We start from the raw sequence: 111631 nt of genomic DNA, 5'->3' as shown, positions 1-111631 counted from the left end.
GGTACGAGCAATCCGGTATTCACAGGGACAATAACTGGCGGTTTGTCATCAGATGGACTTATAGCAACGTATGCTACGAGTGCCGATCAAGCAAGTAATGTAGGGAACTATGCGATTGAAGCAACACTGAATGACCCGAATAATAAGCTAGGAAATTACGAAGTAACCAAAACCTCGGGTAGTCTGAGTGTTACGAAAGCGTCAATATCGGTAACCACAGACGATGCGACGCGTGAATATGGTACGAGCAATCCGGTATTCACAGGGACAATAACTGGCGGTTTGTCATCAGATGGACTTATAGCAACGTATGCTACGAGTGCCGATCAAGCAAGTAATGTAGGGAACTATGCGATTGAAGCAACACTAGTTGACCCGAATAACAAGCTAGGAAATTACGAAGTAACGAAAACCGCAGGCAGTCTATCTGTTACAAAAGCGTCACTTACAGTAAACGCAGACGATGCGACGCGTGAATACGGAATGAGCAATCCGGTATTCACAGGGACGGTAGCTGGAGGTTTGACGTCAGATGGAATTACAGCTACGTACGCAACGAGTGCCGATCAGGCCAGTCATGTAGGGAACTATGCAATTGAAGCAACACTGGTTGACCCGAATAACAAGCTAGGAAATTACGAAGTGACGAAAACCGCAGGTAGTTTATCTGTTACAAAAGCGCCACTTGCAGTAACCGCAGACGATGCGACGCGTGAATATGGTACGAGCAATCCGGTATTCACAGGAACGATAGTGGGCGGTTTATCGTCAGATGGGATTACAGCAACGTACGCAACGAGTGCCAATCAAACAAGTAATATAGGGAACTATGCGATCGAAGCAACACTAGTTGACCCGAATAACAAGCTAGGAAATTACGAAGTAACGAAAACCGCAGGCAGTCTATCTGTTACAAAAGCGTCACTTACAGTAAACGCAGACGATGCGACGCGTGAATACGGAATGAGCAATCCGGTATTCACAGGGACGGTAGCTGGAGGTTTGACGTCAGATGGAATTACAGCTACGTACGCAACGAGTGCCGATCAGGCCAGTCATGTAGGGAACTATGCAATTGAAGCAACACTGGTTGACCCGAATAACAAGCTAGGAAATTACGAAGTGACGAAAACCGCAGGTAGTTTATCTGTTACAAAAGCGTCACTTGCAGTAACCGCAGACGATGCGACTCGTGAATATGGTACGAGTAATCCGGTTTTCACAGGAACGTTAGTGGGCGGTTTATCGTCAGATGGAATTACGGCAACTTATGCTACGAGTGCCGATCAGGCCAGTGATGTAGGGAGCTATGCAATTGAAGCAACACTGAATGACCCGAATAACAAGTTGGGGAATTATGAGGTAACGAAAACCGCAGGCAGTCTATCGATTACGAAAGCGCCGATTACAGTAACGCCTCACTCCATATCTCGTTGGGTAAACAATGCGAATCCCTTCCTGGGCGGTGTTGTAACAGGTGTGCTGAACAACGACGATATATCCGTAAAGTATGTGACGCTTGCAGAGCAAAGCAGCCCAATTGGCAATTATACGATAGAGACTGAAATCATTGATCCTAATCAACGTTTAGGTAACTATGAAGTTACGAGCAATACTGCGAAGCTCAACGTGTATGATGTTCCGAAATTAACTTATGCTACTAATGATACCGCTTCATCAGTTATTGGACCTCTCGGTCTTCCAGCAACCGATGATGAAGGCAGAAGCATTCAATGGGTTTCTTCGAATAATCAATTTGTAGATGTTACGACAGGTTATGTACAACGCCCGTCCTATAGAGAGGGGAATAAGAGCGTAACGCTTAAAGCGACGATAACAGCTGATGGTGCCATTTATGAAGCCATTTATCCGCTAATCATTATTGCAAACAGTAACACTAGTTCTGGAACTGGAGCATCCTATTACATTGAGGCTGTGACAGCTAATGGAAAACAACGAGTTGAACTAAAACTTGATGATTTGAAAAAAGGATTTGTGACAATCCAATCAGATACTGAAGTCGCAGAGTTTGTTATAAGTCAAGCGACATTAACGCAGTTAATGGCCATTTCACCATCCATGAAACTGCAATTCATCACAGCAAAAGATGAAATGACCATACCCATTCAAGAGATGGCGGTTGCAGGGAATAATCATGATCTAACCATTAAAATAGGCAGAGCAGATAAGGCAACAGAATTTGTTGAAGTTAAGAAGAGTCTTGGCGCAAATGTTTGGGCAGGTCCAGTTGAGTTCAACGTTACTGGATTAGATGATCAAGGCAGAAGCTCTGAAATATCAGCTTTCTCAGCCTATGTTAATAGAAAGATTGAGCTGGATGCCCAAGATTCCGATTTTGCTACAGTCGTACTTTGGGATGAAGAGAAGCAAGCATTCACCTTTGTTCCCGCACAATTTATAAAAGAGAATGGTAAAGTCACAGCAATTGTAAAGAGTAAGCGAAACGGCTACTTTTTCGTAATTGATCGTCGAGTTAGCTTTATAGATTTGCAGAATCATTGGGCAAAGTCGGATATAGAGTTACTTGCAGCTAAGTTCATCGTTCAGGGGCGTAGCGAAATGAATTTTGATCCGAATGGTATGCTTACCCGAGCAGAAACGGCGGCATTACTTGTACGTGCAATAGGGATTCCGTTGAATAACACTGAATTTAGCTTTTCTGATGTGGATGGGAAATGGTATGAAGCAGATGTTATCGCAGCTGAGCAGGCGGGATTAATCAAGGGATATAGTGACGGGACTTTCCGTCCGAACAACCGTGTGACACGTGAGGAGTTGGCGGTTATGCTTACCCGAGCTATTGCTTATGCTAATCCTTCTTTGCAGACAGAAAATAGCGTGTTAGCTTTAGCAGATGTGGAATCCATTTCATCTTGGGCGGAGGATTCTATTTATCAAGCGCTTAGTTTAGGTATCATTAAAGGCGATCAGCAAGGTAATTTCAAGCCGCAAGCAGAAGCAACTCGGGCAGAAATGGTTACACTTCTCTCGCGTATGCTGAAACTATTAAATTTTATATAGGATTGGATTTTGGTTCGAACTGAATAATAGCTGAAATTTGTTCTAAAAGCCACGTTCCACCATACGAATCCACAACCGAAATAATCTGCATCCCACTTGTTAGCTGGTGTCTAGTAAAGGGAGGTGTTGATTAAAAAAGGTTGTGGATTTTTTGTTTTTTGGCTCCATGTTATGATCAACCAGATTATGTAAGGCGACCAGTTCTTCGCCGCTTGCACGAAAAGCCTGAATACGTGCTTCCCTACTCGAATTTCTTCTCTGCTCAGAGAGGGTTACTCTGTTAGTTTCCACGATTTCATCGCAATCAGCTCCTGCAATTCTCCCGTTATTCCATAGCTCTAGTTGTCCAAACAAGGACATGAAGTAACTCTATTTATTCAGGATTAATTATGCTAAAATGGTAATGGTTTTCAATATATTTTTTGCTTAAAATATCATTTTCTAGTTTAATTGTTCACGACTCCATTCATTGACTCCTTTGTTTTTACCTCTCGCAGTTCAAATTACAATCCATCATTGCCTAAACAAACGGTTCTAAATCTATGATAACCAAGCATCATTTCCCGTTTTATGAATATCCTTATGAATGGTGCAGCAGTCCGTATTCTTCTTTTGCGCTTCAGCCTCTGTATGCCATGCCAGTTGAAGCGACTACGCTGTTGAACAAATGGAACTTTAAGGGCTGTGTATGAGGGATGCTCGAAGTATTGCAAGTATTCATGTTTAGTCCAGGAGAGTGGGGCACGAATGATGGGAAGATCAAGACTTAGTCAGGGAAAGAAAAGGATTACAGGGAAGATAAGAGGTTATTTGATGGTGGTAGCTATTATGCTATCGTTAATGGCAGCTGGGGTTCCTGCATATGCCGGAGGAGATGATGGTAACATATCCGCCCAACTGGTCGTGACTTATAACTCGAACGGCGGATCAGTAATCCCCCCTCAATTTGTGAGTTCTGGAGGTAAAGTGGTGTTTCAGAGTATGCCTACAAAGGAGTGCTTCAACTTTGAAGGCTGGTATTACGACAGTGCGCTAACGCAACGATACAATGCATCAGATTCAATCACTAAAAGCCTAACGTTGTATGCGAAATGGGTGGCCTCGAGCACAAATGCACAATGCGTAAATGCTACATTGACCTCTACGATCGGTACGGTAAGTACTGGCGGGACGGTGAATGAGACAATCACTGTCGGGAGTGGCATCAAGTTAGCTGCGCTAAAGGCAGCGATTACGCCGTCAGCGAATGCAACGTTCGAAATCTACAATGCAGACGGGATAACGAAAGCGACGACGCTAGAGACGGGGATGAAGATCATCGTCAGTCCGCAAACAGGAACGAGCAAGGTGACGTATACGATAACGGTGAGTTCACCGAATTTAGCATTAAATAGACCCGCGTCGGCTGACAGTGCGTGCATCGCCTCACAGAATGCGGCCAAAGCGGTAGACGGCAGCGTGATTAATGACAGCAAATGGTGCTCCATGTCTAGCAATCGTTGGCTGCAGATTGACCTCGGTTCCGTGAAGCAAGTGAGCCAATTTGTCATCAAGCACGCATCGGAAGGCGGACAGTCTGCTTCTTATAACACGAAGGCTTACAACATCCAATTTAGTAGCAATGGTACTACTTGGAATACAGCAGTTACTGTAAATAATAATACGAGTGGCGTAACGGTAGATAATATACCGGATACTCAGGCCCGATATATCAGGTTGAATGTCACGACCCCTACGCAAACTTCGGATTCTACGGCAAGAATATATGATTTCGCGGTATTCGAGCAGCAAAATTTGGCATTGAATAAACCCGCAACAGTTGATAGTGTGTGCAACGCCTCGCAGACCGCGGCCAAAGCGGTGGACGGCAGCGAAATCAATGATAGCAAATGGTGCTCCCTATCCAGCAACCGTTGGCTGCAGATCGATCTTGGCTCCGTGAAGCAAGTGAACCAATTTATAATCAAGCATGCAGCAGAAGGCGGAGAGACGACCGCATATAACACGAAGGCTTATCATATCCAAGTCAGTAATAATGGCAAGGATTGGAGCACAGTCGTCAAAGTAACCAATAATACCAAAAGCCTGACAACAGACAATATTGCTACAGTATCAGCAAGATATATTAAGCTGAACGTTACGACGCCTACGCAAACGACAAATCTTGCTGCAAGAATCTTCGAGTTTCAAGTGTTTGGCCCCTCCAATTTGGCATTAAGTAAATCTGCGACGGCTGACAGTACGTGCACCGCCTCGCAAACTGCGGTTAAAGCCGTGGACGGCAACGTCATCAATGATAGCAAATGGTGCTCTAAGTCCAGTAACCGTTGGCTACAGATCGATCTCGGCTCCGTGAAGCAAGTGAACCAATTTGTCATCAAACACGCATCGGAAGGCGGAGAGACTGACTCTTACAACACGAAGGCTTATCATATTCTGGTCAGCGTTGATGGCATCAATTGGAGTAAGGTAGTGAACGTAACCAATAATACGAGCAGCATTACAGTAGATAAAATTACTGATGTGCCGGCCCGATATATCAAGTTGAACGTTACGACACCAACACAAACCCAAAACGCTGCGGCAAGAATTTATGATTTTGAGGTATATGGCCCTCCTCAATGAAACGTGAAGATGTGTAGATTAATGGAACAGTGGTTGGAGTAAGTATGACGAGATTCAAGTAGTGACTAGTAATGAAGAGTAGCTTCAAGAGTCATAGAACAAGTGATCCGGAGTACATCGTTCATGTGGCGATGTACTTCTTTGCGTTGTGCTTGGAATATTGAAGCCAACGCCGAATTAGCGATTGATATAAGAACGAGCTTTCATCCAATCTTCACTAGACTTGAATACCGATTTTTTAGATAGTCCGCCTGTATTCCTAAATAGTCTCGTTCTGATTCGATGGAGGCAAAGGCTATACGTTGTTATCCGTTTAGAGGGCTTGAGACATCTTTGCGAACATCGAAGGCCTCGTCATTTCGTCATTTCCGCCCCCATATCTTTTCCCGTTGCCCCTTCATTCGGGGAATGTGACGGCTTATTTTATCCACTTTGGATTGAATAGCAAATATCGCCTCCATAACTGGATGAGATGAGATGACCGAACTAATTTTTCTCGAGCGACTGATTCTATAGGCTTTCGTAATGCATGTTAGGTGGTTTACAAACAACGTATATTCATTTTTTGCGTCCCGCATGCGCTCTTTCGGAAAATACCAATTGGTTTTTCGTTTTAAAATTTTGTGATTTATGAGAAGATTTGTTTGGTTATTATTACCTTTAAAGATAATTATAAGTATAATATTGAAAAGTATGAGAGACGAAATGCTTTGTGCGTTATATATCTCCACCTGTAGCTATTGGAAAATAAAATGATAGAAAGAAGCAGAAGATTTAAAAATATGAAATAAATCTTGAGGTGGTTATTTTGAATATTAATCGAATCAACTTATATTTTCTATTAATAATTATTGTAGTCATGCTAAATGCATGCACATCGAATAATTCGAAAGATTTACCGATCCTGCACGATAATATACGAATTGGTTATTTCTCAGAAGAAAACTTCAAATCCCGATATTCAAGTTTGATTAATAATGATATAGACATGATGAACGAAAGATATACGATTGTTCCAACCTCCGAACTTATAAAAGGGAGAATAGATGTAAAGACCTGGAGCAAGGAAAATGAATTCGATATTATTTATATTCCAGGCCCACTATTGGAGCAATTTGTTGAGCAGGATGTCCTGAAAAATTTGGATAATTTAATAATTACCGACGAACTTGCGTCAGACAATTTTAATACGGCTTTCTTAGAACTTTCGAAGCTGTATGGGCAAGGTGCAGTATATGGGCTGCCACCAGGAATCGACGGGAAAGCAGTGGTTTATAATAAAAACTTGTTTGCGAAATATAAAGTTGATTTTCCTGTTGATCGTATGCAATGGTTTGATTTAATTCATTTGGCATCGCGTTTTCCAAGCGAGGGTTTGACAATAACATCAGATAGTGGATTTGAACTAATATGGGATGTAGGTCATACGAATGATTACAAAGTTTATCGAAAAAGCCCGCCAATGGTTAACTTTAATAGTGATCCTTGGCGTGAAATATGGGAAAAGGTGACGGAGCCTTTGGCGAAACGAGCAATTTTAACAAATGAATATTTGTTGGACTCCTTTTTGGAGGGGGAGGCAGCAATGGCTATCATATCAAATAGACAGTACGTTGAGCTTCAGAAGAAGAGACCAGATTTCGAGTGGGGAATTGTTACGATGCCCGTTAATTCTAATCAATCGGATGTCACTAAGTATATGCATGCAGATGGTTTTTATGGCATTTCTTCGTCCTCACCAAATCAAGAAGCTGCTGTTGAATGGCTAAAGTTTTTTTTATCTGAAAAAACGTTGGCATCTGATGGAATGCTTGGAAATTTTGGTTTAAATACGAGAAAGAGTACTATATCTGATCCATTTGCAGAGGCTGTATTCAAGCTGCACCCAGTAAAGAGGGACGTGCTGCCTTTTGAATATTTGGAATTGGGTGAAAATAGCCTTCAGAAATTATTATCAAACAATTCAACTGTCATTGAAACTCTGAATGAACTTCAAGATAAAGCAGAAGAGATTTTACGTAATACCAAGTAATTATAAATCTGTTGTAAACGGAGCGCGCCCGTTATACATATAAATCTTACAGTTAAGGGAGATCAAACAATTGAAAAAGAAAATCATGCAAGCTTCTGTAACAGTAGCATTAATTAGTAGTCTTTCTGCTATGCCAGCTTTTGCAGCTATCGATTATAACGCATCGCTGAATACCCTCCTTTCATCCCTAGGAGGGAGTACAGTAACTGCTGAAGCAAGTGCAACGAGTGTTCATGGAGATCTTAAAAAGATAAATTTAAATGTTGTACTAAAAACAGGAACTAAAACAATTACCGATGATGTGAAATCAGGAAATCCTACTGCGGATTGGATAAGACAGGGGTTGGATTCTTCCAAAAGTCATACTTTAAATGCTGCGGCAAGGTCTTATTATACGGATGGAACGTCTAGCGACCAAATATATTCTAGTTCATCTTGGTAAAATTCAGGGCGGGTGTACCCCGCCCTTTTTCTCATTAGTATACGGTTTTAAAGTCATTGTGTAAGGTGTGAAATTTGGCTTGTATTTTGATAATGAGATGTAGTAATATCTGTTCTGTCATTTAGGAGGAGACAATGGTCAGGGGATTCATAGTAATTTTAATTGTCATAATTACAGTTGTTACTTCAGGGTGTCAGAGTGTCGATGAGCAGAAAATAATTACGCTGACAGTAAATTACCCATCAGAACGTATATTTTTCGAAAGAGTAGGCTATGCCTTTGAATCAAAATACCCAAACATCAGAATTAAAGTAACGGAGAATGTTTCTGAAAATCAAGTTTCGGACATTGTATTTATGAGGAACAATCGTGAATATCAAGAGGCTATAAGTAAAGGGATTCTGCTGAATCTCAATCAATATTTTACAAAATCAAAAAGAGAACAGATGCAGCTAAGCGATATATCTACTTCCATGCTTCGTTGGGAAGAGGATAGCGGATTGTATGGATTGTCACCTGCATTTAGTAATTATGTGATCTATTATAACAAGAAAATGTTTAATCATTATTCTCTTCCTTATCCGTCTAATCAAATGAAATGGGAAGAAATATTAAATCTGGCTCAGTTATTTCCGAATAGTAATGAAAGTGGTGATAAATTATACGGATTTAAATCGAATTATTATGAGTTTATTTCATTTGCAACTTTCCTTAGAGTTGGCCAAACTGAGGGGTTATCATTCATTGATCCAACCACACTAAAGATAAATATAAATACAGCTAAATGGAAAGAGATTGGGGAATATATTATTAATGCCTTCAGAGGTGGTAATATATATTCGGATATAGATGAAAACTCAGAGAAATTCGTTCATTCACCAATTTTTACTGGACAGGCAGCGATGGAACTCTCTAGTCAGACTACCGCCTATAATTTCGAAAAGGTCCATAAACAATACCAACTGGAAGAAATTGATTGGGGAATGGTAACAGTTCCAGTCGATCCCTTAAATCCAGAGTATTCGGATTATTATCAGTTGAATGAAATATATGGGATTTCAAATTCTTCCGTAAATCAAGAGGAAGCATGGTCCTTTATTGAATTTATAACAAGTGATGTGGGGTATTACAAAAAGAATAAGAGCCAGATTATGAATTATGGAGTACCTAGTAAGTTAGACTTGTTGGAGCCTATTGGAGATCACGATCTTTCTCCATTATATTTATTAAAACCTGCCATTTCATCCAATAACCCATATGAAAAAGTTCATTTCGAAATAATTAATAATTTTAAAGAAATAGGGCAATCGTTGTTTGATCAAGTGCTATCAGGAAGTCTGTCGTTGGATGAGGCATTTGAACGTTTGGAGCAGCTTGGCCAAATAACGGTTGATGAAACTAAAAAGCGATTAGAAGATGAAGGGGAAGTTGTGTTTCTTGAAATAAATTAATGTCGAGATGTATCTATATGAAAAGGCCGGAAGCCCTCCTCTCACGAGCGGTATTCGGTCTTATTTTAATTGTATTTAAAGTTACAAAAGGAAGTTGGTATATAGGATATTTAGAACGTATGGTTTCGCTGAGAGCGGACATAGGAACTCTACCTCTGACTTGTTCTAGCAGCAGAAGTCTAACGGTTGGATTTATTAAAAATTGTATAAAAATGTCGATTATTGTGATAAGGTGTAACAAGTCATAATTTGCAATACTAATAGGAGGAATACGATCAATGAGCAATGCTAAAAAGCTTGTAACCACTTTATTGATTACAGTTTTACTGTTTTCAACGTTTAATGTAGCTTTTGGTGCTGCAGAATCTTTTAAATCTGATATCGAGGGAACATGGGCAGAAAGCCAGGTATCTGATTGGATAGACAAAGGTTATGTTACAGGTTATGAGGACGGCAGCTTTAAGCCGAACAACACGATTACAAGAGCAGAATTCATTGCATTGATTAACCGCTCCTACGGTTTTACTGAAACAGCAGACGTTTCCTTCAGCGATGTTGAATCATCAAGTTGGATATATACCGAGGTTTCCAAAGCTATAAAAGCTGGCTACATTAAGGGCTACGCGAACGGAACCTTCGGCGCAAATAAACCAATCAGCAGACAGGAAGCTGCAGTTATCGTAGATCGTCTTCTAAGTCTGACAAAAACAGATAACGCGGCAGCTAGCTTTACAGACTCAAGCTCCATTGCATCTTGGGCTAAGGCAGCGGTGGATGCTGCAGTAGCAAACGGTATTTTACAAGGCTATGCTAGTGGTGCTAACTTCAAGCCTAATCAACCTCTTACACGTGCTGAAGCCGTAGTCGTATTATACCGCTCAGTTACAGTCAAAGAAGCCTTGGAAGAAGGTTCACCTACGCCTACTCCAACAACAGCCCCAACTAAGGCGCCAACAACGGTACCAACAACGGTACCAACAACGGCACCAACAACAGCACCAACACCAACAAATACACCGACAAGTACGCCAACAACGGAGCCGACAGTTGAACCAACAGCGACTCCAACGACAGAACCAACAACGGAGCCAACAGCAACTCCTACTCCAACAGCACCTAGCGATACAACCGCTCCGGTTCTATCAAGTGTAACGACTGGGCAAATCACTATTGGAGATGACGTATTTGCTACAAGTAATGAGGGTGGATACTTATATCTTGTTCCAGCAACAACTGCAGCAACTCTCGCAGACTTAAACCAAGCCATTGATTCATTGGTAGGAATAAGAGTATCCGTTGAAGCAGCCGCAAGTTCAACAATCACGACAGCAGGCTTATCTGTAGGCAACTATGTTGTGTATGCTGTGGATTCTTCTACTAATGTCTCTTTAGCTTCAAATGAGATCGTAATTAATAAGAAGCAACTGACGATTGCGAATCCAGCATCGCTGCAGATGAATAAAACGTACGATGGAACGATATCAGCGTCAGTTACAGCGAGCTCATTGAGCGGTGTTCTTGGTGATGATGTAGTAACCGTAACTGCGGTAGCCACTTACGATGACGCAGCAATAGGGACAGACAAAACCATCACGGTGGTTTATACATTGGGTGGAGCAAATGCAGGCAACTATATTGCACCAGTAAACTACACGATAACTACTGGAGTCATTACACCCATGCAGTTAACAATTGGTAATTCACAATCACTGGTAGTAGAAAAAATATATGATGGAACGAATTCTGCAGTTGTGATAGGAAGTTCATTAGTTGGGGTTGTTACTGGTGAAGCCGTAACCGTATCTGCAGTAGCCACTTACAATGACGCATCTGTAGGAACAGACAAAGCGATAACAGTAGTTCATACAATAAGTGGAGCAAATGCAGGCAATTATATTGCACCAGTAAACTATATGATGCCTATAGGAGTCATTACAGCTGCGCAATTAACGATTGAAGAGCCGGAATTGTCAGTTGTAGAGTCTCCAGAGAATGATTCGGTAGTAGCAGTAACAGCAGGTGCATTAGTTGGAGCAGTTGCCGGCGAAGACGTGACCGTGTCTGCAAAGGCGGTTTACGATACGGAAGTCACTGATCATGTCAGATCATTAACTGTTATTTACACACTATCGGGAGATGATCTTGGCAATTATATTAAGCCTGCAAACAATACTAACTACATGTTATATGTTCAATATCACGTAGATTTGGGTACTGTAATAGACCTAATAACCAATTACAAAGTGTACGATGGAACTACAACTGCAGCTGTAGTTGCAGGTTCTAGAGCTGGGGCTTGCCCAGGAGATGGGATTTGTCCTGGGGATGATGCAACAGTATTTGCATCGGGTGCTTATGGTGATAAAAATGTAGGAACTAATAAGGAAATAACAGTGTCATACACCATATTAGGTGAAGATTCTAATAATTATACACGCCCAGACCCTATTACAATAAATACAGGTATAATCACAGCAAGACAATTATCAATTTTACCGCCTGTACTCCCGCTCAAGGTTTACGATGGAAATACAACAGCAAACTTAGTGCCGGGCGAAATAACTGGCCTTATTAGTGGCGACGAAGTCTTTGTACACGCGCTAGGTACGTACGAGAACGCAGAAGTAGGTACCAATAAACGAGTAACTATTGTTTACACCCTTACAGGCAAAGATGCAGGGAATTATATTGCACCAGCAAGCCAAACCATAAGCTCGGGTGTAATCATAAATATTCCTTAATAGCTTAACCAATTAGCCAAACACAAAAAGAGACTGTTCGAAGGTGAATTACTTTTGAGCAGTCTCTTTTGCATGTAGCTGTATATTTGATTAAGTCGTATCTTATTTATGCAAAATTCCATTCCTGCTTAAGCCCCATAGGTTCCGCTTGAAACAGTCTTGCATCCATTAGCTTAAGCTCTGGAGAGATCATCGGCTCAAAGGCTAGCAAATCCAGAATATCATGCTGCAGATCGATGCCCGGCGCAATCTCGACAAGCATCAGGCCTTGGGCTGTAAGCTGGAATACAGCTCGCTCGGTAATGAAAATCACTTCTTTGCCGCTCAGTGCTGCCTCAACACCGTTGAAAGAGATATCCGCTAGTGCGGGGACGATTTTGCGGAAGCGGCCTTCTTTAGCAATGTGTACCTTGCCGTCGTTAATTTCAATGCCCAGGCCTCCAGCAGTAAAGGTTCCGCTGAACACGACCTTTTTGGAATTTTGAGCAATGTCGATAAAGCCGCCAACGCCCATGATTTTTCCATTGAATTTGTGGACGTTTACGTTTCCTGCCTGATCCATCTCGGCAAAGCTGAGGAAGCTGACATCAAGTCCGCCACCATCGTAGAAATCGAACTGGTACGGCTGATCGAGTACCGCTCTTGGACTAATCGTCGCTCCGAAAATAATGCCTTTGGCCGGCGTTCCGCCAATAGGCCCGAGCTCAACCGTAAACGTCAGCGCTTCGCCGACCCCTTCTTCAGCTGCTACATAACCAACGCCATCGGAAATGCCAACGCCGAGGTTCGCTACCGCGCCAGGGAATGCCTCCATCAGTGCGCGCCTCGCTATAATCTTGCGCTCGGTCAACTGCAAGGGTTCGATGCCATCTTGAACAGCAAGCAAATCCCCGCTCATATAACGGTTACTTTGAGTCTGGTAAGTCTGCATCTGCTCAGGAACGACAACGACAGCATCAACGAGGAAGCCTGGAATTTTAATCGTCTTCGGATGCTGGGAGCGGGCCTGAACCATGCGCTGCACCTGAACGATGACGATGCCGCCGCTGTTTTTTGTAGCTTGGGCAATGCTAAGCACATCTAGGAAGGTTGGTTCATCCTCCATCGTAATATAGCCGTCCGTATCTGCGGTTGTTCCTCTAATAATCGCAACATCCGGTTTAATGGATGGGTAGAACAGCCAGTCCTTTCCATCGATCTCCATCAGACGCACAAGATCTTTTGTCGTGCGCTTATTTAACTTGCCGCCTTGCTGGCGCGGGTCGATGAACGAGCCTAATCCCACATGGCTCAAAATACCGGGATGTCCGGCCGCAGTCGAACGAAAAAGCTGCGTAATGACTCCTTGCGGGAAGCAATAAGCTTCAATCTGTTCTGTCTCGGCAAGCTCGGACATACGCGGCGATTGCCCCCAATGTCCGCCTATGGCTTTGACGCATAGGCCAGGAATAGCAATCGGACTCATGCCCCGATCAGCACGGTCTCCGAGGCCTGTGGTATGGAGATAAGTAAGGCCGCTCGGCTGCTGCTCCTTGTGGTAACGCGTAGCCAGTGCTTCGATAACGGCTGTCGCCTCAACAATACCGCCTCCGGCACCGCTAAATGCGACGGTGGCTCCGTTTGGTATGAGGCGAACAGCGTCCTCCGCGGACAAAACGGGAACGGGGCCCGTTCTTTTTTTCAATGATGTATGCACGATGAACGATTCTCCTTCTTCAATTGCTTTCGTCTGTGCTGTCTTTTTCCATGGCTATATCGCGCTTATTTCGAATCAGGGGCGGTATCGCCTTCAAAAATAGGCGGGCGTTTCTCGAAGAAGGCCTGCATGCCTTCACGGAAATCAGCGCTATCCGCAACCTTTTGTGAAATTTCGAGCTGCGTTAGATCAAGCCATCTTTGCTCCGTCATAAAAATGCGGCTGAGCGCTTCCTTCACAGCTCGTACGGCTGAACCGGATTTGGCAGCAATCTCCTCTGCCCATCGATAGGCGAGCTCATAAGCTGTCCCCTCATTGGCGATTTCGTTCACCACGCCCAAGCTCAGCGCCTCTTGCACACTCATCGGCTTGGCAAACAGCATAAATTGCATCGCTCTTCCCGATCCGATTAGACGGGTCATTCGGTAAGCACTGCCGCTTCCCGGGAAGGAGCCGATGTTTACCTCCGGCAAGGAAAGCACAACATGAGGAGCTGCAACCCGCATGTCACAGCTGAGCGCCCAGTCAAAGCCGCCGCCGTATGCAGAGCCGTCTAGCGCGGCAATTGTCGGAATGGGAAGGAGGGACAAGCGGGTACGCAGCCGAACCTCGCTCTCCATTTTTTCGCTGACATACGTGTTCTTCTCCAGATGCTTCTGAATTTCATTCATGTCAGAGCCCGCTGAAAAAACTTTGCCATTATGGGTCAGCACTACGGCACGAAGCTCGCTATCCGACTCGATATCGGCTAAAATCTGTTCAAGCAGCGCAAGCCCGTTATTTGTTCCCAGATTCAGCGGAGGATTGTTGAAACGGATAATCCCGATGCGGCCTTCCTTGCGAAATTCAATTCCCGGATTGATTGACACGAATATTACCACCTTTTATACGAATAGAAATGGATGTCCACTAACATAGAAGTTGCCTTATTAGATCGATCTAATCTTTCCATTGATTATAGAAAACGGTATTCCGCCTGTCAACAGCAGGAAGCGGAATTTCAGCTCTTTCCATAAGCTGCTGTTATGTACTATAATTTTTTTTAACGAAAGAGGTGTGACTGATTGTGAGCGACAAAAAAGAAAAACGCGTAACGCTTCAGGATGTCGCGAAGGATGCAGGTGTATCCCGGGCTACGGCATCGCTTGTTGTCAGGGGCAGCTCATCGATTACGGAGCAAACCAAACAGAAGGTCCATGCGTCGATGAATAAGCTAGGTTATGTCTATGACCGCGTGGCTGCCAGCTTTCGCTCCAGACGTTCTTCTACCGTGGGCATTATTATTACGGATATCGGAAATCCCTTCTTCTCCGAGCTGCTTGCCAATTTGCAGGATCGGCTGGACGAGCTGGGTTACACCACGCTGCTTGGGATGACCTTTGAATCGGAAGCCAAGCAGGAACGCGTACTGGAGACGATGCTGGAGCATCATGTTTGCGGCATTATAATGGCTCCGGTGGCAGCCACTAATCCTGCTGTGTTTGCGCGGCTCAAGCATTTGAACGTTCCTTGCGTTCTTATTGGACGTGAAATTTCTGGCGTACAAGTTGATTATATTGGCACTGATTTTAAATGGGGCACGCAGATGGCCGTAAGGCATTTGGCCGACCAAGGGCATAAGCGCATCGCTTTGCTTGGCGGCACGCCGCATACCTCCGCGTATAATGAGCGTCTTGCGGGTTACCTCGAAGGGCTGGAAATATCCCGTATTCCTGCTGATTACCAGCAAGTGATGCCCGGGCCGCCTACTCGTGAAAGCGGAAGTATCATTATTAGCGAGCTGGTTCAGCAGGGCAAGCTGCCTACGGCGGCGATTTGTCATAATGATATTGTCGCGCTTGGCGTTATTGTCGGCCTGAGGGAAAATCGCCTTGTCGCCGGCAAGGATCTGGCTCTCGTTGGCTTCGATGATATTAAAGAAGCAGCCACTGCGAATCCTGGCCTGACAACTATCGCTGTTGGCTCCGGACAGTGGGGAATTGAAGCTGCGAACCTGCTGCATGAGCGCATTAGTCCTGAAGCTTCTGAGCGGGCTCCGCTGGAGGCTGCAAGAATCATTTTACCGCCAAAGCTTGTTATCCGTGAATCTTCGACTCATTTTATGGGCGTGCATTAATCGATGCACCCCTTCCTTATTCCTAAAAACGGTCATTGACATTCAAATTTCAACTTGCTATAATTCCAACTAAACTAATGGGAAATGAACAATGCTTATTTTCCGATAGAAACAAGCGTGTACGGACTGCTGGCTCTTAAGGCAAACCGCCTACGTTTAGCGAAAAATTAGATCGATCTACTAAAAGGAGGCTGTTCAACATGTTTGGCAAAAAAAGTGTGGTCTTGTTAATGCTTGCAATGACGTTGGTGCTAGGAGCATGCGGTACAAAAGCAAATGATTCTGAAGGTACTGGCACGGGTAGCGCTACAGAGAGTAAAGAGCTCAACCTAGCTACCTACGGCGTGAGCATCGGTTTCTCCAAGAAAGATGGAGACAAGCTGGAAGGCTATGATATTGCCGTAGCGGAAGCTGTAGCTAAGCATTTGGGTTACACGAAAGTAAACTGGACGACCGCTGATATGGCTGGCATGTTCGGAATGCTGGATGCGGGCAAAATCGACACGATTGCCAATCAGGTTGAAGCGAATGAAAAGCGTAAAGAGAAATATATTTTCTCCCAAACCTATATTTACTCAGGGGCACAGCTTATTGTTCGAGCTGACGATGATTCCATCCAATCGCTGGCGGATTTGAAAGGCAAAAAAATCGGCGTTGACGTAGGGACAAGCAAAGAAGCTTATTTGCGGGCAAACGATCCGAACAACGAGCTGAACATTACGACTTACGAAGACCCAAGCGTTATTTTAAACGATGTAGCTCTGAAACGGCTCGACGCTTATATTATGGACCGTGCGGGCGCACAACTGCTTATCGATAACTCAGGTCTTGCTTTGAAGAAAGCAGGGGACCCTGTGTATACTTATGAAGAAGCCTTCCCATTCCCGAATACGGAAGATGGCCAAAAGCTGCGTGATTCCTTCAACGAAGCGTTGCAAGCCCTTGCAGAGGACGGCACGCTGACTAAGCTGTCTAATGAGCATTTGAAACAAGATATTAGCAAGGCTGACTAATCCGATGAATTTCGATACCGCGTTCATATTCGAAGCGATACCGCGGCTGCTGAAGTATTTGCCGATGACACTCATGCTCGCAGTAGGCTCCATGCTGCTGGCTTGCCTCATGGGTATTGTGCTGGCACTTATTATTAATAATAAAATTTTTATTTTGTCGCCGCTGGCAAAGGTGTACATTTCCTTCTTCCGCTCGGTGCCGACACTGGTTACGCTGTTTATCTTTTACGTAGGGATACCGCAGGTTTTCCCTGAATTCACGTTCATTGATGCAATTACGGCGACGATCGTAGCCCTTAGCTTCAAGAATGCCGCTTATTTGGCGGAAGAATTCCGTGGCGCGCTTAATGCGGTGGATAGCGGACAAATGGAGGCTTGCTTGTCAGTCGGCATGACCAAATGGCAAGGCTTCCGCCGGGTTGTGCTGCCGCAGGCATTGCGGATCGCCGTTCCGAGTCTTGGGAATTATTTAATTATGCTGGTCAAGGAGTCCTCGCTGGCCTTTACGGTTGGCGTCACCGATATTTTCGCGCAAACGAAAATTTTGGCTAGCAACTCCTTTCGCTTTTTGGAGAGCTATATCGCCGTTGCGCTGATTTATTGGGCAGTAACAATTGTGCTGAGCATGCTGCAGGGAAAATTGGAAAAGGTGATGAGCAAGCCTTATCGATAGGAGTTCTGTTATGCTAAAGGTGAGCGGGTTAAAGAAGCATTTCGGGGATAACGAGGTGCTTAAACAAATTAACTTAGAAGTGAAGCGCCGTGAGGTTGTTGCGATTATCGGCCCTTCCGGTTCAGGCAAGTCAACGCTGCTGCGCTGTCTCAACCTGCTGGAGGTGCCGGACGCCGGGCAGATTGAAATCGACGGCCTAGAGGTGGATACAAGTAAGCTGAAAAAATCCGATGCTTACGCGTTAAGGCAAAAATCGGCGATGGTGTTCCAGCATTACAATTTATTCAAAAATAAAACAGCGCTGCAAAACGTCATTGAATCGCTCGTTGTCACGAAGAAGATGACTAAGCCCGATGCCGAGAAGCTCGGCCTTCGGCTGCTGGAGCAGGTGGGGCTGGCGAGCAAAGCAGACAGCTATCCGGCTATGCTCTCCGGCGGGCAGCAGCAGCGCGTAGCGATTGCACGTGCTCTTGCAGTCAATCCCTCGGTGATCCTCCTTGATGAGCCAACCTCGGCGCTTGATCCCGAGCTTGTAGGCGAAGTGCTGCAGGTCATCCGCTCTATCGTCAATACCGATACAACGATGCTGATCGTCACCCATGAAATGTCCTTCGCCAGAGAAATCGCGGACCGAATCATCTTTATGGCGGAAGGCTCGATTATTGAAGAAGGCGATCCGCAAAGCTTTTTTGAACATCCACAGCAGGAGCGGACGAAGAAATTTCTGGGCATGGTATTTTCCGAAAACTGACAGCAGAGAAAGAGGCAAATGATGGCTCTCACCCATAACTTTAGCGTACAGTACGATCGGCGTCATACCGATTCGCAAATGTACAGCCTATATCCGGAAGATGTATTGCCAATGCATTTGGCAGAGACAAATTTTCAAACCGCACAGCCGATTATGGATGCGCTCGCAAGTCGGGTAAATCAAGGGATGTTTGGGTATGTCGCAGAGAGCGCTGAATTGGGGCTTGCTGTCCAGCACTGGATGGCTAGCCGCTTCGAGTTACCCATTGAGCCGGAGTGGGCCCAATATTCACCTTCAGTTGGTTCTTCGCTTGTATTTGCGGTTCAGGCCTTTACTCAGCCAGGCGACCGAGTGTTAATTCAAACGCCGGTTTATCATGCTTTTCACAGCTTAATTGACAATAGCGGACGTATGAAAGCGGAAAATAAGCTTATCCTGCGCAATGGCCGCTATGAGATAGATTTTGAGGATTTGGAGCGACAGCTCAGCAACCCGCGCACCAAGCTGATGCTGCTGTGCAATCCGCATAATCCTGTTGGGCGCTGCTGGACGAAGGAAGAGCTGACGCGGATGGCCGAGCTATGCTTGCGTCATCATGTGTTTGTCGTCTCCGATGAGGTACATGCCGATCTTGTCTACGAGGCGTTCACTCACATTCCTTTGCCTGCCATTTCGGAAGAAATCGCCCAGCATTGCATGGTAACGGTCAATCCGAGCAAAACCTTCAACCTAGCGGGCATGCGTTCGTCCGCAGCGATTATTCCGAATGAGCGCCGGCGCGAAGCATTCCGCGTTGCCTTAATCAACAACAAAGCCATCGACCGGCCAGTATTCGGCATGGTAGCCTTGGAGGCTGCCTATCGGCATGGGGGGTATTACGTCGATCAGCTTGTCCCGTACATTGAAGAAAATGCGAAGCTGGTTGGGGAATTCTTGCGGGAACATATTCCTCAGCTGGAGCTCATTCAGCCGGAAGCGACCTATTTATTATGGCTGGATGCCCGCAAGCTTGGGCTTCCGCCAGATCAGCTTGCCCCGTATTTCTTACGCGAAGCGAAAGTCGCGTTTAGAGACGGAGCTTCCTGTGGCAACGGCGAAGGTTTTCTTCGTATGAGCATTGGCTTTCCGCGAGCTGTGCTTGAGCAAGCTCTGCATCAGATGAAGCAAGCCGTGTCTAAGCTTGATTTGAATTAATGCCGTGTGCCAAATGAATATGCCAAGCCGCGGCTTGCAATTAACGCCTGATCATTCTTCACGGGATGATTGAGGCGTTTTTTATTTTTGCTGGTATCAACCAAGTATATGATGGTGATTGACAACATTTCAGGATAGAAATTACAATGAAAGCGAAATCATATTTATTTTTATCCAATAGTTCTTAATTGAGGATGAGGTGTCGTTGTGGCCAACGAAGAGAGCGCCAGAGTTGAGGCTGAGAGCATGAGGCTCGTGCATCAACTGATTAAGAAGGAGTTAGGATGGCATTCTGAAGAGGTAACGATCGAATTCCAAGATAGCGGGCTGACCAATCGGAATTTTATCGTATCCAATGGCGGGGAAAAGGTAGCGGTACGGATTGGCGGTGCCAAATCACATGAGCTAGGTATCAATCGACATGCCGAAGCAGCAGCTTTGCAAGTGCTGGATGGCCACTCGATAGCACCCGAGCTAGTGTTTCTTGACCCTGAGAATGGGCATATGATTACCCGCTTTGTTCAAGGAAGGGTATTTCGAGACGAAGATATAATGGACCATATAGACGGAATCGTGGACTTGTTCAAAAGAATTCATCAGATGCCATCCATTGCCTATGAATTTTCTCCGTACCGAGACATTGAGGATCGCATTAAATTGGCGAGAGAAAGACACCTTTCATTGCCTTCAACATTGGATAGCCTCTTGAATAAGCTGCTGAACATCCAGCACAGCCGGGCGCTGGAGGCGTCCCGTTTTCGAGGGTTTTGCCATAACGATCCTTTCGCCAATAACTTCCTATATGACGGTACCATTAAGCTGCTGGACTGGGAGTACGCGGGTATGGGCGATATTCTGTTTGATCTTGCGTGCATGGGGTGCTCGTTTACACCAAACGAGAAAGAACGGCTGCTTTCCTGTTATTTTGGTGCGGCAGAAGGGGAAACCCTGCTCTCCGCGCTGGATAATATGATCTTCGTCGTTCAATTCTGGAATGCCATGTGGGCAACGTTACAGATCGGTCAGCCACACCCTACCCACGACTACGCAAAAATAGCGGATTATATGTTTAAAAGCCTCGAATCTCAGCTGTAATCTATATATACACACCAAAATCTATTAATCTCCATATGATAGCAGTGATTCTATTAATATGAAGGAGATGATAGGAATGTCGGGAAAAGGGGGAAGTAAATGCGGAGGAGACCGAAGCTCAGGCAGTAAAGGCTCAAAGAACCATAGCCATGGCAGCAAGTGTGGAGGAGACCGAAGTTCAGGCAATAAAAGCTCAAACAACCGAAGCCAAGGCGATAAAAATGATGGCCATCAGAGTGGTGGAAATAAAAGTTGCAGCCACAAAAGTAGTGGGAAAAGCAGCGGCATTTTAACTATTCTTCTACGAATTGGCGTAGGAACGCCCAATATTCGGATTCATTTTGATGGAACATCGCATGTAGGCATTTATTTGGGCATTTCAGAGGGCAGCGTCATTCTTAATGTAAGAGGTGTCATCACGTATATTAAACTCTCTTCGATAACGGCTGTGGAGGTTGGCGTCAAAGAGAACAGAAAGCGGTGCGGAAAACAGTCTTGGAGATGTAAAAAAGGATAAGGCTGCTATTGAGGGCATCTCTCTTCTGATGGTCTAAGGGAAGATAATGGTTCAGAGGCTGATTCGATATCTAACATGATTAGAGTTCTAATGAGCAGGACCTAATAGCAATAGATATGAAGTAGAAGCAGACGGATATATAGCAGTATGTAAAATTTAAATACATCGCCAAGAGGGCTACGTGCCTTGGGCGATGTATTTTTGTGCTTGGAGCATACGGCTATAGATTGACTTAAACGTGTAAAAGCAACCTCGGATAGTATTGTTGGAGAGCAAAAAATATAAAAGTAACCTTTTTAGTAATAAATTAGGTAAAATTAATATGCAGATAGAATCACTATGACGTGCATTTGATTTGATAACAAGGATAAGGAGAGAGAGATGGTGAAGCTAAAGGTTTTTTTGTCTATTGTTGCACTAGCTTTTGGTCTAGCGGTGCCCCACTTGCAAATTTTATACAGAGTTATTATCATACTTAGTTTCTTCGTCATCGATGCGATTGTAAAAAATCAGACGCAAAAGCGTGAGTTTAGCGTGAGCCTATTTTTTGTGACGGGGCTCATATTGAGTTATTTGTATAAACTAATCTTTTTATAAGTGCTCATACCTCTGCGCCAGATTTGGGAGATGAATAAGAGTTCGGTCGCTTATTAAAGGGCTGCAACAGGTTGCAAGCGAGAGACCTGTCGCAGCCCTTCTCGTTTTTTCTGCTGAGCAGCGGAGCTTCACATGTCAAAGCAGTCAGTTAGCCAAAGGAACACTGCAAAAGACTAGATCGCCATATATCTGTAACTTTTTCCATCTTTTATAATAATGAAATTCGGTAGAAGGGAGGGGCATCGATGCCGCTGATTCATGTGGAAAATCTGCGTAAGGAATTCAAAAGGCAAAAGCGAAAGGACGGGTTCTGGCCGTTGATGAAAAGTCTCGTGTACCGGGAATACGAGCAGAAGGTGGCGGTTGAGGATATTTCGTTTACGATTGATCAAGGCGAGATTGTTGGCTATATCGGGCCCAATGGTGCGGGGAAATCGACAACGATCAAAATGATGGTAGGCATCCTCGTGCCAACCAGTGGCGACGTGCGCGTGAATGGACTCGTTCCTTTCGAGAACCGCATCGAGAATGCGCGGAGGATCGGCGCCGTGTTCGGCCAGAAAAGCCAGCTTTGGTGGGATACGCCAGTGATTGAATCGCTTCGGCTAACGAAATATATGTACGAAATACCGGAGGATCGTTATCAACAAAATATGGCGCTGTTTGGCGATATTCTTGGACTAGACGAATTTAAACATGTTGCCGTACGTTCGCTTAGCCTCGGCCAGCGGATGCGTGCGGACCTGTGCGCGGCGCTGCTGCATGACCCGGAGATTGTATATCTCGATGAACCGACGATAGGGCTCGATGTTGTCGTGAAAGAGAGAATCCGTGAATTCATTCGCGAGATCAATCGGGAAAGAGGAACGACGGTCATATTGACTACGCATGACATGTCCGATATCGAGAAGCTATGCAGCCGCGTGATGGTTGTCGACCATGGCCGGCTTATGTATGACGGCAATCTGAATACGCTGAAGAACGATTACGGGAACATGGAGACGATGGAGCTGGATACGGAGGAGGTCTTTATGATGGACGATGCGCTTCTCCGTATGGGAATTTCGTTCAGCCGAACGGATGACGCCCGAAGCCAGCTCGTCTACGATAAGAAAAATATTAACTCCTCCGCGGTGATCAAGTGGATTATGGATCGTTATTCCGTTCGGGATTTTAAGGTCAAGGAAACCGAGATCGAAGAGATTATTCGCAATCTGTATGCCGGCTTTAGTCAGGATGAGCGCCAGCGGCAGGAAGTGATCGTATGAGAGTCGCGCTTTATCGGGAAATGACGTTGAACGCTTTCCGATCGCTGCTTGCTTTTCGGGCCGAGGTGCTGCTTTTCCTGTTCGGACAACTGTTTAGAATATTCGTGCAAGTCTACATCTGGTACGCTTTGTTTGGCGATTCGGGCCAATTAGCCTCGAAGGCGGGCTCGGTTACCATTCAGGAAATGATTACGTATGTCGTGATCAGCTCGGTTATCTCGGTTTTCGCTACAAATGACGTTATCTTCAGAGTGAGCTCAAAGGTGTCCTCGGGTGAGATTGCAATGGATCTCATTAAGCCTATGAGCTTCCGATCCGTCATTTTCTGTCAGGCTTTCGGCACGAATTTGTACCGAATGCTATTTGAATTAATTCCGTTAATCATCGTCAGCCTATTATTCTTCCACGTACAGCTGCCCTCGCCGGCAAACGGCTTAGCCTTTCTTGTTCTCGTCATCAATGGTTTGATCCTTAATTTTCTAATTACGTATACGATTGGGCTAATCGCCTTCTGGTACATTCTCGTCTGGCAGGTCAATACGGTTCTGAACGGGCTAATTCGGCTATTTTCCGGAGCTTTTATTCCGATTTGGTTTTTCTCTGATTCGCTTGTAAAGTTCTCGTACTTTCTGCCCTTTCGCCTCATTTATTATGAGCCGATCTCCGTCTACTTGGGGAAGGTGACAGGTTGGCAGGAGCTGCTTGCGATCTTCATTCAGCAGTTAGCCTGGATGGCCGGTTTTCTGCTATTACAAAAATGGATGTGGTCGAGAGCCGTTACCCGGCTTGTCGTTCAGGGAGGCTAAGATGAGATACTTAAAGCTTTACGCGCGTTTTATTCCGATTTATTTCAAGAGCAAAACCGAGCACGGCTTTGGCTTTTATATGGATTTTGTTGGTTTTGCGCTCACTCATATCGTCAGCTATACAGTCATTTGGGCGTTAATGAGCCGGTTTCAGACGATTAATGGCTGGAATATGTATGAGGTCATGCTTCTTTATACGCTTAATATGTTAACTTATGCGGTGGCGGCAGTCTTCTTCTTTTTTCAAATGGATGCTGTCGAAGAAGATGTCCATAAAGGCTCCTTCGACAGCCTGCTCGTCAAGCCAATTAACCCTTTCATCCACATGATTATTCGCAGCTTCGGGCATTTCTTTCTGGGTGATATCGTGATCGCAGTCATTATGCTGACATTCTGTTTTAACCGTCTGGATATTCATCCGGGCTTCGGCTCTCTAGTGAGCTTTGTGTTTATGCTGCTAGGGGCGGTGCTTGTTCAAGCCTCATTCATCGTCATCACTGGTTCCATGTGCTTTTGGATTGTTCGTGCGCGATCCGTGATGAACATCGTTATTTTCGGCATTCGAGGCTTTGCGGATTACCCCATTTCTATTTATAGCAAGTTTTTGCGCGTCATATTGACCTTTATCATTCCTTACGGTTTCGTCAATTTCTATCCGTCCCATCTGATTCTCAATAAAGAAGGAGGAGCGCTGTTCGCATCGTGGCTGCCTTACGCCACTCCAATCATCGGCCTGCTCCTGTTCTTCATCGCTTATCGGGTTTGGAGCGCGGGACTGAATCGATATCAGGGCACGGGGAGCTAAGCTGAGCAGCCATTGCGGCTGCTTTTTTTATAGGATATCGCATGTCATTAGGCTAAGAATGGCAGGGAAAGTTTAAAAATGACTCACTATATAAGCGGTTACATTTACTGTAAGCTATTACTGAATCATGAATTTTATAGTTTTTTCCATTTTGAATGCAGAGGGGTGATCATTAAATCATCTTAGCTGTCTGGTTGCTGCGCACGTTAAGGGTATAAATGCGTAATGGTATGCCGGGATGCAACCCGAATTCATGTAATGGGAGGTAACACTTATGAGAAAAAAACTATTAAGTTTGTTCCTGTCAGGGACCATGCTGCTGTCCGTCTTCTTTTTCACTTCCTCTTCTTCCGCTGCAGATACACCCGCCATGTCTGGCAATCCTATTTTCACTAGCATTTTCACTGCCGATCCTTCTGCGCATGTTTGGAACGACGGACGAATCTATGTTTACGCATCACACGATATTTTTCCTTCCAGAGGCAGCGATTTAATGGATAAATACCATGTTTTCTCGTCGGATAATATGGTGGACTGGGTGGATGAAGGCGAAATTCTAAGCTCGGATGATGTGCCGTGGGGTCGGCCGGAGGGCGGTTTTATGTGGGCTCCAGACGCCGCATACAAGGATGGAACTTATTATTTCTATTTTCCTCATCCTAGCGATACGAACTGGAACAATTCATGGAAAATCGGTGTTGCAACCAGCGATAAGCCTGCTGCGGATTTTACCGTCCAAGGTTATATTGAGGGGCTTCCTGGCAGCAATTTAATAGATCCTAGCGTATTTCGCGATGACGATGGCACCTATTACCTTTATGCGGGTGGCGGGGGTACAAGCTACGGTGTCAAGCTGGGTAGCGACATGATGTCATTAGATGGCCCGATTAAGCAGTTCACCGAGCTGCAGGATTTCCATGAGGCCACTTGGGTCTTTAAGCGGGGAAGCCTGTATTACTTAATGTATTCGGACAATAACCCAGGAGCGAACCGGATGCGTTACGCAACCAGCAGCAGCCCGCTTGGACCTTGGGTAAATCGCGGCGTCATTTTGGATCCAGTCAAAAATAGCGAAACGTCGCATGGGTCTATCGTGGAATACAAGGGCAACTGGTATATGTTTTACCATAATGGAGAAATATCCTCCAACGGTACGCTGCGTTCCGTCTGCGTGGATAAGCTAAACTTCAATTCGGATGGTACGATTCAAAAGGTCGTACAAACGACTGGAGGTGTCCCAGCTGTCGGACCGCCTTCCCATGCGACAGAGATCAAATATTATGATTTGATTAATGAGAGCTTTGATCAATATACCCAGAAAACAGAATATGCGATGAATGCCAGCAACGTATCTATTGGTGGAGGGGCAACCCGTTCAGGAGGTACGGTTGAAAATATGCATACCCAAGGCTCCTTTATTCAGTTGAATGGCATCAATGGAGGCACAGGCGGCAAGGCACTTCTTACCGTGCTTTATGCTTCTGGCGACAGCGGTACGGCCTTTAAGGTCGACTCTAGCGGGGATACGGCTGGAGACGGTTATTTTCTTTCCTTGCCTGGCACCGGAGGTTGGGGCAACAACACGGGCCGAAGCAATCGTCTCATTGATTTGAATGCAGGCACGAATAACGTGATCAAGCTCGGCGGCGGAATGGGCGGAGCCAATATCACTGGCGTCAGCGTATCGTTGGTCCCAACAACGAGTATAGTGACGGAATATGCGCTGAACGGAAGCAATGTGTCGGTTGGCGGCGGCGCGACGAGATCAGGCGGAACGGTTGAAAATCTGCATATCCCTGGCTCCTATTTCGAGTTGTCTGGCGTCAACGGCGGCGCTGGCGGCCAAGTGACGATTACCGTGCTGTACGCTTCCGCGGACACCGCAGCAACCTTTAGAGTGAACAGCAGCGGCGATCAGTCGGGGAACGGCTATTCTCTTACCTTACCGGGTACAGGCGGCTGGAGCACGTTTACTGGCCAGGTTAGCCGGCAAATTGCTTTGAACCCCGGCGCTAATAACGTGATACGATTAAACGGCGGTTTGGGAGGAGCCAACATCAATCGCATTATCATTTCGTCAACTCCGTAAAGCTGAACAATAGAAGAAGGCCGGCCCCGAATGAATGGGAGCCGGCCTTTGCTGTTGCAGGATTAAGCAAGAAAGCTATGGCGGCTGGGATACACATGAGATATACTTGTTGTAAAATTTAGTAAATTAAAAAAACAATTTAAAGTGCTGGTGATGATGTCATGAAGTGCATTTTATGCAAATCTATTCTTATTTTAATTACGTTTATATCTATCGTTGGGTGTTCCAGTATGAAGAGGGATAACTCTGTGCGCGGAGTGGAGATTCCTTACAACATTGATGATTTGAAAATGTATGATCAAAGCAATGGTTGGGCAACGGTCACTGTTCCAGAGTTTGCGGTTCTAAATACGGAAGGTGGAGCGGAAGGTTGGAAGGACGTCACTCCTGAAACGACAAACGGTCTATTCATATCGGTAAATAAGGATACAGCATTTATTGTTAGCACCACCGGGGAAGTGAAGCAAATTTATCGTACAACAAACCGAGGTGTTACTTGGGAAACGACAACTATTCATTCCGAAAGCGACGGGATGTATTATGTTCATTTTATAAATGAAAATACAGGTTGGATAACAGGCCAAGTGCGAAGTGAAGGCTACAATAACAGGATTGAAATATTAACTACAGAGGATGGAGGTAAGGGGTGGAGTAAAGTGAAGGTGGATGACCAAATGGAGGAAGGCTATAAAAATGGAGCTGTCTTTACCTCTCCAAGCCATGGTTTGATCACTGCAACCTTACCTGGCGAGCCACTCCTATACACGACTTCAAATGGCGGGGAGATGTGGACTAAGAAAAAACTCGTTGTAACTGACAAACTGCTGCCGGATTTGTTCTCTGAACCACAAAACCCAACCTTTTATAATGAAAACGAAGGTATTCTCCCGATCGTCTTTCATAGTGGAGAAGAAATTTTTATTGAATACATGTTAACTACAGACAGTGGAAGTAATTGGAGTGTTCTATCTAACAATCAGAAAATTGATGTTCCAAAAGAAGACCAAAATTTACACTTCGATAGTGTTGATGCAAATCATATTTGGCAAACGACGGATGGAGTAAACTTATATATTGTATCAGCTGCACCTGAAAATAATGAGATTATAAGTGTCCCAGAAGCACTAAATTTAGAAAACGCTCATATTTTGGATTTTAGTTTCGTTTCGAAAAAAGAAGGTTTTATGGTTGTGAAATCGAATGAGAAAGTTTACTGGTATGTAACCCATGATGGAGGTAAAGTTTGGCAGTGATATTCAGAAAAGCTGAAGCCTCATTTCTATGCCGAAATATAGTAGTCCAATTACAGAATGAAGAATAAGAGCTGAGAAGCTCCATACGTCAGACATCAAAAAATACAGAGCTATGTGAGTCTTAGACCCACATGCTCTGTATTTTTTATGAAGATAGGGATAACGCAGCATGATTTGTTTTAAAGCCGATATCTTGCCATACTTCCGCCATGTTCAGGAGCGTTCAGCTCACACATAATACAGTTAACCAGTATAGAAGGTCATTTTATAACTGTCATGAAGGAGGAGTTGGCATGTTTAATCAAACGGTGACTCTACAGCCTTTGGCCGATATTTCTGCGTATACGGAGGGCTTTGAAATCGTCTCGGCACAAATAGGCTCGGATGGCTGCATGTATGTGTTACTAATTAACCAGATCCCTGTCCAGAAACGTGGGAGGTCGGAGTCAAAGGATCTAAAGAAAACATTTACCTATAAGGTTTTATACTTTGATGATCAGGATATCGAGGAAGTGGTAATCGCGGACCAGCATTTTAAATATCACTATGTCCAGCCGCTTCATCGGCATCTGCTGTTAGTGGGAGCGCGCTGCGCTTATTATGGTGATGGAAAGTATGAGATGAACGTTAAAGTATGCGATTATGAAGGAAATACCATTCGAGAATTTTTGCTTGGGGATGGGATTCAAAGTGTACAGGTAACTGAACAAGGCACCATCTGGACCAGCTATTTCGACGAAGGCGTATTCGGAAATAACGGCTGGGGCGAACCTATCGGCGCGCCAGGACTTGTGGCTTGGGATGAGAATGGCAACAAACGATATGAAGATCAAGTGTCGAATATTGCCGATTGTTATGCGTTAAATGTGGTAAAGGAAGAGGAGGTCTGGTTTTATTATTATACGGACTTTTTGCTAGGCTGCGTTTCGGGCGGACTCGAACAGCCCAAGGTTACCTTTATGAATCCGGAGATTTCAGGCTCCTCTGGGTTTTGTACGGATGGTTATCACTTTTTGTTTGACGGCGGTTACGGAAAAAGCGGAGACTTTATTCTCAAGAAAAATGAAAAACCAGAAAGATTGTCGACAGGGCATAAGGTCCATTTTCTGAATGAAAAAGGAGAACCGCTTGCCCCGTTAACGCAAGACTTTCGAGAGAATCGCGTGTTGTTTAGTGAAGGCCATTTCTTGTATCTGGTGGCGATTGAAGACTTGCTTTAAAGCTGCATTCCTTTATGTATTTTTTGCTCCGAATGACTGTGATTTAGCTAATAATGCTATGGCGGCATTGAAACGCTTAGTGTATACTTGTTGTAAAAATTGGTAACTGAGCGAATAAGTTACAGAATGAGGAGGGGTTCTACATGAATGCAATGATCGGTGAAAAAATTGGTGAGGGTGGCTGCTCCGAAGTTTTTGAGTGGGAAAATGCTAGCAAAATCATCAAATTAGCAAGAGCGAATACAGATATAGACGCGATGAAAAGAGAGTATGATCACAATCGTATGGCCTGGGAGCAAGGATTGCCTGTGCCGCAACCATTTGAATTTGTAGAAATCGATGGCCGCCCAGGCATTGTTTTTGAACGGATTTATGGGGAGACGTTGATGAAGCGTTTTGTGCAGCATGCCTTGCACAGGACGTCTTCCGAAGAAGGCGTTACTGAACAGGGGCATATTGAAGATAAACATGATGATGTCCGGATCACCGCTCAAATGTTAAGTGAAATCCATTCTAAATCCAATCTAAATGTTCCGTCGCAAAGAGAAACGATCAAAAACTCGATTGGCTGGGTCAATTATTTAACTTCCAAGGAGAAGGAAGAAGTCATTACTCTGTTGGAAAGCCTGCCTAGCAAGCAACAATTATGTCATGGCGATCCGAATCTAGGCAATATCATGATTAGAGAAGGCAATGCTCTCATGATTGATTGGATGAATGCGACCATAGGCAATCCAGAAGCAGATTTGGCGGAATATATCATTATGATTAGATATGCTGTCCTGCCCGCTTATCTGCCAGACGAAGCAGTGGACTATATTAATACGATTCGAGAGTCTATCATCGACGTGTTTATGGATGAATATACTAAACTAGCGGGTATTACTTATGAGGAAGTGGATGCCTGGATTGCTCCTATTGCTGCACGCAAGCTATCCGCGGATGGGATAGGCGAAGAGGAGAAAAATGTGCTTGTTAACGAAATTAGAAAACGACTCGCGGACCTTCAACGGTAAATCCTAAGGTAGAGGGAAGAAGGATCAGAAGCCGTCAGCTTTGAAAAGCATAGAAAATCAAACATCGCCCAAGGTCCTCGGACCTTGGGCGATGTTTGTTTAGTTAAGCCCTGATTGAGCCTTATTCATTAGCTTGCCTTTATGGAAAGACAATATGGCATTGGCGCCTGTGTCTCCCGAGCCAAAGTAGGAGTAGACGACCATATCGTCAGCTTCGCTGATCGCTTTGCCGTCACCGCCAATAATCTCGGTTACTTCTTTATAGGTCATGCCAATTTCAATTTCTTTATACTGTTCAAAGGTGATTAGCACGCTATCGCCTTTGCCAGCGGGACCATTGTCGTCTGGCACTGTAGTGTTGATATTGCCGCCTGATTGATTAGTAGCTGTAAGAGTAGTCTTTAGCTCATCCAGTTCTTGCTCCTTATCGGTGAGTCGCTTCTCCAATCCGGCAACACGTTCCTGTAAGCTGTCATAATCAGCTTGTGAGGGTCCCGACGAGCCGCATGCTGCAAGTGCGAGAAGCGTGACTGCAAGAGCCACAACACCCAAGCCTCGTATCATCCGTTTTTTCATGTACATACTACCTCCTTACCAGCAAAACCAAATATTCCATGTGGGTTGGATTGCTTATTTTGGAAAAATAATATCGACAACCAGTTTATCACAATAGATATATGCTGTAACTGAGGCGTTGGGCTCTGGTCCTAATTTCTCAGGATGGGATACAGAGGATGAATTATACCGTTGGTGGTGTTGGTTTATTCGCCTATTTTAAGAGCCTTGGTTCTATACTGCAGAGGGGTACAGCCGGTCAGCTTACGGAACAGGGCATGGAAAAATTTCAGATCGGTGTAGCCGATACGTCCAACGATTTCGTTGACGGGCAGGTCCGTCGTCTCCAGCATGACGCAGCTTCTCTGAATGCGGACATGCTGCACATAACGGTTAAAGGTTTGTCCGGTGGCTTGCTTGAACAGCTGCTGCAAATGATTGACACTGATGGAACTGGAGCTCGCCATGTCCTTTAGGGTGAGCTGCTCATGCGCATGATGATGGATGAATTGGATCATATCCTCCACCTTCTCGCGGTAGCGGTTCGTACTTTGAAGCTTGCCCGCATTGGTTACCTCGGATTGCATGCGGTGCATCAAAATCAAAATTTGCAGCAGAATCGTTTTGAGCATCGTACGGTGCTCGGAGAATTGCTGGTGAAACTCCAGATACGCCATCTGAAACATCTGGGAAAGACGGTTATGCTTGTCCTGATAATAGTACCAGCCCTGCTTCAGTTCCTGCGGTGAGTAGAGAACCCGGTAAAGCTCAGATTGTGATGGAATCCAGTCCTTCACATCCCGAATCGCTTCGAGCTGAAAAATACAATTGCAAATAACCAGAGGTTCGGTCGATTGGGGGGACGAAGGCCGGAAGACGTGAGAGGTCCCGATCGGCAGCAAAAATATATCCCCTTTTTGAACAGGAATAGTCTGATCCCCAATAAATTGAAAGCCCCGCCCTTCCTCTACCAGACAGATTTCAATAAAATCATGCGTATGATATTTGACCTTGAACGACTCGGTCTCCCGATTGAGGAAAATGGGAAAATCAGGTTTGAAAAAACGATCTCCAGTCAGCACCTGAACCATTTCGCAGCTCCCTTTCTTGCTTTGTCTCACTTATTATAAGCGCTTTATAGATAAAATATCAAGAAGAAAAAATGATAATGCCCTATATCTATTGTGATATCAACCTATAAATGTCGATTCATGATCTTTTATACTGTAATCAACGAAGCAGGATGCAGAGAGGAGCGCGAATGTGGGAATTACCGCAAGTCGTTTAAAAATGGTTCATAAGCACGAGCCGCAGCAGAAAGCGACAGGCGCTGCCGCCAGCATGAGCTGGATGCTGCAATCCGCCGAGTCGGATCAGCTTCAAAGTGCTTACCATATTCAGGCTGCATCTGCACAAGAGCAGCTGCTTCTGGGTAAGCCGGACCTGTGGGACAGTGGCGTTGTTGCATCGGGACAATCGCTGCATGTAGAATATGAGGGCCTACTGCCCAAAGCAGGCAAACGATGCTGGTGGAGAGTCAGAGTGTGGGATGAGTCTGGATCGCCATCGGAATGGAGTGAAGCAGCCGTCTGGACGCAAGCGCGCCTTGAGCCATCGGAGTGGATTGCGCAATGGATTGGAAGCGTTATCCCGAAGGAGCTGGAGCTGCCTCCGGCAAGCTATCTGCGCAAAGCCTTTCAAACGGAAAGGCATGTAAAAAATGCAACCGCTTACGCAAGTGCATTAGGGCTCTATGAGCTATCCATTAATGGCAAGCGTGCAACCGACGAGCGGTTCGCCCCCGGATGGACGGATTATCATACCAGGGCACAATATCAGGTCTGCGATGTCACACACCTGCTGCGCCAGGGGAGCAATGCCATCGGCATTATTTTAGGCACAGGCTGGTACGCGGGTTATCTGGGGATGATGGGACGCCAGGTATATGGGGAGTCTCCGAGGCTGCTGTTTCAGCTTCATCTGGCGTATGAGGATGGCAGTGAAGAATGGCTGATCTCGGACGACTCTTGGAGAATAAGCAAGGGGCCGATCCTTTACTCGGACATTATTAAAGGGGAAAAGTACGATGCCCGCCTGGAGCAGTCCGGTTGGAATGAGCCCGGCTTTCAGGATGTAGATTGGGAGCAGCCGCACTGCTTTGAGCCTTACGCAGGGGAATTGACACTGCAGCATGATCCGCCAATCCAGGTGATGGAGCAGATCCGTCCGTTATCTGTCAGGAAGACAGAGCGGGGCAGCTATATATACGACCTAGGGCAAAATATTGCCGGCTGGACACGACTACAAATCAGTGGACGCTCCGGACAGGAAATTACGGTTCGGCATGCGGAGATGTTGGATGCTGACGGGTCGTTGTACTTCGCCAATCTCCGCAAGGCGGTTCAAACATGCATTTATATTTTGCGGGGGAATGGAACAGAGGAGCTGGAACCGCATTTTACCTATCATGGTTTCCGCTATGTGGAAGTTGAAGGAGCGGAGGATGAGCTAACCCTTGACCAACTGCTTGGACTCGCCGCCTACTCGGCCGCTGAAACGTCCGGCTGGGTAGAAACTTCGGATGAGATGATTAATCGGCTGTACAGCAATATTGTCTGGGGACAAAAGGGGAATTTCTTTAGTGTTCCGACAGATTGTCCGCAGCGGGATGAACGACTCGGCTGGACGGGAGACGCGCAAATCTTTGCACGTACAGCCTGCTATAACATGAATGTCGAAGCCTTTTTCAAAAAGTATATGGTGGATGTAGCTGATGCACAGCGGGAGGACGGCGCGTTTCCGGATACGGCACCGGATGCAAACTGGTCATACTTCAAGCAGGTATCAAGCGCCAAGTGGTTTGCACCGGATAATGCGGGCTGGGGAGATGCGGGTGTTATTATCCCGTGGACGTTGTATCTGATGTACGGTGATGCTGCCATTTTAAAGCAATATTACGATCGAATGAAGCTATGGGTCGATTACTTGAAGGCTAATAGCAATGATCTGATCCGGCCGGATTATGCCAATCACGCCGACTGGTTGTCGGTGAATGCGGATACGCCAAAAGATGTTCTAGCCACACAGTATTTTGCCTACAGTACTCGGTTATTTGCCCGGATTGCTGCCCTTGTCGGCAATGAGGCGGATGCGGCTAGCTACGATGATTTATTCGAACAAATAAAAAAGGCCTTTATGAACCGATTCGTTGCAACGGACGGCATGATTGAAGGAGATACCCAGACGGTATATGCGCTGGCATTATATTTTGGCCTGCTGACTGAGGAACTGAATGAAAAGTCGGGTCAGCGGCTGGTACAGCTCATTGAGGAAAATGGCAATCATCTATCGACGGGTTTCCTCGGCGTAGGCTATCTTCTCCCTGTATTGTCCGAGATTGGCCAGAATGAGCTTGCCTACACGCTGCTTCATCAGGAAAGCTATCCTTCTTGGCTTTACTCCGTCAAGCATGGCGCTACGACGATCTGGGAGCGGTGGGACGGCTGGACAGAGCATGGCGGCTTTCAAAGCCCTAGCATGAACTCGTTCAACCATTACTCGCTAGGTTCGGTCGGAGAGTGGATGTTCCGTTACATGGCAGGGTTGGACACCGATCCGCAGCAGCCCGGCTTCAAGCACCTTCGGTTTCAGCCAAGGCCGGGAGGAACGCTCAAATATGTGAAAGCGCATTATGAGAGCGGATACGGACGCATTGAAGCAAGCTGGGAATATGATGAGCAGCAAGGAGTTACGGTCAAGCTCAGTCTGCCGCCCAATACGACTGCTTCCGTGATTTTGCCGGGGCCGGCAGTGCGAGCGCAAGGTCAGGTGAAATCGCTTGAAGCGGGCAGCTTGCATTATGAGGTAGGCTCAGGAACGTATACCTTTTACTGCGCGCAGACAGGGAAAAAGGAAGGAGAAGCAAGCCTATGAGTGAAGCTTTCGAGCATTATGAACAGCTGTTAAGAGCTTATATTGGCGAGAAGGCGGATACCATTCTGAAGGCACCCGCTCATTATCTCAAACATCCCTTTGTGGATCCCGGCTCCATTTATGACGGCAATCTATGGGATTGGGATTCCTTCTGGGCAGTCTACGCGCTGCTGAATATGGCGGAAGATGAGAACAGGGACCGTTATATTGCACATGCCAAGGGCAATATTTTTAACTTTCTCGATTATCAGCTTGAAGATGGCTACATTCCGATGATGATTGAAAAGAGCAAGCTGCCCGAGCCTTATCTGATCGGTAAGCGCAAGGAAGGGCATATCATGAACATGCACAAGCCCTTCTTATGCCAGCAGGTTGCAATTATAAGCGGAGCATGCGGGGATTACAGCTGGATCGAGCCGCATCTGGAGCAGCTTGAGCGCTACTTCGATTGCTATGACCGTTTCTATTATCACGAGAATAGCCGGCTGTATGTGTGGGCGGACGATGTGATGATCGGAATGGATAATGATCCGGCAACCTTTGGTCGGCCGCGCTTCTCAACTGCGAATATCTATTTGAACAGCTTTATGGTTAGTGATATGAAAGCCTTTTCATCCATTGCTGCTCACCTTGGTCGCCCTGAACTGCAATCGCGCTTTGAAGAGAAGGCAGCCGAGCTCAGTAAAGCTATTCAGGAGGAATGCTGGGATCAGCGGGACAAGTTTTATTATTCGGTTGATGTGGATATTAAAACCCGTGCTTATGATTGGTTTCATACTGGACTTGGGGTGTTCTGGAAGACATTACCCATTAAAATAAGGGTATGGTCTGGTTTCATTCCACTGTGGGCGGGCATTGCCGATGATAGGCAGGCTGCTCTACTGGCTGAGCTGCATGCAGCAGATAAAAATACGTTTAACAGCCCGTCTGGCATGGCAACGCTCGCCCAGGATGAGAAAATGTTCGATTGCCGGGCAACGAATAACCCGTCGAACTGGCTTGGCCCAGTCTGGATTGTTGCCAATTATGTGGTCTTCCGTGGCTTAATGAATTATGGATATGTGAAGCAAGCCGAGGAGCTGTGCATCAAGACGGTAACGCTGCTTGGCAGGGATCTCGAGAAAACGGGTGTGCTTCATGAGTACTATATTCCAGAAACCGGAGAGCCAGTCATGAACGGCGGATTTTTAAATTGGAACCTGCTTGTACTCAACATGATTGATGAGATGCGCGGAAAATCGCCAATCAGCAGCTTTCTTGGGATTCATTTTCCTTGAAATGAAACCGATAGCAATTATGCAACATCGTTAATGTTTTAGCTTGCTAACTATAAGGGAGGTTTTTTAAAATGTTTAAAAACAGAATGTTATGGTCTTCGCTGCTCGTCACCCTGATGATTTTCCTTGCTGCATGCGGCAACTCATCGACTAACAGTCCTTCCGGAAGTAATAAAGGAGAGGAAGCCGCAGAGAAAAAAGTAGAATTGCGAATGATGTGGTGGGGGTCTCAGGCGCGTCATGAAGCAACACTGAAGGTCATTGAATTGTTTGAGGGCAAAAATCCTAACATTTCGATTAATGCCGAATATCTGGGAGCAGACGGCTACTGGGATAAGCTGAATACCCAAATCGCGGGAGGCAATGCGCCTGACCTTATTCAGTTGGGCAACAATTACCCAGACTATGTATCCCGCGGCACGCTGCTTGAATTGGACCCGTTCATGGGCAATGAAATTAATTTAAGCGATTTTGACGAGGCGATTGCCACAAGCGGCAAGCTGAATGACAAGCAATATGGCATTAATCTGGGCTCCAATGCACTTGGCATCGTGTATAACACCGAGTTGATCAAAAAAGCTGGCATGGAGCCGCCGAAAGCGGGTCTGAGCTGGGAAGAGCTGGAGCAGTACAGCAAGGAGCTTGTAGCCAAGCTTGGCAGCGGTTACTATGCTTTCGCAGATCAATCTGCCTTTACCCATTATGTTGGGCATTATGTGCGACAAAACGGAAAAGCACTGTTTGATGGCAGCAGCATTTCCTTTGATGAAACAGACATGACCTCATGGTTTGATATGTGGAAGCGTTTCCGTGATGAAGGCATCATTCCTTCAGCAGAGAAATCGGCCGCTTATTTGGAAGTTGCTCCCGACAATTCTATGTTGGTTGAAGGCAAAACTGCGATGGTTGTCATGTGGTCCAATCAGTTGAAGGCTTTCCAAGAAGCGATGCAGGATGAGCTGGAGATGATCCCGCTGCCAAGTGGCGGAACCGAGAAGGGCATGTGGATTCAGCCTAGCCAGTTCCTAGGGGTAAGCGCAAAAACCGAGCACGGCAAGGAAGCGGCTGCATTTATTAACTTCTTCGTCAATGATCCTGAAGCAACAGCGATCTTAAGCAGCGACAGAGGCATTCCGGGTTCCAAGGTCGTTCGTGAAGCTCTAAAAGCGAATGCAGAGCCAATCGTATTGAAAACGTATAACTATCTGGACGTGGCCGCTGAGCAGTCCCGCGAGATGGACCGCGAAATGCCAAACATTGCCGAGTGGGATGCCGCTTTGAAAAATGCGGCTCAGAAAATAGCTTTCGGCGCAGCTTCCGCCCAAGAATCTGCCCAAGAAGCTTTGAAGGCCGCTCAAGCTGCAGCCGCCAAAGCAAAATAAAATCCCAATAGGAGGGACCGCGTTTGAATCAATCAGCTAAATCAAATCGGACTTCAATGTATTTCAAGGGGCTGTGGAAGAAAAATGCGGTCCCCTACCTTTTTCTTCTGCCCTGGTTTTTGGGGGTTTTCGCACTCACGATTGGACCAATGATTAGCTCACTCTATCTCTCTTTTACCCAATATGACATGCTGACACCGTCCAAATGGATCGGGACCGAAAACTATGCCAGAATGCTCGATGATCCACGTTACATGCAATCGTTAAAGGTCACTTTTACTTATGTATTCGCATCCGTCCCGTTAAAGCTGATTTTTGCGCTTGCGGTAGCCATGCTTCTGAACAAAGGCATACGAGCACTTCCACTATACCGGACGGTCTATTACATTCCGACCCTGCTTGGGGGAAGCGTAGCGATAGCTGTCCTGTGGCGCAAAATGTTTGGCGGCGGCGGTGTGCTGAATGAGTTTTTGCTCAGCGTGTTCGGCATTCAGGCTCCGGATTGGGTATCAAATCCCAAATATGCGATTTATTCGATTATTGCGTTAACCGTATGGCAGTTTGGCTCATCGATGATTATATTTTTGGCGGGCTTAAAGCAGATCCCGATGGAGCTATATGAGGCATCCCAAGTGGATGGAGCAGGCAGAATGCGCCGCTTCTTCAATATTACGATTCCGATGCTCTCGCCGGTGATCTTCTTCAATCTAGTCATCCAACTGATTACGGCTTTCCAGGCCTTTACGCCAGCCTTTATTATTAGTGGCGGCAAAGGCGGGCCGATCGACTCTACGCTGTTCTATACCCTGTATCTTTACCAAAAGGGCTTTGCCTTCTTCGAGATGGGTTATGCTTCTGCCATGGCGTGGGGACTTCTGGTTATTATTGCGATATTTACAGCTATTATCTTTGGCACATCCAAGTATTGGGTTAACTATGCGGACGGGGGGAAATGACGATGAATACAACTTCAAGAGCACAGGCCATGGGTACGCACCTCTTCGTCATTGTGCTCGGCCTCGTTATGCTCTACCCGATTATTTGGCTGGTGGTCAGCTCGTTCAAACCAAGCTACCTCATCTTTTCGGATTTGTCGATTTGGCCTAAAGAGGTCACGCTGGACAATTATACGAAGGGCTGGTCCGGCGTATCCAAATCCTCCTTCGGCACGTTCATTGGCAATTCCATTATGCTCGGACTGATTTGCGTGGTGGGAAACGTGGTTTCATGCTCGATGGCGGCCTATGCATTTGGAAGGCTAAACTTCTCTTGGAAAAAAGTATGGTTCGCGCTGATGATGGTGACCATTATGCTGCCGCATCACGTAACGGTCATTCCGCAATATGTTTTTTTCTTCAAAATGGGCTGGGTAGACACATTCGGTCCGCTATTTGTACCTAAGCTGCTGGCAACGGAAGCATTCTTTATTTTCCTCATGGTGCAGTTTATTCGCGGCTTGCCGCGTGATCTGGACGAATCTGCGACGATTGACGGCTGTGGGACGATACAGATTTATTGGCGAATTATTTTGCCGCTTGCTTTTCCAGCGCTGATTACAACGGCCATCTTCACGTTTATCTGGACCTGGGATGATTTCTTCAGCCAATTGCTGTATCTGAACTCGCCGGGCAATTACACGGTTCCGCTTGGTCTGCGCCTGTTTATGGACTCCTCTGGCGAGTCGAACTGGGGTCCTATGTTCGCGATGTCAGTGGTCTCATTAATCCCAGCCCTGATTATTTTCTTCTCCCTGCAGCGTTACTTTGTAGAGGGTATTTCTACGACGGGGATTAAAGGGTAAACAGCGAAAAAGGATCAGTCAAGGCAGCTTGCTAGAGAGCAATAGGCCGGAGAACGCCTACTGCCGCAATCGAAGAGAGAGGGGAAGATCGCATGACGGTACGGGAAGCAGCAGTGGAGCGGTGGGGGCAATTTGAGCTTTCACTGGCCGGTCCGCAGGAGGGCAACCCTTATGTGGAGCAGGAGCTGAAGGGGTATTTTAGCAAAGACGGGCATGAGGTATTGGTTCGGGGATTCTATGATGGGGGCGGGGTATACCGCATTCGATTCATGCCGGAGCAAGAGGGTCGGTGGACTTACAGAACCGAGAGCTCGTCAGCACAATTGAATGGGCATACGGGAAGCTTTGTATGTACTCCTGCTAAGGAGGGCAACCATGGTCCGGTTCGGGTGAAAAATGAGTATCAGTTCACCTATGCGGACGGCAGCAGCTATGCTCCTTTCGGGACGACCTGTTATGCATGGATTCATCTGGACGAGGCGATGCAGCAGCAGACGCTGGCTACTCTGGCAGAAGCGCCGTTTAATAAGCTCCGGATGTGCGTTTTTCCAAAGCATTATGCGTTCAATTCAACCGATCCGGATTGCTATCCGTTTGTGAAGGAGGAAGGCGGCAGCTTTGATCTGGAGCGGTTCGATCCGCGTTACTTTGCCAAGCTTGAGCAGCGCATATCCGATTTGCAGCAGCTTGGAATTGAGGCGGATTTGATTCTATTCCATCCCTATGACAAAGGGCGTTGGGGCTTTGATGCCATGGAAGCGTCAAGTGATGATTATTATTTGCGCTATGTGATTGCCCGCCTGGCTTCCTTCCGCAATGTATGGTGGGCGCTGGCTAATGAATATGATTTTATGGAAGAGAAGCATATGACGGATTGGGACCGCCTGCTGCAGCTGACACAGGAGGAAGATCCTTACGCGCATCTGCGTTCTATTCATAACGGTACGAAGATGTATGATCATGCCAGTGTCGTGTTCTATGATCACAAGCAGCCATGGATTACTCATCTGAGCGTTCAGCATTGGGATGTAACGATGCCGCCGATTTGGCACAGGGAATTCCATAAGCCCATTGTGGTGGATGAATGCTGCTATGAAGGCAATTTGCCGCAGCGCTGGGGCAATGTGACAGGCGAGGAAATGGTCCGCCGTTTCTGGGATATCATCGCCCGTGGCAGCTACTGTACACACGGAGAAACCTATGCTGATGAGCATGATACCATCTGGTGGGCCAAGGGAGGCAAGCTGCATGGCGACAGCCCGGAGCGAATCCGCTTTCTGCGGACGATTCTGGAGGCAGCGCCGGAAAATTGCATGCCAATCCCCGAGGTATACGATGTACCGACGATTGGAATTGAAGGGGAGTACTACCTTCAATACTTCGGCATTCATCGTCCGGCATACCGGATCATTGAGCTGCCTGAGGGCAGCAGCTTCAAAGCGGAAATCATCGATACTTGGGAAATGAAGATTACGGAGGTCGAGGGGCTGCTAAGCGGAACAAGCAGGCTAGAGCTGCCGAATAAGATTTATCAGGCGGTTAGGCTGACGCGCGTGTTGTAATTAGGCAGTAACACTAAGCTGTTATGTTGGTTTCATTGAACCGTGGACCTCAAGCAATAGCTTGTTCAAAGCCCACATCTCGTTGATCGAGTTGTGGGCTTTTTGCTGCGTGTATCTATATAAGTTGAACTAAAGTGTTTCGTGGTGGTCACTGTGTGAGTAGATCATTCTTTAGGGTCGCTGTTGTAACCAGATTCTTTGATTGACTAAGACATTTAAAGGTAAGAATCCGGCTACAAAGGCGAACACTTCGTTTCTCCAGAACAATCTTCTCACTTCGCTTACACTTCATTTTTTTAGTTCAACTTATCTATATCTCTAAAACCCAGCCATAAGCTGCCCATTTGAAACCGCTGAGGTAGATTAGATCTATTTTTTAGACCTATTTCATCCATTTCGACTATTTGCGCCAGATTAGATCTAAAAATTAGATCTATATCTCCAAAACCCAGCAATAAGCTGCCCATTTGAAGCCGTTAAGGTCGATTAGTTTGAAGACGGGAGTATGATCCATGATTATTATTCGATGAAATTCTCAATTATAAATGGACTATCATTGACCGACTGTGCTTCCGTATGGAATCCTGCTTTCAGAAACTCATTAAGTCTAAAATCACTGGTTGGACTTATATATTCAGGCAATAAAGAAAATATTTTTTTAACTATCGGTAGTTAAATTATTGACTTTTTAAATTTCTGATGTTTATAATAATTACCAGGAAGCGGACGGAAGGAGCAGATGCATATGAAGAAAAAGGAGCTTACGACTAATCAATTAATAGAAGCCGCATTTGAGCTTTTTGCAGAGCATGGATTGGAAAAAACAAGTTTAGGAATGATTGCTAGCAAGGTCGGCATAACAAAGCCTTCGATTTACTATCACTTTGCTACCAAAGAGGAGCTTGTGGGTCGAACCTTTGATCATATATTCAAAGATCATCATTTCGAGAAGTATTTCCAGACACACTCGCTGACAAAAGAGAATTATAGAGATACCTTGTATCAAGGGGGCTTACAAATGTTACCGGATGGTGACAAAGAACATTATGCCGTAATGAGGGTGTTAAGTGAGTTTATGATGCTTGCCGAACGTGATGAGCTTTACAGAGCACGTATAACTGATATGCAGCAGGAGTTTTTGAATGGTTTTCGTGCTCTATTGATCAAGGGGGTAGAGTTAGGCATTGTCTCCTCTCAAAATGTGGATTATAAGGCCCAGATACTTGCATTAGTCATCGATAATATTTCCAGATGTATGATGATGAAATTTGCTTTGGATTATCAAGAGGTTTGGAAGGAAACCATTGATAGTGTTCTTAGAGAAGCTGCGCAAGCGGAGTGACCATATTGTTAATGAGGAGGAAATCGACGAATGAAATGTTTTATCATTACCGGCACATCTAGAGGAATTGGGGAAGCATTGGCTGATCAATTGCTAGCTGAGGGGCATCATATTTTCTGCATATCAAGGACCTCCAATAAACGGTTAATTGAACGGGCCAAAGAGAAAAATGCCAGGCTGAGCTACTGCTCATTCGATCTTAATCAACTAGGTGAAATTGCTAAGCTATTTGAAGAGATTTTTCGAGAAGTGGAAGATGCAGCTGATTTAGCCGCTATCTATTTGATAAACAATGCAGGAATGCTAACTCCGGTTGCGCCAATTGAACAAAACACTGCTGCCAGCATTATTAAAAATGTACATGTAAATCTGCTTGCTCCGATGATTACAACGTCCAATTTTATTAAGCTTTCACAGCAATTAAGGATAGATAAGCGAATCATGAATATTTCTTCAGCTTCTGCCCGATATCTGATGCCGTCACAAAGCTGCTATAGCACCTCCAAAGCTGGCTTGGACTCGTTCACCAAAAGCGTAAGCATGGAGCAGTCAAATCAATTGAACCCTGTTAAGGTAGCCTCCGTATACCCAGGAATGATTGATACACAGCTGCAGGCGGATATTCGTTCGGTAAGTAAAGAACAATTTCCTTACGTCGACCAATTTATAGAGTTAGCAGAAGAAGGAAAGCTGCAAACAGCGGAAGATACAGCAGCAAAATTAATCGATATCCTTTTCGATGACGAGTATGGAAGCACTGCGGTTATCGAACAATTATAATTACATTAACGTTATCTTCATTTTGTAGAGAAGGGATAGCGAAATGATATCCTTTCCTATATTTCAAGCGAAATACAGCTTACTCGGTTTTCCGAATAAGCTGTTTTCTTGTTCAAATCATATTATTCGTCCGTTGCAGCCTTTAATGTGGTTTGGCCTTTAGCATAAATGATATCCGCAATAAAATCTGTACGCTCGGCGGTGAAATTAACAAAGCCAGCACTGCTAGATATCTTTGCCGCATAAAGGGACAAGGTACCGTCACGATTAGGCATGAGTGCCATATCCCCACCAAAATACGCATAGTCAAAGGTATGAACCTGCTTCGTACCCGGATCAAAGTAACCCGCTAGGGAGCGATGAATACCGGAGCCAAATGAATAGGTAAAATACAACTCCGATTCCCCGCTGCTATCCAGATCGGAGAGAGCTATGCTGGTCACGCCAAACCCGCCGAACCACTGCCCAAGCGGATAGGCTTCCCCTTTATATAGCAAAAAGGATGCGCAGGATTGGTCATATTTGAAAATCTGATATTCAGAGTTTTCTTTCATTGATTCCGGTGTAATGTTATAGGGCTTGTCTGTGTCATAGCCTGATTTGAAGTCCTGTTGCAAAGCTAGAAAAGCATCCACACCTTCTTGAGTTCCCGTGATCGTCGTATTTTCGGTCATGACCTCGTTAAGCTTTGAAATTTTATAGATGCTCCAAACATATTCGCTCTTAAGTGTATTTACGTTGTCCTTGTGCATTTTCGCAAGCCATAGCTCATCGTCCAGCAAATAAAGGCGGTAATCCGAATCAACGGCCGAATGAGTTAGTTTGTATTGATAACGTTCTTTATAGCCTGAAATATTAGGGACATTAATGCTAGCACCTTTCATATTAGGCATTATAAAGCTGTTCTTGAATTCCTGCTCATCTAAAGCTTCCCGTTCATAGATAGCCGCTATTTTCTGTTGATTGCCGGCTTCATTAGTGATGATAAGCGAGTTTTCGGTAATGTGTAGTATTCCTTAAACCCTTCAAAGGCCATAAACGAGCTAAATAGATTCATATAGACCTGCTCCTCAAAACGATAGCTGCCATACAGCTCTATATCCTCATCGATTGCTCCATTCACGATGGGATTCGTGGCACAAACGGCGACAGCCAGGATACAGGCAGCAGCAGAGAAGGCGATCATTCGTTTTTTCGGCGCCCTAAAGCGCAAAATATTTTTTACGCGCTCCCGGATGCCGGTCTCACCGAAAGCTAGTGGGCTCGCAGACGGAAACCGCTGGTTTGTTGCAAAGGCTAGCAACGACGAACAATAGTCCTTAGCGATACCCGAACCAGTCTCGGTCAGCACCCGTTCATCGCAGCTCATCTCCATATCTTTGGCCATTAATGCGAAGGCAAGCCACGCAAATGGATTAAACCAGTGAATGGCAAGAACCGCAAATGCGAGCGGTTTGATCAGATGATCTTTCCTTCTTAAATGGTAGGCCTCATGCTTCAGGATGTAGATGCGCTCCTGTTCCCGAAGGCCAAAGGGGATATAAATCCGCGGCTGGATAAAGCCAAGAATAAATGGCGACCGAATGCTGTCGGACTCGTAGATCTGGTTATTTAGACGGACGGCTGTGACCATGCGGCGTTTCAAGTTGAAGTAGGACACCAAGGCGTAAAGGAGCAATGCAGCAACGCCTGAACCCCAAACAATAGTGCCGATTTTAATCCATAGTTGCAGAGGATTTACGCTAGCGGCAGGGGCAGCCGGAGGCAGGCTTTCGCTAATCATGGCGTTCATAGTCGGAATGCCCACGGTCATCCCCGGTTTCTCCATATAGCCGATATCCGCAGGAACATAGCTCAGCGCGGATGGGCTGTTTTTTTGTGCAGCCGTCATATCAAAAGGGGGAGCATTGAAGATGCTGAGCTCCGAAGAGATAGATACCGGACAAACAAGGCGAAACAGCACAATCGCCCACAACAAGTAGGAATACTTCTTTGGCGCTCGTTTCAGCAGCAGGCGGATGAGAAGCACGGCAGCGATTACGTAAGTAGCGGTCAGGGACATATTAAGTATTTTTAGAAAGATGGTTTCCATACTCACCCCTCCTTATGTTCGTCAATCAGGCGTTTTAGCTCCTCAGCCTCTTTAGTGGAGAGACCTTTATTGCCAAAAAAAGATACGAGAAACTGGGGCAGCGAGCCCTCGAAGGTGCGCTCAATAAAATGCTCGCTCTCATAAGCTTGTATCTGCTCCTTGGGGATTATGGAGCTAACAATGGTATCCTCATTTTTAAGAAGTCCTTTTTCGCACATTTTACGAAGCACGGTATAGGTGGTGGGCTTTTTCCAGCCGAGCTTATCAGAACATAGGGCGACTAGCCTTCCCGACGCCACCGGCTCGCTCTCCCACACGACAAGCATAAAGCGATAATCACTTTCACATAGCTTTAAGTTACTCATAATGACCTCCCTTAATGGTTTATGGTTATAAACCTACAACTTGAGTTTATAACTATAAACCAAGATAGTCAATGGATTGGGAGGTTTAATTGTAATTTCATGCCAGCTTATGGCGCACACGTCATGATTTTGCATCGAGTCGGAGCTGCTATTACGATCAAACAAAAACAGCTTACCCGGTTGCCCGAGTAAGCTGTTTGCTGTTCATTGTGCTAGATCACCAGTTATTGCCGGATACTCTAGTGACGGTAAAGTTCGGGCTGCCGCTTTCGCCATAAATGGCTGCAACACCAGGGTTATTTACCTTCACGTTCGTAAAGCTTGCTCCGCCGACAGCTGGGCCTTGGCCTTGTTCTCCTCTGACTACAAGCTTGATTCCGTAGCGGCTTGGATTGTTAATGTTGACGTTCTCGACGCGAACATTTTGCATAGCAAGGTTCTCCGGGGACTTCGTCTGGAACATCAAGCCAAAGTAGACCGAATTATTAATATCTACGTTTTTCACCAGAACGTTCTTAAAGGTTCGATCTCCACCGAAGAACCAGATCGCTCCAAAGTTCTGATATTCATTGATTTTGTCATCGGCTCCGACACTGGTCCAGAAATCTCCACCCGTCCGGTCTAAGGTTACACCGTCAATCACGGTATCCTGATCACCAAAGCCTAATGTGTTGTAACCGAAGCTTAAGCTGCTAATGGTTATGCCAGGATAAGTTAACGTATCCGCACCATAGAGGTTTTGATAGAGATTATCCGATCCGCCATATACGGCAAAAGCCGCTGCGCGTCGCACACAAGTTGCAGTTAGATTCGTATACTTGTTGCCTACATTGTAGGAGCCGCCAGCATCAACCGCGCTGAACAAGGCGAAAGCGTCGTCACCGGCTCCTCTGGAATAGTTGTTGTCAATGACATTGTAGGAAGAGCCGTTTGTCATGTTAATGCCATCTGCGAATGTGTTTTTAATACGGTTGTCTTTGAACGTATTGTTAGATGAGTTGACTCCCCAATACAAGCAGATGAAGTGCTCCACCCAAATGTTTTGAACCGTTACGTTTTGCATACCGTTACCGTCGATAAATTTGCCTGGTCCGTCTGTCCGGTACACATAGTTGCCCCATGCAGACAGATCTTTAATCGTCGAACCGTTTGCAGTAGAACCGATGTTAAAGCCTACATCCGTATTAGATTGGTTTTGCGGGGCTACCAACTTGGTATGCCACGGGCCTGCGCCAATAATTTCGGTTGCGCGTCCATAAAGGAATATTTTGCTGTTAATCGTCCACTCTCCAGCAGGGATAAAGATTCCTTTTTTCGTAGAATCCTGTCTAAAATCATTAAGCGCTTGCTCGATGGATTTGGATGCAGATACCTCAACATATTTGGTCGGATCCGGATTGGATGCTGGAGGAGCGACATTTTCGGTTTCGATCATGTCTACATAGATGGACGATACGTCTCCGGCGTCTTTCTGGATTTTGATCTTCGTTCCGGCTGGATAGACTTGGTTCAGCAGAAGCTGGGCATCTTCATAGAGCCAGTAAGCGGTTAATCCTGCTCCAGGACTGTTGTCATAGCCGAGTCGGCCAAGCGTGCTTGGCGTTGCGTATACGTAAGAGAACTTGGATGATACCGTGAATTTGCCTTTGCTTACACCGTCAGCGTATATGCTAACTGTTCCAGTCGTGCTTTCCGGAACCGCATTGCGCAGGACAAACGCGTTAGCCGCCGAAGTCAGCGTAAACTCTACATATTCGCCTGTTGCATCAAGAAGAACGGCCGAGCGCCCGGAAGCTTCGCCGGCATAGTCGCCAGGCTTGAAGTTTGGAGCTAATTTAGTTCCGTTCGTCGTATTGGAAGCTGATTCTGCTTCAATGATGGTAAACGGCATATTTGCGCCGCGGCCTGAATATAGGCTTGTCGTATTGGTGTTGTTGGCTTGCTTGATGACGACTTCATTCGCATCATTGGCAACCGTTGCGGTTACCGTATAGCTGCCGTTGACAGCCGTCCACGTTCCCATTGTCACATTAGAGGACTGCCCTACCGCTAACGAGCCGTTATAGGAGCCATTCAAGGTTTGAATGGTTGCGCCGGCAGCGTTCTTAAGTACGAGCGTGATGGCATGAGCGCCGCCTGCAGAAGCAATATTGCCTTGGTTTTTAAGATTTACCGTAAAAGTTACCGTATTGCCAGCACTCGGATTACTAGGATTCCAAGTAGCTGTTGCGACTAAATCAGAGCTTGGCACAGCAGCGACAGTCAGCGCAGTCGAACTGTTGTAGCTGTTGTTCGTTTCGTTCTGTTCGATAATCGCGTTGCCCTCATCGACCTTTGCGCTAACCGGGTACGTGCCTGCATTTTTCGTACCGGCATTGAGCGAGACTGTTGCTGATGCGCCTGCTGTCAAAGCGGCAACCGGAGCGGAACCGGCAAGTTCGTTGCCCAGATAGAAGTTGACAGTAGTCGCAGGAGAGTTCGAGGTGCCGATATTTTTAACCGTTGCACTAAGTGTTATGGCGTTTGTCTCAATGGGAGCCGTTGGCGTCCAAGTCAAACCTGTAATGGTGAGGTCCGGATTGGGAGCCGCGGCACCATAAATTTCGAACTCGGCTACTTGGCCGGCAGGAGCGCCGCTGTTGGCTGTTATATTCAATCGAACCTGTTTGGCTGTAGCTGCAACCGGAATGGTTACCGAGTTGCCGCTAGCAGGGTTGAACGTATACGTTCCAGCAGAAACCAAGTTAGTGAATGCAGCCGTGTCTTGGGTGTTGCCTAACACTTGAATGGTTTGCGTACGAGCGCCCCATTCATTGGACGGATTAAGCTTCAGAACAATCGATGTTATGTTGTGGTTTGCACCAAGATCAACAGTCAGCTGGCTTGGATTGCTGCCGCCCTCCCAGTATGTAGTCGTGCTGCCGTCATTGCCGTTTGTGGCTACGAAAGTGTGGACCGTTGAGGAAGAAGTGATTGATTTGCCTAGAGCTAAGTTGGACCCAGCAGGAGGCGTTGGCGTAACCGTAGTTGTAGGTGTTGGTGCTATTGTTGGTGTCGGTGTTAGGGTCGGTGTGGGAGTTAAAGTTGGTGTTGCTGTTGGTGTAGGCGTAGCCGTCGGTGTAGGAGTTGGAGTAGGTGTTACCGTGGAGCCGTAAATTTCAAATTCAGAGAGTTGTCCAGCGGGCCAGCCCGTGTTAGCCGTAAGGTTTAGGCGAACGTAACGGGTACTGGTTGCGGTAAAATTAATGGTCACCGCATTGCTGCTTACCGAAGGATTAAAGGTATAGCTTGCAGAGCTGACAATAGAGGTAAATGTTGAGCCGTTTGTGCTGCCTTGAACAGCGAGTGTTTGCGTACGCGTCCCCCAGCCAGTCGGCAGCTTCAACACGATTTGATCTATGCTGGTATTGGAACCGAGATCAATTTGAATCCATTGTGGAAATGCATTGTTCGTGCTTTCCCAATACGTACCCGCATTGCTGTCATTAACATTGCTGGCAACGTACACATCAGCGTGGCCGCTAGCCGTTACTGTTTTGCCGAGAGCAAGGTTAGGACCGCCTGCGGCTGAAGAGGAGGAAGGATACTGAGTGAGCTGTGATAACAAGAGGACACATGCCAAAAATAAAATAACAATCGGTTTTCTTTGCAGCATTTGGCTCATAGAGAACATAAAAAACCTCCTAGTATATTTTTAAACAAACAACTATTAATGCGCTTTCATTTTTGCGCAGACCGGCGTTCTCTTTTGATACCACCTCCTTAATTATGGGATAGGAATAAACGCCGCTAACCGATTTTGCATATTGCCATGACTGTAAGCCACAAATAAATAAAACCAATATTAGTCTAATATTGGTTGCAAAATCGGCAGGTAATATGGTATATCCATGCGGCGCTGTGAACGATCTTATAATCCTAGCATAAAGCAGTTGCATCGCATGCTGAAGATGCATTCCTACGATTATCATGTGCATTATTATTGTTTAAGCCTTGGATATGTGGCGGAGGCATCTAGGTTCAAACATCTGTTTATCGCTTGTTTTATACAAATACTGGGACTGAATTATCTTTTCATGTGTAATCTTGTCTCATTGCTCATATGGCGTTGTGTAACTGGAAATACGGTGCTACTATGGGTTTGTCTGGAATTTAGAACATTTAAAGGAGGAGATTGAGCAATAACGAACAAGCCTGCTGCAAACACAGCATGAATAGAAAGTTTGTAGACAACGGAGAACATTTAAAGAAGAGAGAGGACGGTTTTTATGAAAATGCGTATTTCGAAGGTTTTTTTGTCATTGACCCTAGTTTTTATGCTAATTCCAGCGTTTGCTGCCTCTGTGTTCGCAAGCGCACCGTCAACACCCGTGATTAGCTATAATGCTTATTATCATTCCGTGAGCTTCAATTGGACCTCTTCAAATGCAGTGAACTTTGATATTTATAAAGATGGTAATTATGTTACGACGACCAGCAGCAGGAATTATACGGTATCGGTTATTCCGAGCTCAGCGGTCTGGTTCAAGGTAGTAGCAAGAAGCAGTGACGGACAAACCGCCGAGTCTACGGTTGTGGTCAGTACGCCGTCTGTCAACGACAGCTGGACCTTCTCCGGTCTGTATGGCAATATTCGGATGGGCGCCACGCTTACGAATCCACGCAGCGATTACGGAACAACGATGTATATTACGCTTTACCGGGTAACAAGCTCCGGGGAGGTGAGCGTAGGCACAACTTCGGTCTACGTGGGGGCAGGCCAAACGGTGACTAGCTGGTATCCGCTTGCCACTGGCCAGCCCTACGGAACCTATCGCGTCGCCGTCAGCTCACCATGGATTATCGCTTCAGGTGTTTCACTGGGGACTTACTTTTAATGGAATAATGCGCTCTTCTATCTTACGTGAATGTTTCAAAATGCCCGCTTGGAGGTAAGATAAGAGCATACAACGACAGAGGAGATGGTAACCATGAAAACCAATGGGCTAGAGGATAAAGTTAAAGGTATGGCGAACCAGGCCAAAGGCGAAGTGAAGGATCGATATGGTGAGGCCACAGATAATAAGAAGCTGCAGGCTGAAGGCAAGCTAGACAAGCTTAAAGGCACCGCACAGGAGAAATTAGGAGAACTAAAGGATAAAATCAGCAGGTAGCTAATGAATGGCGCGAGCTCTCCCATTAGGAGAACGGCGTCAGGCAAGCTAAGCCAAAAAACGCCATACTGCATTGTTGCAGTAATGGCGTTTTTTGATTTGTTTTTTTAACGTCCAGCAAGGATTGCTTCAGCTAATAGTTCAACCTGATTCTCAATGGCGATAGGGTCGTCATTATACAGGGAGTTATAGTCAATCGTGTGCACACGTCCATTTTTGACTGCATCAAGATTATTCCAGATGGCGCTGGCTTCAAGGTCCTTGAGGACAGTTGAGGTGCCCTCGGGGTCGTAAGTGGTCAAAATAATGTGATCGCCAGCGAATTCCGATATGACTTCGTACGAGATTTCGCGGTACCATTCCTCGGAATTGCGGAACACTTCATCGACTTTTGGCGCAGGCGTGACTTGCAGGCCTTCATAGAGGGCGTAGCCGCCCATATTTACAAATCCGTAAACACGCAATTTGTTTTTCCAGATGTTAAAGATCGTAAACGTTTCATCTTCTTTAATGGTATGAGAGACCTTCTCCCGTGCAGCCTGTACCTTGTTATCGAATTGAGTAATCCATTGTTCCGCTTCGGCCTCCCGGCCAAGAATTTCTCCGAAAATCCGTACGGACTCTTTTGGCCCGCCGCTTAATTCCAAGGGAACCGTTGGAGCGATTTTCGAGAATTCATCGTATTTTGTCGCTCCCCAGGAAATAATCAAGTCAGGCTGAAGCTCGATGATCTTCTCCAAAGATTGCCCAATACTTTCCGTACCCTCTTTCTCGATGAAAGGGTGATTATTTAATACATAATCATCTGTGCCTATAGGCTTGATTCCAAGGGCAACGAGTTGACCATAGTACCAGTCCGTGACCACACGTTCTGCTTTGACAGGAATCTCTGAGCTGCCTGCCATATGTTCGTATAGGCGGGTAGACTTTTCATTCCCCGCATCAGTCGCTGCATTGTTGTTAGCTGACGAGTTATCTGTCGCCGGAGATGCGGCCGGATTGCCTGCTTTGTTCTCCGAATTTTTCGTATTGCTGCAGGCGATCATTCCTACAAGCATGACCACTGCCATAAAACATACCAGTATGATTCTTTTCCTACCCATTGTCCATATGCCCCCTGTATATAATGATTCTCATTATCATTAACAATGATAGCAAGTTCATCAGATCATGTACATGTCAGAATGATACCTGTTTCTTTGGACGATTGGGCAGAAGATAGTGCATGACATCGTCTAATTGTGCATCCAAGGCAGCGGGTCCGTAGCCGTACCATTTCGTCATATCCACCGGGTACACGCATCGTTGCTTCACAGCCGTCCGAGTCATCCATTCGGGACTCTTCATCATCTCTGCTGCTCGTAGCCTCGCGGCTTGATTATTCTCAATGGATACAAAATAGTGGTCGGCATCGTAAAGAGGCAATTGAGGGATAGAAAGCTCCGGGTGCTCTAATCCTTGAACGCGCATCGCCCTCACAGCCGGAGGAGGTGTCAACTGCAAGATATCATAAAGCAAATCAGCTCCCATGTAGCCATGGGCATAAATGAGCAAACGGTCGCTGCGTACATTTATGATGGCAATTTTGGTTTGGGAATCTAATTCCCGTTTTAAGGATTCGCGTGCGTGCCCTGCCCGGTGCTCAAAATATTCCAACCAGCGGTAGGCCTGTGCTTCCAAACCCGTAATTTGAGCAATATTCATAAAATGTTGTTTCCAGCTGATCCCGCGCCATGGAATCTGTATGACCAAGCCTAAAGGGCGATACGGTTCAAGCTGGCCATCGTCGCCTGTATCCATTAGTGGATGGAGAATAATATCAGGCTTCACACGTTGCAGCACCTCAAGCCGCTCGGCTTGCTTTGTCTGCCAATAGAGCGGTTGAAACGAACGAGTAACTTGGGAAAGCTGGAAACGATGATTTACCCAGGTATCTGTGATAGCCGTGCAGGGCGTGACACCGAGCGACAACAAATCCAGCGTATAGGCATGGTCCAAGGATGCAATTTTCAAGGGCTTGCGCAAGTAGACGGTGGGGGACATTCCGGTAACTTGTTTGAATTTCCGGCTTAAATAAAATTCGTCCGTATAACCGACTTGGCGGGCTAATTCATTTAATGATTGGCGAGACTGAAGCATCATGGCCTTAACCTTGTCGATCCTTATGCGATTAAGGTATTCCACGAAGGTATAGCCGGTCCGCTGCTTGAAGCTTAATGTGAACTGCCGCAGACTTAAACCGGACATGATGACAGCATCCTCTCTCTGGATTTTGCGATCGAAGTGAGTATGCAGATAAGATATAACTTGATCGATACCGTCTAATGTTTTGGTGAACGAAATGGAAGCAGGCTGTTCGAGCGCCCACCATGCATCAGCAAATAGAGTCATGAATTGTGCCTGCAAGGGAAGCCGCTGTGATATGCTGTGATAGAGCCTATTTTCGTAGGAATCGTACAAGGCGGATATCTGATTAAACAAAATAGAACTATTTTGCTCAACCAGCGTTGGCAAAAGTGGAAGATCATTCGAGGGCTCCTCGCAGATCCATTCATATTCGCAAGCATATAAACGAAGTTGATCGGTAGGTGAAAGAAGGCTCTCATTGGCATCCTGGTATAGATGAAGGGGAGTATTTGGCGGCAAGGATATACAGGCAAAGCCATTTAGAGTATGTGAGTTTTTATGGATCATTAGCGTAGCTGATGGTCCATCTATAAATAATAAACTATAAGTATCCCGGTGATACGTGAAGTCTATCGTCTGCAAGGCTGCCGAATAAGTATACATGTTTTTGAGAATTGGAATTCCTGAACGCTCCATATGAGTGTCACTCCTTCTAAGTTGCTGTTTTATTACGGAAATGGATCGATCGCGGCTTCCATTCCTGTTGCTAGCAGATTAGTCATTCAGATAAGTATAAATGAATCCTATTCATTCGCGCAAAATGATTTGCCTAGGAGATAGACAATGCAATTAATAGAGGAAGGAGGGACGGAATTGCTAGTTCAATCATTCCGGGAACAACTATTCAAGGGATTAGGCGCACCGCTGCTGCATTTAATTAACCATAGGAATAAACCGCAAAAAAAGTACGTCCATACGATCGTGAAAGCCTGTGTGGGGAGTACGGCTTATGATCCGCAAGCAGAAACGGAAAGAACGGAGTACTTATACGAGGCAGTGAAACACTCAGGTTTTTCAAGCCGAATACAAAAAGAAGTGCTTGATCATTTGTTATTGTCTGAGGAAGAATATGATACGCAGCAAATGCTTCGACTTGCGAGGCGTTTTGCAGAAGACGGCAATGAAGAAGCCAAAGAGGCGATACGGAAAGCCTTTCAGTATAGCCAGGGATGGAATTGTTTTATTGGTGATGAGGAACTGATCGCTATAGATAAACAGAATGGGCTAAAGCGCGTCGTGGAAGAGATAGGGAAGAAGATTGTTGAGGAGGATTACGTGGAGAGTGATTCCACTTATAATTTTGCGATTGAGCAGTTAGGCAAAGATGCTGTCGATGCGTTCTTCCAGTCTCAAAGTCATCATCTATACGTGAGTGCCTACTTGAACTCTGTGATGGAATATAGGAATTTGCCTCTATCTTAATATTTTTCTAAAAAGAAAATTCCCCTTATCTGAAGATATCCTGTTGTCGTTAGCTCGTTCCTCTAAAAAAAGCATCTCCAAATATGCGATCTTAGCTTTGAGAAACATAGAATCAGAGGCCGTGCATGAATTTGCGCTTGAACTGCTGCAAGATGAACATCCGCATCATTTTGCATTAGAACTCCTTGAGCTTAACTATAAGCAGCAGGATTTAACTGTTGTTGAGCGGATTTTATTAAAGAAACAAAATAAGGATGACTTTCATGATCGGGCTCTAGATGTCATGCATATCTTTGAGAAGCAGAAGGACCCTTCTAGTATTGATTTAATTTTGCATATTTACCGTGAAGGTCGGTGCACGAGCTGTAGGGAAGGGTTTATCGATATTTTGATTGCTAATCATTGGTTGCCTTCTACTGTTTGGGATGAGCTGTTGTATGACAGCAACCTGGATATCCGGGAGAAGGCAAGACAGTATAGGAGGAAGGAATCCGACTAATGGATGAGAGCTGTCTATCAAAACCGTAAACAGCTTAGGAAAAATAGAATGCATGCTTCTGAGAATATAGTTCTTAAGGATCATGAGAATTAGTTTATTTAGGAAAATAAAATAAATATCGACAAATTACTACTATTTACCTATAATCGAATTATAATTGGAAAAGATTTATAGGGAGAGATGTATTTATGCACGTACAATTGGTCAATGCGGCTGGTGGCTTGAAAGAAGTAAAAGTTGGTTTTAGTTGGACTACTTTTTTCTTTGGATTTTTCCCAGCTCTTTTTAGAGGCGATTTGAAATGGGCTGCCATTATGTTTGTCGCCGCAACTGCCGTTGGAGTATTTACTTTAGGTTTTGGGGCTTGGCTTCCGGGTATTATCTTTTCTTTTATGTATAACAAAATGTACGTTAAAGAATTGTTAGAGAAGGGCTACCGCCCAGCTAACGTGCAAGATCAAGCGTCGCTGCAAAAGGCTGGAATCGTGGCCGCTTTTGAGGCTGTCCCACGTACATAGTCAAGTCAGTCCGCTTTATCGGTGGAATGCTATCTAAGCAATTGTCCTATATCTGGGCAATTGCTTTTTTTTATAGGATGATTTAAATAAATATTGTTGCGGGAAGTAAGTCTTTTTGTTCCATTCGCATACCAGCTGCAGAAAAAAAAGCGGCCGCTACGGGCCGCTCCTTGGTTTTGATGAGTGGGCTACATACATGGATGAGATGCAGTATCTTGTAAGACTTTGTCAGATCGACGGCTTGCAGGGCAAGCACGGCGCTTACCAATGCATCTAACGTAAGCAAAAAATTCACTTCCAGCTGTCAAAAGTCAATCGCGCTCTTGCAAGCCATCCTTTTATTTTTGTTTATTTTCAAATACACGAACAACTTCGTCAATAGCATAGCTGTCTGCCAGAGGAGACATGCCAAGATTAAACCATTCTTTGCTTCCCACTGTATAGACCTGATTTTTCTTTACGGCGGTCATGTTTTTCCATAATGAGCTTTCCATGATCTCTTTGTACCTATTCTGCATCTCTTCATTGCCTTCATCATTAAGCTGCAAAATAATATAGTCTGGATTATATTCGGGTATTTTCTCTAGAGAAATCGAAAGGCTGAGCTCAGTTTGTGGGTATTCCGGAATCGGCTTCAGGCCCAGCTGCTTGTGGATGAAGCTTCCCCGGTCGATATTTTCCCCATAGATGACAATTTCTTTGGCCATGATCATCATGTACATGACCGTTTCGTCTCCGACAAGGCTATGAAGCTTTTCTTTGGCCTCGGTCTCTTTAGTTTGCAAATCTTGAATGACTTTTTCGGCTAGGCTTTTCTTATCTAGAACATCGGCAATATCCAGAAGCTCGTCGCGCCAATTATCCCGTTGGGGCAAAAGCACGGTAGGGGCGATTTTGGATAGCTGATCGTAGTCCTTATCGGACCACCAAGTAGGCGCGATAATCAAATCTGGCTCAGCGGCAAGAATCGCTTCGAAATTAGGTGTTTGGGCAATCCCCATTTTTACCGTATCTTTAAACGCTTCCTGCAGGTAGGAAGGAAAGTCCTCATGGTAGTTTTGTACCGCAATTGGCGTAACGCCAAGCGCATAGAGGAACTCAGGATATACGACAGAGAGTCCAATGACCTTTTGCGGATTGGATGGAATACTGATATCGCCCTTCAAGGTTGTTATGATGCGCTGCTGATTGGAGGCATCCGTATTGGTGGTGCCGGGATCCTCAGTTGGCGTAGTGGTCTTATTGGATTCTGAATTTACAGCTCCGCAGGCCGTACTGATCATTAATAGTAATACAAGAAATAATCCTGCCATCGTACGTGTATTTCGTTTCATTCCTTGGTGCCCCTCCTGAAAATCTAATTTATAAATGACAACCTCGCATTAAAATTGATTATCATTATCACATAACAGGAGTATAGATGAATTTATATGATGAGAATATTGACGATCCTGACATTATTTCATGTACGATCCCGCCACAGCTTCAGCGCTTCATCCAGCATAAGATCATGGGTGAAGGCCGTATACTCTACCCAGAGATAAGAGGGGAGGAAATCTACCCGTCCGTCCCTTACTGCATTCAGATTGCGCCAGGGCTCAGCGTTCATGAGTGTATGCCAACTTGATTGTGATTGGGCATCCTGGTCCACGATGATCAGCAGCCGATTCGCCTCGAACCGGTTCAGGTCAGTTGGCATCACTTGCTGATCGGGCTTCATTAAATCGACACCATGAGCAGGTACAATGTGCAAGTCATCGTAAAATACGGTACCCAGACTGTGGCTGCCCAGAACATTATAGTGTTCTCCCGTTATTCTCAGAATGAGCAGCCGATCAGACTGAACGTTGTGCTCGATTTGCTCTCTTACGAAGCGAGCCTTTCGTTCGTAATGTGCAAGCCAAATTTCCGCTGCTGCTGTTTTGTTCAAAAATTGTGCTAATAAGCGCAAATGCGTTCGCCAATCATTTCCGACCCAAGGCACGAAGTAAGCGGGTGCGATTTTCTGCAGTTCTGCCTTTTCCTCGGGCGAGGTGAGGCTATCGATGCCGATAATGAAATCGGGATGCAGCAGACGGAGTTCCTTTAGCTTAGTCTCATGACCGGTACTTAAAGGCAGCACGGAATCTGTTTCATATTTTCTTCTATAATAGTCAGTCCAGGGATGGGCAGCGGGCGCAGCGCAAGGAGTAACTTGCAGCGCTATAAGCTGTCCGATGCTCGGGAAATGATAAGCGGCGATTTTTTGCCTGCTGTTTTTCATAAAGGCCGCGGGCGGTGTGCCTGTGATCTGTTTGAATTTCCGTCTAAAGTAGATATCATCATGGTAACCGACATGCCGTGCAATATCGCGAAGCCGATAGTGGCCATTCATCCTCATGAGCTGCTGCGCCTGTTCAATCCGGTAAATAGCTAAATAGTCAATCGCGCTGAAACCATATCTTTTTTTGAACAATCTCATAAAATGACGTGAACTCATTCCGGCTACCTTAGCCAACTGTTCGATGGTCAGCTCTTGCTGATAATGCTGCTCGATATAATTTTTTGTGGAATCAAGCGCAGCTTCGGAATCGGTTTCTTGTACAAGCAGTGAGTCTTGCAGGATCGTATGCAGCATCTCTTGAAAGAGAATTTGGCTGCGGAACCGCTTTAAGTAATCCTCGTGCTGCCAGCATTTGGCAATCGTTTCACAAAGTTCATTGATAGAAACGGGAGACAAAACAACAACTTCTCCTTTAACGGGGAAGCTGTTATGCTGCCTGACGGCCTGTTCATTAGGGTTCAACGATGCTTCATCTCTAATGATATCGAATTTTAAATGATAAAATCCCCGTTCATCAAACGAGTGGACGAACGCTTCGACTAATTGACCGGGTGCGCATAGATAAGCGCTGCCTTGCCGCAATTCGTTAAATCGTCCATCAATGTTGAGCCACCCTTGACCGCTTGCTGCAATAAGAATGAGATGTGATTCAATAAACTGAAGCCGCAACGACCATTCCTGCGTTTTATTTTTCATATATTCAATATCCCGAAGCTTAAAGCACATGCCCTCCAGCGGCTTATATTCGGTGTTTTTCATATTCTGTGTAAGATCATCCACGTCATCTCACCGTCCTTATGACAAGCTTAGGATCATTGTAGCTCACAATGGTTTTCATCGCAATTTCAAAGCAGGCCTTGCATCCGATATGCGTGTTCTAAGTGGCATACAAATAAAAAAAAGACAACAATGGGCGAACACCCTTTGTTGTCTTTTGGAATGTATACATGGTCATCTGCTCGTTAGCCACTCTGCCAATTCTTCCGTCTGCGTAAGTATGGCAATCGGATCCCAATACCACGAACGGTCAGGTCCCCAAATGTACACTCTATCGTTCTTAACGGCATCCAGTGAATTCCATATCGGATCAGCCTTAAGGTCTTCTAATGTATGGGAATCCGTAGTCAGAATGATATAATCTCCAGCGTATTTTGGCAATGCCTCCGCAGATAGCGATGCCCAACCTGGATCAGTTAGCTCTAGCTCTACTTCAGCGGGAGGCTTGAAGCCAAAACTGTTGTATATGGGCTGTCCGCCCTTGCCGAAGTTTGGGCCAACGGATGAAATGTTTTTGTCCATTAATTCCATAACAGAGAATGTACTGTCAGCCGGCACGACCTTCAGCACTTTTTCTTTCGCTGCAGCAATGCGGCGGTCGTAATCAGCGAGCCATTTCTCTGCTTCTTGTTCTTTGCCGAGCAGTTTGCCGAAATAGGTGAGCTCCTCATGTACGGTTTTTAGCGACGCAAATGGAATGATGACCGTTGGAGCGATTTTGGGAAGCTGCTCGTTCATTTCGGCATAGGTATCATCCATAATGATCAGGTCAGGCTGCATATCCAAAATCTTCTCGATATTGCCGTTCCCATCCCCAATATCCTCTACGCCGGTCAGAGCGCCTTTGAAATAGGGATTTTGAATATGATGGTTGGATGTGCCAACGGGAATGACTCCAAGTGCAATTAAACTTCCCAAATATTCGCCTGCAACTACCCGTTGCGGATGGGTAGGAACCTCAATGTCTCCGGCAACGGTAGATATGGTTTTGGTTTGCGGCTGTTCACTGGCAACAGGTGACGTCTCTATTGGCGAAGGGCTCGTTTCTGCCGTATTCCCTGTGCCACATGCGTTTAACAATAGCATAAAGCTCAAAAGAAATGCCATTGCGATAGGCGGTTTGACTTCTTTAAACATCGTTACTTCTCCCTCTCCTGATCGTTGATAATGATTATCATCGGAATAAGTATAGCGGAGCGTTTTCTGGGAGACAATGGACGATCTCATGCTTGTGGAAGGACTATCTTCTAGCCTGCGTTTGGTTGAATGCTCTGTTCTGAAGCGTGTTGGCGAGAGGCCGGTGTGCTTCTTAAACAATCTTCCTAAATAATAGGAGTCCTGATACCCGACACCTGCAGCGATTTCTTTGAGGGTAGCGTCGGTTTCAAGCAGAAGCTCCGCTGTTTTGTTCATTCGTATCTTAATTAAGTAATCAATGGGGCTAAGGCCGGTCCGGCTTTTGAAGTAGGAAGATAGATGAGGAACGCTGTAATTTAAGCTCTCCGACAACGATTCCAAAGAGATGGCTTCCGCATAACGATCATGAATAATAGCGATAATCTGGGCAGCTAAATTACGCTTCTCCAAACGCATGCCCTGCACCTGCATTTGATGCATCAACTCGTACACAAATTGGTGAAGCAAAGTCTTCACGCGAAGCCGGCTGAGCGGATCTCTTTTTTTCCATTCCTTATACATGTCTGTCAAACAGTAATACAAAGCTACTGGAAATGCAGGTGTGAAACCGTATTGAACATGAAAGGGTAGGACTTGGTCCATGCGGGTTATCATTTCCTGCCCTGCGGGCAATGGAATAGTTGCTTTATAATAAATGGCATAATACTCAAATCCTTCTTCACCCGGATAAATTTCGAGTATCGCCCCTTTGCCGGCATGAAGCACCTTGAAGCCATTAGCATTATGTTCAGTACCGTCAAGTTTCACCTGCGCGTTCCCACGAGTAGACATGACAAAAATACTGGCAGGAACGCTGTAGCGAGACAAGGATTCGTTAGATCGCATTCGAATGCGACGAACATCTATAATTTTGCAGTAAGCATGGTTCCATAACACAATATGATCGTGTATTTCCATCTCCTGAGCCCTGCTTTCTGTATCCGTGCTTATTGAAATACGGTATGATTACTATTATAAATGATATCTCTTCTCACTAGTAGCAGTTAATCTATGGAGTCCGTTACGAGGTGTATTCATGGAATGGCAAGAAACCATTAAACGGTGGAGCCAAACGCAGGTCAAAGTGATAGACGTTCGGCATTTGGCAATGAAGGCAGGAGATGAACTGGCCTCCTACCGTCTTCCGGCATGTACGTTTATTATCGCTAATCAGGGCGAGGCCAGATTAAGGCTTGATGGCATGGAAGTTGCATCAGCCCCAATGCAGGTGCTTCATGGCGGCAAGGGTGCGTATTTGAACATCCGCGGTTTGAAGCAACCATTTGACTATTATTTAATTTTATATAAACCTTTGGAAGACCTAGCCAGTCCATCCATGCGTAAACGGGGTGAGCTACTGGATCCATTTGGAGAAACGTATACCTTTCAAGCTAAATATCCTTTGTCTTTACTTGTTTTGTTAGAGCCGATGTATAAGCAGTGGACGAGTAGTGACGCGCTTGATCGTCTTCAGGTTACAGGGCTGTTCTATCAATTTGTGCATGAGCAGTTTCGACAACTGCAATTGGCAGAAAGCGATAATTCAGCGCCAGAATTGTCTGTGCAGATTGCCCATTATATTCAGGAGCAGTATGACAAAGCCATTTCTATGGAGATGCTGGCGAATAGTTTCCATTACAGTACTCATTATCTGTCCCGAGTATTTAAACGCAAGTATGGATGCAGTCCTATCGAATATCTCATCCAAACGCGCATAAAACGGGCCAAGTTTTTGTTGAATGAAACGGATGTAACGATTCGCGAGGTTGCCGACAGTATCGGTTATACAGACATGTATTACTTTAGTCGGCTTTTCAAAAAACAGACGGGTGCCACTCCTGCGCAGTTTAAAATGCATAATCTAGCCTTAAAAGGTTCAGTTCGCACGAATATTATGCCCGAATCGTTCATTGCTCACCAGGCAGGAGAAGGTTATATTGTTAACAGTGATAATCATTATCAACAAGACACTTGGAGAGTGAATGAAATGAATTTTAGATTTAAGCCATCTTTTGCTGTGACGCTCTTATTTAGCTTATCTCTGCTGCTGGCAGCGTGCGGCGCAGCTGAACCAGAAGTAAAACAAAATGCAGGGGGCAATAACACGCAGCAGGCAGAGAGCACAGATGCGCCGCCGGCTGAGACGAGGCTGTATAAGGATGCATTGGGACGAGAGGTGGAGATTCCGGTTCAGCCTAGCAAGGCTGTTGTTGTCACTTACGGCGGTTATTTACTGCCGCTTGGTCTAGAGCCAGTAGGTGCCGATCAGGGCACCATCGATCTATACCCGGACGCATTTGCAGATGTTGAAAGCATTGGCGAGGGGCTTGGCAATGTAGAGGCTATTTCTGCCCTTCAGCCTGATGTGATCATATTGCCAGACTATCATAGCGCTGAAATCTATGAAACATATCAAAAAATCGCTCCAACGGTTGCCGTGGCTTGGGGAGGCGATCCGGATGTAATTAACACGCTGCGTGACATGGGCGAAGTAATGAATCGGAAGCCAGAGGCGGAGGCGTGGATTTCTAAATTTGAGGAGAAGCTTCAACGGGTCCGGGAGCAAATCAATGTTAATATTAAACCGGGTACTACTGCCGTCACGTTCATTCTTTATAAAGGTGAGGTGCTTTTGGGAGGCAAGGGCGGTACGCTAGGCAAGTTGATTTATGAAGATTTTGGTTTCAAAATGCCGCAGCAATTCGAACAATATGCGGATGGCGGCACTGCTTTATCGATGGAAGCATTGGTTGATCGCCCAGCTGATTATTTCTTTACTCAAATGACGGATGAAGAATTGCCAGAGATGACCAAACTATTTCAAGAGCCAGTCTACCAGGCGATTCCCGCAGTGAAGAACAACCGCATTATTAACGTGACCCGCAACAAATGGAACTATGGGCCTTATTTGGTAGACGAAGCTGTTGATGCGTTTATTGAAGCGGTAGGGATTACATTAAAATAAGGAAAAACTTTAAATCGCCCTCACTTCAAACTTGGTGGGGGCTGTTTGCTATTTATTTGAACATTTAGAATTTGTCCCCTACAATGTAATAAGATTATAAATGAAAGCTATTTTTTTGAAGAGAGGAGTGTTTATGTGAGTGTAGTGCTAATGTTAGTAACATCAATACTATATCCGGCACTAATCTATAAATTTCTAGCTTTCGTACACAGAAAATATAGTCTGAGATTATATTGGATCATGGTTCCCATTTGCGTAGTTCTAGGGATACTAGTTCCCTATCTGTTTTACTATGCATCAAGTCCCACTATTCTATTTACAGTAAAGGCGATGTCCGATTATTCCGTTAAAACTGGATTTATGATTATACTTGTCATCCCATCTGTCTTGTCAGGAGTAATATGCACCCTAGTTGGCTATCTACGCCACCGAATAAATTGAAAGACTGTTAGACAAGTCGATAATAGAAAGAGCTATACAGCCAGTGCGTGCCGACCCTCCATCGGCGCGCGCTGTTTACGTTTCACATGAGAGCGTTGCTAATTATAAAATATGAAATGCAGATATGAAAAGGAGAAAGAGACGAGACAAGGGCAACCGGCGAATTTTGATCTATTATCGTCGTTAGTAAGCCAAGCAGCTAGGGTTGATTTGTATAATGAAATCCAAAAGAAAAATAATATGAAATAATGAATTAATATTATTTCACCGCTTAATTTCTATTTTATTTATTGTAGTACAAATGACTCAGGTGATTCATTCAGTACAGAATTGTAAATTCCCAATCATTCACTATATTCAAATCAATCATTAAAAATGTAAAAATACATCATACATTGAGTGGAAGTTTTGTACTAGTTCACCATCGGACTTAGGTTTAATGGATCAATGAAAGTCGAACTGTGTATCTTTAAAATATTATGAAATATAAACCAATGCAAATAGGAATAAATATATAATTATTTAAATTTGTTACCAAATATAGTAGAATGCAAAGTGGAATAATTTTCAATCGAGAGACTATGATGAAGCTTATTTCTCGGATCCGCATAATAAACCATGGAGGTAACGGCATGCAATTGAAAGTGGCTTCAAAAAAAGTATTTGTATCCGGATTTATTGTACTGGCACTTCTATTCTCATTACTTAGCAGCGCAGCGTTTGCAAGTTCAGGTGAGGGGACAGTGACAGGGGTCATACAGAGTTATGAAACTAAGCTTCCCCTGGATGGCGTCGAAGTGAAAGTCTATTCGGGTAGCGATGGAGTCAATGGAACTCTTGTAAATACGGTCATAACAGACGTGAACGGTACCTATACCTTTACGAATGTTCCGGTAGGCAAGTTTTATTTATCGTTTAAAAAAACTGGCTATCTGCCGGTTATCTTACTGCCTAACGGTAATACGGTCGTACCGGGCAACACAACCCAGATTATGCCTTTTGAACTAACCTTCTCAGAAGTTTACGGTACAATCAAAGACACTCAAGGTGCTGAAATTGGTGGGGTAACCGTTAGAATAACCGAAACAGGAACAGCCCATCAGTTGACCACATCGGAATCTGTAGGCTTTTTCAGCCTGAATAATGTTCCCTATGGTACTTACACATTGACGGTTTCTAAGGCTGGTTATCAGACATTAACGACAAGCAGTTTCCCGGTCAATACTGGTGAATATACCTCACTTGGAGACATAGTACTGTTATCTGAGGGGGCGAATCCTCCTGCCAAAACACTAGATGAGCTGATTGCGAATCCACAGCAGCTTGAAGTGCAGGTTGGAAAAACAGCTACTGCGGAAATCACGGCTTTATATAGTGACGATTCATCGGCTAAAGTGACAGCACGGGTGTCGTGGACAACCTCTGAGCCATCCATTGTGGAAGTTTCTAATGCAGGTTTAATAGTCGGGGTTAAGGAAGGCGATGGCGCCACCATCACTGCTACATTTGAAGGTAAGAGCGTTTCAATTCCTGTAGTGGTTACTTCAGCAACCGAACCCTTGGGAACAGGGGCTGTAAAGGGCACGATTAGCGACTTGGTTACGTACGGAGCATTGTCGAATGCTTCCGTCAGTCTTTATACAGGTACATATCCTGGCACGCTAGTTGAAACAGTATTGACGGATTTAAACGGAGCTTATTCCTTTGAAAATGTGCCGGTGGGCGTATTTGAATTGGTTGTTGAGAAGGTTGGATATGTGAAATTATCCTTATCTCCTAATCAGAATGTTGTTATAGAAAATGAAACAACAAAAGTGCCTGATGTGATTTTATTCAACTCTCAACTATTTGGAGAAATTCAAGGTAGGGATAATGAAAACATCAGTAATGCTAATGTGGTTATCAATGGAACCGAATTGAAAACTTCAACAAGCAATGGCTTTTTCGCTTTTTTTAATATTCCAGATGGGACGTATACGTTAACCATTACCAAATCAGGCTATGAGGATTATACTACGAACAGCTTTACGATTGTTCAAGGGCAAAGCATTAGGCTGGAAACGATTCGTATGATTTATGATGCACCAATCGGCGGAGGTGGAGGGGCGACAACTCCTACGCCGTCACCGACACCAGAGTCGACACCAGATCCAACAACGCCAACGTCGCCAGTGTCTACACCAACAACACCAGAATCAACACCAACAATACCAGTGTCTACACCAACAACACCAGAATCAACACCAACATCGCCTGTGACTGCACCAACGATACCAGCCGCAACTCCGGCACCGACGCCGACACCGGAGTCTAAACCCGAGAAGCCGGTATTAGATGAAAAAGTAGTCAAAGTAGAGGCAGTAAAAGAGAAGATAAAAACAGCAATCGAAGCGAGCACCACAACCGCATTCAAGGATGTAGAGAAGAACAGCTGGAGTGCTAATTCTATAGAGCTTGCTGCAAAGCTGGGATTCGTTAGCGGTTATCAGGATGGTTCATTCCATGCTGAAGCAAGTGTAACAAGAGCAGAGTTTGCGACAATGCTGGTGAAAGCATTAGGAATAGAGACCACCGCAACCGACTCCTTTGGGGACACGAAGGGCCACTGGGCATCAAGTGCCATTAGCGCTTTGAAGTCTGCGGGAATTATTGGCGGATATGAGGACGGTTCATTCAAACCGAATCATGAGATTACCCGGGCTGAAATGGTTACCATGCTCTCAAAACTTATGAATTTGAGCAGCGTTTTGGGTAGTGCCAAGTTTCAGGACGTATCAGGAAATTGGGCAGAGGCCGGTATTAACCAACTAGCTGACGCAGGCATCATTAGCGGCAAAGGGGAAGGCAAATTTGAGCCTAATGCTACGGCAACCCGAGCGGAATCCGTAGTCATGATTCTTAGAATGTTAAATGTCACCTTAGAGCTTGGTCTCGACTTGTCATAAGCTTCGTAGATTGACTCTGCTCATCGTAGAGTAGAAAATTAGAAAGACCGGTATCTCCTTAGTTGAATGTGCCTCGAAGGATCAACACTTTGCTTGGCTTTTATAAAATGGATTCGTGAGATCCAATGTTTCTCGCAGAGGAGTTTGATTTATACATAAAGAAGGGCCTTTGCAAATACGCAAAGGCCCTTCTTTATGTATAAGTATGCCATTCTCATAAAGGGCTGCTCTTGTCCAAGGCTATTGTCCTTGTTCGTCACTGCCGTTTTTTTTGTTATCAGATGACTTTTGTGTGAATATGGCAATGTAGGTAACTTCATCCGATATAGGGTACAGGAGATGCTCTTCTAGTGAGTTAAAGTAGAGAGAATCACCGGGGTGAAGGGTGTATTGTGTAGGTCCTACTTTATAATTCATCTCGCCGCTAATCATATAAATAAATTCCTCGCCCTCATGAGTGAACCCATGCTGCCTGACCTCTCCTCTCTTTGCTGTAATGAGATAAGGTTGTATTAGCTTATCTCTTCTTTCACTCGCAAAGGCGAAGAAAGAGTAGCCTTTGTCTGTTCTAATCCATTTGCTCCGATCACGATAGTTTTCGCTGCTATTAAAAACGGTTGATTGTATGCTCTCTTCTTCAATTAAATCAGAGACTCTTACTCCGAGTGCGCCTGCGATTTTGATTAGAGTAGAGACAGGAGGAGTGGATTGCCCATTCTCTATCTTGGATAGCAGGCTCTTAGTGAAACCGCAATGATTAGCAATTTCTTCTTGTGTGCGCTTCTGTTCCTTTCGGATTAACCGAATTCGGTTGCCTATGCTCATCATTCTCACACCCTTTAATGAAATCCTATAAGCTAATCTTACCACAAAAAAACAAAGGAGAAAATAATTCAATAAAGTTGTTGTTAATTCAACTAAGTTGAATTATAATAAACCCAGATTCAACGAGTGATAAGCAAGAGGCAAGCGATGAGGTGCTTGATGCCAATCATACAAGGAGGAACAAAATGGTAAAGCCAACTGATTTGAATGAAGAGAATCATGTATTGAATATGGGATGGGGGAAAATCGCTTGGCTGTATGGCGAGGAAATCGATCCGGATGGAAAAATGACATTTGGCATGGTGTATATAAATGCAGGTGAAGAAAATGGACGTCATGTGCACCCCAATTGTGAGGAAATCATATTTGTTCTATCAGGCGAATGTGATCATTCACTAGGAGAAGAAATGTTTCATCTCAAACCAGGAATGGCACTTCGTATTCCGCAAGGTGTTCCGCATCATGCAAAAGTAACAAGCTGGGAGCCCTGCAAGATGATAATTGCCTACTCTGCCGTTGATAGACAAACGATTGGAGAATAAGGGAGGAATGATCAAGTCATGGAACCAGTCAAGAAGCTGCTGCTGATCGGCTCATTTGATACGAAAGGCAAGGACTATGCTTTCGTAAAGGAGCAGATTGAATTACGTGGGCATCAGGTTGTCACGATGGACATAGGCGTGATCGGGAACCCAGAGCAGATTCACCCTACTTGGCCCTCGGAATTGGTTGCAGAGTGGGCTGGCGTTACCCTGCAGCAGCTTCGAACGCAAGGGGATAGAGGATATGCACTATCTATCATGGCACTAGGAGCAACAAAAATCGTATGTGAGTTATACAAAGAGAAGAAAATCGATGGCGTACTCGGTATGGGGGGAACGGGAGGAACGTCCGTTATCGCAACAATTATGAGAACGCTTCCTATCGGTTTTCCAAAAGTATTGGTAACTACTGCGGCGAGCGGCGATACTAGACATATAGTCGGGACAAAGGATATCGTACTAATTCCCTCCATTGTTGATGTAGCTGGAGTAAATCGAATCAGTAGAAAAATGTATTCGCAAGCAGCAGGCGCTGTTTGCGGAATGGCTGAGCAGCATGTCGCAGAGTTTAATGCTGACAAGCCGATAATCGCAATTACGATGTTCGGGAATACAACTCAATGTGTACAGCAGAGCATGAAGCTATTAGACGAACAAGGATATGAATGTCTCATCTTTCATTGCACAGGAACTGGTGGCAGAACAATGGAAAGTCTCGTAAGTGATGGGAATATTGCGGCTGTTTTGGATATCACGACAACCGAATGGGCGGATGAACTATGCGGAGGCGTCTTTACGGCAGGTTGTTCTCGACTCGAGGCGCCTGGTCTTGCTGGAATTCCACATGTCATAGTCCCCGGCTGTATCGATATGGTTAATTTCGGACCTTTTGAAACCGTCCCTAAAGTGTACAAGGATCGAAACCTGAACGCATGGAATTCGGACGTCACGCTGATGCGAACGAATGTAGATGAAAATAAGCAATTAGGTCAAATTTTTGCCGAGAAAGCGAACAAGGCCAATGGACCCGTCGCTATTGTTGTTCCAACAAAGGGATATTCTATTTTAGGCGAAAATGGACAGCGCTTTCATGATGCTGAGGCGGATGCTGCTTTTGTGAATTCTCTTAAAGAGCATATCAAGCCATCCATTGAATACGAAGAGTTGGCGTGCAATATTAATGACTATGCTTTTTCACATTTTGTGGTTAAGAAGCTATTGCAACTGCTAAAAAAGAAGGAAGGTTTGAATTCATGAGTTTCAAATACGCATTTTCTAGACCGACGTCTGGCCCTGAGGAAGAAGTTGAACTGATAGGGGGCTATCTGCAAGCAGGCTATGAAGGGCTGCAGCTGAAATGGAGCCAATATACGCCATATCTGCAAAATCCGGAACAGTTTATTGCGCGCTGGGGACGGCCAGAGGGTATTGCATCTGCGTTAATAACCGGAGGAACACTGTTGGACGATGAAAGCAAGAATCAGCTTCGACAGCTCTACGGCTTCGCAGAGAAGCTTGGCTCGGAGACTATCGTGTATTGTCATGCGATTTCAAGAAGAGATATTAGTCATAATCAAATCGCACAATACGCCGGTATTTTTGAAGAGCTGGGCAAAGAGGCGAAGCAGCACGGATTACAGCTGTCCCTGCATCATCATTATGATCAGCCGCTCATGTACCGGGAGGATTTTGACATTTTCTTTGATCAAATCAAGGATCCTTCAGCTGTGGGGCTGACGGTAGATACGGCACATCTGGTTAAATCGGGTATTGCTGACGTGGCAGAGGTTATTCGCAGTTTTGCACCTTTTATAAATAATTTTCATTTGAAGGATTTCGCCGGAGGCGATTATCAAATACTAGGCCAGGGGAAAATCGACTTTCAACCTATCTTCGAGGCAGTACGGCAAATTGGTTATGACGGCTGGATATCTGCTGATGAGGAAAGCGGCGGAACTGTTGCGCAAGGCTTGCAGGAATGCATAGCATTTATGAAATTTGGATTGGGAGAGTGAACCATATGAAAAAGTTTAAAGTGGGTTTTGTCGGAGCGGGAGCCGTTACTAGGTTGCATTTGAGAGGTTACTCCAATCATCAGGATCGTGTTGAAGTTGTTGCTATGTGTGATCCAAGTGAGGCTGTGGTGAATGAACGGGCAGATGAATTTGGTGTAGCTGGACGGTTTACGGACATCAATGAAATGATTCGGAGTTCAGGCATGGAGGTGGCAGTCGTGTGCACCCCCTCTACCATTCGCCAAAGCGTGATAACGCCTTTACTAGAAGCGGGTATTCCCGTTTTTGTAGAAAAGCCTTTTGCAGATACATTTGGTGAGGCTGATGCTATAGCAAAAGAAGCTGCTAGATTAAACGTTCCTGTTTCGGTTAATCAAAATTTTCGCAAGCATAATAAGTTTGAGTTTATCCGAGGGCTCATTCAGGAAGGGGTAGTCGGCAAGTTAGAGGGGATTCACTTTTCTTCCTTGTTCTATCGTCAGGATGCAGGGTGGAGAATTCATACGGAGCGCCATGCGATGTCGGTTATGGCCATTCACTGGTTTGACGGCATTCGCAGAATGGCGAACGCGGATGCAGAATCGATTTACTGCACGGCATACTCTTCTGAAGCGGTCGAGTGCATCGGGGAAACAGATGCTACGGTCCAGATTACATTTGCAAACGGGGTTAAGGCTCATTTCACGCAGAGCTTTTCCAGTCCGTTTGTGAAAAGCGATTTGGTTATTCTCGGCAGCGAAGGTGTGATTAATTCGTCGAACGAGGATATTAATCTGTACCGCAAAGACCCGAGCGGCAAGCCGAATTGGAATCCTACACCGGTGCAAACCTGGAATGCGGCTTTGCCAATTGAAGAAGCGATATTTGAGGGACTAAACGAGCTGCTCGATTGGGTGGAAACAGGTAAAGAAGCTTCAAATAGTGCATATGACAATTTGCATACGGTTTCATTGCTTGACGGCGCGTATCTGTCGGCGAAGAATAACAAAGTTATCTCATTCAATAAGGGCTTGCTGTAGTACTCATCATACATGTAATGGAGGGTCTTAGGTTGAAAAAGATAATGAGTATGTTAATAATTGTTTTGTCGATGGTGATGCTTGTTGCGGCTTGTTCCTCGAATTCAGGAAACAACGGTAATAACGGATCTTCGCCTGCAGAAACAAAGAAACCGGGTGAATCTGAGGAGGGCGGTGTGGAGCTGGCTCCGACGACCATCAGCTTTCTTTCCTGGAATAGCGAGCAGCAGATGAAGCCGGTGCTTGATGGATTTAAAGCGCAATACCCGCAAATAAAAATTGATTTTCAACACTCTCCGCCTGTTCAAGAATATAACTCTAAGCTTCAAACGATGCTGTTGACTGATTCGGCAACAGATGTGTTTATTGTAAGCTCGGAAATGCGCCGCCAAATCATGAATGAAGGCTATGCCATGGATCTGAAGGATCAGCCCTTCACTAAAGTACTGCCGCCTCCAGCTTTAAAGATTAATACAGATTTGGACGGTAATTTGATCGCATTCTCGCAGAGCAGTTGGATTGCTGGCGTTTATTATAATAAAGCATTGTTCAAGCAGGTAGGAATAGAGGAATACCCCGACTCATGGGAAAAGTTCGTGAGTGCAGCACTGAAATTTAAGGAAGCAGGCATAACGCCATTTTATGTAAATGTACAGGACTTGCCGAGCGTGCTCACGGGATTAGTAGGCTTGGAAACGATTCAGCAGGATTCAGATTATGATAAAAAGCTGTTTGCTGGCGAAAAAAGGTTTGCTGACGGCTGGGTTAAACCGCTTCAAAAAGTCAATGAGCTAGTAGAGAAAGGGATTATCACAAAAGATACGCTTGGATTGCAGGAGGACCAGATGGCTGCGGAGTTTATTGCAGGCAGTGTGGCTATGTTTGCAAGCGGTTCGTGGCAGGCATCCGCGATTGAAGCTGGGAATCCAGAATTGGAGTTTGAAATGAAGCCTTATTACGGAGATGAGCCTGGCTCCTATTACTATGCTGGTAATATTAATACGGGCTTTGCAATCAATGCCAAAACAAAAAATAAGGAAGCGGCACTCGCTTTTTTTAACTATCTTTCAACATCTGAGGGCTTGCAAAAATTTGAAGAAGGCACGAAGACGATTGTAACCGCTGAAGGGTATAAGCCAGACGTTCATCCTGCTTTGGCCGAAGCTTATGAGAAGGGCCTTATTGCTGGGAAAATTTATTTGCCAATGGCCTATTGGCAGCGCCATGCCGAGGCGATTCGCGCGCACACCGTAGCCTCTGTGCAAAATATGATTTTCGGAAAGCTAACACCTGAACAAGTGGCAGAAGAGATGGATGCCAAGTTGGCAGAGCTGGATAAGAAATAACAGACAAGGAGGGGCGATCCCTAAAGGATTTCCTCTCCATAAGTAGAGGCAGCCGCTGGAAAGGAGACGGGTAATTGAAAAAAAGAATGCAATCGCTGCAGTACCAATGGTTTTTATTGCCCATTCTAACTGTGTACTCCATCTTTACAGTGTATCCGCTATTGAAGTCATTTGTACTGAGCATGACTGATTTTAATGGAATCTCCAAGCAATATAACTTTGTTGGATTAGCAAATTATGGGCGTTTATTCCGTGATCAGACGATTATTTCAGGCGTGTCATTCACCTTGAGCTACGCGATTGCGACCACCTTGATTATTACTTTGTTGGCTATTCCGCTGGCTCTTATATTAGATAATAAGTTTTTTACTAGAAATCTCCATCGTGCTATATTCTTTTTTCCTTCTATTCCAAGTGGATTACTGCTTGCTTATGTATGGGGATTCATATTATCCCCGATTAGCTCGGGCGTATTAAATAAGATTCTGAAAAGCACATTCGGCTTATCAACTCAGCCTTGGCTTTCTGATCCGATGCTTGCCAAGATTTCGGTCATAATGGTCGCTGTTTGGGCGGCTGTCGGCTGGCATGCCATTTTATATTTAGCTTTTCTTCAAGGAATATCCAAGGATTATTATGAAGCTGCGGCAATTGACGGAGCGACTCGGTTAAAGCAGATCAGGCATATTACGCTGCCGCTTCTGGCTCCGGCCATGACGGTAAGTGTTATGCTTTTATTGACTGGCGGATTGAAGGTGTTCGAAATTCCGTTTGCCCTGACTAAGGGAGGTCCTGGCTTTGAGACCTATACGATTACGCAGGTTATCGTGATGCGCGGAGTTAATGAAGGACAATATGGGTTGGCGTCCGCCATGGCAATTGTATTCTTCTTGATTGTTCTTGCACTTACCTATTTTCAAGTGACGGTTATGCAGAAGAGGGAGGAGCGGATTCAATAATGGAGATAAACAAACGGCGCTGGCTAATGGATATCATTATGCTTCCTATTGGATTGCTAACCTTTTTCCCTTTTTATCTTATTATAGTGAATACTTTCAAGACACAGGCAGAAACCGCTAGAAACCCGATTTCCTGGCCTAAGACCTTTTATTTGGATAATTACAGCTACGTATTTCGCGAGGTGCCACTGCTTCATGCAATGATGAATACGACGGTAATAACGGCTATCTCGGTAGGTACGATGGTCATTTTTGGGGCTATGGCGGCTTACCCCATTGTCTTTAATCCAGGCAAAACCAATAAGCTGATCATGACTTATTTAATGGCTGGCTTTCTTATACCGTTCCAGACTACGCTAATTCCTTTGTTTGAGCTGATGACGGATTTTAGACTCATTGATCGTTTATATGGTTTGGTTCTCGTGTATTCAGGTGGCTCTGTATTTGTGTTCTTTCTGATGATGGGTTATATGAAGACGATACCAAAGGAATTGCCCGAAGCAGCAATCATTGATGGATGCGGAACTTCAGGGATCTTTTGGAAAATTATTTTTCCATTATTAAAGCCAATTACGGTAACAGCCATTATCTATCAAACGATGTGGATATGGAATGATTTTCTTGCGCCCATGCTGTTTCTGAATTCATCCAATAATATGACACTTATCCTGCAGGTATATCGCGCCAAAGGAGAGTTTTCGGTAAATTGGCCGCTATTTATGACCTTAACTGTTATCGTCCTCATTCCGATCTTTATCTTTTTCATACTTATGCAGAAACAGATTGTTAAAGGGATTGTTGGCGGAGCCGTCAAGGGCTAGGGGACAACAAAATCCAAAGGGAGTGTTTAATTAATGTCAGCAACCAAAAAACAAGTGATATTGGATAGGCTTCGCCTAAAAATTGCTGCTTGCCAGCCGATCATTGGGGCAGGTGCAGGTACCGGAATCTCGGCAATGAGCGAGGAAGCAGGCGGTGCCGACCTTATTATTATTTATAATTCAGGACGTTTTCGCATGGCGGGAAGAGGCTCGCTTGCGGGACTTATGCCATACGGCGACGCGAATGCTATTGTTATGGATATGGCAAGAGAGGTGCTTACCGCAGTGAAGGAAACACCGGTTCTGGCAGGCGTATGCGGCACAGACCCGTTTCGTAATATGGATTTGTTCTTAAATCAGATTGAAGAGATTGGTTTTGCTGGCGTCCAGAATTTTCCTACGGTAGGTTTGTGTGATGGGAATTTCAGAGCCAATCTCGAAGAAACGGGGATGGGATACGGAAAGGAAGTCGAGATGGTCCGCCTGGCCGCACGCAAGGGAATGCTCACAACGCCGTATGCTTTCAATGAGAATGAGGCGCGCAGCATGACTGCGGCAGGGGCTGACATTCTAGTTGTTCATCTGGGCTTGACGACCAAAGGGAATATTGGGGCGAAGACGGCGATTCCGCTGAAGGAATCGCCGGAAGCGGTACAGCGGATTGCAGATGCGGCAAAATCGGAAAATCCGGAAGTCATCGTCTTATGTCACGGCGGTCCTTTGTCTGAACCCGAGGATGCTGAATATGTACTTAAGAGAACGAATGGCGTTCATGGTTTCTATGGTGCCTCAAGCATGGAGCGTCTGCCGGTTGAGCTGGCGATTGCAGAGCAAATCCGGAAATTTGCTTCGATTAAGCTATAGCAGCAAGCAACAAGCAGAATATGGCATATCGGATAGAAGCAAACACAGAATATCGCTAGGCTTAAACGCTTGCTTCAATAGGATCGGTTTATTAATTAGCATGGTTAGAAGAGGGCGGTGTGCTTAGGCACACTGCCCTCTTCTATTAAATATATTCTGCTGCATAAAACGAACTTAAAATTATATCCGAACAAGTAACCTCCAACAGATCAGAAAGAAAGCGAACCCATGCCGCTACTACCTTGCAGGTTGTCGTTCATGCTGGAGGAATCCATACTTTTTCAATGAGGGTTCTAGATTCAAAATTATTGGCCTCGGATACTGTCGTAAGAACCGCCAGCTTCGCCATGGGCATACCAGCGGGAGTTATCGTAACGATAGTGAGTGTTCCTTATTTTCTCTATCTGCTGATGAAAGCAGCTTAAGCCAAACGATTGAATCCCAGAATGACAGCAGAGACTCCTCCGAATCGTATAAGAAAAAACGCAGAATTGTCCATGGGCATTCCACGCGCGTTTCGATATAATCATATCCAGTGAGAATGAATCTCACTACTATGAGCAAATGAAGGGGAGTCAACATGAGCTTAAAAAACAACAATAGAGGATTAACATTCTTTATTTGCATGCTCCTATGCCTGCTAGTCATTGCTGGCTGCGGCAACAAGGCGACCAATCAGGAACCCGCTGGGGAGGAAGCTTCTCCACAGACCAAATCGTTTGAAGATGCTTTGGGTGTCAAGGAGATTCCGGTTCATCCTAAACGGATATTCTCGGTCAGCGCCACAACCCAGCTACTGGCGCTCGGCATTACGCCTGTAGGCGGTCTGACGTATGAGATCGAGCAGGATTATTATTTGCAGAAGTATGCAGATCAGATTACGCTGGCTGGCGACTATCCGCCTAACTTTGAAGCCATTGTTGAGCTGCAGCCTGATCTTATTATCGCTTCCTCCTTTGTTGATGCGGAGGTAATGGAGAAGCTTGAGAAAATTGCTCCGACGGTCGTTTATCCTTGGAGCCTAAGTCTTTATGAACAGCTCAAGTACATCGCAGATATCGTTGACAAGAAACCAGAAGCTGAAGCATGGATAAAGAAGCATGAGGAAAAAGTCGCGATAAATAAAGAAAAGATCAGTGCGTTGGTTAAACCGGATGAAACGGTAGCTGCAATCGAAATTTTCAAACAAACCTTCCAGGTCGCCGGTAACCGCAACATGGGTTATGTGCTTAATGATTTGCTTGGCTTGAAGCGTTTGCCGCAGATCCAAGAGCAAATCGACGCGAAAGATGGATTTATGGTCTATACGGAAGGAATGTCTTTCGAGAAGCTTCCGGAGTTTAATGCGGACTATTTAATCATTAAAGTGAACGATGCTCAACCGGGTTCCGTTGAGTATTTCGAGGAGATGCAGCAGTCTGAGATTTGGAAGAGCTTGCCTGCAGTAAAAAATGGCAAAGTATTTGTCGTTCCCCATGATAAGTGGTGGTCGTACACCTTGTTCTCTACTGACGCATTGCTTGATGAAGCGGTCGCTCTGTTTCAAAAATAATAAAATCATCTAATGATAGGAATAAGGCCCCTGCCTGCAAGGGGCCTTTTCGGCGGTTTATAATTATAATACAATGAACCTATTATGGAGCGTGATGATTTTGTTTTTTTGAGGGGGACTACTCCGGTGAACACCAATGAAACGGACTGGCCTTTTGAACATTTGCATCTTCAATGGAAAGGGTTGGACAGCCAAAGCTATGATTTGAGCGTTCCGAATGCTGTATCTTCTATACCTACGCATGCGTTATGGATCATTCAACGGGGAACAGCCCAGGTTATGATTGGAGGACAGCGGTTCTTGCTTCGGGAAAATCATTGCGTATTGTTACCTCCAGGCTCGCGGGTTGAATTTGCGGTCGAGCAGGGGCAGACGATGTACGTGCATGCACTAACCTTTGTTGCTAGCATGCTCAATGGAGCTGCCGATTCGCAGGAAGATGTTTTGTCGTCTTTTGAAAATCGTCCCACAGCAGTTACACCCCTTTCTCCTCTACTGACTATGTTGGATAGCTTGAAGGAGTATAAGGAAACACGCAACGGACTGGAAAAATTCAGAAGAGGCATCCTATTGCAGGAGGTATTGTATACATTCCTGGCTCGGGTTTCTTCGGGACAACCTGCGAATTCGCGGGAGGCGGTTGAACAGACGATATTGTATATGAAGGAGCATTATCATCGGAAGCTGAATGTGAACGACCTATCGGCTATGGCTGAGGTTGGACCACGTCAATACTCCCATATTTTTAAGCAAATGACAGGGGCAAGCCCTATTGATTATTTATATAGGCTACGAATCGAGCAGGCCAAGAAGCTGCTGAAGGCGTCTGATCGTAATATGCTAACCATAGCCAATCAGGTCGGCTTCCGCGATGAGTTTTATTTTAGTCGAAGATTCAAACAGCAGGTGGGGGTTCCGCCAACGCATTACATGAAAAAACACCAGCCCCGCGTGATAGGCTTACTGTATACGTCGCATTTACTTGCGCTAGGTTTGACACCGGTGGGCGCCCCCGATTACCATCTGCTGCAAAACGAGTATGTGTATCCCTATCTCAGCAGCATGAAGTCGTTCCAATGGGATCCTTGTGACATGGATGAGATTAGACAGATGGAACCGGATATCATTCTCGGCTACGAGCATATGACGCCTGGCGAATACGAGCAGTTTTCTCGAATTGCTGAAGTCGTGCGCGTGACATGGCAGTCTCAAGATGTGTATCAGCAGCTAGGCAGCGTGTCTTCCGTGATAGACAAGCATCAACAGGGGAGAGACTGGCTGGAGAACCACGAAGAGAAAGTAATGCAGACAAAAGAGCGGCTGCGAGCTTTAATCGGGGATCGGGAGACTTGTGCAGCCTTCGTTATTGATAAGGATGGTTTCCGAGTAGCGGGAGACCGGAATATGGGGCATGTCCTATATCATGCACTGAACTGGAAGCCGCATCCGCTCGTTCAACGCATCATTGCGGGCTACAACGGCAGCAATGTGTTTTCGGATGCGCTAGCTTTCGATGAGATTTGTCTTTATGATGCCGATCGGATATTTGTTATGGTAAACGATAGGGATCCCGGTGCTGAGGCGGCGTTCCGCAAGCTTCTGCACACACAGTCGTGGCAAAGCTTAAAGGCAGTGCGCAGCGGCAGTGCTCATATCGTTTCCTTCGACCGATGGTGGATGTATTCGCCACTTGCAGTGGAAGGGCAACTTAAGGATATTGAAGCTTTCATCGGGGTACGATGAAAATGGTGTTTGCTGCAGCTTTGTTTAAGCTTCCGCTCGTATTGGGTAATAGTCGTTAGAAAGCACAGGCGGTAAAAGCACTAGCCGCTGGTGACCCAAACCGAGAGGAGGGCTGCACAATGCCGTGGACAAAAGAGGACTACCCAGACTCCCTCAAAAACTTTATGGCTCCCGTTCGCAACAAAGCGATCGATATTGCCAACGCTTTGCTCGAGGACGGTTATGAAGAGGGACGGGCAATTGCGATTGCGACTTCCCAAGCCAAAGAATGGGGCGAGAATCGCGACAAGCAAATTCGTAAGAAAACAAAGTAGCCACAGCATTTTGCACCAAAAAAGGCGTCCAGCAATCGGTATCTTATGAGACCTTTTGCGTGATGCTTTTTTTCGTTATGCCTAGCTTAAATAGGATGTTTTCGGCCTTTGGTCGCTAGAGAGAGTATGACTTCGCATTTGGCGCTAGTTGAGGTGAAAATCCACTTTCAAGCCGTCAATACAAATAACCAGTCATATTCAACTATAAATATATAAGCGATTAAACTTTATGATCGAATGAGCAATAGGTTTGAATAGGAACAAAGTAGGTTATTTAATAAACAGGTATTAAAATAGAAAATTATGTGATAAAATCACCGTGAAGCGCGTCCCGACAGATATGAACGAACCCTACCTTGTTTTAAAAGTTAAAGCGCTTATACTATTAAGGGAGGAATTTTAATGTTCATGCATTTTTATCGAACCATCCGTACGTGTAAAAAAGCTTTTGCCATCGGTCTTGCCGCTGTGATGCTGTTAAGCCTGTCCCAAGTATCCACTTCGTTTATGGAAACGGCCAGTGCAGCGGGAGAAGCAAAACCTTTTCCACAGCAGGTGAGCTATCCGGGAATTATCAAGCCTAACCATGTCACGCAGTCATCCATGAATGCTTCGGTATCTTCTTATTATGACTACTGGAAAGGCAAGTACCTCAAAAATAATTTGGCTTCGCTACCCGGGGGCTATTACGTGAAGGGTGAAATTACGGGCAGCGCTGGCGGTTTTACGCCGCTAGGCACATCTGAAGGACAAGGCTACGGAATGGTCATCACGGCATTAATGGCAGGTCATGACGCCAATGCACAGACGATATACAACGGCTTATTTAAGACGGCCCGTGCTTTCAAGAGCTCGATCAATAGCGGGCTGATGGGCTGGGTCGTAGCCGATCACGTGAATGCGCAAGGTAATTTCAGCTCTGCGACAGATGGGGATTTGGACATTGCCTATTCGTTGATATTAGCCCACAACCAATGGGGATCAAGCGGTACCATTAATTATCTCTCCGAAGCTACAGCGATGATTAATGCAATTAAGCAAAGTAACGTTACAAATAGCAATCGCTTGAATCTGGGAGACTGGGATTCGAAGAGCGCGCTAAATTCAAGGCCATCGGACTGGATGCTTAGTCATTTACGAGCTTTTTATGATGTGACTGGCGATCAGACCTGGATTAACGTCATTAATAGCTTGTATACGGCTTACTCTCAGGTTAGCAATAGCTATGCTTCTACTACGGGATTGATCTCAGACTTCATTGTAGATAACCCGGCTAAGCCAGCTCCAGAGTGGTATTTAGATGAATTCAAAGAAACGAATCAATATTTCTACAATGCATCGCGGGTACCGCTGCGCATCGTTATGGATTATGCGCTTTATGGTGATGCCAGAGGCAAAACGATCGCTGACAAAATAGCGGTGTGGATTAAAGGCAAGACAAACGGATCCCCCTCCTCCATTGTAGCGGGCTATACGTTAAGCGGGAATGCGATCAATTCCTACAGCTCCGCCGTCTTTACGTCGCCGCTTATCTCTGCCGCCACAACGAGCACGAGCCACCAGGCGTGGGTGAATGCAGGATGGGATTGGATGAAAAATGCAAAAGCCGGTTATTTTGAAGATACCTTTAACCTGTTGAACATGCTCTACATTTCGGGCAACTGGTGGAAGCCGGGCAGCGGTGGCCCTGTTGTGCCTGGCGCTACCCTTCAAGTCATAGAGGACAGTTTTGTTCGGGGCGGTACGTACGGCTCGGATAATTATGGATCACAGACGACGTTAACGATTAAGAAAAGAGACAGCGATGCGTCGTTTGCACGTGAGGCTTATCTAAAATTTAATAAATCGTCCGTAACGGGCACCATCAATTCGGCCAAAATCAAGCTGTACGTGAATAGCTTGCACAGCAATTCCACAAGTGTCCCCATCAGGGCTTTTGGCATTAACAATACGGCTTGGACCGAATCTACCTTGAAGTATTCTAATCGGCCAACTGAGGCTGGAACCTCTCAAGGCTCCGATACAGCCAGTGCCGCAGGCAGCTATATTTATTTGGACGTCACCTCATTCGTAAATAACTTTTCTGGCAGCGTGATATCGTTTAGAATCGTGGGCTTAACGGAGGATGTTGGAGCAGAGCTTGCCTCCAAGGAAAACACGACCGCTTCAAGACGGCCGGTTCTTCAAATTAATGGCGGATAGCCTGCTGTTATTATGAATCTATAGAACAAGGGGAAGGCTGTGACAGGCTGCCGTAAGGCGGACTGCTGCAGTCTTTTCCCTTTACGTTGAGAATTGTTATCAATATAATGAAAGGTAATGTGGTTAAGGTTAGGGAGGTACTTAAGAAGGCGATGAGGCTGAACGATCATATTGCATTATGGAATCATGCAGCTATTAAAGTTTGGGATATCCGTTATGGGGTACTGGAGTGCGGAGCCGAGATGCAGGGCTACCGCCTGCCGACCAGCGCATTTCTGTATGTGCAAAGCGGCCATGCGCAGGTACAGCTGGACGATACGCTCCACGGCATGAGCCGAAATCATGTGTTGCACGGCGGGCGCGGCGCTTGTCTTACTATTTTAGCGGAGGAACCGTTTGAATATTATCTGATCCTATATAAGGCTGTTTTGATGCTGCCTTCATCCCGGAGTTTAAAACAGCAGATGGAGAGTGACAATCCGTTTCAATCCCAATACAGCTTCATTCCGCTATACCCTTTGCCCTTGCTGGACAAGCTGGAGCGGATGCATCAGGGCTGGATGAAGGAGAACACGCTGGATTCCTTTCACGCCAGGACTTTGTTTTATCAATTCATTCATGAGCTTCTATGGCAGATGCAGCGTCAAGGAATCAATCCGGTCGATCCTGATCTGATGGCGCAGGTGCTTCGTTATATGCAGGATCATTATATGGAGCCCTTAACATTGGAAATGCTGGCAGAGCTGTTTGACTGCAGTGTGAGCTATTTGACGAAGCTGTTCAAGCATCGCGTGAACGAGAGCCCCATCCGGTTTCTGACGCGCATTCGTATGGAGGCTTCCGTGAACGATTTGGTTCATAGCGCTCTCTCGCTGCAGGAGATTGCCGAGCGGGCCGGTTATCCCGATGCCCACACGTTTAGCCGAAGTTTCAAGAAAAGCTACGGCATGCCGCCAGCACAGTTCAGGTCCCGACACAAGGACGGCGGGCCCATACTGGATTTGCCCATGCTTCGGATGAAATCTGCCCTTGATGCCGCCAATCTCGGGTGCTATAGTGTCAATGGTTACGAGAACGATTATCATTTACGCATAAGAGGGGGATTTTCGGTGAAAAAAGTAAGCAAGTCGACTTCAATTGCTACAGCAGCCTTGCTGTTATGCATTACTTTGTTAATTGGCGCTTGCTCCAATGGTACAAATTCGGTAAATACCAATGGAAGCGGGAATGGAACATCTGCGGCGGGTGCGAGCCAGGAAGGGACAACGAAAGCTCCGAAGCCTACGAATGCTGCCGCGACGACGAAGACCTATACGGACAGCAAGGGATCGGTTACGATACCGTCCGATCCAAAGCGGATTATTGATTTGACGGGAAGCGCGATCGGTAATTTGTTGGCGCTTGGTGTTACACCGCTGGCTGCTACCCAAGATGCGCTGCAAAATCCTTATCTTGATGGCAAGCTGGATGATGTCATTAATATTGGTGAAGAGCCCAATATCGAGGCTATATTGGACTTGGACCCGGACTTGATTATTACATTTGATTATATTGAAGAAACCCAGTACGAGAGTTTGGTTCAAATCGCTCCGGTTGTTCGGTTGAAATATGACGCGGGGACCCCGGCTGACCTACTGCTGGAGTTTGGTAAGATTACGAGCAGGGAAGACCTTGCACAGGACTGGATAGAGAAGTGGAACGCCAAAATTGCGGAAGTCAAGCCGAAGATCAACGAAGTCGTTGGCGACAAAACGGTATCGATTCTTCAGCCGTTTGCGAAAGGCATCTATGCATGGGGCAATAAGGGCGGCAGAGGCGGAGAAATCATCCATGGAGACCTTGGGCTTAAGGCGCCACCGATTATTCAGGAAAAACTGATTGACGGGGAAGAGTTTGGAGCAGCCTTGACGCTTGAGCTATTGCCCGAATATGCTGGCGACTACATCTTCACGAGCAACTGGGGATGGGATGACGGTAACCCGGATGTCGTTTATGGAAGCAAGCTGTGGGAATCGCTGCCCGCAGTGAAAAATAATCAGGTTTATTTTATTGATGCAAAAGGGTCTTACTTCAACGATCCCATTTCTCTGGAAGCGCAATTGGAATTTATCGTTGAGAGCTTTCTGGGTAAATAAGAAGGGAAAAGCTTTTATATCACAAATAGATCATGGAATGAGTAAAGGCCATCCTACGCAGGATGGCCTTTTTCTCAAGAAAGATAAACAAAAAACGTAGTCGATTGACCGACCGTGCTTGTCGCGTAAATCTTCCCTTTATGCTGTTCGACAATAGATTTGGCAATCGCAAGGCCAAGGCCATAACCGCCCTGCTTGCGTGCCCGGGAAGTATCAGTACGGTAGAACCGATCAAAGATTCGGGTCAGATGCTCAGCGGCAATCCCCTCACCAGTGTTGGTCACCGAGAGCACCACGTCGTTCTGCTGTTTCTTAAGCGAAAGGGTGACAGCACCCTTGGAGTTCGTATATTTAACCGCATTGTCCAGCAAAATCATAACCACTTGTTTAATTTGCTCGCTGCTGCCTTGTACCGTCAGATTAGGCTCGATCTCATAGTCCAGCGCCACATTTTTCTCAAAGATAACGGCCTCCATCGTCAAAATAATCGTTTCAACCGCTTCGCTCAGATTGAACTTCGAGTAGACCATGCTTGCTCTGGAATCATCCATTTCCGTTAAATACAAAAGATCATTGGTTAATCTAGTCATTCTTTCCGTTTCTGATTTAATGTAGTGCAGCCACTTGGACTGATTGTGAATCGTGTCCTCGCTATTGGATAACAAGACATCCGCATTGGTATTAATAATGGTAAGCGGCGTTTTCATTTCATGGGAAGCGTCGGCAATGAACTGCTTCTGCTTATCGAAAGCCTCTTTAACCGGCCTGATCGACTGATTGGCGAAGAAGCGGCTGGTGAAGAAGAGGATCAGAAGCATGACCAATCCCACTACGGAGAAGGTATAGATTAAATTAGTCAAAATCTCTTGCTGGGCGGTGATATCCAGGAAGACAAGCATATAGCCATCATTGGTAGGCTTCATATTAAACGTCCAATGGCTGCCATCGAGCTTAAATTGTCCCGTGTCTTTATTCAATGTCACGGCTTCCTCCAGCGCCTCCTCATAAAATTCGGTATCCATCACAAATTGCGAGGCAGTTGCAGTCAGAGTATGCGCTTCGTCGGTTTGAAGCATAAAGGAAACGGAGCGCTCAGGCGGCGAATCCCGGTTATACCTCTCTTCTTTATCCATAGGTCCTTTATCATTATCCATGGCTGTTGAAGAAGAGGCCCCCTCTGAACGGGAAGGCGAATGGTCTGAATTCCCGGGTGGCTTCTGATAAGACTCCGATATCCGGAAGAGCTCCATGTTGATATCGCTTCGCACATTTCGGTAAGTAATGACGTAAATGGAAGCGAAGGCGACAAGCATGACGATGGAGATAATAATCAGGTTAACTATGAGAAATCGATTTCGGAGCTTCGTAAACATTAGGCTGTCACCTCTAATACATACCCTACGTTTCGGATCGTGTTAATGCGCACCGTCGAGTGCAGGAATGTGAATTTTTTTCTCAAAAAAGAAATGTACACCTCCACGTTGTTATGCTCCGCTTCGGAATCAAACCCCCATAGCTTCTCGATAATTTGTTCCTTGGAAGTCACGGCTTGTTTCCGAACGATCAGCAGCTCCAGTAAGGCGCTTTCCTTTAAATTGAGCTTCATTTCTTTCCCTTTGACGGTGAGCTTTAGATTCGTCGTATTCAATTCGATGTCTCCGAACGTTAACGCATCCTCCGGCACTACCTCTCCTTTGCGCCGAAGCGCCGCTCTTATTCTGGCAAGCAGCTCCTCGGATGAAAAAGGCTTAGCGATATAGTCGTCGGCTCCATAGTCCAGGCCTGCGACCATATCTGAAATTTCTCCTTTTGCTGTTAGCAGAATAACGGGAGTGGAGACGCCTTCTTTGCGGAGCTTGGTCAATACGCTGATCCCATCCATTTCAGGCATCATAATATCCAGCAGCAGCAAATCATAAATCCCGCTCAACGCATAATCCAAGCCCGTTCTGCCGTCATGGACAGCGTCAACGGCGTAATGCTGTTTCTTTAATATTTGGGTTAAGGCTTCTGCAAGATGAAGCTCATCTTCTACGATTAAGATTCTCATGGTCTGTCATCCTCTATATGAGTTCTGTATTTAATGAGGTAATTATATCAGGATTACCTTTAGTCAACCTTAATAATGAAAGCGAAAAACGAAGCTTGTCCGGCCAGCAAAAAAGTTGAGCATTTGTAAATAGATTTAAGTTTCACTAAAGGTTTGGGGACTAAGATACAACTATAGCACACGAGATCACAACCGCCATTACAAGCGAAATCAAATAGAGAGGACTTGAACCCTATGGCTATTGAGGTATTCAACCGATATGAGAATAAATATTTGCTGGACAGTGAGGCCTACCGCCGTTTCTACCTTCAATTGTTGGAATATATGGAGCTGGACGATTATAACAAGCAGCATGAATTTTATTCCATCACTAATTTGTATTATGACACTGAACACGATGCTTTGATTCGCAACAGTCTATCCAAGCCGAAGTACAAGGAAAAGCTTCGTTTGAGGGCTTACGGCACCCCGCAGCAGGATGCAAAGGTATACCTAGAAATTAAGAAGAAGGTATGCGGTTTGGTTAACAAACGAAGGACGGGACTGAAGCTGAATGAGGCTTATGAATTTGTCCGTACAGGCGTCCAGCCAGAACTTAAGGATTACATGAACAATCAGGTTCTGCAGGAAATTACATACTTTCTTGGACAGTATGACCTGCAGCCCAAAGTATATCTGGGTTATGAGCGCAAAGCGTTATTTTGTAAAAATAGCCGCGACCTCCGAATTACCTTTGATACGAATATCAGATGCCGGCGGTATGATTTGAAGCTTGAGAGCGGCAATTACGGAGAACCTCTGCTGGAGCCTGGCCAGTGGCTGATGGAAGTAAAGGCAGAGAAGACAATTCCCATGTGGTTGTCGAGACTGCTGTCTGAGCATCAGATGTATCGCACTAGCTTCTCGAAATACGGCAATGAATACAAAAAAATGCTGAGAAACAGCAGCGCAGAAAGGGGAAGCGTCCTCTATGCTTGAGTCACTTTTTTCCACCTCCTTAACTACAACGGAATTAACTTTTACATCGGCAATCATTACGATTTTATTGTCTCTAGTCCTAGGCGGCATGATCAGTTACACCTATATGAAGACGAATCCGAATGGGTATTCGCAAAGCTTCACGCTTACGATGGTGCTGCTGCCAGTCATTGTAGCTATCATCATATTGCTCATCGGCAGCAATATTGCCAGAGCTTTTAGCCTAGCAGGAGCCTTCTCCATTATTCGGTTCAGAAGCGCGCCGGGCGACCCTAAGGATATCACTTTTGTCTTGTTCACCATGGCGGCGGGGCTCGCCTGCGGGGTTGGTTCCTTCGGTTACGCCGTGTTGTTCACTCTGATCCTCTGCGTGCTGATGGTGGTGCTTAACCGAGTGAAATTTGGCGTTAGAAAAACGCTGCAAAAAGTATTGAAAGTGACCATCCCGGAAAATTTGGGCTATGAGGAAGCATTTGCTGAAGTTTTTGCCCAATTTAAAGTGGGTTATGAGCTTAAGAAAATTCGGACCACTGAGCTAGGCAGCTTATATGAACTGGTGTACACCGTGACGATTGACGAGCTTACGAACCAGAAGCAATTCCTGGACGCCATTCGATGCAGAAACGGAAACCTAGATATTTCGTTAACGATGAATCCAACCACGTATGACTATTAAATCATTTGGAATCGAAAGGATGAGCGATATGAAAAAAGGAAAAATGAGACGGATGTTAGGAATTCTACTGATCTGTACGGTAGTTTTATCAGCTTGCAGCACTACGGCATCGCAGACAACGCCTACTGCAGAGGTGACAGAAGCCGCTGCGAACACGGCAAGTACGGCAGGCTCGGAAAGCCAGACCGTTACAGCCGCACTTCCCGCTACCGTTAAAGTGTCTGATGTGGCGACGTTTGACGAGGAGGATCACGCTACGGATTGGAACGCGGATTCCGCGACCGTGATTAAACTGAACGGAACCAGTGCCTCCATTACCGGTTCCGGAGCAGCCACCGCGAATGGCTCCGTGAACATCACAGAAGCAGGAACGTATGTCCTGAACGGGACTCTGAGCGACGGGCAAGTTGTGGTAAATGTACAAGATGAAGGAGTCGTCCATCTGGTGCTGAACGGAGTAGAGATTCATGACAACGACAGCGCAGCGATCGATATCAAGGAAGCGGACAAGGTAGTTATGACGCTGCAGGAAGGTACGGTGAATTCGATTTCGGACGGTAAAGACTATGTCTTTGCGGATGCTGCGACCAATGAGCCGAGTGCGGCTTTGTTCAGTAAAGCGGATCTGACGATCAACGGTACCGGGAAGCTGTCGGTTGTGGCCAGCTATAATGACGGAATTACAAGCAAAGATGACTTAAAAATCGTGTCAGGAACTATAGCCATTCAGGCTGCGGATGATGGCATTGTAGGCAAGGACATGATTGCTATTGAAAATGGAGATCTAACGATTAAGGCAGAGGGAGACGGAATCAAGTCCACTAACGATGCCGATGCAGCACTAGGGTTTATCGCTATTGCCGGTGGAACTTTCCAGATTGAGGCTGGCAATGACGGCATTCAAGCCGAAACTGCTTTGGTCATGGATGGAGGTACGTATACCTTGACGACGGGTGGAGGCAGCTCTAATGGTGAAGTGAAGCAGGAGGAGATGGGAGGAGGCTCGCCAAGAGGCGCTGCTTCAACTACAACAGCAACGGAGGAAACGGCAAGCACGAAAGGGCTGAAGGCAGGAGGAGATATCACCGTGAACAGCGGAAGCTTTGCGATTGATTCCGCAGATGATGCCGTGCACAGCAACAGCAATGTTACCGTAATTGGCGGAGATATGGAAATAGCGACGGGTGATGATGGAATCCATGCGGATGCCTTGGTGACGATAGCCGGAGGAAGCATTAACATCACCAAGAGCTATGAAGGCATTGAAGGGGCAAACATTACGATTTTCGGCGGCGAGACTCATGTGGCTGCTTCGGATGACGGGATTAATGTAGCGGGAGGCAGCGATGAAACGAGCGGCGGAAGCGCAGACCAGTTCCAAGCGTCTTCTAGCAATCTGCTTACCATTAGCGGAGGCACAGTAAGCGTGGATGCCGCTGGTGATGGTCTGGATTCAAACGGTTCTATCGTGATGACGGGCGGTACGGTTATCGTTAATGGCCCAACGAACAACGGCAATGGGGCATTGGATTACGATGGCAGCTTTGACCTCAGCGGTGGAACGCTAGTGGCAGCGGGAAGCTCGGGAATGGCTCAAGCAGCGTCTGACAGCTCCAGTCAATTCACGGTCAGCATGACGTTCCCACAGACTCAGCAAGCAGGAACGTTGGTTCACTTGCAAGATAGCGATGGCAACGCCATTATAACCTTTGCGCCAACTAAAAATTATCAATCCGTCGTTATTAGCTCGCCTGAGCTGAAAAGTGGTGGTTCGTATACTCTCTATTCGGGAGGAGCTTCGACAGGGAGCGCAGCGGACGGCATCTATACGGACGGGAATTATACAGGCGGAACGCAAATCACATCGTTTGAAATCTCAAGCAGCGTTACGTGGTTGAATGAATCGGGAGTAACGACTGGCGGCAATACGGGCCGTGGGCCTGGCGGCGGAGGTGGAGGCGCCAGACCTCAAGGAGGAAGTCCAAAATAACGAAGAAACATAATGATAGCCGCGAATTCGGATGATTGATCCGAACTCGCGGCTGTTTGCTAGTATTGTGGTTGCTATCTAGGCTCCTTAAGATGGAGCTGCACGGGATAGAGGCTCCTTTTTCACCTGTTCAGCACTTGCCTTTTTTCTCTTATAAAAAGACAAGAAGCCTGCGGTAACGGCAATGGATAATGCTGAAATCAGACCGCTTGCCAGCGGAAAGACGAATAAGCTGGTGATTACAACGAGCAGGTCAAAGGCCAGATTGGTTTTGCCCGGATGGATGCCATATCTGTGGTGGACATAAATGGCAAGAATCGTCGCGCCGCCGAGGGATGCGCCGTTTCGGAACAATACGGCAATGCCCGCACCGATAAATGCGCCGCCAACAACAGCCCCGATCAGGGATGGAATTGCAAAAGCGGGCAAGGCGCTGTCTAGAGCGCTTAATGCGGAGACAAGCCCGATGGCCAGCATGGTGTTGACGGTAAAGGATTTACCCATGTAAAAGTAGGAAAATATAAAAAAAGGAAGGTTGACGAGGGCGAACAAATAGTGGAATCGGACATGCAGCAAGGGCGATAAGCTTAAAGAGAGACCTGCCGTGCCTCCGGTAACGATATGGGAGTGCTTCAGAATCATCAATCCGCCAGCCGTAACAAAGCAGCCTATTGCAATGTGAAGCCATTTTCGCAGCATATCCTTCATTTTGTTATCCAATATTCGATTCATTTGGCATGCACCGCCTGCTTGATTTTCTTAATTTAAGGATACAAAACCGTGCAATCGGAATATATAATAAACTGCATGAAATATATGTGAGTTTAGGTTACATTGAATGAAATAATGGCATCTATTGTGCAAACTGAAGGGAGGCCTGCGGGTATGGATCAATTGGATAGAACGCTGCTGCAATTGCTGCAGGAGGATGGGCGCATGACGATTAGCGAGCTATCCAAACGAATGGCGTTAAGCCGTCCTAGCATATCGGAGCGTTTGTTGCGACTGCAGGAGAGTAGAGCCATATTGGGATTCGGAGCACGGGTATCGCCAGCCGCGGTCGGAAGGAATATACAGGTCATGATTCAAATGAGTGAGTTGAAAGTATCCCCTACGGAATTCGAGAAACGAATCAGCAATGATTATGATATTTTGGAAGGCCACCGCGTAACGGGAACGGTCAGCTATATATTGAAAGCGGCAGTAACGGGGATGGATGCGCTGAGTGAGCTCGTGGAGAGGCTTATGCCATTTGGAAACGTGAATACATCGGTTATTTTGTCTTCGCCGGTGACGAATAGGGTGATCCTGCCGAAGGAATAGATACAAAGAAACCGGAAGCGCTCACGAAGGAGGCTTTCGGTTTCTGATGGGTATGTTATTCAGTGACAATCCCGTAAACGAGGACAGGGGGCTCGACATGGCTGCCAATGCGAATGTTTTCGTAAATGATGGCAAGAACGTCATCCACGTTGTCGCGATTCGAATGAATGGTGACGAGTGAATCACCGGCTGTTACTTTATCGCCGATTTTTTTATTCAGCATTAGGCCTACGGCTAGATCGATCTCCGATTCTTTCGTTGCCCGCCCTGCGCCAAGCAGCATGGCCGCCGTGCCAATCTCATCTGCTATGATTTCCGTTACAACGCCATCTTCCTTGGCAGGCACTTCGATGAGATAAGCGGCTTGCGGCAATTTCTCCGGATGGTCTACAACCGTCGGATCGCCGCCTTGATTGGCAATAAACGCTTTGAATTTCTCCAGCGCCTTGCCGTTCTGGATTACTTCTCTCAGCAGCTCCTCGGCTTCTTCCAGAGAGCTTGCTTTGTTCGCCAAGAATACCATTTGGCTGCCTAAGGCAAGACAAAGCTCCTCTAAATCCTTAGGTCCTCTTCCTTGCAGCGTATCGATGGCTTCTTTCACTTCAAGCGCATTGCCGATGGCAAAGCCGAGCGGCTGACTCATATCCGAGATGACAGCCATCGTCTTGCGACCGACGTTATTGCCGATGCTAACCATCGCGTGCGCAAGCTCTTTGGCATCGTCAACGGTTTTCATAAAGGCGCCGGCGCCTGTCTTCACATCCAACACGATGGCATCCGAGCCAGCCGCAATTTTCTTGCTCATGATCGAGCTGGCGATCAGCGGTATCGAATTGACCGTTGCCGTCACGTCACGAAGAGCATACAATTTCTTATCGGCCGGGGTTAGATTGCCGGATTGGCCAATGACTGCGATTTTGTCCTTATTCACCAAACGGACGAACTCTTCCTTATCAATCTCAACGTGGAATCCTGCAATAGCTTCCAGCTTGTCAATGGTGCCGCCGGTATGTCCGAGGCCGCGGCCGGACATCTTCGCTACCGGAATATCCAGCGCGGCAACAAGTGGTGCGAGCACGAGCGTGGTTGTATCGCCAACGCCGCCAGTGGAATGCTTGTCTACCTTCACGCCCTCAATCGCAGACAGGTCGATCGTATCGCCGGAATTTACGATGGCCATCGTAAGATCCGCCCGTTCGCGTTCCGTCATATCCTTGAAGAAGATTGCCATAGCTAAGGCGCTGACTTGATAGTCAGGTATCTCATCCTTCGTATAACCTTCGATAATAAAGTTGATTTCTTCTGTCGTCAGTTCTTCGCCGTCCCGCTTTTTCTCAATTAGATCTACCATTCTCATTTTGTGTGTCTCCTCGCATCTTAGGTTTGATTAGAAATAAATTAAAGGGAAATCACGGTTTCGAGAGCGACTTCCATCATATCGTTGAAGGTGCTTTGCCGCTCAGCCGCTGTCGTTTCTTCTCCCGTCAGGAGGTGGTCGCTTACCGTTAATATGGTTAAGGCATTCACCCCATATTTGGCAGCTAGCGTGTATAGCGCCGTTGTTTCCATTTCCACGCCCAACACACCGTAATCCATCAGTTTCTGTACGATCTCTTTGTCATCCCGGTAAAAGGAATCGGAGCAAAAAATATTGCCGACATGGAGCTTTAAGCCTTTCGCTATGCCGCGCTCATAAGCTGCCTTAAGCAAGTGGAAGCTGCCTATTGGCGAATAATCATACCCGCCAAACACATGGCGGTTGACGCTGGAATCCGTACAAGCCGCTTGCGCTAATATAACCTCGCGAACGTTCACGCTGTTCTGCATAGCCCCGCAGGTGCCTACGCGCACTAGATTTTTTACGCCATAATCACGAATGAGTTCATTGACATAGATGCTGATGGAGGGGACGCCCATTCCTGTGCCTTGAACGGAAATGCGTTTACCCTGATAAGTACCCGTAAAACCGAGCATGCCCCTGACCTGGTTATAACAGATGGCATCCTCCAAATAGGTTTCCGCAATATACTGGGCTCTCAGCGGGTCGCCCGGCAATAATATCGTTTCTGCAATTTGGCCTTGTTCGGCACCAATATGAATACTCATAAACATTCTCCTTCGGGTACATTATTTTAAATCTGATAAAAAGCTGATGCCGTGGGCAGGCTTTGCCACTTTGAAATTGTCCGCAATCGTTGCCCCGATATCCGCGAAGGTGTTCCTGATGGGCAGGGCATGTCCGCCTTGTTCGAAGCGCGGCGAGTAAGCTAACAAAGGCACATATTCACGGGTATGGTCCGTGCCATGATAAGTAGGGTCATTGCCATGATCCGCCGTAATCAACAGCAGGTCCTGCTCGGTCATTTTGGCAAATACCTCTGGCAACCGGGCATCGTATTCCTCTAACGCTTGCCCGTACCCTTTAGGATCGCGGCGATGACCGTAGAGTGCGTCGAAATCAACCAGGTTGAGGAAGCTAAGGCCTGTAAAGGATTCATCCATGATTTTGATCATTTGATCCATGCCGTCAGCGTTGGATTGGGTGCGTACCGTCTGCGTAACGCCTTCGCCGTCATAAATATCGGAAATTTTTCCGAGAGCGATGACCTCATAGCCGCCGTCCTGCAGCTCATTCATAACCGTACGGGCAAATGGTTTCAATGCATAATCATGGCGGTTGGATGTCCGTTTGAAATCCCCCGGTGTACCAATGAAGGGACGGGCGATAATTCGTCCAAGCATATAGGGATCCTCCAAGGTGATTTCCCTGCAATACTCACAAATAGCATATAGCTCCTGCAGTGGAACCACATCTTCGTGAGCCGCAATTTGGAGGACGGAATCGGCAGAGGTGTAAACGATCAATGCGCCTGACCGCATATGCTCTTCGCCCAGCTCGTCCAGAATCTCGGTTCCGCTGGCGGGCTTGTTGCCAATCACCTTGCGACCGGTTTTGGCTTCAATCCTTGCGATTAATTCGCTTGGAAATCCGTCCGGAAATACGCGAAACGGAACGGCAATATGAAGCCCCATGATTTCCCAATGGCCAGTCATCGTGTCTTTGCCGCTCGATGCCTCCTGCATCTTCGTATAATAGGCAAGGGGCTTCTCGGCGACAGGCACTCCGCGTATTTCCTTAATATTGGATAATCCGAGCACGGCCATATTCGGCATCTTCAGGCCTCCGCGTGCTTCCGCAATATGGCCAAGCGTATCCACATTGTCATCTCCGAAGCTGGCTGCATCAGGCGACTGGCCAATGCCTACGGAGTCCATCACAATCAAATGAATTCTTTGAAATGCTTTCAACAGGGTTATGCTCCTCTCCTTAATTAATAAACAATCCAGCGATAATGGCAGACAAAACGCTGACCAGCGTGGCTCCGTACAGCAGCTTCATCCCGAAGCGGGCTACCACATTGCCTTGCTTCTCATGCAGCCCTTTCACGGCCCCGGAAATAATGCCGATAGAGGAGAAGTTGGCGAAAGAAACCAAGAATACGGACACAATGCCTACCGCGCGAGCGGAGAGATTCGGATAGTTTTCCAGCTCCAGCATGGCGACGAACTCGTTGGATACCATTTTTGTTGCCATAATGCTCCCTGCATCGACGGCATCCTTCCAAGGAACCCCCATAATAAAAGCGAAAGGAGCGAAGATATACCCGAGAATTTGCTGGAACGAAATGCCGAAGATTCCGCTGAAGAGCCCATTTACGAGCGCAATCAAGGCGATGAAACCAATCAGCATGGCTGCAACGATAATCGCTACCTTGAAACCATCGATAATGTATTCGCCCAGCACTTCGAAGAATGTCTGCTTTTCTTCTTCCTGCACCTGCAAGATATCGTCTTCCTCCGCTACTTTATATGGATTGAGGATGGAAGCGATAATGAACCCTCCGAAAAGGTTAAGGACCAGCGCGGTTACGACATATTTAGGATCGAGGATTTGCATGTACGAGCCGACAATCGACATGGATACTGTCGACATCGCAGAAGCGCATAGTGTGTACAGCCTTTGCTTCGGCAGCAATCCGATCTGTTTTTTGACTGAAATGAAAACTTCGGATTGTCCCAAAATAGCAGAAGCTACTGCATTATAGGATTCGAGCTTGCCCATTCCATTTATTTTGCTCAAGACTAGCCCGATATATTTGACGATGAACGGCAGCACCTTCAAATACTGCAAAATGCCAATAAGCGCCGAAATAAATACAATGGGCAGCAGAACGCTTAGGAAGAACGAGAATTGTCCTTCGTTCAATAGGCCGCCAAATACAAATTCAATTCCGGTATGGGCGAACCCGAGCAGCTTCTCGAACATACTGGAGAAACCTTTGATCAACACCGCTCCTGCTACAGTATTTAGTAACGTAAAGGCTAATATGACCTGCAAGACAACCATGATGAGCAATGGTTTATAGCGGATGTTCTTTCTATTATTGCTGGCGACGTAAGAAAGACCAAGAACGATAAGCAAACCCAATATAGCGAGTAAATATCTCATGGTGGATTCTCCTAGTAAGTTAGTAGTGTGCGTGAATAGCATTGCTATAAAGCGCTTACAAATCTATCGGGCTATCATTTACTTTTTCATGTCAGTGGCAAGAAAAGCGCCGGGAAGCAGCTGTGCCATCGTCCATTCTTCCGTATCGCCATGCAAGTTCGTCAAATATATTTTCGTATTCTCATCACAGAATTCTGCCATGACCTGCCGACATGCGCCGCAAGGGGAAATCGGGCCTTCGGTATCCGCTGCTACGGCAATCGCTTCGATCACGCGGTCGCCTTCGGACACCGCTTTGAAAATAGCTGTACGCTCCGCGCAATTCGTGAGTCCAAACGAGGCGTTCTCAACGTTACAGCCGCGGTATATCCGTTTGCTGCCTGTCATTATGGCCGCACCTACTGCAAAGTGCGAATAGGGGATATGAGCGTGTTGACGTGCTTCAATCGCTTCTTTAATCAACTGTTCCTTCATCCGTCCTTGCCTCCTGTAAGCTGCTCCTTGGGGAGCAGCGCCATTATTTATATTAATAAGAAGAGGTCGATTGCTCGCCTTCCATAATTTTCACGCCTGAGCTGGCACCAATTCTGGACGCGCCTGCCGCAATCATTTTTTCCATATCTTCAAGATTGCGAATGCCGCCGGATGCTTTTACTCCAAGCTTGTCCCCAACGGTTTTGCGCATAAGAGCAACGTCCTCTGCGGTCGCTCCGCCTGTAGAGAAGCCTGTTGAGGTTTTCACGAAATCGGCACCTGCTTGAACGGACATCTGGCAAGCGCGGATTTTCTCGTCATCCGTAAGAAGCGAGGTTTCGATAATGACTTTGACAATCGCTTTTCCTGCAGCTGCTTCGACAACGGCTTGAATATCTTTTTTTACAAATTCGTCATCGCCATCTTTCAGGGCACCTATATTAATGACCATATCGACCTCTGTCGCACCGCATGCAATAGCTTGCTTAGCTTCGAAAGCCTTTGTTTCTGTTGCCGATGCTCCGAGTGGAAAGCCGATGACGGTGCAAACCTTTACCGTACTGCCGGTCAGCTGTTCAGCGGAGTAAGCTACCCAAGTAGGGTTAACGCAAACGGAAGCAAATTGATATTTTTTCGCTTCTTCCGTTAATTTTGTAATCTCAGCTTTTGTTGCATCAGCACGCAAAAGCGTATGATCAATCATTTCGGACAAATTTAACATAGCCAGTTCACCTTCCCCTTATACGAATCCTCATATGCAAGATTATAATAACACGCTTATGAACATATGTAAAATTAAAAATGAACAATTGTTCATGGCGATATTACTTTGTCAGACACCAAACGAAATTGGAGGGCATGGAGGGACGCAAAAACTAGTCTGCCCAAAAAAAGAAGAAGAAGCTCCGCGATTGCGGAACTTCTTCTTCAGTGAAAGCTCAAGCTAACATCCTGAGAATGCCGTGTAGAGCCAAGATGATTTTGGCTGGAATAGTCGTATTTATAATACTGATGGGGCTTACGCAGAAAGCGGCCCTACAGGGCCTAGATTACGGCTTAGGGATTTTCAGTACCGTACCTGCTTTTACTTGATCAATATCGACGATATGATTGTAGTCCGCAATAAACATGGCGTGTTTGGTCGTGCCATAGTAAATTTTGGAGATGCTGTAGAGCGTCTCGCCCTTTTGCACAGTATGTTCTGTTGCTTCAAATTCTGCCGAATCGTCTCCAGAGCCGATGGATTCATCCGGCTTATAGTTCTTAAGAGAAGGGATGACAAGGTTGGTGCCAGCCTTTAGCCCTTTGTTTTTGTCGAGCTTGTTTTCATCGGCAATGTAATCTACATATTCTGCAGATTTGTAAAACATTCTAGAAATACCGGAGAGGGTATCGCCTGCTTGAATTAGATAGGTGGCTGGCAACGTAATCTTGGAATAATCTTTTGTTTCCTGCGGCTTGCTGCCTGATGTGCCAGTCCCTGAGGACAATGCAGGTATGGTTAGCGTATCGCCAGCTTTCATATCATTGATAAACAGAATATGGTTATGCTCGGCAAGCAGCGCATAATGGTCCTTGGTTTGATAAAATTTTTCTGATATCGTGCTCAAGGTATCGCCCTTTTGTACCACGTAAGTCGTAGGCAGCTTTACAGCGGGGCTTTCGTCTGTTGGTTTATTGTCGTTATCTTTCTGGCCTTGACTTGGTTTCTCCGTTTGTGCTGGAACGGTTGGCTTAGCCTCGTCCTTGATCTTGACCGGCTTTTCCGTGGCTACTGGCTCGGGATTATTCGTGTTCTTCTCGACGTCTTCAGCAGGTTCTTGCGTTTCCTCTGCATCGACCGTGCCCGCCGGAATGGGCTCATCCGTAACTGGTTCATTTCCATTAAGCCCGCTATTCCCCGAATCAGAGTTAGGGGAGTTGCTGCTGCCGGATTGATTATTGGAGTCGGAATGCTCAGCCGTCGCTGATTGGAGATTGGTGTCGACTAAACTCGTATATTTGCTGTAGAGTACTCCGCAGACGGCTACGAGAATGATGACGACGGCCAAATAAAGTGACAATGTTGCTTTCTTAAATGATGACAAGCTGCTCTTGGTACGGGTGTTTCTGCGTGTAGTTTTGTTATCCAAAGCGTAATCTTCTCCCTTGTTCCTCAACTTATTTCTATTCTATCCGACTTGTCGAAACCTGTGGAATGGGCCTAATCAGCCATTTCAGCCAGAATCAAAATGCTCCCTATGTAACTCGCATGTTCAAGTGTTTTCTGAGTGGCTCTCAAATTAGCCTTTTGCATGCAGTTTGGTGCACTATACAGCGTTAGAATTGGAAATATCCTGTAATGATGTTTATATTACACTATCTCTCTTAACAAAAACTGTACATGGGAAAACTCTCATAAAATATGAGAATTACTTTCTGCAAGTAGAAACGATAATTCCGCTAAACTATATTGACATTCGATACATCATGTATTATTGTATCGTTATACGATATAGTGACTGTCGATGTAGATGAGGAGGAGAGCCGAGATGAAAGAGATGCTGCCGCTGACGGAAGCTTTTTTCTATATTTTAATTGCTTTGTATGTGGAGCCCGCCCATGGGTACGGAATTATGCAGGATACCGAGAAGCTGAGCAAGGGGAGGGTCAAGATCGGAGCCGGCACGCTATATACGGCCCTAAATACGCTGCTTAATAAAGGGCTTATCGATCACCATCCCGTTCCGGAAGGAGCAGATACCCGGCGTAAGATGTACGCGATTACCCCAAATGGGAAAGCGGTGGTTGCGGCTGAAATTGAACGGCTTGAGGAGCTATTGCAGGCAGGTCGGAATGCGTTGATTACAGGGAAGGAGTGAGCGGTATGGGAGAACGTTTGGAGAAAAAATTCAGATTAACGATGAGCTGGGACTACGAGAAGGAGGAGCAGTGGCTAAACGAAATGTCCAGCCAAGGGCTGCATTTTAAGAAAGCCGGTTTTTTTAATAGCAGCTTCGTGAGAAATAAGTCCGTTCGGTATACGTATGGCTTGGATCATCAGTCGGGACTTACGAAGAAGGATGGGAAGCTGGCGGAATATATTGCTTTATATCAAGACGCCGGCTGGGAGTATGTAACCTCCTTTGGCGCGCTGTGGCACTATTTCCGCAGGGAATGGCAGCCGGGCGAACAGCCGAAATTATATACGGATGTCGAATCCCTTACGACGATTTACAAAAACATTCAGCGGGTCATGGGTTTAATGCTGCTCGTGAATGCAGTTATTTTAATAGCGAATATGTCGAATTTGCTGTCTCATTTCAAGAACGCGCTTTGGGCAATCATGATACCGGTCTCGGTTATTTATGTCCTTATATTTGCTCTTCTTGGTTATGGTTATGTGAAGATGGGAAGTAAAATAAAAAAGCTTAATAACTAGATTTGTTCATTTAGAGGCGCTTGATTATTTTCACTTATTGAATACTATTTTCCATTTTAGAGCATTTGATAGTTTTCGACTTATTTTTACAAAAAATATTAAAATATTATATAAAAATGGTTGATACTGGGATGGCAGGATGCTACTATATAACCAATGAATAAGCCTTAAGGGGGATTAATTGGGAAGTGGAAGCGAAAAAAAGGCCGGGATGCCTTAAAATCTTGCTCATCGTTGTTGGTATATTCATAGCAATTATTATTGTAATTGGGGTTCTTGGATCGATATTTGGTGATACGACTACAGATTCCGATAATGGCTCCAGCACAACTAGCACACAAGGATCAGGATCTAGTAAGTCTCAAGACCAAGAAGATTTGTATGCTGAGGCTCAAGAGTTGTTCAAAAAAGGTAGCTACATCGAAGCTAATATTGCTATTGATAAAGCAATAAAAGTGGAGAGCAAGGAAGAATATACGAAGCTCAAAACAGAAATAAAGACTAAAATTGACAATCGTAAAGCTGAGCTTGAGGCTATGTTTGAGATTAAAGACGATAAGGTAGAGAATATTACCTTTATTTCGCCTAAAGAAGGCGTTTCAAAAGGATTAGTGTTCTACCCTTATATCGGCGTCAAAGATTCTAATAAATATATGGTGCTTCGGGTAGGGTACCAGGAGCCGGCCTCCAAAGCATTATTTGTCTTTACGGGCATAAAAGTAAGGGCTGGGGAAGTTCTAGAAGAGCTCAAATTCAATCCTATGAACAAATTGAATAATGTTGACATTCTTGGTTCCGGAATGACAGAGCTTATTGATCTTGATGTGAATAAGAAAAATGAAAACCTATTAAGTACGGTTATTCCTAGTACAGAAGAAGTCATTATTAGGTTTGAGGACATTTCCAACAAATCGACGGATTACACGCTGACTAAAGAGCAGAAACAAACGATTGCGGATATTTTAGAATACTATAATTATCTGGATTAGGTAGTAGTTGCATTTGATATTAAACGGGTACCCCATACACTGGACACTTTGAAAAAAGGGTTTGGCGTAGGGGTACTTTTTTGTATACTAAATTGGAGCCAATTTAGCATGATACCGCCAGGCAAGCGCCATAGAAGAATTTGTATAAACCGTATTGTCGAAAATGTGCATTGAGCGCAGGAGTGAAGATCGGTTACAATCATGGCATTGATAATGAGAATGATAATCATTATTTGAAGTGACGAAAAAGTTATAGGAGTGGATAGGGGAATGGCTTGGACAGGTTATTTGAAAAAAGGGTGGATGACTGTTTTTGCCGCAGCAATCGTGCTATCAGGCTGCGGAGCGGGTAATGACAATACAAGCGAAAGCGCAACAACACAGCCGCCAACGGAAGAGAGCAGCGGTGCAGCGAATAAGGCAGAGAATGAATCCACTGCGGCTACTCGAATCGTTAAGGATGCTTTTGGCGAACTGGAGATCCCGACTAACCCGAAGCGAGTAACGGCTCTGTATCGGGAGGATTATTTGGTTGCACTTGGTGTGACGCCAGTCGTTCAATATTACAATCCGATGTGGGGCAAGCAGGATTATTTGCAGCTTGATGCTCCATTATTCGATGTAACGGGAAGCATTGAAGCTTTGGTGGTAGCTGAGCCGGATTTGATCATTGAGGTTGGAGGGATTGATGAGGCGCAATATGAAAAGTATTCGAAGATTGCGCCTACCTATCGCCTTTCAGATGAGGTGCTGGCAGATACGCGCCAAACGCTATCGGTCATTGCTGATCTAATGGGCATACCAGAAAAAGCCGAAAAGGTGCTCAGTGATTACGATAACCGAATCAGTGAGGTTAAGTCTAAGCTGGGAGTAGCTGTGGGAGACGAGAAAATTGTCGTTCTTCGAATGAATGTAGCGGATCAATCGATTAATATTTTTGGAGCAAAAAATATTTTTGTAGGCCAGCTTCTTTATCAGGATCTTGGACTAAAGGCTCCAGCATATGCAGAAGCCATGACGGAAGGAAATATGGTGCTTTCGCAGGAGGCGCTTCCGGAGCTGGATGCGGACCACATTATTTTGCTTCCTTCTAATGGTACGTGGGACGATGAAGGGAATAACGCAGCCTTGAAGGAAATGCTGGATAGCCCAATCTGGAAGTCGCTGGAAGCGGTGAAACAGGGGCATATCTATCCGGTAGAGAGATCTTATTGGCAGACCGGTGCAATAACTTCCAACTACAAGAAGATGGATGAGTTGCTTAAATTGCTTGCTTCATAAAAAAAGGGCAGCTGGTATCGAGAATAGCCGTTGAATGTTCGAATAGGGCTGCTCTTCAACGAAGGTTGAAGAGCAGCCCTATTTACGTTACACTAAAAGTGATAATCATTCTCATTTTTAGAATGGGGTTAAATATATGGATTTGCAAGCTAGAGGCTCTTCACAGACTGCGCCAACTACGTTCTACCTTTTGCAAGCAGCAGAGTTTATCCGTGCGGTTAGCGATGCTGAGAGAAGTCATGGAGACAAGGTATGCTTTACACTATTGATTACGACTAATGGTAGAGGAATGATACGGATGAAGGAGGAACAGCTTGCTTTCATCCAAGGCAAATGTTATCTTCTTCACCCGGGAATGGAAGCCCAGATTGAGCCGGATGGTTATGGCTGCTCTTATTATCTGCTTGAATTCAGATTACAAGCAGGGCTTGAGCCAGCTGCAGCTTCTCTTATTCCTGATCGGACGGTGCTGGCTTGCACGCCATTTGCAAGAGTACTGGAGCTTCTCGAGGATCTGCTCGCATACAGCCATCCTGTAGAGGAACTGCAGCTTTTTTACCGTTATGTCCGTTTTCAGGAATTGCTGCTGCTCATTTTGAGTCAAAATCATGAATCGGCAGCGATTGGCAATTCACCGGATCTGCTTGATAGGCAGGGAATAACGTTGTCTATAAAGCACATCCATGAGCATTATCGTGACGCGCTGACTGTGGGAGAGCTTGCTGCAATTGCGAGTACTGATCGCTGGAAGTATACTCGTCTCTTTAAGGATGCCACAGGGCTGGTTCCGCTGCAGTATTTAAACCGCATACGCATAGAACAAGCGAAAAAATGGTTGGCGGGCAGTGAGGACAACCTCTCTGCTGTTGCTCAGTATACTGGCTACACAAATGAATATTATTTTAATAGGCGATTTAAACAATTCGTTGGCATTACGCCGGGGCAGTATCGCAGCAGCCATCGCGGCCAGCCCCGAGTGATTGCTCCGTTTCTTGAGGATTACATGGTTGCGCTTAATATTACGCCAGTTGTTCAATATTCTCATGCTGTCTGGGGAAAACAAGATTATCTCGCACTGGACCACATCCCTACTTTTGATGAGTCCAATGGAGATTTTACGCCCCTCGCCTCATATAGCCCGGATTGCATCATGCTGCTGGACCGGTATTGTGATACGGAATATCGGCAATGCAAGGAAATTTCACAGACGCTTATCCTTAAGGAGATGGGCCACAATTGGCGGACTCTGCTGCGGATCGTTGGGGATTATTTTGGCCGTTCGGAGCGGGCAGAAGAAGTGATTGCGGGTTATGAGGCGAAGGCGAGGGCGGCCCGCGAGAAGCTGGGACGCAGCAGGAAGCGAGAAACGGTAGCTTTCTTGCGTATTTCAGCGGATAACGTTTATCAGTATACAGATAGGGGACGTGGATTCGCGACAGCCGTTCTTTACGGAGATCTTGGACTCAGCCCCTATCGGATGAATGAAGCTGCCGAAGAGGAGAATCAGGTAAGAATGAAAACCTTTACGATGGAAGAGCTGTCTGCGCTGACGGCAGATCATTTATTCATTACGTTCGACAAATGGCACAGCCAGGCAGCGGGAGCGGAGAGAACGCTCCTTCAACATCCAGTTTGGTCGGCCCTCCCGGCCGTACAGGGTGGGCATGTCTATGAGGTTGATTTTATGACATGGATGAACTATGGCGTCATTTCGAATGCCAAGAAGATCGATGATATTTTGCAGGCACTGGCCTAAAGTAAGATTTGTGCAAAAAATTGAAGCGTTTTGTCCATTGCTATTAAAAAGAGGCTAAGCTTACAATGAAAGTGATAATCAATATCAAATGAACGAACTGGAGCAGGAGGAATAACGTTGACAGAACAACTGCAATTATATGATGTAACGATTATTGGCGGCGGACCGGCAGGAATGTATGCTGCTTTCTATAGCGGGATGAGGGATTTGAAGACCAAGCTGATCGATGCGAATGAAAGCCTAGGCGGGCGCATGCTCATTTATCCGGAGAAAATGATTTGGGATGTCGGAGGTGTGACGCCGACGCTGTGCGAGAAGCTGATTACTCAACTGGAACAGCAAGCGAAAACGTTTGATCCAACGATTTTGCTGGGGGAGCAGGTCAGCAACCTAGAGAAGCTGGAAGACGGTACCTATTTGCTGGAGACCGTTAGCGGCGGGAAGCACTGGACTCGTACGGTCATTTTGGCTATCGGACGCGGCATTTTGAAAATGGCGAAGCTGGAGCTTGAAGGTGCAGAGAGGTATGAAGTTACTAATCTGCATTATACGGTTCAGGAGCTTGAGCCGTTCCGCGGGAAGCATGTGCTCATCTCAGGCGGGGGGAACTCTGCGGTGGACTGGGCGAATGAGCTGGAGCCGATTGCGGCGAAGGTAACGGTTGTGCATCGTCGGGATCAATTCGGCGGACATGAGAAAAATATTGTCAAAATGAAAGAATCCTCCGTAGACGTACGGACGACCTGCGAGGTTAGCCAACTGTACAGCGGGAATGGCGAGACGATTGACCGCGTAACGGTGACGCATTTGGAGACCGGTCATTCGGAGCAACTAACGGTGGATGCGGTTATTGTTAACCATGGGCTCAAATCCGACTTTAGCGGCATTAAAGAGTGGGGCCTTAGCATGGATGACTGGAATGTGTATGTGAATGCGAAGCTGGAGTCTAACCTGCCAGGGATTTTTGCTGCCGGAGACTTCGCGCATTATGACAGCAAGATCACGCTCATTGCCGGGGCATTTACGGACGCGGCACTTGCGGTTAACAGCGCAAAGCTGTTTATGGACCCAGAAGCGCCAAGAATGGCGTATGTATCATCCCATAATGCTCGTTTTAAAGAAAAGAACAAGGCGCTTGGCGTAGTGGATGAAGAGGAATAGGCGGCTACAACGCAATTCAGATGCAGGGCATAGGAGGGGGACCTCCATGGCTCTGCATTTTTTGCGTTTGTTTACACAGCTATTTGTTAACGTGGATAACAAAGAGACAAGCAGTAAAGCAATCCAATAGGGTGGTGGAAAGAAGACGATGAATTCTCGCAGAGATGCCTTATTAAGCTCCACGGGAAAGAAAAAAGGTTTCTTTATTTTATGTTTCATACTTGTTGCAGCAATCGGAGTAGGCGCCGTATATGTCATTAAGGGATCTAAGGAACAAACGAACGATCAAGCAAAATCCGAAATCGTAACAGAGGAGTATGCGAAAACCCTGGAGAGCCAAGTGAATATGTCGGGCAGCATAGAGACAAACGACGGCAAGAACTTATCGATTTGGATGGCTCCGATGAGAAGCAATAATTTCGGAATTATTCCATGGACCCAGGGGGAAACCTTTACGTTGACTGTGGAGAGCGTTAGGGAGCAAGAGCTTGAGATTGGCATCATGTCCGTTTCCACGGACGAGATATACAGCGAAACGATTGAATCGGGCACGGGCAGCGTCGATATTGTCATTCCGGAAGATGGAGACTACCGAGTTTTTATCCAAAATAATGAATTGAATAAGGCGGAATTCCTCTTAAAACTGAGCAAGGCGATTGAAGGGCCGATTGCGTAAGAAACGGAGACAAGGGAGCCTGCTTTCGGATGTAGGCTCCGTAGCGGAATAAAAGAAAAAGTGACATAGATGTGGTGGATGCAGGATTTGGCATCCACCACTTTTTTGTGCCCAAAACCGACAGGAAACGCCTAAAACCGAAAAATGGCGACCCGAATACGAAATCTCAAGCCTTACGTGGGTGGGAATAACGAACTACAATTAGGATATAAAAGTTGCAAAGGCTTACATTCGTTACCCATTAGATTTACATCAGCATGGAGGTCATATTTTTGAAAACACAGCTCAATTCGGCACCGACTTCCCTGTCTGCCGCGGATGCGAAGGCAGCGAGAAGCAAATGGCTCAGAAAATTGTACAGCCAACGTCATATTCAGATTATGGCGCTGCTTGGCGTCGTATGGATGATTATTTTCAACTACGTACCCATGTATGGCGTCATCATTGCTTTTAAAGAATTTAACATCGTTAAGTCGATAAGCGAAGCGCCTTGGGTAGGCTTCATGCACTTTAAGGAGTTTTTCCAGGATGATAGCTTCATGGACGTTATGCGGAATACGCTTGGCATCAGTCTCATTAAGCTGGCTATCGGATTCCCGCTGCCGATTATTTTCGCCTTGTTTCTCAACGAGGTTCGCTCAGTGGGCTTTAAGAAAGCGATTCAGACGATTTCGTATTTGCCTCACTTCTTGTCTTGGGTCATCCTAGGCGGCATTTTGACCACTTGGCTGGCGGACGTTGGGGTAATTAACAATCTATTGCTCGCTTTGAAATTCATTAAGGAACCGATTTCGTATCTCGCGGAGCCTAGCTATTTCTGGAGTATCATTATTACCTCGGATATTTGGAAGGAGCTTGGCTGGTCGGCTATTATCTATCTGGCAGCGATCGCCAGCGTATCGCCGGAAATGTACGAGGCGGCTACCATTGATGGAGCAGGCCGCTTTCAGAAAATGTGGTATGTCACCTTGCCGAGCATTAAATCGACGATTTCAATTCTGTTTATTCTTGCGGTGAGCGGCGTGCTCAACTCCAACTTTGACCAAATTCTCGTGCTGCGCAACTCGCTTAACGAAAGCGCAAGCAATGTCATCGATATTTATGTTTATCAGACAGGGATGCAGCAGGGACGGTACTCTTACTCCACAGCAGTAGGATTGTTCAAATCCGTCATAGCGCTTATCCTGCTCTTGATTGCAAACCGGGTGACGAAAAAAATGAACGATACTTCACTTTTCTAGAAACGGAGGCGGCGAAAATTGTTTAGCATTAAACGGAAAACAAAAGGAGAAGCGCTTTTCGATCTCTTCAATAATTTTGGCATGTTGGCCATTTGCTTTGCAACGCTTTACCCCATATGGTACGTGCTCGTAAATGCATTTAATGAGGGGCAAGACGGCATGCGCGGCGGCATATATTGGTGGCCGCGGGTATTCAGCTTCGAGAGCTTCGATGCGGTGTTTCAAAGCAGCGGCATTATGACCGCAATGGGCATTACGGTTGCCAAGACGCTGCTGGGTACGGTGCTTCACGTCTTTTTCACGGCGATGGTTGCTTATGCCTTCTCCCGCAGAGGGCTGATTGGCGGCAAAATCTATATTCTCTTCGGTACGGTAACGTTGTTCTTCGGAGGCGGACTCATTCCGACCTATCTGCTTATGAAGGATCTGCACTTGCTCGATAATTTCCTAGTCTACATTATTCCGGCGATGTTTAGCTTCTTCGATCTAATCATCTTCATGACCTTCTTCCGGGATATTCCGGACGGGCTGGAGGAAGCAGCGCGGATTGACGGGGCCAATGACTGGCTGATCTTCATTAAGGTCATCCTACCGGTGTCGATGCCGGTCATCGCTACGATTGCGTTGTTCCACGGCGTATACCAATGGAATGATTATTTTGCAGGCGTGATCTATATGAACAATATGGATTTGCAGCCGGTCCAGACGTATTTGTATCGCGTGGTTGCGCAGTCCAGCTCCAGCCAGATGCTTGCGGCTATCCCGGGCGGCATCGGCAAATCGGTAACGACACAGTCGATTAAGCTGGCAACGATGGTCGTCACAACACTGCCAATTGTGCTTGCTTATCCGTTCTTACAGAAGTATTTTGTCAAAGGCATGATGATTGGTTCGATTAAAGGCTAGATGGCGGCATTTCCTTCTGCCCTTTATCGAGCGGAAGATTGCATATATAATCATTCATACAGAGAAGGGGATTACAAACATGAACAAGAAACCAAAGGTCAAGAACCTGTTGATGTTCATGATCGCTGCGGTTATGGTGATTACGACCGCTTGCTCCTCGGGCGGCAACAGCAAGAATAGCAACAATGAGACAGGCAAGGCTCCCGCTGAGGATGTAAAGCTGACGCAGGACGATAAGGGCTGGGAAGTGGACAAAAGCCCGATTACCTTCGACTGGTATATCAATTTTTCGTGGTTTCCGAACAAATGGGGCGTTGACGCTACCTCCAAATATATTACCGAAAAAACCGGCGTTAACGTAAATTTCATCGTTCCTGCTGGTAACGAAGCAGAGAAAATGAATACGATGATCGCTTCGGGCAGCCTGCCGGACTTTATCACGCTGGGCTGGTACGAGGAAGCGGTTAAGAAAATGATCGAAGGCGGCCTTGTGCTTCCGCTCAACGAGCTCGCTGACCAATACGATCCTTATTTCTACAAAGTAACGGACCCTGCCAAGCTTTCCTGGTACAAGCAGGAGGACGGCAATGTATACGGCTATCCGAACTCGTCCTCTTCTCCGAAGGACTATGAGAAGTTTGGGGACAATATCGTATCGACCCAAACCTTCCTAGTGCGCAAGGATATGTATGAAGCGCTTGGAAAACCAGATATGCGTACGCCGGAAGGCTTCTTGAAAGCGCTGGAGGATGCCAAAAAAATGTATCCGGACGTTAACGGACAGCCATTGATTCCGCTTGGCATGTACGATTTCAGCGACACGGGCAACGCATCCCTGCAGCACTACATCCAGAACTTCCTGGCTATTCCTTATGCGAAGGATGGACAATTGTATGACCGCGACACCGATCCTGAGTATGTGAAATGGCTCAAAACGATGCGTCAAGCCAATGAAAACGGGCTTCTATCGAAGGATATCTTTATTGACAAGCGTCCACAAATGGAAGAGAAAATCGCGCAGGGCCGTTACTTTGCGATGCTGTACGCCAGATCCGATCTTGCCAACCAGCAAAATGCTCTGTACGCCAATGATCCTAACTCCATTTACATTGCTGTAGATGGACCTGCCAACGCTAATTTGGATCAGCCTACGCTAGCTGGGCCATCGATTTCAGGCTGGACGGTAACGCTGATTTCCAAAAACGTAAAAGACAAAGCGCGTGCAATCCGTTTCCTAGATTACATGATCTCTGAAGAAGGGCAGCATGACACGTTCTTCGGCAAACAAGGCGTGACGTGGGATAACATCGATGGCAAGGACCAATTCCTTCCAGAAACACTCGATTTGCTTAATTCCGATCGCGGTGCATTTGACAAGCAACTCGGCGCCTCCCATACGTTCTGGATGATGATGGACACAAACCTTACGCCAATTTGGTCGCCGCCAGCGGTGGAGCCGTTCAAGCAGCTTGAAGATTGGACGCGCGGCAAATCGGTTAGCTTGTCTGAATTTGATCAGCTAAACCCTACGGGCACTTCGGAAGAAGGCATTATGAATACGAAGATAGGCCAAGAGTTTGGCAAAGTGCTTCCAAAGCTGCTGCTTGCCAAATCCGATGCCGAATTTGATAAGCTCTGGGATGAGCATCTGGCTAAGCGCGAAGCATTAGGCTTCAGCAAGGTTCAGACATTCAAGCAGAAGCAGTATGAAATTAACGTGGCTAAGCTAGAAGAAGCTACGAAATAGTCGGGTTACAGCTCCTTATTGGAGGAAGGCCCAAAGCGAAGGTGCTCTAGAACCGGAAACGGTCTGGGGTGCTTTTTGCCGCATGAGAGAGTCATAACAGTCAATTATATTTAGGGCGGACGTGAGCAGGAATGGGCAGAAAGCTAAAATCATTTGTTCAATCGGCGGCAACCTGGCTCGGTCGCAGGTCGATGCAGAGCCGGTTGGTCGCGGCATATATCGTTATTCTCTTGATCCCAAGCATAGGGGTATCGAATTATCTGTTCAGCCAGATCAGGGACAGCTATATCAACGATACCCTGAAGCAAGGGCAATATTCGCTTGAGATGGAAAAAGTGAATATCGTGAACCAGATTGAAGCGATGGAGCTTGCTGCCCAGCTCACCGTCTCCAAGCCTGAAATATTGGAGTATGTGTCGGTGAAGGCAGATCTGCCGGTGGAGGAGCTGCTTGATCTTTATCGGGGCCCGCTGACGGATATGATTAATATTCAAACCAATAACCCCAACATTATTCATTTGCGCTTATTTGCCAATAATGATCATATCTCGGAGATTTGGCCGATTATTTTCCACGAACGACGGATTCAGAAAGAGCCTTGGTATGCCGAACTGGACAGGCTGGGAGATCAGGAGCTGTGGCTGTTCAAAGACCAGGACCCCGATATTTTACACCGGAACGTGACGGAGGGGACGGACCAGCTGCCGAAGGTTTCGCTTGTACGGGCGATTCAATCCGGGAGCACGCGAATCGGTGTCATTCAAGTGGAAATGCTGCTCAAGCAGTTCTCGCCTAAGGCGTTTGCGAGTGTAAAGGATGAGGGCTCGCAAATGATGCTATCGGATGGCAACGGTACTATTTTTTTCGATGAGAATCAGCCTTTTGTTGGCAGGGACCCGGAGCTGCGCGAAGCGATCTTGAATGAGTTTGCGGAAATGAACAAACATGGGATTGCCGAAAAAAGATTTATGGTCGATCAGCATCCGTACCTGCTTATATCCGCGCCTCTGGAGCAAGCGAATGCCGAGCTATTGAATGTGGTTTCCTTGCAGGCGGTTAGCGAGCATATTTCCAAAGCAGAAAAACAAATTATTGCCGTTAACCTTATTCTGATCGGGCTGTTGTCGGTCATTACTTACCTGATGAATGCTTTTATTCTCAAAAACCTGAGCCGTTTGACGGAAGCGATGAAGAAGGTCCGAAGGGGAGAGATGCCGACAGGCCTCCCGCTAGTCGGGGGTGGCGAAGTCGGGGAGCTGGCCCATCATTTTAATAAATTGATTCATACCATTAATGAATTGATTGCGCAGGGAGTGAAGAAGCAGGCGTTGACAAAGGAAGCCGAGCTTCGCACCTTGCACAGCCAAATCGACTCTCATTTCCTCTACAACACGCTTGAGAATATTAAGATGTTGGCGGAGATGGAAAACCAGCGGACCATTTCGGATTCGCTTACTTCGCTTGGCGGAATGATGCGCTACAACTTCAAATGGTCGGGCGAGTATGTCAGCTTGCAGGATGAGATTCGCCATATTCAAAATTATATTGCGGTCATGAATATCCGTTTTGACGAGCCTATTCAGCTGGAGCTCAACATTCCACCAAGGCTGATGGAGATTGAAGTGCTGAAAATGTCTTTGCAGCCGATCATTGAAAATTCGGTCAAGCATGCATGGATGGGGATGGAAGCGAGCCAGAGCGGCATCCGAATTGATGTTTCCGAGAAGGAGGACGATGGGATCATCATCTCGCTTAGGGATAATGGCAGAGGCATTGAAGCTGAGCGGCTGAATCGGTTAAATGAAATGATTCGTAGCGATGAGAGCGGCAATGGGCCATCGACGACGGAAATGATTAATGGGAAGCAAACGTTCGGCATTGGGTTGCGCAACGTCCATCAACGTATTCGGCTGTATTATGGAGAGCGATACGGACTAAAGGTATATAGCAGCGAAGGGCATTTTACAGAAGTAGTGATTACCCTTCCTAAGGTGCTGTTAATGGGAGGAGGCTCAGGCCATGATGAAGTTGTTAATCGTCGACGATGAGAAAAATATCCGATTGGGGCTCAAAACCATGATTGAACGGGAGTTTCCGGAGCAATATGAGATCCGGACGGCCATTCATGGGGAAGATGCGCTAGCCCAATATGAGCGCGAACGGGCAGATATTATTTTAACGGATATTCGGATGCCTGGGATCGATGGCATTGAACTGATCAAGCGGCTGACGAAAGAAGAAGAGTCCGAGCAAAAGCCGATTTTTGTTATTTTAAGCGGGTATGATGATTTTGCATACGCCAAAGCGGCCATCGAATATCAGGTGAAAAACTATTTGCTGAAGCCGATTCGCCGTGACGAGCTGTTCGATTCGCTGCGCAATAGCGAGATCACGCTGCAAAAACGAGCGGAGCTGGCCGAGCGGGTAGCTATAAGCGATACGTACCGCGAACAGCTTCGAATCAATGGGCTAAGAGAGTGGTTTAGGCAGGGCGAGCCATACATGGAGAATGAAAGCGATTTTGAAGCCAAAATCGGATTTGAGCAATTTACGCTGCCATTTACTGTCGCTGTCTTGAGTTATAAATCGGAGAATGGCGACTCGATGAACAAGGAAGAATTCAAGCTGCTTGTGGAGAAAATGCTGCAGCCCATTGAGGGTGCGCTGGATGTCTCGTTTTTGGATAGCGAGAACAAGCTTGTTCTTATTGGCAGTCCGGCATTTCGGTTTGTGGAGTTGTTCAGACAGGCAGGCGGTATCGATTTGGAGGGCCTGCGCATGGGAATAAGTGCGGAGGGACAGCGGCTGGAGGATTTATATGAATGTTACAAGCAGGCAGGTACGGCTTTGCAATATTCGTTCCTTTATTCGAACTGCCGCCTGCTAAGGCACGAGGATATTCGAGAGAAACAACAATCCTATCCGGTACCGGACGAGGATATTCGCAAGCTCGGCAATATGCTGGGGACGGATCGGGAGCGGGAGATTCAGGAGCTGCTGAAGCAGATCTTTCATATCGAGGACATTCCGGATGTCAATATTGACTATTTAAAGCGCGTAGGCCAAATGATCAATGAACAGGTGCTCGATGAAGTGTTCCGCATTTATGGTGAAGAGTCCATCGAGGTGCTGAAGCTGTACCGGAAAGTAGGCAGTATGGACAATTTCCGCAGCTTTCACGACTATTACCGGAGCCTGGAGCTACTTCTGGCAAGCGTAAACGATTATGTCCGCGGCATCCGCTCAGCGTATAGCGAGCATTCGGAGATTAAAGCGGCGGTCGCGTATATGGAGGATAATTACTATCGTCCCCTGAATATGGCTGTAGTCAGCAATCATGTCGGTTTGAATTACTCCTACTTCAGCGAGGCCTTCAAAGTGCATACGGGTGAAAATTTCGTCGGCTTTCTGAAGAAAGTGCGCATCCGCAAAAGCAAGGAGCTGCTGCTCGAGGGCAGCAGGAAGATGCAGGAGATCGGCAACGCCGTCGGCTTTGAGAACAGCAAGCAGTTCTCACGCGTGTTCAAGGAGCTGGAGGGCATCTCGCCGCAGGAGTATCGCCTTAAGGTGCGCTCGGACGCCGGGCTTAGCAAGGTAGAGGAGTAACCAAAGTGGAGGAGGAGCTTAGGCTCCTCCTTTTTTATTTTGTAAGGGAGGCAGGTTGGAGCGACTATAGGAGCACCTGAAGGTGCAGACAAATGATTAACTTAAAGAGCACCCAAAGAACACCCAAAGAACACCCAAAGAGCACCCAAAGAGCACCCAAAGAGCACCCAAAGAGCACCCAAAGAGCACCCAAAGAGCACCCAAAGAGCACCCAAAGAGCACCCAAAGAGCACCCAAAGAGCACCCAAAGAGCACCCAAAGAGCACCTTATGATTGTGTGTGGTTCAATTTATGAATCAAAGTTCGAAGAATTTACTCATTTAGAAGGAATTTTTCCCGTTAAAATAGCGTTATTCGGCTAGGATATGAATTAGCTGGAAATAGTCCTGTTAATTTTACGGATTTACCCGATATGGGGCAGAAACCCTGATATTAGAGGGAGAAATGCAGCTAGAATAAAAAGTGGACACCTCATAAGAGAATGCAGATAATAAACAACAAAGAGGAAGAGGTGTCTAGTATGGGTGAGAGCAGGCAGCGGTTTAGTGATGAGTATAAAGAAAAGACAGTCA

Annotated in this window: 90 protein-coding genes and 1 pseudogene; 67 read left to right on the top strand and 24 right to left on the bottom strand. The window is 46.0% G+C overall.

All coding sequences use genetic code 11. From position 1 onward, the window contains the following. The 7 genes from E0496_RS14495 to E0496_RS14470 form a co-directional block, all read left to right on the top strand. The coding region (locus E0496_RS14495; protein WP_161601431.1) for an MBG domain-containing protein at nt 1–3042 on the top strand (3042 nt) is incomplete at its 5' end. Nucleotides 3043–3584: 542 nt separating this feature from the next. Then, nucleotides 3585–3734, top strand: a complete 150-nt coding sequence (locus tag E0496_RS36180) for a hypothetical protein (RefSeq protein ID WP_206669777.1) — start codon at nt 3585–3587, stop codon at nt 3732–3734. Between the two features lie 121 nt (nt 3735–3855). Next, nucleotides 3856–5667, top strand: a complete 1812-nt coding sequence (locus E0496_RS14490; protein WP_161601430.1) for a discoidin domain-containing protein — start codon at nt 3856–3858, stop codon at nt 5665–5667. Nucleotides 5668–6475: 808 nt separating this feature from the next. After that, a complete protein-coding gene (locus E0496_RS14485) occupies nt 6476–7699 on the top strand; it encodes an ABC transporter substrate-binding protein (protein ID WP_141502520.1) in 1224 nt (407 codons plus the stop codon). 70 nt (nt 7700–7769) lie between these two features. Next, nucleotides 7770–8141, top strand: coding sequence for a hypothetical protein (locus E0496_RS14480; RefSeq protein ID WP_141502519.1), 372 nt, complete (start codon nt 7770–7772; stop codon nt 8139–8141). A 134-nt stretch (nt 8142–8275) separates the two neighbouring features. Next, nucleotides 8276–9592 (top strand): extracellular solute-binding protein, encoded by a 1317-nt coding sequence (locus tag E0496_RS14475; protein ID WP_141502518.1) that lies wholly within the window; start codon nt 8276–8278, stop codon nt 9590–9592. A 278-nt stretch (nt 9593–9870) separates the two neighbouring features. Further along, on the top strand, nt 9871–12333 hold the full coding sequence (locus tag E0496_RS14470) for a YDG domain-containing protein (protein ID WP_141502517.1): 2463 nt from the start codon (nt 9871–9873) through the stop codon (nt 12331–12333). A 106-nt stretch (nt 12334–12439) separates the two neighbouring features. Here E0496_RS14470 and E0496_RS14465 read toward each other — a convergent pair whose 3' ends face one another. Both E0496_RS14465 and E0496_RS14460 read right to left on the bottom strand, forming a co-directional pair. After that, nucleotides 12440–14029 (bottom strand): acyl CoA:acetate/3-ketoacid CoA transferase, encoded by a 1590-nt coding sequence (locus E0496_RS14465; protein WP_241674807.1) that lies wholly within the window; start codon nt 14027–14029, stop codon nt 12440–12442. Nucleotides 14030–14094: 65 nt separating this feature from the next. After that, nucleotides 14095–14898 carry an enoyl-CoA hydratase/isomerase family protein gene (locus E0496_RS14460; RefSeq protein ID WP_161601429.1) on the bottom strand — a complete coding sequence of 268 codons (804 nt, stop codon included), beginning with the start codon at nt 14896–14898 and terminating at the stop codon, nt 14095–14097. Between the two features lie 197 nt (nt 14899–15095). On the opposite strand from E0496_RS14460, the gene E0496_RS14455 reads away from it, so the two are divergent. The 14 genes from E0496_RS14455 to E0496_RS14390 all read left to right on the top strand — a co-directional run bounded on the left by E0496_RS14455 (nt 15096) and on the right by E0496_RS14390 (nt 30442). Beyond that, a complete protein-coding gene (locus E0496_RS14455) occupies nt 15096–16145 on the top strand; it encodes a LacI family DNA-binding transcriptional regulator (protein WP_141502515.1) in 1050 nt (349 codons plus the stop codon). A 200-nt stretch (nt 16146–16345) separates the two neighbouring features. Further along, nucleotides 16346–17158 carry a transporter substrate-binding domain-containing protein gene (locus tag E0496_RS14450; protein WP_141502514.1) on the top strand — a complete coding sequence of 271 codons (813 nt, stop codon included), beginning with the start codon at nt 16346–16348 and terminating at the stop codon, nt 17156–17158. Nucleotides 17159–17162: 4 nt separating this feature from the next. Next, nucleotides 17163–17831 (top strand): amino acid ABC transporter permease, encoded by a 669-nt coding sequence (locus E0496_RS14445; RefSeq protein ID WP_139992324.1) that lies wholly within the window; start codon nt 17163–17165, stop codon nt 17829–17831. A gap of 10 nt (nt 17832–17841) precedes the next feature. After that, nucleotides 17842–18582, top strand: a complete 741-nt coding sequence (locus tag E0496_RS14440; RefSeq protein WP_141502513.1) for an amino acid ABC transporter ATP-binding protein — start codon at nt 17842–17844, stop codon at nt 18580–18582. Nucleotides 18583–18603: 21 nt separating this feature from the next. Continuing rightward, a complete protein-coding gene (locus E0496_RS14435; protein ID WP_206669776.1) occupies nt 18604–19776 on the top strand; it encodes a MalY/PatB family protein in 1173 nt (390 codons plus the stop codon). Nucleotides 19777–19983: 207 nt separating this feature from the next. Further along, nucleotides 19984–20871, top strand: a complete 888-nt coding sequence (gntI, locus tag E0496_RS14430; protein ID WP_141502511.1) for a guanitoxin biosynthesis pre-guanitoxin N-oxide kinase GntI — start codon at nt 19984–19986, stop codon at nt 20869–20871. 149 nt (nt 20872–21020) lie between these two features. Beyond that, nucleotides 21021–21164 carry a hypothetical protein gene (locus tag E0496_RS36175; RefSeq protein WP_206669775.1) on the top strand — a complete coding sequence of 48 codons (144 nt, stop codon included), beginning with the start codon at nt 21021–21023 and terminating at the stop codon, nt 21162–21164. Nucleotides 21165–22230: 1066 nt separating this feature from the next. Then, nucleotides 22231–23253, top strand: a complete 1023-nt coding sequence (locus E0496_RS14420) for an ABC transporter ATP-binding protein (RefSeq protein WP_141502509.1) — start codon at nt 22231–22233, stop codon at nt 23251–23253. After that, entirely contained in the window at nt 23250–24059 is an 810-nt protein-coding gene (locus E0496_RS14415; RefSeq protein ID WP_141502508.1) for an ABC transporter permease, read from the top strand. Before E0496_RS14420 ends, E0496_RS14415 begins: the two co-directional genes overlap by 4 nt. A gap of 1 nt (nt 24060) precedes the next feature. Next, nucleotides 24061–24864: an ABC transporter permease gene (locus E0496_RS14410; RefSeq protein ID WP_141502507.1), complete on the top strand. Its 804-nt coding sequence runs from the start codon at nt 24061–24063 to the stop codon at nt 24862–24864. A 274-nt stretch (nt 24865–25138) separates the two neighbouring features. Next, on the top strand, nt 25139–26953 hold the full coding sequence (locus E0496_RS14405; RefSeq protein ID WP_141502506.1) for a family 43 glycosylhydrolase: 1815 nt from the start codon (nt 25139–25141) through the stop codon (nt 26951–26953). 248 nt (nt 26954–27201) lie between these two features. Beyond that, nucleotides 27202–28206, top strand: a complete 1005-nt coding sequence (locus E0496_RS14400) for a WD40/YVTN/BNR-like repeat-containing protein (protein ID WP_161601428.1) — start codon at nt 27202–27204, stop codon at nt 28204–28206. 293 nt (nt 28207–28499) lie between these two features. Beyond that, nucleotides 28500–29426 carry a hypothetical protein gene (locus E0496_RS14395; protein WP_141502504.1) on the top strand — a complete coding sequence of 309 codons (927 nt, stop codon included), beginning with the start codon at nt 28500–28502 and terminating at the stop codon, nt 29424–29426. Nucleotides 29427–29569: 143 nt separating this feature from the next. After that, nucleotides 29570–30442, top strand: coding sequence for a phosphotransferase family protein (locus E0496_RS14390; protein WP_141502503.1), 873 nt, complete (start codon nt 29570–29572; stop codon nt 30440–30442). A 99-nt stretch (nt 30443–30541) separates the two neighbouring features. On the opposite strand, the gene E0496_RS35595 is transcribed toward E0496_RS14390, so the two are convergent. Then, nucleotides 30542–31018, bottom strand: a complete 477-nt coding sequence (locus E0496_RS35595; protein ID WP_161601427.1) for a carbohydrate porin — start codon at nt 31016–31018, stop codon at nt 30542–30544. Nucleotides 31019–31203: 185 nt separating this feature from the next. Beyond that, complete coding sequence (locus E0496_RS14380; protein ID WP_141502502.1) at nt 31204–32088, bottom strand: AraC family transcriptional regulator; 885 nt, start codon at nt 32086–32088, stop codon at nt 31204–31206. A 199-nt stretch (nt 32089–32287) separates the two neighbouring features. Here E0496_RS14380 and E0496_RS14375 point away from each other — a divergent pair, with 199 nt between their 5' ends. From E0496_RS14375 to E0496_RS14340, 8 genes are all read left to right on the top strand, one after another. Continuing rightward, on the top strand, nt 32288–34930 hold the full coding sequence (locus tag E0496_RS14375) for an alpha-L-rhamnosidase (RefSeq protein ID WP_241674806.1): 2643 nt from the start codon (nt 32288–32290) through the stop codon (nt 34928–34930). Next, nucleotides 34927–36207 (top strand): MGH1-like glycoside hydrolase domain-containing protein, encoded by a 1281-nt coding sequence (locus E0496_RS14370; RefSeq protein ID WP_141502501.1) that lies wholly within the window; start codon nt 34927–34929, stop codon nt 36205–36207. Before E0496_RS14375 ends, E0496_RS14370 begins: the two co-directional genes overlap by 4 nt. A 71-nt stretch (nt 36208–36278) precedes the next feature. Beyond that, complete coding sequence (locus E0496_RS14365) at nt 36279–37589, top strand: ABC transporter substrate-binding protein (protein WP_141502500.1); 1311 nt, start codon at nt 36279–36281, stop codon at nt 37587–37589. Between the two features lie 56 nt (nt 37590–37645). Beyond that, nucleotides 37646–38545, top strand: coding sequence for a carbohydrate ABC transporter permease (locus E0496_RS14360; RefSeq protein WP_141502538.1), 900 nt, complete (start codon nt 37646–37648; stop codon nt 38543–38545). 2 nt (nt 38546–38547) lie between these two features. Further along, the gene (locus tag E0496_RS14355; protein WP_141502499.1) at nt 38548–39390 is read left to right on the top strand and encodes a carbohydrate ABC transporter permease; all 843 of its coding nucleotides are present in this window, start codon (nt 38548–38550) and stop codon (nt 39388–39390) included. A gap of 92 nt (nt 39391–39482) precedes the next feature. After that, entirely contained in the window at nt 39483–40952 is a 1470-nt protein-coding gene (locus E0496_RS14350; protein WP_141502498.1) for a DUF5605 domain-containing protein, read from the top strand. 745 nt (nt 40953–41697) lie between these two features. Continuing rightward, a complete protein-coding gene (locus E0496_RS14345; RefSeq protein ID WP_141502497.1) occupies nt 41698–42294 on the top strand; it encodes a TetR/AcrR family transcriptional regulator in 597 nt (198 codons plus the stop codon). Nucleotides 42295–42324: 30 nt separating this feature from the next. Continuing rightward, a complete protein-coding gene (locus E0496_RS14340) occupies nt 42325–43074 on the top strand; it encodes a (S)-benzoin forming benzil reductase (protein ID WP_141502496.1) in 750 nt (249 codons plus the stop codon). 122 nt (nt 43075–43196) lie between these two features. Here the strand turns inward: E0496_RS14340 and E0496_RS14335 are convergent, their stop codons facing one another. The 4 genes from E0496_RS14335 to E0496_RS14320 form a co-directional block, all read right to left on the bottom strand. Continuing rightward, nucleotides 43197–43967 (bottom strand): hypothetical protein, encoded by a 771-nt coding sequence (locus E0496_RS14335; protein WP_141502495.1) that lies wholly within the window; start codon nt 43965–43967, stop codon nt 43197–43199. Between the two features lie 56 nt (nt 43968–44023). Continuing rightward, the gene (locus tag E0496_RS14330; RefSeq protein ID WP_141502494.1) at nt 44024–45166 is read right to left on the bottom strand and encodes a M56 family metallopeptidase; all 1143 of its coding nucleotides are present in this window, start codon (nt 45164–45166) and stop codon (nt 44024–44026) included. A gap of 2 nt (nt 45167–45168) precedes the next feature. Beyond that, nucleotides 45169–45531 (bottom strand): BlaI/MecI/CopY family transcriptional regulator, encoded by a 363-nt coding sequence (locus E0496_RS14325; RefSeq protein ID WP_141502493.1) that lies wholly within the window; start codon nt 45529–45531, stop codon nt 45169–45171. Nucleotides 45532–45748: 217 nt separating this feature from the next. Continuing rightward, the gene (locus E0496_RS14320) at nt 45749–49204 is read right to left on the bottom strand and encodes a discoidin domain-containing protein (RefSeq protein ID WP_141502492.1); all 3456 of its coding nucleotides are present in this window, start codon (nt 49202–49204) and stop codon (nt 45749–45751) included. A 595-nt stretch (nt 49205–49799) separates the two neighbouring features. On the opposite strand from E0496_RS14320, the gene E0496_RS14315 reads away from it, so the two are divergent. Together E0496_RS14315 and E0496_RS14310 are read left to right on the top strand one after the other, a co-directional pair. Continuing rightward, a complete protein-coding gene (locus tag E0496_RS14315; RefSeq protein WP_141502491.1) occupies nt 49800–50408 on the top strand; it encodes a hypothetical protein in 609 nt (202 codons plus the stop codon). Between the two features lie 93 nt (nt 50409–50501). Next, nucleotides 50502–50684 carry a CsbD family protein gene (locus tag E0496_RS14310; protein ID WP_139992276.1) on the top strand — a complete coding sequence of 61 codons (183 nt, stop codon included), beginning with the start codon at nt 50502–50504 and terminating at the stop codon, nt 50682–50684. 107 nt (nt 50685–50791) lie between these two features. Here E0496_RS14310 and E0496_RS14305 read toward each other — a convergent pair whose 3' ends face one another. Both E0496_RS14305 and E0496_RS14300 read right to left on the bottom strand, forming a co-directional pair. Beyond that, entirely contained in the window at nt 50792–51787 is a 996-nt protein-coding gene (locus E0496_RS14305; protein ID WP_141502490.1) for an ABC transporter substrate-binding protein, read from the bottom strand. Between the two features lie 76 nt (nt 51788–51863). After that, the gene (locus tag E0496_RS14300) at nt 51864–53507 is read right to left on the bottom strand and encodes a helix-turn-helix domain-containing protein (protein WP_141502489.1); all 1644 of its coding nucleotides are present in this window, start codon (nt 53505–53507) and stop codon (nt 51864–51866) included. 147 nt (nt 53508–53654) lie between these two features. On the opposite strand from E0496_RS14300, the gene E0496_RS14295 reads away from it, so the two are divergent. The 3 genes from E0496_RS14295 (at nt 53655) to E0496_RS14285 (ending at nt 55310) form a co-directional block, all read left to right on the top strand. Next, nucleotides 53655–54293: a hypothetical protein gene (locus E0496_RS14295; protein WP_141502487.1), complete on the top strand. Its 639-nt coding sequence runs from the start codon at nt 53655–53657 to the stop codon at nt 54291–54293. Between the two features lie 97 nt (nt 54294–54390). After that, a complete protein-coding gene (locus E0496_RS14290) occupies nt 54391–54792 on the top strand; it encodes a hypothetical protein (RefSeq protein ID WP_141502486.1) in 402 nt (133 codons plus the stop codon). Nucleotides 54793–54980: 188 nt separating this feature from the next. After that, complete coding sequence (locus E0496_RS14285; protein ID WP_141502484.1) at nt 54981–55310, top strand: DUF2628 domain-containing protein; 330 nt, start codon at nt 54981–54983, stop codon at nt 55308–55310. A gap of 338 nt (nt 55311–55648) precedes the next feature. On the opposite strand, the gene E0496_RS14280 is transcribed toward E0496_RS14285, so the two are convergent. The 3 genes from E0496_RS14280 to E0496_RS14270 form a co-directional block, all read right to left on the bottom strand. After that, nucleotides 55649–56644, bottom strand: a complete 996-nt coding sequence (locus tag E0496_RS14280; RefSeq protein ID WP_141502483.1) for an ABC transporter substrate-binding protein — start codon at nt 56642–56644, stop codon at nt 55649–55651. Nucleotides 56645–56772: 128 nt separating this feature from the next. Next, nucleotides 56773–58392: an AraC family transcriptional regulator gene (locus E0496_RS14275; RefSeq protein ID WP_206669774.1), complete on the bottom strand. Its 1620-nt coding sequence runs from the start codon at nt 58390–58392 to the stop codon at nt 56773–56775. 192 nt (nt 58393–58584) lie between these two features. Then, complete coding sequence (locus E0496_RS14270) at nt 58585–60504, bottom strand: AraC family transcriptional regulator (protein ID WP_141502479.1); 1920 nt, start codon at nt 60502–60504, stop codon at nt 58585–58587. Between the two features lie 118 nt (nt 60505–60622). On the opposite strand from E0496_RS14270, the gene E0496_RS14265 reads away from it, so the two are divergent. Both E0496_RS14265 and E0496_RS14260 read left to right on the top strand, forming a co-directional pair. Further along, nucleotides 60623–62551 (top strand): AraC family transcriptional regulator, encoded by a 1929-nt coding sequence (locus tag E0496_RS14265; RefSeq protein ID WP_141502477.1) that lies wholly within the window; start codon nt 60623–60625, stop codon nt 62549–62551. A 1073-nt stretch (nt 62552–63624) separates the two neighbouring features. Then, nucleotides 63625–65937 carry an S-layer homology domain-containing protein gene (locus tag E0496_RS14260; protein ID WP_161601426.1) on the top strand — a complete coding sequence of 771 codons (2313 nt, stop codon included), beginning with the start codon at nt 63625–63627 and terminating at the stop codon, nt 65935–65937. A 240-nt stretch (nt 65938–66177) separates the two neighbouring features. Here the strand turns inward: E0496_RS14260 and E0496_RS14255 are convergent, their stop codons facing one another. Beyond that, nucleotides 66178–66762 carry a helix-turn-helix domain-containing protein gene (locus tag E0496_RS14255; protein ID WP_141502537.1) on the bottom strand — a complete coding sequence of 195 codons (585 nt, stop codon included), beginning with the start codon at nt 66760–66762 and terminating at the stop codon, nt 66178–66180. A 185-nt stretch (nt 66763–66947) separates the two neighbouring features. Here E0496_RS14255 and E0496_RS14250 point away from each other — a divergent pair, with 185 nt between their 5' ends. The 15 genes and pseudogenes from E0496_RS14250 (at nt 66948) to E0496_RS14185 (ending at nt 82274) form a co-directional block, all read left to right on the top strand. Next, nucleotides 66948–67304: a cupin domain-containing protein gene (locus E0496_RS14250; protein ID WP_141502474.1), complete on the top strand. Its 357-nt coding sequence runs from the start codon at nt 66948–66950 to the stop codon at nt 67302–67304. Between the two features lie 18 nt (nt 67305–67322). Further along, nucleotides 67323–68561: a Tm-1-like ATP-binding domain-containing protein gene (locus E0496_RS14245; protein WP_141502472.1), complete on the top strand. Its 1239-nt coding sequence runs from the start codon at nt 67323–67325 to the stop codon at nt 68559–68561. Then, nucleotides 68558–69319: a sugar phosphate isomerase/epimerase family protein gene (locus E0496_RS14240; RefSeq protein WP_141502470.1), complete on the top strand. Its 762-nt coding sequence runs from the start codon at nt 68558–68560 to the stop codon at nt 69317–69319. Before E0496_RS14245 ends, E0496_RS14240 begins: the two co-directional genes overlap by 4 nt. A 5-nt stretch (nt 69320–69324) precedes the next feature. After that, entirely contained in the window at nt 69325–70338 is a 1014-nt protein-coding gene (locus E0496_RS14235; protein WP_161601425.1) for a Gfo/Idh/MocA family protein, read from the top strand. 44 nt (nt 70339–70382) lie between these two features. Then, nucleotides 70383–71684, top strand: a complete 1302-nt coding sequence (locus tag E0496_RS14230; protein WP_161601424.1) for an ABC transporter substrate-binding protein — start codon at nt 70383–70385, stop codon at nt 71682–71684. A gap of 74 nt (nt 71685–71758) precedes the next feature. Next, on the top strand, nt 71759–72643 hold the full coding sequence (locus tag E0496_RS14225) for a carbohydrate ABC transporter permease (protein ID WP_141502466.1): 885 nt from the start codon (nt 71759–71761) through the stop codon (nt 72641–72643). Then, on the top strand, nt 72643–73464 hold the full coding sequence (locus tag E0496_RS14220; protein WP_141502464.1) for a carbohydrate ABC transporter permease: 822 nt from the start codon (nt 72643–72645) through the stop codon (nt 73462–73464). Before E0496_RS14225 ends, E0496_RS14220 begins: the two co-directional genes overlap by 1 nt. Before the next feature lie 33 nt (nt 73465–73497). After that, nucleotides 73498–74328: a phosphoenolpyruvate hydrolase family protein gene (locus tag E0496_RS14215; protein WP_141502462.1), complete on the top strand. Its 831-nt coding sequence runs from the start codon at nt 73498–73500 to the stop codon at nt 74326–74328. 284 nt (nt 74329–74612) lie between these two features. Beyond that, a complete protein-coding gene (locus E0496_RS14210) occupies nt 74613–74753 on the top strand; it encodes an iron chelate uptake ABC transporter family permease subunit (protein WP_141502460.1) in 141 nt (46 codons plus the stop codon). A gap of 155 nt (nt 74754–74908) precedes the next feature. Beyond that, a complete protein-coding gene (locus E0496_RS14205) occupies nt 74909–75880 on the top strand; it encodes an ABC transporter substrate-binding protein (RefSeq protein ID WP_141502457.1) in 972 nt (323 codons plus the stop codon). A gap of 126 nt (nt 75881–76006) precedes the next feature. After that, nucleotides 76007–77623 carry a helix-turn-helix domain-containing protein gene (locus E0496_RS14200; protein ID WP_161601423.1) on the top strand — a complete coding sequence of 539 codons (1617 nt, stop codon included), beginning with the start codon at nt 76007–76009 and terminating at the stop codon, nt 77621–77623. Nucleotides 77624–77742: 119 nt separating this feature from the next. Continuing rightward, nucleotides 77743–77937, top strand: a complete 195-nt coding sequence (locus tag E0496_RS14195) for a DUF2188 domain-containing protein (protein ID WP_139992256.1) — start codon at nt 77743–77745, stop codon at nt 77935–77937. Nucleotides 77938–78345: 408 nt separating this feature from the next. Next, nucleotides 78346–79611, top strand: a pseudogene (locus E0496_RS14190) (family 8 glycosyl hydrolase); the annotation flags it as partial. Between the two features lie 18 nt (nt 79612–79629). After that, on the top strand, nt 79630–80139 hold the full coding sequence (locus E0496_RS36540) for a CBM96 family carbohydrate-binding protein (protein ID WP_241674809.1): 510 nt from the start codon (nt 79630–79632) through the stop codon (nt 80137–80139). A 107-nt stretch (nt 80140–80246) separates the two neighbouring features. Next, nucleotides 80247–82274, top strand: coding sequence for an AraC family transcriptional regulator (locus tag E0496_RS14185; protein ID WP_141502454.1), 2028 nt, complete (start codon nt 80247–80249; stop codon nt 82272–82274). Nucleotides 82275–82348: 74 nt separating this feature from the next. Here the strand turns inward: E0496_RS14185 and E0496_RS14180 are convergent, their stop codons facing one another. Beyond that, entirely contained in the window at nt 82349–83647 is a 1299-nt protein-coding gene (locus E0496_RS14180; RefSeq protein WP_141502452.1) for a sensor histidine kinase, read from the bottom strand. After that, the gene (locus E0496_RS14175; RefSeq protein ID WP_139992252.1) at nt 83647–84324 is read right to left on the bottom strand and encodes a response regulator transcription factor; all 678 of its coding nucleotides are present in this window, start codon (nt 84322–84324) and stop codon (nt 83647–83649) included. The genes E0496_RS14180 and E0496_RS14175 overlap by 1 nt, the downstream gene beginning before the upstream one ends. Before the next feature lie 234 nt (nt 84325–84558). Here E0496_RS14175 and E0496_RS14170 point away from each other — a divergent pair, with 234 nt between their 5' ends. From E0496_RS14170 to E0496_RS14160, 3 genes are read left to right on the top strand one after another with little or no spacing between them, the layout of a single operon-like run. Further along, nucleotides 84559–85302, top strand: a complete 744-nt coding sequence (locus E0496_RS14170; protein WP_139992250.1) for a polyphosphate polymerase domain-containing protein — start codon at nt 84559–84561, stop codon at nt 85300–85302. Further along, nucleotides 85295–85978 (top strand): DUF4956 domain-containing protein, encoded by a 684-nt coding sequence (locus E0496_RS14165; protein WP_141502451.1) that lies wholly within the window; start codon nt 85295–85297, stop codon nt 85976–85978. The genes E0496_RS14170 and E0496_RS14165 overlap by 8 nt, the downstream gene beginning before the upstream one ends. A 28-nt stretch (nt 85979–86006) precedes the next feature. Further along, complete coding sequence (locus E0496_RS14160) at nt 86007–87968, top strand: carbohydrate-binding domain-containing protein (protein WP_141502449.1); 1962 nt, start codon at nt 86007–86009, stop codon at nt 87966–87968. A gap of 87 nt (nt 87969–88055) precedes the next feature. Here E0496_RS14160 and E0496_RS14155 read toward each other — a convergent pair whose 3' ends face one another. Then, a complete protein-coding gene (locus tag E0496_RS14155; protein ID WP_141502446.1) occupies nt 88056–88700 on the bottom strand; it encodes a YitT family protein in 645 nt (214 codons plus the stop codon). A gap of 153 nt (nt 88701–88853) precedes the next feature. Here E0496_RS14155 and E0496_RS14150 point away from each other — a divergent pair, with 153 nt between their 5' ends. Next, nucleotides 88854–89291: an Lrp/AsnC family transcriptional regulator gene (locus E0496_RS14150; RefSeq protein ID WP_141502444.1), complete on the top strand. Its 438-nt coding sequence runs from the start codon at nt 88854–88856 to the stop codon at nt 89289–89291. Between the two features lie 55 nt (nt 89292–89346). Here E0496_RS14150 and E0496_RS14145 read toward each other — a convergent pair whose 3' ends face one another. The 7 genes from E0496_RS14145 to E0496_RS14115 all read right to left on the bottom strand — a co-directional run bounded on the left by E0496_RS14145 (nt 89347) and on the right by E0496_RS14115 (nt 96407). Next, nucleotides 89347–90648 carry a pyrimidine-nucleoside phosphorylase gene (locus E0496_RS14145; RefSeq protein ID WP_141502443.1) on the bottom strand — a complete coding sequence of 434 codons (1302 nt, stop codon included), beginning with the start codon at nt 90646–90648 and terminating at the stop codon, nt 89347–89349. Nucleotides 90649–90689: 41 nt separating this feature from the next. Continuing rightward, a complete protein-coding gene (gene deoD / locus E0496_RS14140; protein ID WP_141502441.1) occupies nt 90690–91397 on the bottom strand; it encodes a purine-nucleoside phosphorylase in 708 nt (235 codons plus the stop codon). Between the two features lie 21 nt (nt 91398–91418). Beyond that, nucleotides 91419–92600 (bottom strand): phosphopentomutase, encoded by a 1182-nt coding sequence (gene deoB, locus E0496_RS14135; RefSeq protein ID WP_141502440.1) that lies wholly within the window; start codon nt 92598–92600, stop codon nt 91419–91421. 19 nt (nt 92601–92619) lie between these two features. Then, complete coding sequence (locus tag E0496_RS14130) at nt 92620–93801, bottom strand: NupC/NupG family nucleoside CNT transporter (RefSeq protein ID WP_141502438.1); 1182 nt, start codon at nt 93799–93801, stop codon at nt 92620–92622. A 78-nt stretch (nt 93802–93879) separates the two neighbouring features. Beyond that, a complete protein-coding gene (locus E0496_RS14125; RefSeq protein WP_139992232.1) occupies nt 93880–94326 on the bottom strand; it encodes a cytidine deaminase in 447 nt (148 codons plus the stop codon). Nucleotide 94327: 1 nt separating this feature from the next. Further along, the gene (deoC, locus tag E0496_RS14120) at nt 94328–94996 is read right to left on the bottom strand and encodes a deoxyribose-phosphate aldolase (RefSeq protein ID WP_139992230.1); all 669 of its coding nucleotides are present in this window, start codon (nt 94994–94996) and stop codon (nt 94328–94330) included. 328 nt (nt 94997–95324) lie between these two features. After that, nucleotides 95325–96407 (bottom strand): LysM peptidoglycan-binding domain-containing protein, encoded by a 1083-nt coding sequence (locus E0496_RS14115; protein ID WP_161601421.1) that lies wholly within the window; start codon nt 96405–96407, stop codon nt 95325–95327. A gap of 399 nt (nt 96408–96806) precedes the next feature. Here E0496_RS14115 and E0496_RS14110 point away from each other — a divergent pair, with 399 nt between their 5' ends. From E0496_RS14110 to E0496_RS14055, 12 genes are all read left to right on the top strand, one after another. Beyond that, nucleotides 96807–97136 carry a PadR family transcriptional regulator gene (locus tag E0496_RS14110; protein WP_139992226.1) on the top strand — a complete coding sequence of 110 codons (330 nt, stop codon included), beginning with the start codon at nt 96807–96809 and terminating at the stop codon, nt 97134–97136. Nucleotides 97137–97141: 5 nt separating this feature from the next. After that, nucleotides 97142–97696, top strand: a complete 555-nt coding sequence (locus tag E0496_RS14105; protein ID WP_141502434.1) for a DUF2812 domain-containing protein — start codon at nt 97142–97144, stop codon at nt 97694–97696. 188 nt (nt 97697–97884) lie between these two features. Continuing rightward, complete coding sequence (locus tag E0496_RS14100; protein WP_141502432.1) at nt 97885–98685, top strand: hypothetical protein; 801 nt, start codon at nt 97885–97887, stop codon at nt 98683–98685. A 270-nt stretch (nt 98686–98955) separates the two neighbouring features. Further along, nucleotides 98956–99966 (top strand): ABC transporter substrate-binding protein, encoded by a 1011-nt coding sequence (locus E0496_RS14095; RefSeq protein ID WP_141502431.1) that lies wholly within the window; start codon nt 98956–98958, stop codon nt 99964–99966. A 136-nt stretch (nt 99967–100102) separates the two neighbouring features. Next, complete coding sequence (locus tag E0496_RS14090) at nt 100103–101722, top strand: AraC family transcriptional regulator (protein ID WP_141502429.1); 1620 nt, start codon at nt 100103–100105, stop codon at nt 101720–101722. Between the two features lie 117 nt (nt 101723–101839). After that, nucleotides 101840–102883, top strand: coding sequence for an NAD(P)/FAD-dependent oxidoreductase (locus E0496_RS14085; protein WP_139992216.1), 1044 nt, complete (start codon nt 101840–101842; stop codon nt 102881–102883). 148 nt (nt 102884–103031) lie between these two features. Continuing rightward, nucleotides 103032–103559, top strand: a complete 528-nt coding sequence (locus E0496_RS14080; RefSeq protein ID WP_141502427.1) for a hypothetical protein — start codon at nt 103032–103034, stop codon at nt 103557–103559. A 305-nt stretch (nt 103560–103864) separates the two neighbouring features. Then, nucleotides 103865–104800 carry an ABC transporter permease gene (locus tag E0496_RS14075; RefSeq protein ID WP_241674808.1) on the top strand — a complete coding sequence of 312 codons (936 nt, stop codon included), beginning with the start codon at nt 103865–103867 and terminating at the stop codon, nt 104798–104800. An 81-nt stretch (nt 104801–104881) separates the two neighbouring features. Further along, nucleotides 104882–105706, top strand: a complete 825-nt coding sequence (locus E0496_RS14070) for a carbohydrate ABC transporter permease (RefSeq protein ID WP_420799820.1) — start codon at nt 104882–104884, stop codon at nt 105704–105706. A gap of 79 nt (nt 105707–105785) precedes the next feature. Then, entirely contained in the window at nt 105786–107453 is a 1668-nt protein-coding gene (locus E0496_RS14065; RefSeq protein WP_141502423.1) for an extracellular solute-binding protein, read from the top strand. A gap of 131 nt (nt 107454–107584) precedes the next feature. Further along, nucleotides 107585–109501 (top strand): cache domain-containing sensor histidine kinase, encoded by a 1917-nt coding sequence (locus tag E0496_RS14060; RefSeq protein WP_141502421.1) that lies wholly within the window; start codon nt 107585–107587, stop codon nt 109499–109501. Beyond that, on the top strand, nt 109473–111059 hold the full coding sequence (locus E0496_RS14055; RefSeq protein WP_139992204.1) for a response regulator transcription factor: 1587 nt from the start codon (nt 109473–109475) through the stop codon (nt 111057–111059). Before E0496_RS14060 ends, E0496_RS14055 begins: the two co-directional genes overlap by 29 nt. Nucleotides 111060–111631 lie beyond the last annotated feature (572 nt).

The sequence above is a fragment of the Paenibacillus luteus genome (assembly GCF_006542765.1).
GTDB lineage: Bacteria > Bacillota > Bacilli > Paenibacillales > Paenibacillaceae > Pristimantibacillus > Pristimantibacillus luteus.
Note: the sequence above shows the minus strand (reverse complement) of the source record. Positions and strands in the feature narration are given on the sequence as shown.

Coding starts and splice junctions, on each gene's coding strand:
- E0496_RS36180 (WP_206669777.1), top strand. CDS start 3,585: ATGATAACCAAGCATCATTTCCCGTTTTATGAATATCCTTATGAATGG.
- E0496_RS14490 (WP_161601430.1), top strand. CDS start 3,856: ATGGTGGTAGCTATTATGCTATCGTTAATGGCAGCTGGGGTTCCTGCA.
- E0496_RS14475 (WP_141502518.1), top strand. CDS start 8,276: ATGGTCAGGGGATTCATAGTAATTTTAATTGTCATAATTACAGTTGTT.
- E0496_RS14470 (WP_141502517.1), top strand. CDS start 9,871: ATGAGCAATGCTAAAAAGCTTGTAACCACTTTATTGATTACAGTTTTA.
- E0496_RS14450 (WP_141502514.1), top strand. CDS start 16,346: ATGTTTGGCAAAAAAAGTGTGGTCTTGTTAATGCTTGCAATGACGTTG.
- E0496_RS14445 (WP_139992324.1), top strand. CDS start 17,163: ATGAATTTCGATACCGCGTTCATATTCGAAGCGATACCGCGGCTGCTG.
- E0496_RS14440 (WP_141502513.1), top strand. CDS start 17,842: ATGCTAAAGGTGAGCGGGTTAAAGAAGCATTTCGGGGATAACGAGGTG.
- E0496_RS14435 (WP_206669776.1), top strand. CDS start 18,604: ATGGCTCTCACCCATAACTTTAGCGTACAGTACGATCGGCGTCATACC.
- E0496_RS36175 (WP_206669775.1), top strand. CDS start 21,021: ATGGCAGCAAGTGTGGAGGAGACCGAAGTTCAGGCAATAAAAGCTCAA.
- E0496_RS14420 (WP_141502509.1), top strand. CDS start 22,231: ATGCCGCTGATTCATGTGGAAAATCTGCGTAAGGAATTCAAAAGGCAA.
- E0496_RS14415 (WP_141502508.1), top strand. CDS start 23,250: ATGAGAGTCGCGCTTTATCGGGAAATGACGTTGAACGCTTTCCGATCG.
- E0496_RS14410 (WP_141502507.1), top strand. CDS start 24,061: ATGAGATACTTAAAGCTTTACGCGCGTTTTATTCCGATTTATTTCAAG.
- E0496_RS14405 (WP_141502506.1), top strand. CDS start 25,139: ATGAGAAAAAAACTATTAAGTTTGTTCCTGTCAGGGACCATGCTGCTG.
- E0496_RS14395 (WP_141502504.1), top strand. CDS start 28,500: ATGTTTAATCAAACGGTGACTCTACAGCCTTTGGCCGATATTTCTGCG.
- E0496_RS14390 (WP_141502503.1), top strand. CDS start 29,570: ATGAATGCAATGATCGGTGAAAAAATTGGTGAGGGTGGCTGCTCCGAA.
- E0496_RS35595 (WP_161601427.1), bottom strand. CDS start 31,018: ATGAAAAAACGGATGATACGAGGCTTGGGTGTTGTGGCTCTTGCAGTC.
- E0496_RS14380 (WP_141502502.1), bottom strand. CDS start 32,088: ATGGTTCAGGTGCTGACTGGAGATCGTTTTTTCAAACCTGATTTTCCC.
- E0496_RS14375 (WP_241674806.1), top strand. CDS start 32,288: ATGGTTCATAAGCACGAGCCGCAGCAGAAAGCGACAGGCGCTGCCGCC.
- E0496_RS14370 (WP_141502501.1), top strand. CDS start 34,927: ATGAGTGAAGCTTTCGAGCATTATGAACAGCTGTTAAGAGCTTATATT.
- E0496_RS14365 (WP_141502500.1), top strand. CDS start 36,279: ATGTTTAAAAACAGAATGTTATGGTCTTCGCTGCTCGTCACCCTGATG.
- E0496_RS14360 (WP_141502538.1), top strand. CDS start 37,646: ATGTATTTCAAGGGGCTGTGGAAGAAAAATGCGGTCCCCTACCTTTTT.
- E0496_RS14355 (WP_141502499.1), top strand. CDS start 38,548: ATGAATACAACTTCAAGAGCACAGGCCATGGGTACGCACCTCTTCGTC.
- E0496_RS14350 (WP_141502498.1), top strand. CDS start 39,483: ATGACGGTACGGGAAGCAGCAGTGGAGCGGTGGGGGCAATTTGAGCTT.
- E0496_RS14345 (WP_141502497.1), top strand. CDS start 41,698: ATGAAGAAAAAGGAGCTTACGACTAATCAATTAATAGAAGCCGCATTT.
- E0496_RS14340 (WP_141502496.1), top strand. CDS start 42,325: ATGAAATGTTTTATCATTACCGGCACATCTAGAGGAATTGGGGAAGCA.
- E0496_RS14335 (WP_141502495.1), bottom strand. CDS start 43,967: ATGCCTAATATGAAAGGTGCTAGCATTAATGTCCCTAATATTTCAGGC.
- E0496_RS14330 (WP_141502494.1), bottom strand. CDS start 45,166: ATGGAAACCATCTTTCTAAAAATACTTAATATGTCCCTGACCGCTACT.
- E0496_RS14325 (WP_141502493.1), bottom strand. CDS start 45,531: ATGAGTAACTTAAAGCTATGTGAAAGTGATTATCGCTTTATGCTTGTC.
- E0496_RS14320 (WP_141502492.1), bottom strand. CDS start 49,204: ATGTTCTCTATGAGCCAAATGCTGCAAAGAAAACCGATTGTTATTTTA.
- E0496_RS14315 (WP_141502491.1), top strand. CDS start 49,800: ATGAAAATGCGTATTTCGAAGGTTTTTTTGTCATTGACCCTAGTTTTT.
- E0496_RS14310 (WP_139992276.1), top strand. CDS start 50,502: ATGAAAACCAATGGGCTAGAGGATAAAGTTAAAGGTATGGCGAACCAG.
- E0496_RS14305 (WP_141502490.1), bottom strand. CDS start 51,787: ATGGGTAGGAAAAGAATCATACTGGTATGTTTTATGGCAGTGGTCATG.
- E0496_RS14300 (WP_141502489.1), bottom strand. CDS start 53,507: ATGGAGCGTTCAGGAATTCCAATTCTCAAAAACATGTATACTTATTCG.
- E0496_RS14295 (WP_141502487.1), top strand. CDS start 53,655: ATGCAATTAATAGAGGAAGGAGGGACGGAATTGCTAGTTCAATCATTC.
- E0496_RS14285 (WP_141502484.1), top strand. CDS start 54,981: ATGCACGTACAATTGGTCAATGCGGCTGGTGGCTTGAAAGAAGTAAAA.
- E0496_RS14280 (WP_141502483.1), bottom strand. CDS start 56,644: ATGAAACGAAATACACGTACGATGGCAGGATTATTTCTTGTATTACTA.
- E0496_RS14275 (WP_206669774.1), bottom strand. CDS start 58,392: ATGAAAAACACCGAATATAAGCCGCTGGAGGGCATGTGCTTTAAGCTT.
- E0496_RS14270 (WP_141502479.1), bottom strand. CDS start 60,504: ATGGAAATACACGATCATATTGTGTTATGGAACCATGCTTACTGCAAA.
- E0496_RS14265 (WP_141502477.1), top strand. CDS start 60,623: ATGGAATGGCAAGAAACCATTAAACGGTGGAGCCAAACGCAGGTCAAA.
- E0496_RS14260 (WP_161601426.1), top strand. CDS start 63,625: ATGCAATTGAAAGTGGCTTCAAAAAAAGTATTTGTATCCGGATTTATT.
- E0496_RS14255 (WP_141502537.1), bottom strand. CDS start 66,762: ATGAGCATAGGCAACCGAATTCGGTTAATCCGAAAGGAACAGAAGCGC.
- E0496_RS14250 (WP_141502474.1), top strand. CDS start 66,948: ATGGTAAAGCCAACTGATTTGAATGAAGAGAATCATGTATTGAATATG.
- E0496_RS14245 (WP_141502472.1), top strand. CDS start 67,323: ATGGAACCAGTCAAGAAGCTGCTGCTGATCGGCTCATTTGATACGAAA.
- E0496_RS14240 (WP_141502470.1), top strand. CDS start 68,558: ATGAGTTTCAAATACGCATTTTCTAGACCGACGTCTGGCCCTGAGGAA.
- E0496_RS14235 (WP_161601425.1), top strand. CDS start 69,325: ATGAAAAAGTTTAAAGTGGGTTTTGTCGGAGCGGGAGCCGTTACTAGG.
- E0496_RS14230 (WP_161601424.1), top strand. CDS start 70,383: ATGAGTATGTTAATAATTGTTTTGTCGATGGTGATGCTTGTTGCGGCT.
- E0496_RS14220 (WP_141502464.1), top strand. CDS start 72,643: ATGGAGATAAACAAACGGCGCTGGCTAATGGATATCATTATGCTTCCT.
- E0496_RS14215 (WP_141502462.1), top strand. CDS start 73,498: ATGTCAGCAACCAAAAAACAAGTGATATTGGATAGGCTTCGCCTAAAA.
- E0496_RS14210 (WP_141502460.1), top strand. CDS start 74,613: ATGAGGGTTCTAGATTCAAAATTATTGGCCTCGGATACTGTCGTAAGA.
- E0496_RS14205 (WP_141502457.1), top strand. CDS start 74,909: ATGAGCTTAAAAAACAACAATAGAGGATTAACATTCTTTATTTGCATG.
- E0496_RS14195 (WP_139992256.1), top strand. CDS start 77,743: ATGCCGTGGACAAAAGAGGACTACCCAGACTCCCTCAAAAACTTTATG.
- E0496_RS14185 (WP_141502454.1), top strand. CDS start 80,247: ATGAAAGGTAATGTGGTTAAGGTTAGGGAGGTACTTAAGAAGGCGATG.
- E0496_RS14180 (WP_141502452.1), bottom strand. CDS start 83,647: ATGTTTACGAAGCTCCGAAATCGATTTCTCATAGTTAACCTGATTATT.
- E0496_RS14175 (WP_139992252.1), bottom strand. CDS start 84,324: ATGAGAATCTTAATCGTAGAAGATGAGCTTCATCTTGCAGAAGCCTTA.
- E0496_RS14170 (WP_139992250.1), top strand. CDS start 84,559: ATGGCTATTGAGGTATTCAACCGATATGAGAATAAATATTTGCTGGAC.
- E0496_RS14165 (WP_141502451.1), top strand. CDS start 85,295: ATGCTTGAGTCACTTTTTTCCACCTCCTTAACTACAACGGAATTAACT.
- E0496_RS14160 (WP_141502449.1), top strand. CDS start 86,007: ATGAAAAAAGGAAAAATGAGACGGATGTTAGGAATTCTACTGATCTGT.
- E0496_RS14155 (WP_141502446.1), bottom strand. CDS start 88,700: ATGAATCGAATATTGGATAACAAAATGAAGGATATGCTGCGAAAATGG.
- E0496_RS14150 (WP_141502444.1), top strand. CDS start 88,854: ATGGATCAATTGGATAGAACGCTGCTGCAATTGCTGCAGGAGGATGGG.
- E0496_RS14145 (WP_141502443.1), bottom strand. CDS start 90,648: ATGAGAATGGTAGATCTAATTGAGAAAAAGCGGGACGGCGAAGAACTG.
- deoD (WP_141502441.1), bottom strand. CDS start 91,397: ATGAGTATTCATATTGGTGCCGAACAAGGCCAAATTGCAGAAACGATA.
- E0496_RS14130 (WP_141502438.1), bottom strand. CDS start 93,801: ATGAGATATTTACTCGCTATATTGGGTTTGCTTATCGTTCTTGGTCTT.
- deoC (WP_139992230.1), bottom strand. CDS start 94,996: ATGTTAAATTTGTCCGAAATGATTGATCATACGCTTTTGCGTGCTGAT.
- E0496_RS14110 (WP_139992226.1), top strand. CDS start 96,807: ATGAAAGAGATGCTGCCGCTGACGGAAGCTTTTTTCTATATTTTAATT.
- E0496_RS14105 (WP_141502434.1), top strand. CDS start 97,142: ATGGGAGAACGTTTGGAGAAAAAATTCAGATTAACGATGAGCTGGGAC.
- E0496_RS14095 (WP_141502431.1), top strand. CDS start 98,956: ATGGCTTGGACAGGTTATTTGAAAAAAGGGTGGATGACTGTTTTTGCC.
- E0496_RS14090 (WP_141502429.1), top strand. CDS start 100,103: ATGGATTTGCAAGCTAGAGGCTCTTCACAGACTGCGCCAACTACGTTC.
- E0496_RS14080 (WP_141502427.1), top strand. CDS start 103,032: ATGAATTCTCGCAGAGATGCCTTATTAAGCTCCACGGGAAAGAAAAAA.
- E0496_RS14070 (WP_420799820.1), top strand. CDS start 104,882: ATGTTGGCCATTTGCTTTGCAACGCTTTACCCCATATGGTACGTGCTC.
- E0496_RS14065 (WP_141502423.1), top strand. CDS start 105,786: ATGAACAAGAAACCAAAGGTCAAGAACCTGTTGATGTTCATGATCGCT.
- E0496_RS14060 (WP_141502421.1), top strand. CDS start 107,585: ATGGGCAGAAAGCTAAAATCATTTGTTCAATCGGCGGCAACCTGGCTC.
- E0496_RS14055 (WP_139992204.1), top strand. CDS start 109,473: ATGATGAAGTTGTTAATCGTCGACGATGAGAAAAATATCCGATTGGGG.